This window comes from Bradyrhizobium denitrificans, assembly GCF_013179005.1.
GTDB classification, from domain to species: domain Bacteria; phylum Pseudomonadota; class Alphaproteobacteria; order Rhizobiales; family Xanthobacteraceae; genus Bradyrhizobium; species Bradyrhizobium denitrificans.
The window spans coordinates 1-112,951 of sequence record NZ_JABFDP010000029.1 but is presented as its reverse complement, the minus strand read 5'-3'; the positions used below and the strand labels follow the sequence as shown (position 1 = coordinate 112,951).

At 61.3% G+C, this 112,951-nt stretch carries 109 protein-coding genes and 9 pseudogenes; 66 read left to right on the top strand and 52 right to left on the bottom strand.

The features are described from left to right. Positions 1-630: 630 nt before the first annotated feature. The 5 genes and pseudogenes from HL671_RS29245 to HL671_RS29225 form a co-directional block, all read right to left on the bottom strand. Positions 631-846: pseudogene (locus HL671_RS29245) on the bottom strand (zincin-like metallopeptidase domain-containing protein); the annotation flags it as partial. A gap of 126 nt (positions 847-972) precedes the next feature. Next, on the bottom strand, positions 973-3,210 hold the full coding sequence (merBA, locus tag HL671_RS29240) for a bifunctional organomercurial lyase/mercury(II) reductase MerBA (RefSeq protein ID WP_089172868.1): 2,238 nt from the start codon (positions 3,208-3,210) through the stop codon (positions 973-975). A gap of 4 nt (positions 3,211-3,214) precedes the next feature. Continuing rightward, entirely contained in the window at positions 3,215-3,454 is a 240-nt protein-coding gene (merF, locus tag HL671_RS29235) for a mercury resistance system transport protein MerF (RefSeq protein ID WP_089172867.1), read from the bottom strand. 1 nt (position 3,455) lies between these two features. Further along, on the bottom strand, positions 3,456-3,743 hold the full coding sequence (locus tag HL671_RS29230) for a heavy-metal-associated domain-containing protein (RefSeq protein ID WP_089172866.1): 288 nt from the start codon (positions 3,741-3,743) through the stop codon (positions 3,456-3,458). A gap of 23 nt (positions 3,744-3,766) precedes the next feature. Beyond that, positions 3,767-4,192 carry a mercuric transporter MerT family protein gene (locus HL671_RS29225; protein WP_089172952.1) on the bottom strand — a complete coding sequence of 142 codons (426 nt, stop codon included), beginning with the start codon at positions 4,190-4,192 and terminating at the stop codon, positions 3,767-3,769. An 86-nt stretch (positions 4,193-4,278) separates the two neighbouring features. Between HL671_RS29225 and HL671_RS29220 the strand changes: the two genes are divergently transcribed. Next, complete coding sequence (locus HL671_RS29220) at positions 4,279-4,707, top strand: MerR family transcriptional regulator (RefSeq protein ID WP_089172865.1); 429 nt, start codon at positions 4,279-4,281, stop codon at positions 4,705-4,707. 14 nt (positions 4,708-4,721) lie between these two features. Here the strand turns inward: HL671_RS29220 and HL671_RS29215 are convergent, their stop codons facing one another. The 21 genes and pseudogenes from HL671_RS29215 to HL671_RS29115 all read right to left on the bottom strand — a co-directional run bounded on the left by HL671_RS29215 (position 4,722) and on the right by HL671_RS29115 (position 30,071). Continuing rightward, positions 4,722-5,645 carry an ArdC family protein gene (locus tag HL671_RS29215; protein ID WP_089172864.1) on the bottom strand — a complete coding sequence of 308 codons (924 nt, stop codon included), beginning with the start codon at positions 5,643-5,645 and terminating at the stop codon, positions 4,722-4,724. 221 nt (positions 5,646-5,866) lie between these two features. Continuing rightward, entirely contained in the window at positions 5,867-6,307 is a 441-nt protein-coding gene (locus HL671_RS29210; protein ID WP_089172863.1) for a hypothetical protein, read from the bottom strand. Then, entirely contained in the window at positions 6,304-8,466 is a 2,163-nt protein-coding gene (locus tag HL671_RS29205) for a hypothetical protein (RefSeq protein WP_246705995.1), read from the bottom strand. Before HL671_RS29205 ends, HL671_RS29210 begins: the two co-directional genes overlap by 4 nt. Beyond that, on the bottom strand, positions 8,466-10,307 hold the full coding sequence (locus HL671_RS29200) for a hypothetical protein (RefSeq protein ID WP_172241057.1): 1,842 nt from the start codon (positions 10,305-10,307) through the stop codon (positions 8,466-8,468). Before HL671_RS29200 ends, HL671_RS29205 begins: the two co-directional genes overlap by 1 nt. Further along, entirely contained in the window at positions 10,304-11,659 is a 1,356-nt protein-coding gene (locus tag HL671_RS29195; RefSeq protein ID WP_254985791.1) for a tyrosine-type recombinase/integrase, read from the bottom strand. Before HL671_RS29195 ends, HL671_RS29200 begins: the two co-directional genes overlap by 4 nt. 393 nt (positions 11,660-12,052) lie before the next feature. Then, positions 12,053-12,769 (bottom strand): annotated as a pseudogene (locus tag HL671_RS29190) (ArdC family protein); the annotation flags it as partial. A gap of 347 nt (positions 12,770-13,116) precedes the next feature. Next, complete coding sequence (locus HL671_RS29185) at positions 13,117-13,704, bottom strand: hypothetical protein (RefSeq protein ID WP_172241051.1); 588 nt, start codon at positions 13,702-13,704, stop codon at positions 13,117-13,119. Positions 13,705-14,168: 464 nt separating this feature from the next. Next, on the bottom strand, positions 14,169-14,576 hold the full coding sequence (locus HL671_RS29180) for a hypothetical protein (RefSeq protein ID WP_246705993.1): 408 nt from the start codon (positions 14,574-14,576) through the stop codon (positions 14,169-14,171). Continuing rightward, positions 14,576-14,800, bottom strand: a complete 225-nt coding sequence (locus HL671_RS29175) for a hypothetical protein (RefSeq protein ID WP_172241048.1) — start codon at positions 14,798-14,800, stop codon at positions 14,576-14,578. Before HL671_RS29175 ends, HL671_RS29180 begins: the two co-directional genes overlap by 1 nt. Before the next feature lie 208 nt (positions 14,801-15,008). Further along, positions 15,009-15,884, bottom strand: coding sequence for a DUF7007 domain-containing protein (locus tag HL671_RS29170; RefSeq protein WP_172241045.1), 876 nt, complete (start codon positions 15,882-15,884; stop codon positions 15,009-15,011). After that, the gene (locus tag HL671_RS29165; RefSeq protein WP_172241042.1) at positions 15,881-16,354 is read right to left on the bottom strand and encodes a hypothetical protein; all 474 of its coding nucleotides are present in this window, start codon (positions 16,352-16,354) and stop codon (positions 15,881-15,883) included. The genes HL671_RS29170 and HL671_RS29165 overlap by 4 nt, the downstream gene beginning before the upstream one ends. 91 nt (positions 16,355-16,445) lie before the next feature. After that, positions 16,446-18,116, bottom strand: a complete 1,671-nt coding sequence (locus HL671_RS29160; protein WP_172241039.1) for a ParB/RepB/Spo0J family partition protein — start codon at positions 18,114-18,116, stop codon at positions 16,446-16,448. Between the two features lie 242 nt (positions 18,117-18,358). Then, the gene (locus HL671_RS29155) at positions 18,359-23,455 is read right to left on the bottom strand and encodes a helicase-related protein (RefSeq protein WP_172241036.1); all 5,097 of its coding nucleotides are present in this window, start codon (positions 23,453-23,455) and stop codon (positions 18,359-18,361) included. Between the two features lie 108 nt (positions 23,456-23,563). Further along, a complete protein-coding gene (locus HL671_RS29150) occupies positions 23,564-23,758 on the bottom strand; it encodes a hypothetical protein (RefSeq protein ID WP_172241033.1) in 195 nt (64 codons plus the stop codon). Between the two features lie 18 nt (positions 23,759-23,776). Further along, positions 23,777-24,382, bottom strand: coding sequence for a DUF1419 domain-containing protein (locus tag HL671_RS29145; RefSeq protein ID WP_172241030.1), 606 nt, complete (start codon positions 24,380-24,382; stop codon positions 23,777-23,779). Between the two features lie 244 nt (positions 24,383-24,626). Further along, positions 24,627-24,935 carry a DUF4326 domain-containing protein gene (locus tag HL671_RS29140; protein WP_172241027.1) on the bottom strand — a complete coding sequence of 103 codons (309 nt, stop codon included), beginning with the start codon at positions 24,933-24,935 and terminating at the stop codon, positions 24,627-24,629. A gap of 231 nt (positions 24,936-25,166) precedes the next feature. Then, on the bottom strand, positions 25,167-25,565 hold the full coding sequence (locus tag HL671_RS29135; protein WP_172241024.1) for a hypothetical protein: 399 nt from the start codon (positions 25,563-25,565) through the stop codon (positions 25,167-25,169). 173 nt (positions 25,566-25,738) lie between these two features. Beyond that, the gene (locus tag HL671_RS29130; protein WP_172241021.1) at positions 25,739-26,626 is read right to left on the bottom strand and encodes a DUF3991 and toprim domain-containing protein; all 888 of its coding nucleotides are present in this window, start codon (positions 26,624-26,626) and stop codon (positions 25,739-25,741) included. Between the two features lie 205 nt (positions 26,627-26,831). After that, a complete protein-coding gene (locus HL671_RS29125; RefSeq protein WP_172241018.1) occupies positions 26,832-27,008 on the bottom strand; it encodes a hypothetical protein in 177 nt (58 codons plus the stop codon). A 446-nt stretch (positions 27,009-27,454) separates the two neighbouring features. Next, positions 27,455-28,944: pseudogene (locus HL671_RS29120) on the bottom strand (replicative DNA helicase). Positions 28,945-29,342: 398 nt separating this feature from the next. After that, positions 29,343-30,071 (bottom strand): autoinducer binding domain-containing protein, encoded by a 729-nt coding sequence (locus HL671_RS29115; RefSeq protein WP_172241015.1) that lies wholly within the window; start codon positions 30,069-30,071, stop codon positions 29,343-29,345. A 215-nt stretch (positions 30,072-30,286) separates the two neighbouring features. Between HL671_RS29115 and HL671_RS29110 the strand changes: the two genes are divergently transcribed. The 14 genes from HL671_RS29110 (at position 30,287) to HL671_RS29045 (ending at position 43,696) form a co-directional block, all read left to right on the top strand. Then, entirely contained in the window at positions 30,287-30,919 is a 633-nt protein-coding gene (locus HL671_RS29110; RefSeq protein ID WP_172241012.1) for an acyl-homoserine-lactone synthase, read from the top strand. A gap of 37 nt (positions 30,920-30,956) precedes the next feature. After that, positions 30,957-31,517, top strand: a complete 561-nt coding sequence (locus tag HL671_RS29105; RefSeq protein ID WP_172241009.1) for a lysozyme family protein — start codon at positions 30,957-30,959, stop codon at positions 31,515-31,517. A gap of 79 nt (positions 31,518-31,596) precedes the next feature. Continuing rightward, positions 31,597-31,893, top strand: a complete 297-nt coding sequence (locus HL671_RS29100; protein ID WP_172241006.1) for a TrbC/VirB2 family protein — start codon at positions 31,597-31,599, stop codon at positions 31,891-31,893. A gap of 16 nt (positions 31,894-31,909) precedes the next feature. Continuing rightward, positions 31,910-32,248, top strand: a complete 339-nt coding sequence (locus HL671_RS29095) for a VirB3 family type IV secretion system protein (RefSeq protein WP_172241003.1) — start codon at positions 31,910-31,912, stop codon at positions 32,246-32,248. After that, positions 32,241-34,607 carry a VirB4 family type IV secretion/conjugal transfer ATPase gene (locus tag HL671_RS29090; RefSeq protein ID WP_172241000.1) on the top strand — a complete coding sequence of 789 codons (2,367 nt, stop codon included), beginning with the start codon at positions 32,241-32,243 and terminating at the stop codon, positions 34,605-34,607. Before HL671_RS29095 ends, HL671_RS29090 begins: the two co-directional genes overlap by 8 nt. Then, on the top strand, positions 34,604-35,326 hold the full coding sequence (gene virB5, locus HL671_RS29085; protein ID WP_172240997.1) for a P-type DNA transfer protein VirB5: 723 nt from the start codon (positions 34,604-34,606) through the stop codon (positions 35,324-35,326). Before HL671_RS29090 ends, virB5 begins: the two co-directional genes overlap by 4 nt. Beyond that, on the top strand, positions 35,323-35,571 hold the full coding sequence (locus HL671_RS29080; RefSeq protein WP_021078665.1) for an EexN family lipoprotein: 249 nt from the start codon (positions 35,323-35,325) through the stop codon (positions 35,569-35,571). Before virB5 ends, HL671_RS29080 begins: the two co-directional genes overlap by 4 nt. Before the next feature lie 11 nt (positions 35,572-35,582). Beyond that, a complete protein-coding gene (locus HL671_RS29075) occupies positions 35,583-36,569 on the top strand; it encodes a TrbL/VirB6 family protein (RefSeq protein ID WP_021078666.1) in 987 nt (328 codons plus the stop codon). A 358-nt stretch (positions 36,570-36,927) separates the two neighbouring features. Next, the gene (locus HL671_RS29070; protein ID WP_172240994.1) at positions 36,928-37,599 is read left to right on the top strand and encodes a VirB8 family type IV secretion system protein; all 672 of its coding nucleotides are present in this window, start codon (positions 36,928-36,930) and stop codon (positions 37,597-37,599) included. Further along, on the top strand, positions 37,596-38,447 hold the full coding sequence (virB9, locus tag HL671_RS29065) for a P-type conjugative transfer protein VirB9 (RefSeq protein ID WP_172240991.1): 852 nt from the start codon (positions 37,596-37,598) through the stop codon (positions 38,445-38,447). Before HL671_RS29070 ends, virB9 begins: the two co-directional genes overlap by 4 nt. A gap of 10 nt (positions 38,448-38,457) precedes the next feature. Continuing rightward, on the top strand, positions 38,458-39,603 hold the full coding sequence (virB10, locus tag HL671_RS29060) for a type IV secretion system protein VirB10 (protein ID WP_172240988.1): 1,146 nt from the start codon (positions 38,458-38,460) through the stop codon (positions 39,601-39,603). Beyond that, on the top strand, positions 39,600-40,631 hold the full coding sequence (gene virB11, locus HL671_RS29055; protein WP_172240985.1) for a P-type DNA transfer ATPase VirB11: 1,032 nt from the start codon (positions 39,600-39,602) through the stop codon (positions 40,629-40,631). The genes virB10 and virB11 overlap by 4 nt, the downstream gene beginning before the upstream one ends. After that, positions 40,597-42,543: a type IV secretory system conjugative DNA transfer family protein gene (locus HL671_RS29050; RefSeq protein ID WP_172240982.1), complete on the top strand. Its 1,947-nt coding sequence runs from the start codon at positions 40,597-40,599 to the stop codon at positions 42,541-42,543. The genes virB11 and HL671_RS29050 overlap by 35 nt, the downstream gene beginning before the upstream one ends. After that, positions 42,527-43,696 (top strand): LPD7 domain-containing protein, encoded by a 1,170-nt coding sequence (locus tag HL671_RS29045; RefSeq protein ID WP_035651161.1) that lies wholly within the window; start codon positions 42,527-42,529, stop codon positions 43,694-43,696. The genes HL671_RS29050 and HL671_RS29045 overlap by 17 nt, the downstream gene beginning before the upstream one ends. A gap of 35 nt (positions 43,697-43,731) precedes the next feature. On the opposite strand, the gene HL671_RS38075 is transcribed toward HL671_RS29045, so the two are convergent. From HL671_RS38075 to merB, 6 genes are all read right to left on the bottom strand, one after another. Then, on the bottom strand, positions 43,732-44,295 hold the full coding sequence (locus HL671_RS38075; protein ID WP_021078673.1) for a hypothetical protein: 564 nt from the start codon (positions 44,293-44,295) through the stop codon (positions 43,732-43,734). Then, positions 44,295-44,570 (bottom strand): recombinase zinc beta ribbon domain-containing protein, encoded by a 276-nt coding sequence (locus tag HL671_RS39020; protein ID WP_021078674.1) that lies wholly within the window; start codon positions 44,568-44,570, stop codon positions 44,295-44,297. Before HL671_RS39020 ends, HL671_RS38075 begins: the two co-directional genes overlap by 1 nt. 223 nt (positions 44,571-44,793) lie before the next feature. After that, positions 44,794-46,230, bottom strand: a complete 1,437-nt coding sequence (merA, locus tag HL671_RS29035) for a mercury(II) reductase (protein WP_021078675.1) — start codon at positions 46,228-46,230, stop codon at positions 44,794-44,796. Between the two features lie 146 nt (positions 46,231-46,376). Beyond that, positions 46,377-46,673: a heavy-metal-associated domain-containing protein gene (locus HL671_RS29030; protein ID WP_021078676.1), complete on the bottom strand. Its 297-nt coding sequence runs from the start codon at positions 46,671-46,673 to the stop codon at positions 46,377-46,379. A 37-nt stretch (positions 46,674-46,710) separates the two neighbouring features. Next, positions 46,711-47,130, bottom strand: a complete 420-nt coding sequence (locus HL671_RS29025; RefSeq protein WP_021078677.1) for a mercuric transporter MerT family protein — start codon at positions 47,128-47,130, stop codon at positions 46,711-46,713. Between the two features lie 205 nt (positions 47,131-47,335). Next, positions 47,336-48,049, bottom strand: a complete 714-nt coding sequence (merB, locus tag HL671_RS29020) for an organomercurial lyase (protein ID WP_106940472.1) — start codon at positions 48,047-48,049, stop codon at positions 47,336-47,338. Between the two features lie 262 nt (positions 48,050-48,311). Here merB and HL671_RS29015 point away from each other — a divergent pair, with 262 nt between their 5' ends. After that, the gene (locus HL671_RS29015; RefSeq protein WP_021078679.1) at positions 48,312-48,758 is read left to right on the top strand and encodes a MerR family transcriptional regulator; all 447 of its coding nucleotides are present in this window, start codon (positions 48,312-48,314) and stop codon (positions 48,756-48,758) included. A gap of 260 nt (positions 48,759-49,018) precedes the next feature. On the opposite strand, the gene HL671_RS29010 is transcribed toward HL671_RS29015, so the two are convergent. Beyond that, positions 49,019-49,225: a hypothetical protein gene (locus HL671_RS29010; RefSeq protein WP_021078680.1), complete on the bottom strand. Its 207-nt coding sequence runs from the start codon at positions 49,223-49,225 to the stop codon at positions 49,019-49,021. 224 nt (positions 49,226-49,449) lie between these two features. Between HL671_RS29010 and HL671_RS29005 the strand changes: the two genes are divergently transcribed. Then, a complete protein-coding gene (locus HL671_RS29005) occupies positions 49,450-50,712 on the top strand; it encodes an IS256 family transposase (RefSeq protein ID WP_021078681.1) in 1,263 nt (420 codons plus the stop codon). 175 nt (positions 50,713-50,887) lie between these two features. Here HL671_RS29005 and HL671_RS29000 read toward each other — a convergent pair whose 3' ends face one another. Beyond that, the gene (locus HL671_RS29000) at positions 50,888-51,085 is read right to left on the bottom strand and encodes a hypothetical protein (RefSeq protein ID WP_021078682.1); all 198 of its coding nucleotides are present in this window, start codon (positions 51,083-51,085) and stop codon (positions 50,888-50,890) included. 142 nt (positions 51,086-51,227) lie between these two features. Here HL671_RS29000 and HL671_RS28995 point away from each other — a divergent pair, with 142 nt between their 5' ends. Beyond that, a complete protein-coding gene (locus HL671_RS28995) occupies positions 51,228-51,533 on the top strand; it encodes a hypothetical protein (RefSeq protein ID WP_021078683.1) in 306 nt (101 codons plus the stop codon). A gap of 120 nt (positions 51,534-51,653) precedes the next feature. Here the strand turns inward: HL671_RS28995 and HL671_RS28990 are convergent, their stop codons facing one another. Continuing rightward, the gene (locus tag HL671_RS28990; protein WP_021078684.1) at positions 51,654-52,550 is read right to left on the bottom strand and encodes an NAD(P)/FAD-dependent oxidoreductase; all 897 of its coding nucleotides are present in this window, start codon (positions 52,548-52,550) and stop codon (positions 51,654-51,656) included. Between the two features lie 211 nt (positions 52,551-52,761). Continuing rightward, positions 52,762-55,203 carry a heavy metal translocating P-type ATPase gene (locus tag HL671_RS28985; protein ID WP_021078685.1) on the bottom strand — a complete coding sequence of 814 codons (2,442 nt, stop codon included), beginning with the start codon at positions 55,201-55,203 and terminating at the stop codon, positions 52,762-52,764. A 53-nt stretch (positions 55,204-55,256) separates the two neighbouring features. On the opposite strand from HL671_RS28985, the gene HL671_RS28980 reads away from it, so the two are divergent. The 15 genes from HL671_RS28980 to HL671_RS28910 all read left to right on the top strand — a co-directional run bounded on the left by HL671_RS28980 (position 55,257) and on the right by HL671_RS28910 (position 67,853). Further along, on the top strand, positions 55,257-55,532 hold the full coding sequence (locus HL671_RS28980; protein ID WP_021078686.1) for a metal-sensitive transcriptional regulator: 276 nt from the start codon (positions 55,257-55,259) through the stop codon (positions 55,530-55,532). Between the two features lie 84 nt (positions 55,533-55,616). Beyond that, positions 55,617-56,084 carry a hypothetical protein gene (locus tag HL671_RS28975; RefSeq protein WP_021078687.1) on the top strand — a complete coding sequence of 156 codons (468 nt, stop codon included), beginning with the start codon at positions 55,617-55,619 and terminating at the stop codon, positions 56,082-56,084. Positions 56,085-56,161: 77 nt separating this feature from the next. Then, complete coding sequence (locus HL671_RS28970; RefSeq protein WP_021078688.1) at positions 56,162-56,452, top strand: hypothetical protein; 291 nt, start codon at positions 56,162-56,164, stop codon at positions 56,450-56,452. Positions 56,453-56,461: 9 nt separating this feature from the next. Then, the gene (locus HL671_RS28965) at positions 56,462-57,928 is read left to right on the top strand and encodes a TolC family protein (protein ID WP_021078689.1); all 1,467 of its coding nucleotides are present in this window, start codon (positions 56,462-56,464) and stop codon (positions 57,926-57,928) included. A 10-nt stretch (positions 57,929-57,938) separates the two neighbouring features. Continuing rightward, complete coding sequence (locus tag HL671_RS28960) at positions 57,939-59,312, top strand: multicopper oxidase family protein (protein WP_021078690.1); 1,374 nt, start codon at positions 57,939-57,941, stop codon at positions 59,310-59,312. A 43-nt stretch (positions 59,313-59,355) separates the two neighbouring features. Beyond that, positions 59,356-59,853 (top strand): cupredoxin domain-containing protein, encoded by a 498-nt coding sequence (locus HL671_RS28955; RefSeq protein WP_021078691.1) that lies wholly within the window; start codon positions 59,356-59,358, stop codon positions 59,851-59,853. Positions 59,854-59,878: 25 nt separating this feature from the next. Then, entirely contained in the window at positions 59,879-60,181 is a 303-nt protein-coding gene (locus HL671_RS28950; RefSeq protein ID WP_021078692.1) for a copper-binding protein, read from the top strand. A 75-nt stretch (positions 60,182-60,256) separates the two neighbouring features. Then, positions 60,257-61,243 carry an FkbM family methyltransferase gene (locus HL671_RS28945; protein WP_021078693.1) on the top strand — a complete coding sequence of 329 codons (987 nt, stop codon included), beginning with the start codon at positions 60,257-60,259 and terminating at the stop codon, positions 61,241-61,243. 309 nt (positions 61,244-61,552) lie between these two features. Continuing rightward, a complete protein-coding gene (locus HL671_RS28940; RefSeq protein WP_021078694.1) occupies positions 61,553-61,882 on the top strand; it encodes a DUF305 domain-containing protein in 330 nt (109 codons plus the stop codon). Positions 61,883-61,912: 30 nt separating this feature from the next. Further along, entirely contained in the window at positions 61,913-63,841 is a 1,929-nt protein-coding gene (locus tag HL671_RS28935) for a multicopper oxidase domain-containing protein (RefSeq protein WP_021078695.1), read from the top strand. 28 nt (positions 63,842-63,869) lie between these two features. Further along, positions 63,870-64,199 carry a four-helix bundle copper-binding protein gene (locus HL671_RS28930; RefSeq protein WP_021078696.1) on the top strand — a complete coding sequence of 110 codons (330 nt, stop codon included), beginning with the start codon at positions 63,870-63,872 and terminating at the stop codon, positions 64,197-64,199. A gap of 102 nt (positions 64,200-64,301) precedes the next feature. Further along, complete coding sequence (locus tag HL671_RS28925; protein ID WP_106940470.1) at positions 64,302-65,495, top strand: OpgC family protein; 1,194 nt, start codon at positions 64,302-64,304, stop codon at positions 65,493-65,495. Then, positions 65,492-66,100, top strand: coding sequence for a c-type cytochrome (locus tag HL671_RS28920; RefSeq protein ID WP_021078698.1), 609 nt, complete (start codon positions 65,492-65,494; stop codon positions 66,098-66,100). Before HL671_RS28925 ends, HL671_RS28920 begins: the two co-directional genes overlap by 4 nt. Before the next feature lie 58 nt (positions 66,101-66,158). Then, positions 66,159-66,425, top strand: a complete 267-nt coding sequence (locus HL671_RS28915) for a PilZ domain-containing protein (protein WP_021078699.1) — start codon at positions 66,159-66,161, stop codon at positions 66,423-66,425. Positions 66,426-66,536: 111 nt separating this feature from the next. Continuing rightward, positions 66,537-67,853 carry a type II restriction endonuclease gene (locus HL671_RS28910; RefSeq protein ID WP_106940469.1) on the top strand — a complete coding sequence of 439 codons (1,317 nt, stop codon included), beginning with the start codon at positions 66,537-66,539 and terminating at the stop codon, positions 67,851-67,853. Between the two features lie 525 nt (positions 67,854-68,378). Here the strand turns inward: HL671_RS28910 and flgF are convergent. Further along, entirely contained in the window at positions 68,379-69,113 is a 735-nt protein-coding gene (flgF, locus tag HL671_RS28905; RefSeq protein WP_021078702.1) for a flagellar basal-body rod protein FlgF, read from the bottom strand. 236 nt (positions 69,114-69,349) lie between these two features. Further along, positions 69,350-69,619: a flagellar biosynthetic protein FliQ gene (locus HL671_RS28900; RefSeq protein ID WP_021078703.1), complete on the bottom strand. Its 270-nt coding sequence runs from the start codon at positions 69,617-69,619 to the stop codon at positions 69,350-69,352. Positions 69,620-69,857: 238 nt separating this feature from the next. Here HL671_RS28900 and HL671_RS28895 point away from each other — a divergent pair. The 11 genes and pseudogenes from HL671_RS28895 (at position 69,858) to HL671_RS38840 (ending at position 79,509) form a co-directional block, all read left to right on the top strand. Continuing rightward, positions 69,858-70,336, top strand: a pseudogene (locus HL671_RS28895) (DUF411 domain-containing protein). A gap of 107 nt (positions 70,337-70,443) precedes the next feature. Continuing rightward, complete coding sequence (locus HL671_RS28890; RefSeq protein WP_021078704.1) at positions 70,444-70,800, top strand: hypothetical protein; 357 nt, start codon at positions 70,444-70,446, stop codon at positions 70,798-70,800. A gap of 98 nt (positions 70,801-70,898) precedes the next feature. Continuing rightward, positions 70,899-71,303 (top strand): FixH family protein, encoded by a 405-nt coding sequence (locus tag HL671_RS28885; protein ID WP_021078705.1) that lies wholly within the window; start codon positions 70,899-70,901, stop codon positions 71,301-71,303. Between the two features lie 116 nt (positions 71,304-71,419). Continuing rightward, complete coding sequence (locus HL671_RS28880) at positions 71,420-72,544, top strand: TolC family protein (protein ID WP_280710568.1); 1,125 nt, start codon at positions 71,420-71,422, stop codon at positions 72,542-72,544. After that, positions 72,541-73,974: an efflux RND transporter periplasmic adaptor subunit gene (locus tag HL671_RS28875; protein ID WP_021078707.1), complete on the top strand. Its 1,434-nt coding sequence runs from the start codon at positions 72,541-72,543 to the stop codon at positions 73,972-73,974. The genes HL671_RS28880 and HL671_RS28875 overlap by 4 nt, the downstream gene beginning before the upstream one ends. Beyond that, on the top strand, positions 73,971-77,168 hold the full coding sequence (locus HL671_RS28870) for an efflux RND transporter permease subunit (protein WP_021078708.1): 3,198 nt from the start codon (positions 73,971-73,973) through the stop codon (positions 77,166-77,168). The genes HL671_RS28875 and HL671_RS28870 overlap by 4 nt, the downstream gene beginning before the upstream one ends. Before the next feature lie 72 nt (positions 77,169-77,240). Continuing rightward, a complete protein-coding gene (locus tag HL671_RS28865) occupies positions 77,241-77,609 on the top strand; it encodes a hypothetical protein (protein ID WP_035651174.1) in 369 nt (122 codons plus the stop codon). A 97-nt stretch (positions 77,610-77,706) separates the two neighbouring features. Continuing rightward, complete coding sequence (locus HL671_RS28860; protein WP_021078710.1) at positions 77,707-78,264, top strand: sigma-70 family RNA polymerase sigma factor; 558 nt, start codon at positions 77,707-77,709, stop codon at positions 78,262-78,264. After that, positions 78,261-78,902 (top strand): NrsF family protein, encoded by a 642-nt coding sequence (locus HL671_RS28855; RefSeq protein ID WP_021078711.1) that lies wholly within the window; start codon positions 78,261-78,263, stop codon positions 78,900-78,902. Before HL671_RS28860 ends, HL671_RS28855 begins: the two co-directional genes overlap by 4 nt. 108 nt (positions 78,903-79,010) lie before the next feature. Then, positions 79,011-79,274, top strand: coding sequence for a hypothetical protein (locus HL671_RS28850; RefSeq protein WP_021078712.1), 264 nt, complete (start codon positions 79,011-79,013; stop codon positions 79,272-79,274). Positions 79,275-79,374: 100 nt separating this feature from the next. Continuing rightward, entirely contained in the window at positions 79,375-79,509 is a 135-nt protein-coding gene (locus tag HL671_RS38840) for a hypothetical protein (RefSeq protein ID WP_021078713.1), read from the top strand. Between the two features lie 290 nt (positions 79,510-79,799). Here the strand turns inward: HL671_RS38840 and HL671_RS38065 are convergent, their stop codons facing one another. Further along, a complete protein-coding gene (locus HL671_RS38065) occupies positions 79,800-80,141 on the bottom strand; it encodes a hypothetical protein (RefSeq protein WP_146160395.1) in 342 nt (113 codons plus the stop codon). A gap of 6 nt (positions 80,142-80,147) precedes the next feature. On the opposite strand from HL671_RS38065, the gene HL671_RS28845 reads away from it, so the two are divergent. Continuing rightward, positions 80,148-80,840, top strand: coding sequence for a DDE-type integrase/transposase/recombinase (locus tag HL671_RS28845; protein ID WP_106940467.1), 693 nt, complete (start codon positions 80,148-80,150; stop codon positions 80,838-80,840). 286 nt (positions 80,841-81,126) lie between these two features. Here HL671_RS28845 and HL671_RS28840 read toward each other — a convergent pair whose 3' ends face one another. Together HL671_RS28840 and HL671_RS28835 are read right to left on the bottom strand one after the other, a co-directional pair. After that, positions 81,127-82,188 carry a DMT family transporter gene (locus tag HL671_RS28840; protein ID WP_035651180.1) on the bottom strand — a complete coding sequence of 354 codons (1,062 nt, stop codon included), beginning with the start codon at positions 82,186-82,188 and terminating at the stop codon, positions 81,127-81,129. Positions 82,189-82,730: 542 nt separating this feature from the next. Continuing rightward, the gene (locus HL671_RS28835) at positions 82,731-83,294 is read right to left on the bottom strand and encodes a hypothetical protein (protein WP_168470983.1); all 564 of its coding nucleotides are present in this window, start codon (positions 83,292-83,294) and stop codon (positions 82,731-82,733) included. On the opposite strand from HL671_RS28835, the pseudogene HL671_RS39215 reads away from it, so the two are divergent. Next, positions 83,286-83,585, top strand: a pseudogene (locus HL671_RS39215) (transposase); the annotation flags it as partial. The gene HL671_RS28835 and the pseudogene HL671_RS39215 overlap by 9 nt on opposite strands. Positions 83,586-83,794: 209 nt before the next feature. On the opposite strand, the gene HL671_RS28825 reads toward HL671_RS39215, so the two are convergent. Further along, positions 83,795-85,903, bottom strand: coding sequence for a carbohydrate porin (locus HL671_RS28825; RefSeq protein ID WP_168470984.1), 2,109 nt, complete (start codon positions 85,901-85,903; stop codon positions 83,795-83,797). Between the two features lie 1,078 nt (positions 85,904-86,981). On the opposite strand from HL671_RS28825, the gene HL671_RS39210 reads away from it, so the two are divergent. Then, positions 86,982-87,245: a DNA-directed RNA polymerase subunit alpha C-terminal domain-containing protein gene (locus HL671_RS39210; protein ID WP_106940465.1), complete on the top strand. Its 264-nt coding sequence runs from the start codon at positions 86,982-86,984 to the stop codon at positions 87,243-87,245. Positions 87,246-87,591: 346 nt separating this feature from the next. Here HL671_RS39210 and HL671_RS28815 read toward each other — a convergent pair whose 3' ends face one another. Continuing rightward, the gene (locus HL671_RS28815) at positions 87,592-87,834 is read right to left on the bottom strand and encodes a DUF2171 domain-containing protein (RefSeq protein WP_021078717.1); all 243 of its coding nucleotides are present in this window, start codon (positions 87,832-87,834) and stop codon (positions 87,592-87,594) included. Positions 87,835-87,948: 114 nt separating this feature from the next. Between HL671_RS28815 and HL671_RS28810 the strand changes: the two genes are divergently transcribed. Next, complete coding sequence (locus HL671_RS28810; protein WP_021078718.1) at positions 87,949-88,635, top strand: ZIP family metal transporter; 687 nt, start codon at positions 87,949-87,951, stop codon at positions 88,633-88,635. A 323-nt stretch (positions 88,636-88,958) separates the two neighbouring features. On the opposite strand, the gene HL671_RS28805 is transcribed toward HL671_RS28810, so the two are convergent. Both HL671_RS28805 and HL671_RS28800 read right to left on the bottom strand, forming a co-directional pair. Further along, positions 88,959-90,266 carry an Nramp family divalent metal transporter gene (locus HL671_RS28805; protein WP_021078719.1) on the bottom strand — a complete coding sequence of 436 codons (1,308 nt, stop codon included), beginning with the start codon at positions 90,264-90,266 and terminating at the stop codon, positions 88,959-88,961. A 589-nt stretch (positions 90,267-90,855) separates the two neighbouring features. Next, a complete protein-coding gene (locus tag HL671_RS28800) occupies positions 90,856-91,119 on the bottom strand; it encodes a hypothetical protein (RefSeq protein WP_146160394.1) in 264 nt (87 codons plus the stop codon). A 497-nt stretch (positions 91,120-91,616) separates the two neighbouring features. Between HL671_RS28800 and HL671_RS28795 the strand changes: the two genes are divergently transcribed. The 4 genes and pseudogenes from HL671_RS28795 to HL671_RS28780 all read left to right on the top strand — a co-directional run bounded on the left by HL671_RS28795 (position 91,617) and on the right by HL671_RS28780 (position 94,404). Next, on the top strand, positions 91,617-92,906 hold the full coding sequence (locus HL671_RS28795) for a tetratricopeptide repeat protein (protein ID WP_021078721.1): 1,290 nt from the start codon (positions 91,617-91,619) through the stop codon (positions 92,904-92,906). Between the two features lie 168 nt (positions 92,907-93,074). Further along, positions 93,075-93,652, top strand: a pseudogene (locus HL671_RS28790) (transposase family protein); the annotation flags it as partial. 59 nt (positions 93,653-93,711) lie between these two features. After that, on the top strand, positions 93,712-93,879 hold the full coding sequence (locus tag HL671_RS28785; protein ID WP_168470982.1) for a hypothetical protein: 168 nt from the start codon (positions 93,712-93,714) through the stop codon (positions 93,877-93,879). Positions 93,880-93,957: 78 nt separating this feature from the next. Next, on the top strand, positions 93,958-94,404 hold the full coding sequence (locus HL671_RS28780; RefSeq protein ID WP_035651188.1) for a hypothetical protein: 447 nt from the start codon (positions 93,958-93,960) through the stop codon (positions 94,402-94,404). Here the strand turns inward: HL671_RS28780 and HL671_RS28775 are convergent. From HL671_RS28775 to HL671_RS28755, 6 genes and pseudogenes are all read right to left on the bottom strand, one after another. Beyond that, positions 94,398-94,781 carry a hypothetical protein gene (locus HL671_RS28775; protein ID WP_021078724.1) on the bottom strand — a complete coding sequence of 128 codons (384 nt, stop codon included), beginning with the start codon at positions 94,779-94,781 and terminating at the stop codon, positions 94,398-94,400. The genes HL671_RS28780 and HL671_RS28775 overlap by 7 nt on opposite strands. 566 nt (positions 94,782-95,347) lie before the next feature. After that, positions 95,348-95,551, bottom strand: a pseudogene (locus tag HL671_RS39205) (hypothetical protein); the annotation flags it as partial. Positions 95,552-96,127: 576 nt separating this feature from the next. Continuing rightward, positions 96,128-96,841: pseudogene (locus HL671_RS28765) on the bottom strand (YiiX/YebB-like N1pC/P60 family cysteine hydrolase); the annotation flags it as partial. A 147-nt stretch (positions 96,842-96,988) separates the two neighbouring features. Beyond that, positions 96,989-97,096 carry a hypothetical protein gene (locus HL671_RS39200; RefSeq protein WP_373010873.1) on the bottom strand — a complete coding sequence of 36 codons (108 nt, stop codon included), beginning with the start codon at positions 97,094-97,096 and terminating at the stop codon, positions 96,989-96,991. Positions 97,097-97,161: 65 nt separating this feature from the next. Further along, on the bottom strand, positions 97,162-97,728 hold the full coding sequence (locus HL671_RS28760) for a flagellar hook-basal body complex protein (protein WP_280710565.1): 567 nt from the start codon (positions 97,726-97,728) through the stop codon (positions 97,162-97,164). A gap of 182 nt (positions 97,729-97,910) precedes the next feature. After that, positions 97,911-98,822 (bottom strand): cation diffusion facilitator family transporter, encoded by a 912-nt coding sequence (locus HL671_RS28755; protein ID WP_021078727.1) that lies wholly within the window; start codon positions 98,820-98,822, stop codon positions 97,911-97,913. A gap of 152 nt (positions 98,823-98,974) precedes the next feature. Between HL671_RS28755 and HL671_RS28750 the strand changes: the two genes are divergently transcribed. The 13 genes from HL671_RS28750 (at position 98,975) to HL671_RS38835 (ending at position 111,232) form a co-directional block, all read left to right on the top strand. Further along, entirely contained in the window at positions 98,975-99,349 is a 375-nt protein-coding gene (locus HL671_RS28750; protein WP_080324595.1) for a hypothetical protein, read from the top strand. 59 nt (positions 99,350-99,408) lie between these two features. Beyond that, entirely contained in the window at positions 99,409-100,683 is a 1,275-nt protein-coding gene (gene ihpA / locus HL671_RS28745) for a divalent metal ion exporter subunit IhpA (RefSeq protein WP_035651194.1), read from the top strand. After that, positions 100,680-101,630, top strand: coding sequence for a divalent metal ion exporter adaptor subunit IhpB (gene ihpB, locus HL671_RS28740; RefSeq protein ID WP_021078729.1), 951 nt, complete (start codon positions 100,680-100,682; stop codon positions 101,628-101,630). Before ihpA ends, ihpB begins: the two co-directional genes overlap by 4 nt. Further along, entirely contained in the window at positions 101,620-101,985 is a 366-nt protein-coding gene (locus HL671_RS28735; protein WP_021078730.1) for a P-II family nitrogen regulator, read from the top strand. Before ihpB ends, HL671_RS28735 begins: the two co-directional genes overlap by 11 nt. After that, the gene (locus HL671_RS28730) at positions 101,978-105,187 is read left to right on the top strand and encodes an efflux RND transporter permease subunit (RefSeq protein ID WP_021078731.1); all 3,210 of its coding nucleotides are present in this window, start codon (positions 101,978-101,980) and stop codon (positions 105,185-105,187) included. Before HL671_RS28735 ends, HL671_RS28730 begins: the two co-directional genes overlap by 8 nt. Beyond that, positions 105,184-105,555: a hypothetical protein gene (locus HL671_RS28725; RefSeq protein WP_021078732.1), complete on the top strand. Its 372-nt coding sequence runs from the start codon at positions 105,184-105,186 to the stop codon at positions 105,553-105,555. The genes HL671_RS28730 and HL671_RS28725 overlap by 4 nt, the downstream gene beginning before the upstream one ends. 86 nt (positions 105,556-105,641) lie before the next feature. Next, positions 105,642-106,043, top strand: a complete 402-nt coding sequence (locus HL671_RS28720; protein ID WP_035651248.1) for a hypothetical protein — start codon at positions 105,642-105,644, stop codon at positions 106,041-106,043. Between the two features lie 50 nt (positions 106,044-106,093). After that, positions 106,094-108,301 (top strand): heavy metal translocating P-type ATPase, encoded by a 2,208-nt coding sequence (locus HL671_RS28715; RefSeq protein ID WP_035651196.1) that lies wholly within the window; start codon positions 106,094-106,096, stop codon positions 108,299-108,301. Between the two features lie 11 nt (positions 108,302-108,312). Then, positions 108,313-108,948, top strand: a complete 636-nt coding sequence (locus HL671_RS28710) for an MgtC/SapB family protein (RefSeq protein ID WP_246705991.1) — start codon at positions 108,313-108,315, stop codon at positions 108,946-108,948. Between the two features lie 309 nt (positions 108,949-109,257). Next, positions 109,258-109,572 carry a ferritin family protein gene (locus HL671_RS28705; RefSeq protein WP_021078737.1) on the top strand — a complete coding sequence of 105 codons (315 nt, stop codon included), beginning with the start codon at positions 109,258-109,260 and terminating at the stop codon, positions 109,570-109,572. A gap of 20 nt (positions 109,573-109,592) precedes the next feature. Then, entirely contained in the window at positions 109,593-109,853 is a 261-nt protein-coding gene (locus tag HL671_RS28700) for a PilZ domain-containing protein (RefSeq protein ID WP_021078738.1), read from the top strand. Positions 109,854-109,882: 29 nt separating this feature from the next. After that, on the top strand, positions 109,883-110,356 hold the full coding sequence (locus HL671_RS28695) for a hypothetical protein (protein WP_035651199.1): 474 nt from the start codon (positions 109,883-109,885) through the stop codon (positions 110,354-110,356). A 753-nt stretch (positions 110,357-111,109) separates the two neighbouring features. Next, positions 111,110-111,232, top strand: a complete 123-nt coding sequence (locus HL671_RS38835; RefSeq protein WP_283813103.1) for a hypothetical protein — start codon at positions 111,110-111,112, stop codon at positions 111,230-111,232. A 1,055-nt stretch (positions 111,233-112,287) separates the two neighbouring features. Here the strand turns inward: HL671_RS38835 and HL671_RS39015 are convergent. Further along, positions 112,288-112,443: pseudogene (locus HL671_RS39015) on the bottom strand (ArdC-like ssDNA-binding domain-containing protein); the annotation flags it as partial. Positions 112,444-112,735: 292 nt separating this feature from the next. On the opposite strand from HL671_RS39015, the gene HL671_RS28685 reads away from it, so the two are divergent. After that, a partial coding sequence (locus HL671_RS28685; RefSeq protein ID WP_172240979.1) for a hypothetical protein occupies positions 112,736-112,951 on the top strand: 216 nt, incomplete at its 3' end.

Here is a 112,951-nt window from a genome sequence, read left to right as displayed (position 1 = left end):
CCTTCGGTCAGACATGCCAAATCGAGGACGCCGTGGGCGAGACTGATGAAACGGCCGGGTGACACGACAGCGACCTTCGGGGCCAGGGCGACGGACGCGCATTTAACCAACAGCGGACACCTCACAACGTTTCAAGCCCCGCTGGTCGAGACCTCGACTGAAAATGAACGACCGCGCCGCTTCTCCATCAGGCGTCAGGGCGCGGCCTATCAAACGAGACTGCGGATGGGAGCGACGTTCGCTCGATAGAGCGACGACCCGTTAGCGCCGGAACGCGCCCCCGAAGGAAGTTTCGGTAAGGCCGCGTATCGGGTCACGACATTTACGGGAGGAGAACCCCGGCGAGAACCGCAAGGGCGAGGCCGGTTCACGGCACGCACGGGGATGGATGCCCCGCGCTGGCCGCGAGCGGCGCTGATCAGATTCTCGCGAATGTCGCCCCGCCGATACGATGCAGACAGGAAAGGGCAATACATTCGGCGATGTCAGCTAGGCGAGGTGATCGTAAACGACGGTCGGCTTTCAGCCGGTGTCTGCGAAGACCGCATAGTCTGGCATCGGATCGATGATGCCGTGCGCGGCCATAGGAGCGAGGGTTGTGGACTGGACGATCGCCACGCTGTCTGCTCATCATGCAGCCTCCCCGACCTCGAACGCCTTCGGTTGAAGGCCGTGCAGATAGGCAACGGCGCGTTGCGCATGCGCGGCCGCCGCGAAGATGAAGCGCTTCTCGTTTGACATGACCTCCATCCAGGACGCGAGGTAGCTCGCGTGATCCGGGCGCGGTTCGAGTTCGGGCACGATGCCGAGGTCCGCGCACAGGAAGCAACTCCCGAGTTCGGCGACTTATCTGAACAGTCAACCTGTCTCAGGCGGATTTTTCGGCGGCATTTGTCTGAAAATCCACACGCTTCCGATCGATCTCGACGCGTGAGACAGATTCGAGGGGTGCTCAGAGGCCCTTGCCACTATTCAACCGGCGCAGCAGGACAGCTTGGCGACGTCCCTGTCGAAGGCTAGCGCCGCGAGCTTCAGGCCCTCGACGGTGGTGAGGTACGGAAAGATCGTGTCCGCCAGATCGTCGACGCTGAGCCCCTGCCGGATTGCCAGTGTTGCGGTCTGGATGCTGTCGGCGCCTTCCGGCGCGAGGATGTGCGCGCCAAGCAGCCGGCCGCTGCCGGCGTCGGCGACGAGCTTGATGAGCCCACGTGTGTCGCGGGCGGCAAGCGCACGGGGCACCTGGTCGAGACCGATCGTCGAGACGCGGACCGCATGCCCGGCGGCGCGCGCTGCGGCCTCGATCAGCCCGACGCTCGCCACCTGCGGATCGGTGAACACGATCGCCGGCATGGCGCTGTTGTCATAGCGCAGGCTGTCGCCGTTAAGGGCGTTCTTGGCCGCGAGCTTGGCACCGTAGGCAGCCATGTAGACGAACTGGTCGCGGCCGGTGACGTCGCCGGCGGCATAGATGCCAGCGCGCGTCGTGCGCATGCGGTCATCGACGACGATGCCGCCCTTCGGCGAGATGGCAATCCCGTGCTCGGCAAACCCGAGGCCTTCGATGTTGGGCGTGCGGCCGGTGGAAATCAGCACCTGATCGGCGCCGACAGCAATATCCTCGCCGTCGCGCGTAACGGTCAGTGAAACGCCGCCCTCAGTCTTGCGGATCGTACGGTAGGCGATGCCGGAGACGACAGTGATCCCTTCGTCCTCGAAATACCCCGTCAGCGCCGCGCCGATCTCCGGCTCGGCCTCAGGCAACAGTCGCGAGCGACAGACGAGCGTCACCTTGACGCCGGCACGGGCGAACATCTGGGCGAGTTCCGCGCCGATATAGCCGCCGCCGATGACGAGCAGTGAGGACGGCAGCTTCTCAAGCTCGAGCGCCGACGTGCTGGTCAGATACGGCACGGTCTCGATCCCAGGGATGGCGGGGATTGCCGGCCGCGCGCCGGTAGCGATGATGATTTTGCCGGCCGGAATGCGTGTACCATTCACCTCGACACCGTCGTCGACGAGGCGCGCCGGCCCATCGCGATACGCGATGCCGTTGTAGGCGGGGAGCAGGTCGACATACTTGGCCCGGCGCAGCTCCGAAACCAGCGCGTCCTTCTGACGAACGGTTCCGCGCCAGTCGGCCAGTTCGGCCTCGGCTGTGATGCCGGCAAAACGGGCTGCCACGCGAGCGTTGTGCAGCGTCTCAGCGGCGCGGATGAGGGTCTTCGATGGTACGCAGCCGACATTGACGCAGGTGCCGCCGATGGTACCACTGCCGATCAGCGCGACTTGGGCGCCCTGATCAGCGGCGGTGATCGCGGCAGAGAAGCCGGCCGAGCCGGCGCCAATCACGACGAGGTCGTAGGTGCCACCATTGCGGCCGTTGGCCGGGAAGGGGCGGCTTGCGACCGCCGTGCTCTTCGACGCCGTATCGAGTCCAGCAAGGCTCGGCCCGAACAGAGCGCGGCCAGCCTGCAGTCCTTCCTCGATCGACAGCCGGAAACCCGGCTTGTCGGCAGAACGTTCGTCGCGCCAGAGGGAGAGATGCTCGTCCGAGCAGAAGAAGGCGGTCGTCGCGCAGAGCGAGCTCGCGGCGCAGCCGCCTTCATAGCGGACACTTTGCCACATGACGGCCGTCGACGGCGCGACGGCGGCCAGCGCCCGTCCTCGCTCACGCGTCGTGATCCGGATCGGCGCGCCGCAATGGCGGCATTGCGAGGCGATCGCGACGTCACGACCGGTCATGGCGCCGATGCCGAGCGCGTCGACCGCGCACATGGCGTTGAGAACATGTCCGTCCAGCGTGACCCGATGGCCGGTGTCGCGGTCGGTGAAGGGATAGGCACCGACGATCTGCTCGCCGTCGAGAACGACGAGGTCGCGCCGGCGAAGTTCTGCGAGCAACGGCCAGATGGCCGTCTCGCTCAAACTTGCACGTTCCGCAAGCGCGCCTATAGCCGGGGCCTGCCCGTCTTCGGCGTAGAGCTGGAGCAACGCAACGCGCACGCGGTCCGTGGTGGGATCGTAGCCGCTCCAGCGATTGAGCACGTGGTCGGAGCCGACCATCGCCTGCAAGGCGTCTCGGACCGCCGGCAATGTGACGGCCGACCAGTCCGGAAACGTAACATCGGGCCGCACGGCGAAGCTCGGCAGTGTCGCGGGCTGAGAAACGGCAGGTTTGTCCCGGGAGGAGGATGCACAGCAATCGTTCATGGCTTCAGGCTTCCTTGTGGTTCTTGCTCTCGCCGCAGGCCGCATTCGCCCGGCGGCGGTAGAGGCCCCACGCTATGAGTCCCAGGCTGACGGCCAGCAGTGAAAACGCCATCAGATCCGCGCTGACGAGCCACGCGCCCAGACCGACGAGCGGCAGCAGGACGGCAAGAATGGGTGTCACGCAGCAGATCGCAGCTATTATGCCGCCCGCCACGCCGGTGCGGACCAGGGCAAGGTCGTTCATGTCAACTGCCCTGCCTCGGGTGGGCCGGATAACCGGCATTCATGCTGGCGGCCGCGATGGCATCGGGGTTCGTCTTCGCATCGTCGAAGGTGACAGTCGCGGTCTTCGCCTCGAAGGAGACGGTCACATTCGCGACGCCGGGGACCGCCGCCATCGTGGTCTTCACAATGTAGGGACACGTGGCGCAGGTCATGTTGTCGACGGCGAAGGTGATGGTGCGCTCGCCGGCCCAGGCGGCAGGGGCCAGCATCAGCGAGCCGATCAGGGTGCAAACGCTCAAACTCTTCATAGGGGGAGGCTCTCCTTTCGGTATCAGGCGGAAAGCAGCAGCGGAGCAACGTAGTCGAAGGCGAAGGCAGCAACGACGAGAACCGTTGCCATCCAGAGTCCGATCTGGACGAGGCGGCTGGGGGCGGGGCGTGTGCAGGCTTCGCCGTCGGCGCAGGCTCGCCGTGGCTTCCAGTAGACGAGGTAAAAGCCGTAGCCGAGAACGCCTGTCGTCCCAGCGACGAAGAAGGGCTTGTAGGGGGCAAGTGCCGTCAGATTGCCAATCCAGGCACCGCTGATACCAAGGCTGAACAGGATGAGTGGAATGATGCAGCAGGACGAGGCGCCGATGGCGCCGAGAATACCGCCGACTGCGACCAGGCGCTGCCGCCGGACCTCATTCTGCTCGGGCGTCGTCAGCTTCGCTGCAGTCGGTGCAATGTCTGCTGGTCCATATCGCGATGCATTCATGTCAGGACTCGCTTTCCTTGCCGAATTCCTATCCAGGCGCTAGTGTGCAGTCTGTAGCAACTACAGAGTCAAGAGGGCTTTTTGCGATGGGCGATCACGCCGGGATGAAGGGCATACAGCGGGCCGAGCTCGCCCGGCGGACGGGCTGCAATCTGGAGACGGTGCGCTATTATGAGAAGGTCGGCCTTCTGCCCGAGCCGCCGCGCACGGCGAGCGGCTATCGCAGCTACAACAGCACTCACGAGCGGCGGCTTCGCTTCGTTTTGCGGGCGCGCGAGCTCGGGTTCTCGCTTGACGAAATCCGTGAGCTCCTGCGTCTCGTTGACGAGCGCGACCGGCCCTGTGCCGAAGCACGCGATGTCGCTGCCGTCCACCTTGCCGACGTCCGGGCGAAGATCGCCGACCTAAGGCGCATGGAGCGGGTGCTCGAGGACGTCGTTGCCCAGTGCGGCGACGGCACGCTCCCGGAGTGTCCGCTGATCGAGACACTGTTCCAGGAGCGAACCGTCAACTGATCGAGCAGGGGCGCCTATGCGGCGCCCCGGACCTCGTGCTGGCGATCGCCGACCTGCTGCGCGTGCATCCAGTCGGTGATCTCCTGCGCCTTGCTCGCGGCGGTGAAGATGGCGCGCGAGTCGGAACGCAGCACCTTGAGCCAGGAGGCGATGTAACGGGCGTGGTCGGGTCGCGGCTCGACGCTCAGGTTGAGATCGGCGCAGATCATCGCGCTCAAGAGCTCGACCGTGCATTCCTCCATCGCGTAGGCGGCCGAGCCGAAGCGTCCGGAAAGATCGCGGTCGAGGCGATGCCTGGCGCCGGAAGCGTGGCCGCATTCATGCAGCAACACGGCGTAGTAGGCGACCGCGTCGCGGAAGCAGGCGAACTCCGGCATCTGCACCTGGTCGGTAGACGGGCGGTAGTAGGCCTGCGGTCCGCCGTGGCGGATGTCGATGCCGAGGGCCGCGCAGAACCGTTCGGCCCGCTCGATCCGCTCGACCTCGGGCAGCTCCGGCGTCTCGGGCGGTGTGTAGCCGTCGACCTGCGCGCAGTTGAAGACGGTGTAGCCGCGGGCGAACATCCGCCGGGCGGGCTCGTCGCGATCCTCGTCGCCGTGTTGGGCGTCCGCATCGCCGCGATCGGTGGTCTTCCAGAACACGACCAGATGGCCGCGTTCGCCCTTGCGAACCTGGGCGCCGAGCGCCTGCCATTGGCGGTAGGTGCCCCAAATGCCGGCGGGATAGCCGGCCGCGTGCGCCGCGGCCCAGAGCGAGAGGATGTTGACGCCACGATAGGCCTTGCACGAGGCGACGTTGACCGGCGTGGTGATGGCCGATCCGTCGTGATGCCACGGCATCCGGTAGTCGCCGGCGCCGGCTTCGATGGCGGCGATGATCTGGCTGGTGACACGCTCGTAGATATCAGTCCGGGTCGAGTTGCTGCGATCTGTGGTCATGGGTGCCTCCTTCAGCTCGCCCTCTCCGTCGAGGGCGAGGCGGCAGGGGCAGACGCGGGGGGGCCGGCCCGTCACACCCTGTTCTCGGTGCTGGTGCGGAACAGGGTTGATGGGCTGGCAGCGTCTGCCACACCCGAGCCCCTGCCTCGACGGGCGAGCTTGAAGAGGCACCCATGACCGACGACCGCAAGACCGGTCGACGATAGGCAGTTGCGCGGCTCTCAGCCGGCGCCGTCTCGCGGCGGGCGTCGCAGCGCGACGACCTTGGCCTCGCGCGATCGGTCAAGCTCGTCCTGCAGACCGGCTATCACCGCATCCCGCTCGGCGATCTGCAGCGTCAGCACCTGGATGTGCTGGGCGAGCGTGCGGGCGAGGCCGCGCAGCTCGGCGATCTCGGCGCCGCGCACGGCGCGCAGCTCGGCCTCGAGCGCGCGGATGCGCTCCTTGAGGGCTCTCGGAGTGGCTCGCCGGTGGCGTGCTTCGGCGGCACGGAACTCGGCGAGAACATCGACCGCACGGTTCGCCGTCGCCCGGCTGACTCCGGCCTCGCGCGCCAGGTTGGCGACGGTCAGCGCGCCGTCGGTGCGCTCGGGGCGGCCGTCGAGCAGCCGTGCCATCGCCGCCCGCAGCGCCGCCTCGCTCTTCGGGCCGAGCGCGCTCATGCGGCGCCCTCTATCAGGGGTGCGATGAGCCGGCGTTTGCGTTCGTTGTCGCGCGCGATGGCTTCGCGTTGCAACGGCGACAGGCGCCGGTCGGCAAGCAGCCCTTCGCCCTCGGCGATCGAGGCCTGCCACGGCTCGCGATGCCGGGCGGTCAGACAGGCGTTCGGGCAGCGATCGGGACTGCATCGGGAAAGCGCCGGCGCCGTTCGCTCGGGATCCGCCACGTCCGTGAGGCAGAGGGCGGTCGCCGCATCGAAGAGGCAGTCATTGAGGAAGCCGACATGCAACGTCCGTCCGAGATGGGCGAGCGTGGTGCGCAACCGCTTGCGGTCCATGATCCGGCCGGGAAGATCACCGATCTCGTCGTGGACGCGGGCGAACTCCCGTCGCAATCGCGCCGCACCCGGTCCGGCCGGACCTTCGTCGCGCAGATAGGCCTCGTAATGGGCGACAATGTCGTCGAGCTGGCCGAGCGCGCGCTCGCGCTCGACGGCGAGGCGGAAGTCGGCCCGCGCCGATCCGGCATAACCTTCGAACATGGCGACCGAGGCGTGCTTGTACTGGATCTTGCCGGCGATGGTGCCGAACGGCCGGTTGGCGATGTACCAGGAAATTGTGCGGCGCAGCTGCCGCGTCGTGAACTTCCACGGCTCGTCGCCGGGGCGCGGGATCGCTGGTCCGCCTTCCGAACGCGCGTCCAGGCCGTCGCGGAACAGATTGAGCGTTGCCGTTGCGCCCATGCCGAGGTGATCGGCGCTCCAGGGCCAATCCTTCAGCGTCACCCACAGGGACGAGAGTCCCTTCTCCTTGCGATTGCGCGCCGAGAGCACCTCCATGACTTCCACGGCGCGGGCGACCGGCTCAATGGTGATCCAGTCGGCCGTCACGCCGCGCGGGCCATGGCGCTTGTAGACGGTGCTGCGCACCCGATAGCGTTCGACCAGGCCGTCGCCGCTACGCACCGGCGACACGCAGCCCGGCTGCATCGCCTGCACCTCGCTGTCGCGCATGCCGGTGAGATAGGCGCAGACGATATAGCAGGCGCCCTGCAGCATCCGCTCCTCGCGGGCGAGACTGAGGCCGTCGAAGCGCTCGCGCCATGACAGGCCGGTGTCCGGATCAATGGAGATCGGCGTATCGAGACCGCCAACCTCGGTTCCGAGCTCGGCAGCCATCTCCTCGATCAGTCGCGCGGTCGCCTCGGACTGGCTGACGCGGCCGCTCTCCGGCGCACCGGCGTGCAGCCGCATCAAGTGCAGATTGTAGGGTGGCAGCTCCTGGCCGGTCAGCGGATCGATCCGGCGGGCGGCGTTGGGCGCGCGCTCCCAGATCGGGATACCCCGGCCGGCAGCCCGGCGCGCGTCGAGCCACTTCGCCACGCGGGCCCGATAGGTCCTGGCGACGGCCCGTCCGGTCTGCTGATCCCGCGCCATCAGCCGGGCGCAGCGGGCCTCGAGAGCATCCAGCTCCGCCCGCGCCGCGAGAATGTCGGGTGCATAGATCTCAACATACTTGAGCGCCCAGCGAAGCATGGCGCCGATGACCGGCTCGGGAATGCGCGGCGTGGCGTTCTCGGCAGGCGCCGGCGGCCGGCCGGCGACACGGTGCGCGGCGCGCCCGCGCCACGGCAGAAAGCCGATACCGCCGCCGGTCAGCCACGGCGCCAGGTGGTGCAGGTCAATCGGCACCTCGACATACTTCACCGTCTCGTGGGGCGTTCTCCGGCCGCCGTCGCGGGCATGCACCAGATAGGCGTCGAGCAAAGCCGGATCCACTCGGCCGAGGTCGACGGCGCCGAGCTGCGTCCGAAGGAACGCGGCAAAGTGCTGGATGTAGCGCAGAAGCCGGATCGCCGAGGTCGCGCCGCAGGGCGCACGATATCCCGGCAAGTGGATGCGCAGACGGGCGATTACATACTCTTTCGCCAGACGGCGCGTGACCGGATCGGCGATGCGGGCGAAGTTGAGCCGGTAATTGCTGTAGCGCGCGTTCACCCGGAAGATGGCGGCGCTCAAATCCCAGTGATCGTCACCGAAACGGTGGAGCTGCGCGCGGTCGGCATCGTCCCTGATTGCGACGCCGGCGAGCACGGGCTCGTCGTCACTGTAAATGACCGAGGGCAAAGAAGGTCTGGCTGGAAGTGTGATCGGTGCTGGCATCATGGCGCTCCCGCTTCAGGCGGAAGGTAGATCAGCCTCGGGTCCGCAGCCGCAGCCTGTCGCGCCTCATCAATCTCGGCTTCGCTGAACCGGGGCAGGATCTGATCGGCGATCCGGCCATGAACGCGGCCGAACTTGGTCGTCCAGTCGGCTTCGGTGAGCGCTTGTCTCTGCGTCCTGATAAAGCTGAGGAACGACAGCAGCGCGGGCAGCTTGCGGGCCGTGATCACCGCGTTGCTGCATTCGAGACAGCCCCAAAAGGGCGACGGACAGGCTTCGCCCTCTGGGCCGAACGGGCTCGCGTAGAACCCGCCGCAACTGGCGAGCCAGACATCCTGTTCGCCGCGGAGCAACGCGGTGACAGCGGCGGCGCCGGAAATGGGAAGACCGGTCGCGTGGTCGGGATCGACCCGGACGGCCGCTTCCTCGTCCGGCGACAGCACGCAGGGACGCAGGGCTGCGTCAAGCGCATCGCTCATGGCGTCGGCGATCGTGGCTTCGTGAATATGGCGAAGCGCGGGAATGTCGGCGTAGTGATTGGCCGCAACCGCGGTGCTGTGCCCAACGGCAAAGCGCTCGAGCTGGCCGCCCGTGCGCCGGTACCATGCCGCCTTGTGAGTCTTGCGCAGGCGAGTCAGGTTGAGACGAAGGGGCTGGTCCTGTTCATCGCGGATGTCATGCCGGCGGGTCCATGAAGCCACAGGCTCCTTCATGCCAAGCACGCGCGGGATCAAGCGGCCCCAGGCGTAGTGGACCCAGAGCGTATCGGCGCCGAGCCGGTCTCGCGCCGGGCCGGTCCACTGCAGCACCTTGCGGATCAGACCGCCCGGAGTCGAGGAACCGCCGTCGCGCACGCGCAGCCGCTTCCACTCAGCGCCGCGCGCCCGCCGCTTACAATACTCAATCTCGACATAGCCACCCGCCGGATTCTTCAGGCAATCTGCCCGCAGGTCCTTGATCGCTTCGATCTCGAGCCCCGTGTCGAGCGAGACAAGGACTATGAGCGACACGAGGTCGGCGGCGAGCAGGTGCCGGCGGCCATGCAGATCGTGGATCAGGCGATCGTTCGGCAAGCCGCTCTCACGGCGGAGTGTGTAGAGCCGCTTGAAGAGAGGATGCCTGTGCCCAATGACGCCTTCCGCATCGATCGCCGCCATGGCCGCTTCGTGTGCCGCCGCGAGCGCGCTGCTTCGAAAGGCGTCCTCGACCGTCGGCATTCGATCTGCGTCAGCGAAGCGACGGATGATGGCGGCCAGATCGGTGCGTGCCGCGGTCCGCAACGCCTTCGCGATATCGTCGCCATAGGCATCACGCGGCCGGGCGCGCACGCCCGGCCGGTCGCTCGTGTACATCAAGCGCCGCGAGGCATCGGGCGGCAGGCGGCCGGGCTCGGCGGCTTCGGCGAGCCGCAGCAAGTTGAGCACCTTGCTCATCCGGCGCAGCCGGTGATTGGGATGCAGGCCGCTCTCCTCCATCCAGGCGTCGAAGCCGTCGATGCAGGCGGCGCTCACGTCGGACAATCTGACGACGTGGGGACTAACGGCGTCGAGATACCGCCAGAACGTCTTAAGCGCATTGGCATAGGCGGAAGCGGTCGAGATCGAGCCGGCCGGACCGCCGACCTGGCAGGCGCGCCAGAGAGCACCGGCAAAACTCCGGGCCAACGCCCTGCGGCCGCTGAGCATCGTCAGGTCGATTGTCTTGCTACGGTCCGCAAGCGTGACGGAGAAGCGCAGCGACGCGATCGCAGCGACGGCTTCACCCTCGGGGTCGGGCAAGGCTTCGGGAAACAGTGCACGGCGGCCCGGCCACCGCTTTAAGGCAGTCATCGCGGCAATCATGCGGCATCTCCAGCCGTATCTTCTGCCCAGCGATCCGCGGCCGCCTCGACCAGCTCCTGCGCCTCGGCAAGGCTGTCGAGATAGATGTAGGTGCTGGTCACGCTGGCGTGCCCCAGCAGGTGCTGCAGCTTCTGCAGCGGATCGCAGAGAATCCGCCGGTAGGCCGCGCCGTGCCGGTCCTGCGGATCGAACACCGAGCCGATCTGCTCGCGGATCAGCATGGAGAGCATGTTGCCGGCGAAGGTATGCCGCAAGGTATGCGGCGTCACGTCGATCTCGATGCCGAAGCGACGACAGCGGACGCAGGCCCGGCGGAAGGCAGCTTCCCAGGTGGCCGGCGGGACAGGCTGGCCGCATTCGGTCAGCCAGAGCACGGCATGCTGCGCCGTAGCGGGTGCACCGATCAGCACGCGCCGGCGCTCGCGTGGCGTCAGGCGGTCGACCCGAACACGCTTGCCTGCGTCATCTCTTACCTTCCTGTCCACCGGCATTAGCCAGAGCGGATCGGACAGCGCCGGTTCGGACCGGGAGGCGGAAATCGTGCGCTCGAAGTCGATGTAGTCGGCGATCATCCTCAGCACCCTGCGGGGAATAGGGATGCGCCGTGGCCGTCCGCCCTTGGCGATCGGACCGGCAAGATCGAACGGCGCTGAGCGCGATCCAGCCTCGGTCAGGCGCGGAAGCTCCGTCAGGAGCAGGCTGCCGGCCTCGGTCAGCCGCAAACCGGTCGTGACGAGAAGCTCGGCGAAGAGGGCGTTCCGCTCCCCATTGCGGCCACGCCACGCAGGATCCTCGGAACCGTCCGGCAGACGTCCTCTCAGCCCGACGTCGCGAAAAAGCAGGTAGCGGCCGAGGTCAATGTATCGGGTATCGTGCCGACGCGCTGCGCGCTCACGTGCCCGGTTCGTCGTGACGGCCACCATGGCGCGCCTACCCGACGCCCGCCGTAGCGCGACGCCGTAGCCGAAGGGCGAGGTCGTGATGATCTCCTCTTCAACGGCCCAGCGATAAAGCTTGTCAAGCGCGGCAACGCAACGGTTCCAGCTCGACGCCGAAATGCGGTATGCGGCGTCCGACAGGCGCCGTGCCCGATGAAACGCCAACACGTCATGGCGGTCGGCCTGCCAGACCGTCTTGCCGCCGCGGCGTTCGTGGAGGAAGCGTGCCCAAACAAGAATATCGCGTGCGTAGGAGCGCCACGTGTTCGGCGATCGCGCCCCCATAGCGGGACAGGCGCGGAAGAACCGGTTGAGATCAAGATCGTAGCTGCCGTCATCCATCAGGATGAAGGGCATGTCATCGATCAGCCCGGCGCGCTCGGCCGTGTCAAGCGCGCCGGGCGCAGTGTTCACTGCGAAACCATCTATGGAAAGCGGGCGCGAAACAGCGCCAAGGTCGGTAAAATATAACTGCACGCACGATACCTGAACGGAGCGCCTTCGGCGCAACTCTTTTGTTTGGAANAATATAACTGCACGCACGATACCTGAACGGAGCGCCTTCGGCGCAACTCTTTTGTTTGGAATGCGAGGGGTTCCCCTCGCGCTCTCCCGTTCGCCACGTGGCAGGGGTGCAGGACTTTGCCTGCACCCCATGAACAAGCTTGTGGAGTCGCCGCCGCGTCAAGCGTTGTCCTCGCTTACGCTGCGGGAACGCTTGACTCGGACGTCTGAAGAGCCTCATCGGAACCGCCGATGATGCCTCCCCATGCCTGATTCTGAGACAGGATCACAGTGTCAGGATAACGCGATCAGTTCCTCGCGCGCGCGCTCGCTACGGTCCTTGCCGTAGCGGCTGAGGTCGCGGTTGACACGGTGGGAAGGAGCGGTCCAGTGAACGGTTTCATGCGCTCGGACGGCGACATACGACTCCGCGTCGCGAAAACTTTTGAGCGGTGGCATCTGGATGTGATCGGAGGAGGGCGCATAGAACGCCATTATGCCGCCATGTCGGACGACAGCGCCGGTGTTAGCGAAGAACGCGTCGGCGTGCGCGTTGCGCTCGATCGGCGTCGAGACCGTCGCCGGCCGACCGTAATAGTGCTCAGGCAGGCCATCGATCTGATCGACGCAGAAGACGGTATAGGCCTTGAGGAACGGGACATCGCGCTCGACCTCATCGCCATTGCCGTCCGTCTCGGTCTTTGTGAACCGACTGGCGTAAACCACAACGCTGCCCGTCTCGCCTTTGCGGACGTGGCCGCCCAGTTCGGCCGCCTGTTTGAAGGTCATCCATGTCGGCGAGGTGAAGCCGCGCGCGACCGCCTCGGACCACAACAGGATGACGTTCACACCGCTATAGGGTTGGCCGTTGTAGCGGAGCGGCCGAGTGATGCGGCCAGCGGTATCGGCGACCGTCCAGGGCTGCGTCCATGGACGAACGCCGCGCTCGAGATCGGCGACAATGCGATCGGTGATGCGCGCGTAGATGTCCGCGCGAGATTTTTCCTCTTTTCGGCTCATGATCATGACCTCCGTTGGAGGCCGCGCCCATCGCGGCCCCGTCACGGGGTCCGCCCGCGCAGGACTGGGAGGTCCGCGCACCCGGATCGGTGCGGATCGCAGAACCAGGATTTTGTTGGGAGGGCCGCAAGGCAGTGGAGGACGGCGGAGCCGTTGCGGGGACAAACCAGCCGAAGCAGGACCATCACCCGGGACGGGGCCGCGATGGGTGTCGGCTGGCCTTCTCTTTTCTATTGGTTTTCAGATTGCAGCGCCGCCGCCGCGCGTGACATGCGAAAAGGCCGGCCCGCGAGGACCGGCCTTTTCGTCGGGAGTGAAAAGGGCGGGGCCATGCCCCGCCCGAATGGCTAGCTGAAGGACTCCATCTGAAGTTTGGCAGCCTTGCGACCGACGGTCTCGCCGGCGTGCTCGATCTGCCGTTCGAACGGCTTCCAGGTTTCGCCAACGATCTGCTCGTAGGCGGTGACCGCCCCCTCGGCCGCCATGCGGAGCGCGTGGGCCTGGAGGGCCATGTCGGCTGCGAATTCTCGTTTGCGCTGCGCGGCACTGTCGAAACCAACGGGACCGTCGAGATCTTCGTCGCGGCTGTCGTTGGCAAGCTTGGCGGTCGCGTCACGCGCTTCGGTCACTGCGCGGGAGTAGAACTGGCCGGCGCCGTGGGCCGATCCGACATAGGCGCCGACGATGCGCTGCAGGTGGATTTGCATGGCGCGCTCGCTCAAGCCGTCTTTCAGCGCTTGGGCGGTCTCAATGATGAGCCGTTCGTGGAGGTCACAGATGCCGTCGCTGTCGAGGGTAGCAAGGCCGAAGCTCTCGGAGATGCGGTTGGCCTGCGCGGCGTCGGGACAGGCGAGCCGGACCATCTCGAGCGTGGTGCCGCGGCGGAGCGGAACGACGGCAGCAGATGAGCGAGGAGAACGGGCGGTCTTTGACATGGTGAGGTCCTTTCTCGGTTTCGCCGGGAGAGGCGATCGGCCCGTGCCGGCGCCCCCTCGGGTGCGGTCGCGAAGAACCGGCGCAAGCGGACCGCTTCAAGGGGCGTGGACCGTCAAGGCGAGCATGGTCGGGTTGCGGACAAGCGGGGCCGCAGGCCCTGCGCAGGACGCGGCCTGGCCATGACGAGACGGCGGGCGACGATCGACTGCGACTTGCCCTTGAAGCGGGCCGTCGACGGTTCAGACCGCAGCAAACCCGAGGGGGCGCCGGCACGGGTTGACGCCAAAAAGGATGAAGGCCGAGATGACATGCATCCATGACCAGCCCGGTTTACTGGCGTTCGTCGTGCTCTTCCTCTACCTGCCGCGGCGCGCGAGGTGTCCACCTGCACGCCATCTTCGCAGGCTCTGCTCCGGGAACGCCGGTGGCAGTACGCGGAGAGCGGAGAGTCGGAGCTCAAGGGTCACTCGGAGAGCCTGGCTTGCGCTGCAGAAGCGCTGGCCGATGAGCCCGCAAAAATCGTCATGGTGCAGGCTGTTGCCTCCCGGTCTCCGAGCGCAAGCTCGATCCCGTGGCGCCGCCGGAACGCCGCAATCGCGCTCTCTTGCCGCATGAGCTTGCGAATCAACGCGTCGATCTCGGCGCGCCGCGTGAGGGCGAGCGCCGCGATGTTTTCGCGGAAAGCCCGTTCGTCCGCGCGTGTCCATCTAGAGGTGCGACGGCCGGACCGCCGGCGCTTGGTGCAGGACGTGATCGTCATGCGCTCGGCGCGAGCTTCGATCTGCCGTTCAATGATGCCGAGATGACGGCTTGTCTCGAGAAGTGCATTTTCCATGCGTAGGAGTAAGGCCGATTGAGGCGTGAGCGACATCAGAATGCCCTCCATGGCCAGTGGGGAAACGCTATCCTGTCGGGTGCATACTCGTCGAGGAGCGGGACCCGCACGATCGACCACGGAATGTCGTCGCCGACTATCGCCCAGTCGATCAACGCCAAACGTTTCCTAGCGTATATGCGCATCTCGTCCATGAGGACGCCCTGCGGGTGCTCGTGCGCCTCAACGAAGAGGTAACCGGTGATGAATTGAGGGTTCATGGACGCCTCCTGACTTTTGAGGGCGACGGAAGGGATGTGTCAGGCGCACGCGCCGACAACCGGACCGCGCGCTTCCAGGCGTCGGCGCCCGTGAAATGACGTCGTAGGCGCGGGTGCCAGACAACGAGGGGCGGCATGCCGCGGTCTTGATCCGTTGCCGCACACCATCCGAAGGCGAGGGCGATGAGTTGCCAGGGCATGTGGCACCTCACCGATTCCAGCCAATGATGCTCGACGGACCGGCGTAGAGACGGTGGCGAGCCTCATCGATTACGAAGCCGAAGCGACCGACGTGATATTCGTCGGACGGGACGAGGTAGCGGCGCTGCTCGGGGGCGGCGCGATCGCCGCCCAGCGTGGCGACGCATTCGGTCATGTCGGCGTACCGGTCGCACCGGATCGCCGAAATCACGATCCAGTCGGATGCGTGATCGCGTTCAAAGGCGCGACGATCCTTCTCGTGAGATTCACCGGGCTTGAGGCGCTTTCCGTGGATCGCTTCCCAAGCGTCCGGGTGCCAATCGCGGATGGTCCGATCCGCGCAGCGCCGCTCATAGTCAGTGAATAGCTCCGGAAAGCCCTGCGCCACGGCCGCCCAGGCGCAATCTTCCTCATACCAGCCGCCGGGCGTGCGAAGGCCGGGATGGACCGTCGCGTTATGACCGGCATCGAGATGGAAGCCGCCATGGCTTGCCGTCGAATAACAGATGACTCCGTCGGCATAGATGGTGGCATGCTGGGAAGTGCCCCATGGAGTCGACGCGCGCGAGGAAACTTCGCGTCGCGCCAAGGCGGTGCGCTGGCGCTCGTGCTCGGCGTTTTCCGCAACACGCGCTCGGAAAGCGGTCTCGTCTTCGACATCACCGCCGTGACCGTAGAAGTCCGAGCGCTTCCATTCCTCCTTCGGGCCGCGCAGACGCCAGGCCGACGCCAGGAAGAACCGGCCATCCGAGCAGGGCAACAAGGCAAACGCACTGTCGCCGACATCGGCCACGAGCAGGCCTTCATGGGTGCGTGCGAACGTGACCCCCGCCGGAGCACGAGTTTGGTTGTTCGTCGCAGTGGAATCGGAGAACGTGCTCATGCAGCCCTCCCTTCGATCGCAGCCGCAGCGACCTCGTCCGTCGTGACGTCTTCCAGCACGGCGCCGGGATAGCGGTGCGCCGCGAGCCATGCTTCCGCCGCGGTGCGGTCGGCGGCGAGATGGAGCAGCTCGGCCGCCTCGCCCTCGCGGTCGAGAACACGAACCGAGCCAGGGTTCGGAGGTTCGGTCACGATGAACTTGAGGGCGCAGTTGACCGAGAAGGTCTTGTAGACCCTGAGAACGACGACGCCGGCGCTGCCGAAATCGCCCTGATGCAGCGTGATGCCGGCGGGTAGAAAACAGCTCGGCATATCGCGAGACGGAGTTTTCTTGACCAGTCTGCCGCCGCTGTTGTTGTTTTCCCATGCGGCAAGCTTGCGCTTGAACCGTGCGGGTGGCTTCGGCGCGCCGTCTGAATAGCGAATGATCGAGCCGAGCGGGGCAGAACCGTAGATGTGTTGTGCGGACATGATGTCCTCCTGTGGGCTTTGCGAACGAAAGCCGCCGACTCGGGGGAGCCGGCGGCGGGGATTGATCGGATGGAAGGTGAGGTGCGGGTCGTTATTCCGCCGCTTCGGCGTATCCGTCCGCCGGCTGCACGTCCTCGGCCTCGTCGGACTCGTTGAACGCGTCAGCTCCGGACTCCTCGTCGTCTTCGGCGCGGCCGTGTTTGTCGGCCCAAGCGGCGACCTTGTCGGGCGCGGGAGCGAATAACGCGGCCGGATGCAGGAACCGGGTCTCGGCGTAGTGCCGAACGAGCGCCGCGCGCGTGTCCTTGACCCGTTGGGCGGGAAGGACCGCGGTGTCCTTACACGCAGCCTCGATTGCGGTGCGTGACAGGCACGACAGAAAGTCGTCCGTAGCCATGTTCGGCAAGAACGTATCTGCGCCGATAGCGTCACCTGCGATGTGCGCCGCGACGCCGCTGTCCGAGCGATTCTCCCGGCACGACAGCACGTCGATCAGGGTCGCACGCGCGACCTGTTGCAGGGTGTCGCGATCGAAGGCGAGTTTGCCGTCCTCCCCGATCAGTCGCGCGGCGTGTCGGCTAATTTGCGCATAGCCGTCGGCGTTGCCGGACGCGATGGAGACGTTCTGGCCGGCGAACGCCAGCACGAGCAACCCGAGGAGCGTGTCATCCTCGATCGGCGCCCGGGCGAGGGCTTCATGAAGGGCGTCGGTGCGCAGGTCACCAATCATCTCCATGCCCTTGCGCGTCACGTCGGGCCGCGCCTTCGCCGTGGTTTCGATGTCGTCGGCTGCGGCCTCTTCTGTCTCGCCGGCTTTGCCCTTCGCCTTCTTCACCTGCGGCATGCGATAAGCGACGGACTGAATCTGGCCGTCGCGATCGAGATACCAGCCGGTGCAGTCGGACTTCCCCGGCTTGCCCCAGACGCGCTCGGCCTTGGCCGGCAACTTGGGCTGGCCCCACTCGTTCACCTCGATCACCGTGCCGCGCTTCGGCAGATGATTGGTCATCCACTCGTTCTGCGCGCCGAGGAAGGCCTCTACGGCGGTCGTGTAGCGGCTGTCCTCATCGGCCGGCGCGAACAGGTCCTCGACCCATGTGATGCCATAGGCCGTGGCAAGCTCGTCATCGAAGCTGGCGTGGCGGGCATACATGCGCGTTTTGGTGAGCGCGCGGGCGACGTCGTTCCAGGAGACCTGCGGATCTGCCTTCCGCGGCTTGTATTTCTTCCAGACCTCACTCTGTTCGTCGATCGACGCCGCGGCGACAACGCGGAGCTGCGGCTCGCCGGGCATGTCGCCCTTCGCCATCTGGTCAAGCATCGCCGGCAGCACGTTGGCGAGCAGTCTTAACTTGCGGACCTGGCGCACGGGCAACGCGAGCGCCAGCGCGATCGACTCTTCGGTCCAACCGAGCGCCACCAGACGCTCGATCGAACGCCAGAGGTCGACGGGGTTGAGCGGTTCGCGCGCGACGTTTTCGACGAGGGCGCGCATCGCGTCATGATCCGCGTCGGAGTCCGCGACGAGAACACGGATTTCGGCGAGCTCGGCGGCGATCGCCTGCGCGACGCGGCGATGCCCGAAGTGAATCACGTAGCCGTTGCCACCATCGCGCGCGGGCAAAATCACCGGCGGCTGCACGATGCCTACGGCTTTGATCGATGCCAGCAGCAATGCATCGGCCTGCGGCGAAGATTTCGAGCGGCGCATCTGATCGGGATTCTCCTTCAGCGCGCGCGGATCGACCATCATCAGTTCCATGGGATGCTCTCCATTTTCAGGGGTTGCGGACCACCCGTTCGGGGTCCTCTCGTCTTCTTTTCGAAGACATCCCCTCGGCCCGCAGGGCGGGCGGAGCGGCGCAACTGCCGCCGAGCATCCCTGCCCGGCAGGCGCGAGCGGGGCGCGAAGCGCCTTGCGAGCGCGCCGCGGCCGGGATCGCGAGACGGTCGGTTGAGCGCCAGCGGCGCCGCTCCGACCGTTCTGCGAGCAGGTTTTCCTGCTCACGCAGCTCTTCGGTTTTCTTCGCCCTTCAACTGCACCGCTTCTTCACCGCTGGCGGCGAGGTTCGCCTCAACCTCCGCAAGCTGCGCGCGCTTGAGATCGAGTTCGGCAGCGAAGGCGAAGGCTTCGCCAACCCGTGCGCGATAGGAGGCGAGGCGCCGCTCGGCTTCGGCAAGACGCCGACGATGGTTCTCCTGTTCAACCTCGAAATTCGTCAGCGGGTGCTCAAGCCGAGCGACCGCGCCGAGCGGCGTCACGGTCATCGGGAGCTCGATCTCGAACTGCGCGCCAGTTCGCTGCAGCATGGTCACGTAGTGATAGCCGTCTCGGCCGATACGCTCGCCCTCGAACGTGACGTCGAAGCCGCCGATCGAGGCGATCACCACGTCGTCTTCGTGCTGAAGCTGGACGAGGGTGAGAATCTCCTGCATCAAGGCGCGACCAGCGAGCTTGCGCTCGTCGAAGCGCGTCCCTTTGACGGCCATCGTGAAGGACTCGCCACCAGTCGGAACGAGACGGGCGATATCCTCAGCAATCTTGCCGATCCGGCGCGTCGACAGCTCGATCTCGCGCTCAGCGTCGCGAATTTGCCGCCGGATCGCATGCTGATCGTCGATATGCGCCGCATGCAGGCGTTCGAGGCGCGCGATCTCGGCCTCAAGCCCCGCCTTCTGCATGAGGCGTGGATCGCCGGACGCGATCGCCTTGGCCATGGCAAACTGGTTGGCCTGGCCTTCGCCCAGGTCCTCGAGGCGGCGCACGCTCGTATCGCCTGATAGCGCGGCGGCGATGAAACGGGCCTTGCGCTCATTGTTCTGCCACATGGTGGCATCGAGGCTGCCGAGCGTAGCATAGGCGAGGATTTCGACCTCGTCATGCTGGTTGCCCTGGCGCACGATACGGCCCTCGCGCTGTTCAATCTGCGAGGGGAGCCACGGCACGTCGAGATGGTGGAGCGCCTTGAGGCGGAGCTGAACGTTGACGCCGGTGCCCATCGTATCGCTCGATCCAAGAAGGATGCGGACCTTGCCGGCATTGAAATCGTTGAAGAGCCGCTGCTTGGCCTCGGACTTCCTATGGTCCTGCATGTACGCGATCTCGGAAGGTGGCACACCGAGACGCACGAGTTCATCGCGAATCCAGCGGTACGCAGAAAAGCCGCGGCTGGCCTCGACGCCGAGGGTGCCGAGATCGGAGAAAATGAGCTGGCCGGCGCCGGGCTTGTCGTAGGCCTTGCCGTCCTTCCGCAGATAGGTCGCATTGCTGGTCTCTTGCCAGACGCGAAAAGCATTGGCGATGAGGGCGTTGAGCTTGTTGCCCTCTTCGTTCTCCTGTCCGGTATCGACGAGGCGCAGGTCGATCGCGGCGTGGCGGCCGTCGGTAATCACCGATAAAAGGATGTCGTCACCCGGCTCCGGCGCCCGGTCCCGTTCCTCGATGGCCTTGATGCGTTCGTCGAGGAGGCGTTGATAGGCCTTGAAGGCGGCCGTCGGCTCGGCCGTGACAATCTGCCGTTTGCCACCGGCGACCACGGGCACCCTGACGTAGCCTTTCAGATCGTCGGGCAACACGACATCCGCGAAGGAGCGGAACATCGCGATCAGTTCGGGGACGTTGACGAACTGCGCGAAGCGCGTGACGGGGCGGTATTTGCCGGAGGGCTGCAATTCAAGCTCGGTCGAGGTGTCGCCGAAGGTCGAGGCCCAGGCGTCGAATTCGTGCAGGCCGCGCTCCGCGAGGGCGGCGTGATCCATGAGCCGCTGCAGGGTGAACATTTCGCCGAGCGTGTTGGTGATCGGGGTGCCCGAGGCCAAGACCAGTGCCCGCCCTGGATTCTTCACATCGAGGAAGCGGGACTTCACATAGAGGTCCCAGGCGCGTTGCGAACCGTTCGGATCGACGCCGCGCAAGCTGGTCATGTTGGTGGCGAAGGACAGCTTCCTGAACTCCTGCGCCTCATCGACGATAATCTGGTCGATTCCGATTTCGGCGATCGTCAACAAATCGTCCTTGCGTGAGGCCAGCGATTCGAGACGTTCCTGATGACCCTCCTTCATCCGCTCGATGCGCTTGCGCGAGAGGCGGTCCTGGCTGTCGACCTTGCCGAGGAGCTCTTCATAGGCCTCCAACTCGTCCTGGATCATCTGCGCCTCAAAGGCGGATGGGACGGGAATGAACTTGAAGGCGCTGTGGGTGATGACGATCGCGTCCCAGCTCGCCGTGGCGGCGCGGCTGAGGAAGCGATGGCGCTTCTCCTTCACGAAATTGGTTTCATCCGCGACGAGGATGCGGGCGTTCGGATACAGAGCGAGAAATTCCCGCGCCGCCTGCGCCAGGCAGTGGCCGGGTACGACGAGCATCGCCTTGTTGACGAGGCCGAGCCGTCGCTGCTCCATGATCGCGGCCGCGATCGACAGCGTCTTGCCGGCGCCGACGGCGTGGGCGACGTAGGTGCTTCCGGAAGCGATGATCCGCCAGATCGCCCGCTTCTGGTGCCCATATAGAGAAAAGGCGCCTGAGGCGCCCGGGAGCTGCAGATGATCCCCGTTGAAATGTCGGGGCACGATGTTGTTGAAAGTGTCGTTGTAGAGCCGGGCCAACCGATCGGTTCGGTCCGGATCGGACCAGATCCAGGACTGAAACACGGATTTGATCCTGGCGAGCTTGTCTTTCGCCGCCTCCGTCTCGACGCTGTTGAGCACGCGCCGCTCACTGTCGCCGTCCTTGATGGTGTCGAAGATCTGCGGGATCGACGAGTTGAGCGCGTCTGACAGAAGAAGTCCGGCGTGGCGACGATGGGTGCCCCAGTCGGTGGTGCCGGCGGCGCTCCATTCGAGCTGGCGCGCATTCACGGTCCAGCATGCGAGCTCGGGCATATGGTGGATGGTGATGTCGGCATCCATCGTCTCCTTCACGAAGGCAATGATGTCGGCGGCCGGGATCCACGGGGCGCCGAGCCGCGCCGTGATGTCGGATGGACGAAGGTCGGCCGGCTGGACGCGGCTGAGCGCCTCGACGTTACGCGCATAGGCCGGGTCGAGGGCCGCGGCGGCTTCCGCTGTGGCGAGCTTCGAGCGGACCGCACCGGAGAGATAGCCGTCGGCGGTGTGCCACGCGCCGGTCGCGGGATCGCGGAAGATGGCGTCGCCGAGTTCACCGATCACGTCGTCGACGCCGCGGTGCAAAAGCTCCGCGATGTGATCGGGATCGACCGTGCCCCGCTCGTTCAGCACGACGGCGAGCGCATCGGCGGCAGAGGCGATGACAGGCGCCGGTGGCGGCGCAATCACGCGCTCGGTGAAGATCGGCCCGGGTCTCGCCGTGTTCGTCTCGAGGTCATAGTCTTCGATCGAGGCGACGAGCCAGCAATCCGGGTCATCCGCGAACGGCGCCAGATTGGGCCGGCGGTGCGTCTCGCGCACTTCACCGGTCTCTTCGTCTTCCAGGGACGATACGACCGTGGTGTTGATCGGCCCGAAGTCGCGGACGAAAGAGCTCCAGGCGATGCGCAACCGGACCTGCGCCTGCTTCCACGGCTGGTCAGTCTCCTGGCACTTAAGGATCTCGCGAACGGCGTCGCGGATCGGGATCAGCTTGCGAATGATCCGCGCGTGCTTGGCGAAGACGCCGTCGGCATTCCTGCCCTTCTTCACAGGAATGATGACGGCTGTGCCGTCGACCATCTGCATCAAGGCCATGTTCCTGCCGACGAAATAACTGCCTTCGCGGATGCCGACGCCGGCAGCGGTTGCGACAACCGTCGCCGTCCCGTTAGCATCGAAGCCGGTCGTCTCCGGAGCGCCATCGTAGATGCCGTTCGGAAGATGGAGGATGGTGGCGGTAAGCGCGTCTTCGAGCACGACGGCCGGGAGCGGCACGCAAGTGTACGTCTCACCGTAGGGGCCAGACCCGAGCGCATGCTCACCGAGCACCATCTTCGGATGTTCCGCGAAATAGCGATTCACCCGGATAGCGCCCTCGTGCTCCGTTGCGGGATGGATTTCGGCGAGCTCGAGCCAGGTATCGTCACCGGGAGCATCGCCATCGCGGCGCTTCCGGAAGAAGAGGATGTCGACGCCAACGTCGGTGCCGGCGTCGGCGCGGAAACATCCCTCGGGAAGTCGGATCGCGCCGACAAGATCGGCGCTGCCGGCGATGTGCTCACGCGCGGACGCGTCCGCTTTGTCCATCGTGCCATGCGAGGTCACGAAAGCGGCGAGACCTCCAGGCTTCAGCCGGTCGATCGCCTTGACGATGAAATAATCGTGCAGCCGAAGGCTGAGGGACCGGAATGCCCGGTCGCTGCGCACCGTGCGATCGGAAAACGGCGGATTGCCGATCGCGAGATCAAAGTGCTGGGGGAGTTCGGTCCGTGCGAAGTCCTGGTTGATGATGTTGGCGCGAGGGTGCAGCAAGGCTGCGATGCGCGCGGTGACCGGATCGAGCTCGACGCCGGTGAGATGGCAAGCCCCGCGCAGCTTCTCCGGCATCAGCGCCGAAAACAGGCCCGTGCCGATACCGGGCTCGAGCACACGTCCGCCACGAAAGCCGAGCCGCGTCACGCCAGCCCAGACCGCGCGCACGATGTATTCGGGCGTGAAATGCGCGTACTGGGTGCAGCGGGCAAGCGAGGCGTAGTCCCCTGCGCCGACCGCCGACTCCAGCGCCGCGCCAATCTCCTCCCAGCCGTCGCGGAAATCATCGTCGCCTGGGCGCCTGAAAACGCCATTGGCGAGTTCGGATGCGCCGAACCCCGTGAAGCGAATGAGCTGCGCCTGTTCGTCGGCGGTGGCGGGACGCTGATCGCCTTCGATCACGGCCGCAAGGCGGATGGCGGAGAGATTGTCGCGCGCCCGATCGCGCCAGGATCTGGCAAGGCCGCGCGTTCCAGCGAGGTAGAACGTCTCACCCCCAGCCCGGCTGGTTGGTCGATCAAAGGGCGGTTCTCCACGCGCGACCGCCGGAGGGTGCGGCGGATCACCGTCGTCGCCGTCCGTTTCAAAGGTGGATGGAAAGGCCGTGACGCCGAGGCCGAGCCCCGAAGAGAGCGACGTGTTGCCGAAGAGATCAAGCGTAAACGGATCGTGTTGCGCCATGAGAGGCTCCTGTCGAACGGGCGCACGCGAACGTCCCGCCGGCAGCAGGCCCGGCAGGCGACGCGATTGCGTGAAGGGGAGGGGTGAAGGATTGGCTCTGAGCGGACGTCAGAGCCGGAACGCGCAGACGAGATGTTGATGCCTGGCATGGCAGGCCAGCATTTCGCAATAAAAGCGCTTGCGCGCCTGCTTCAGCGCCGGATCATGGCGGTATTGTTTTGCGATCCGCGATCGCGCGGCGCGCACGACGACACGCCAAGAGGCATGAACGTAGACGCCGAGGCGGGAATAGGTCGCTTCCATGGACGGACTCCCTCTCGTTCACGCTGCGACCGGCTGTGGCAAATGACGCAGTTGCACGGGGAGCTTGGCGGATACTTCGTCGTCCGAGAGGTCGTCGAGCAGTTTTAGAACGGTGCCGCGACCATCGCCATAGACCAGAATGGTCCGCTTGCCGCGTATGGCGGCAGGCCAGCGCTCGCCCGCATAGCCGCGATAATCGTCATGCGTGCTCGACCAGATGTGCTCAAGCCGCTCTTCGCGGGTCATGGCGCCCACCGGCCGGGTCTCGCGGTCGATGATGGCGGCCTTCATGCGATCGGGCGAGCCACGATCGGAAAGGTCGCAATAACCGTGAAACCACCGGGTGCGGCCATCGATTGAGAGCGCGAAGAAGACGCTGGTGACGCTGCCGGTCATGTATTCGCTGAGCGCGAACATATCGCCGCGCATGAACAGCGGCGGCAGGATATCGAGCATATAATCGTAGTCGCACTCAGCGATCTCGAACCACTCGCCGGCGAACAGATCGCCAGCATCGCTGTCGGCCACGGCGGGTGCGCCGCGATGACGGTTGAACATATGGTGCATCTCGCAGCGCGACGCGACGCCTTCGAAAATCTTGCGGATTGCGGATGAGGTGTGCATGGGCGGCTCCTGGCCTGTTGCGGCTGAAGCGCGAGCGATCCGCCTGATCTCCTCATCACTTCAGTCCTTCGTCCACCTCTCCGGCGGCCGCCTCTCCGGCCGACGGGTCAAGGGCCGCGGAACGCGGGCGAAGCTTCACCCTTGACGCGCCGGCCGGGCATGCGGCAGCGGGTTTTTTTGTCCTTTCTCCCATTCTCTCTTCCCTCTTTCACGCGCGGGACCGGACAAGGCAGGGGTTGTGCGCTCATGCCGCCGCCTTGACGCGCCGCCACCAGGCGATCCGCTCATCGCGCGTCGCATTGGCGAGCCGCAGCAACAGATCGCCGTGGCACGGCCGCGGCGCGCAGAAGCAGACGAGATCGCAACCCCGGAACTCGTCCAGGGCGCGCAAGAGCTGATATTGATCCGCAAGCCAGAGCTCGTATTTTGCAATCACTGCTGCGCGATCGCCGTCGGGACCGATCCGAAACGGATTGCCCCACTTGCTGCCGCGCCCGATATAGACCGCGCCCTCGGGCACGCCTGCTTGATGTTTGTTGAGAACCCTGCACATCGACAGCGCCTTTCGATCTCCGTTGCGGTGAGCGGTCTGCAGGACGGGGTTCAGGCGCGAGGGTCACCAATCGCGTCTCGCGATGGGGAACGGCTTGCCCGTTGACCGCAGGGCCGCCGCGTCCAGCAGGTCCGCGACCGATACGGAGATCGCGAATGCGAGATGCGGCAGGGTCTGCAGATGCGACACGCGCGATTGCTACGCCGTCAGGCTGAGCGCGCGCGGACCTCGTCAATCCGGTTCACCGCCGCCGGCGAGAATCGCCTCCGCCTTGGCAATCGCTGACTGCGCGCGCTCGAGCCAGAAGGCGCGGTCGAGTTGCTCGGTGTCGCTTTGGCTCGCGAGAACCTTGACGAGGCCGAGCAGCACCTCAAGGTGCAACGCGATGCGCTGCGGCGTCCCGACATAATGAGAGGGAATCGGCTGTGCGGCCCCGCTGTAGGCGACATTCTCGCCAGACCAGATGCCCGTCACATAGGTCTCGCCGGCGGACTCGTAGTCGCGTTTTGCGGTAGACCAATCGTCGTCGTCGATGGCGCGGCGGCAAGCCTCATCCATGGTCGCGGCCTTATAGGTCTGGTGGCGATAGACCGGCAGGCGATAGGTCGTCTCGATCGTGAAAACAGGCATGGGTTGGCCCTTCCTTTGGGTGTTGCAAACACCCTCGGGCGGCCGCGTCTCCGGCCCGACGGGTCAAGGGCCGCGGAACGCGGGCGAAGCTCCCCTTGACGCGACGGACGGGCATGCGGCAGGGAACCGCGCTCAACTCTCGACCTTCGCCTTCTTGCTCGCTGTTGCCCGTCTCACGCGGCGCAAAGGTCTTCGTTCCAATCGTCGGCACGCGGCCGGGATCGCGCAAAACGGGATCCGGTTTCCTCCGCGATGGACAGAATTCGCCCGGCATACACCTCGCCCTGCCGATTGTTGTCGGTCGCGGCCACCAGCAGGACGTTGGCGCGTCTGGCCAAGGCCCGGATTGCGTCCTCCGTCGCCGGAGCCCATCCGCCTCCCGTGCTGACGTAGAGCGTGTCATTACGCAGTTCTTCGAGCGCAGCAAGGCTCATGGCGTCGACCGCCGCTTCGGTCACGCAGACGCGTGCGCAATCGGAAGCACCGAGGCGAAACAGCTCCTTGGCGCCGCCGGTCGCAAAGCCGCGCCAGCTCGGGCCGCGCTCTTCCCAGCCGGTGACGGTGTCGCTGGAATCTGTGTGCGCCGCCCACATGCTGCCATGCGGACCTTCCCGAAGCCGGCCATGGGCAACAATACCGGCGATGATGCGATGAGGGATGTGCCGTTCGTCGGTCAGATAACGCCAGGTCGGGGAGCCGGGCCGAGGTCCAAAGCGATGTCGCCAACGGACCGCGATGGACCCAATCGCCTTCGGCTTGGCAGGACGCTGCCAGACCGGCGCGCTTGGGATGAAGCCGACGACATCAGCTACACGATCGTACGCGTCGGTGAAGCCGCCAGCACCGAGGTGCTCGGCGAGCGAAAACACGTCCCCTTTTGCGGTCGACAGCGGATCGAACCAGCCGCGGCCGTCATGGATGACAATCACGATTCTGCTGTCGCGTCGATATTTGATCGAGCGGCGGGTGCTTTCCTTGATGTCGACTTTCCAGCCTTCTTTTTCGAGCAGGGCCGCACAGCCGACCTTTTCGCGCAACCCTTCAATTTCTCTTTTGTCCATCTTCCTTCACCGGCCTCGCCGCAGGCGGCGGCCGGCCCTTTCCTCGGTTGGTCTCGCTTGTTCCAAGCCTTGCGGAACATCCCCGACCGGCCGCGAAGCCTGCCGGATGCAAGGGCGCGTTGACAGGCCATCAATCGGCGGATCACGAGCGCGGCGAAGCTTCCCTTGCAGCCGGCAAGGTGCCAGCGGCAGCCGGTCACCCGGCTCAATGAGCCGGGGACCAGGAGTCGTATTCATGAACGATGGCGTTCTCTTCGCCATCGTATTCGCTGGAGACCATGACGCCGAATTCGTCATCAACCTCAAAGAGGACGACCGGCACCATCAGTGTGCGGGCCAGATCGAAGGCATGATTCTGTGCGAGGGTGAGATTGTGCGACATCGTGAGGCTCCCGTCTTGTGGCGGGGACCATCCCCGCTCGACAGGCGCCGACGTGTTCATGGGAGGCCGCGGTCACCTCGCAGGCGAAGCCGAAGAGGTCGCACGCTTGCGTAGCGAACCCCTTGCGGGTTGATCGTGGAAGGCCGCGCTTGAACCAAGGAAAGCCCATTCGAGAGCGGGGTTGGTCCTTTCCCGGAAGCCGGGCCTTGCCGAACCGCACATCTTTCATCCGCGGGTCCATGCCGTCGTGATCAACACGCAAGAACAAGTGCTCCTCTTTCGTTGAACCGGTGAAGACAGGTGGTGACGGATGCGGGCTAACGTCGGTGACGTTGACAAGCGCAGATTCATCGACGGCGCGGTGCCCGCAGAGCTGGCTTGAATCGGCAAACTGGTCCTCGCAGCGACCGTGACGCAAGGCGTGATCGAGCAGCGAGAGTTGGTATTTACGTGGATTGGTGCGGCAAGTGGCTGCGTTCGGCGAGGTCAAAGAAGCGAGTGAATTCGCCTTGAAATGTCATAGCCACCGTGCCCGTCGGACCGTGCCGCTGCTTTGCGATAATGACCTCCGCTTTGCCGCGAGCGTCCCTCATGTCAGAATCCCAAGTGAGGTGCTCTTCGGTGCCCGGCCTGGGCTCTTTGTTCTTGAGATAATACTCTTCGCGATAGACGAACATGACGACGTCGGCGTCTTGTTCGATCGAGCCTGACTCGCGCAAATCCGAGAGTTGCGGCCGCTTTTCGTCGCGGTTTTCGACCCCGCGCGAGAGCTGGGACAGCGCAACGACCGGGACGTTGAGCTCCTTGGCCAGCGCTTTCAACCCGGTCGTGATCTCGGTGATTTCCTGAACTCGATTCTGCGCAGCGCGCTGGGATTTACCCTGCATGAGCTGAATATAGTCGACGACAATGAGGTGTAGGCCTCGCTGTCGTTTCAGACGGCGCGCGCGGGCCGCGACCTGGGCAATGGAGAGCGCGCCTGTCTGGTCGATGAAGAGCGGCAGCCGCCGCATTTTCTGGCGGCAGTCGAGGAGTCTACCGAAATCGGTCTCGCCAATGTCGCCACGCCTGATGCTGGAGGAGGGGACTTCCGCCTGTTCGGAGAGCACGCGCGTGGCAAGCTGTTCCGACAACATTTCCAGTGAGAAGAAGGCGACGATGCCCCGGCGACGGGCCGTGGCGAGCCGTCGACCTGTTCTGTCGCGTCGTAGGCGCTTGCGACGTTGAACGCTATATTCGTGGCGAGTGACGTCTTCCCCATGCCTGGTCTGCCGGCGATGATGATGAGGTCCGTTGGTTGAAGACCGCCCATTTTGGCATCAAGATCCTTGAGTCCGGTAGCAAGCCCCGAGAGCCTGCCATCGGACTGGTAAGCTTGCGCGGCCCTGTCAATGGCGTTGTCCAGCGCGGTCTCAAACGTCTCGAAGCCGCCGCCATAGCGTCCCGTTTCGGCGATTTCGTATCGAAGCTGTTCGGCATGCTGGATCTGATCTTGCGGAGCGCAATCGACAGCCGCGTCAAATGCGTCATTGAGCATGTCCTCGGCGATCTTGATCAACTCGCGTCGTACCGCGAGGTCGTAGACGGTTCGGCCGTAATCGGCCGCGTTGATGACGGTCGTCGCTTCCGCAGCCAGGCGGGCGAGATACTGCGCAACCGATAGTCCGGCAATATCGAGCGTTGCTGGAAGGAACGTCTTAAGGGTGATTGGATTGGCAATTTTGTTTGAGCGGATCAGCTCGCTAATCACCTCAAAGATGCCACCGTGCAGAGGCTCGAAGAAATGATTAGCCTTCAGGAAATCGGCAACGCGATGAAAGGCGTCGTTGTTGATCAGCATGGCGCCGAGCAGCGCTTGCTCAGCTTCGATGTTGTGCGGTGGCTCGCGATAGTGTGGAGCTTCCAACGGTTTCAGTTTGAATGCTGCTTCTGACACGTTTGTCCGTCCGCCGAGCCAATGTTGAAGTGCAGGACCTACTAACAACAAAGGACCATGCAGGGGATGGGCGACGAATCGCCCTCCAGTGGAGAAGTGTAGCGCCAACGAAGGCAAAACCAATCGATTCGCACCCTTCCAGATTAGAGCAGCCTTCGCGGCTATTGGGTCAAGCACCCGAACGCGTCAGGGATGGCCGCCCGCGAGGGGGAAGACCCGCATGCGGGGCTTCAGCGCAGCCGCCAGCCCGGCCCCCGAGGGGGGACGCCCAATTGCTCTCTCGACGAACCCGCAAACACGGATAATGGGGGCATGTGTAACAACTGTGAGCGGCACATCCTGTGGGTAAAATCGATGCAGGCGCCGGAGATCGGCAATGACCCAGACCTACGCATCGCTTACGGCAATAACCCTTGACGAATCGCAAGCGCAACGGCGTGGGGAAGGGACAATGCGGCAAGATTTCGCCGCGCGTTGTCGAGATGGAACTTCACACCCCGCGGTGTGACGTCGAGAAGTGATGCAATGTCTTGCATCGTTTTACCCTGGGATATCCATGCAAGGCACTGCCGTTCCCGCTGTGTCAGCGGTGTGCCCGTCTGATCGGCCAACGAGGCTCGTCCCATCCTCGCGCTCACATGCGCATGATAGGTAAGGCCGATCATTTGCAAGAGATCCTGGGAGGTCTCTACAAAACGGTCGAGTCCGAGGCTCCGGTCATCCACGGCCAGCGTGAACGCTGCGGATTGTCCATTGCCGCCGGGAATTCGAACCGTCAAACCTGTCCTGATCTTGAAACTGAGCGCATCGTCAAACAGACGGCGTTCTCTGGCGGACTTCGCAGATCGCGCAGCTCGCCCGTCCCATTGAAATACTCGGCATGGGGTTAGGGGCTTCTGCAGAACAGGGTCGATCTCATCGTATTGTTCATCGAAGTAGTGGTCGGTCCAGCTCTTCGGGTAGGACGAGATTAAGTTGGGGGCATCCGCCCGGCGCCCGAAATAAGCAAACCACCGGAATCCCAATGCATGCGCGGTCCGCTCCGCGACGCGACGGAAATCATCTTCGGTGCGCGCAGTGTGAAGACAATCGACAAATTCATGGCAGGCCCTTTGGACATCTTTCATTGCGCCTCTTAGCTAACTCTATGGTTTTCCCCTAACGCGACGTGACGCGGCTACGTCGACACTCGCGCCCTGCGTGTGCGCCGTCTACGGCGACCTTGCGGCAGCTTTTGGGCAGGCTGTTGTTCCCCACACCCTGTCGAAACTGACAGCTTCTAGCGGTGACCGCTCCTGATTTCGTGGATCTCGAACCTGTGATTCGCAGCTGGAGATCAAGAATGAATGTCGTCGCACTCACGCGTCCTGCGCTTTTGAGGAATTCCGCACTGGCGCTCGGGATGCACCGTCTGCGACGGCGCGTCTTTCGGGATCGGTTGGAATGGGAAGTCTCGGTGTCGGATGGACTCGAGGTCGATCAATACGATGCGCTGTCGCCGACCTATCTGTTGGGTATTGATAGGCAAGACGTTGTCGGTTGTGTCCGCCTACTGCCGACCACCGGGCGCAACATGCTGGCGGATACGTTTCCGGTCTTGTTGGACGGCCGGGCTGCGCCAACAAACCCCAGAATTTGGGAAAGCTCACGTTTCTGCGTTGATAAAACCGTGGAAGCCACAGCCGAGAATGGTTTGAGGGAAGCGACGTTCCAGCTGTTCGCGGCGATGATTGAATGGGGTCAGCAGCACGACCTCAAGGCGATCGCAACCGTCACCGATCTGCGAATGGAGCGAATCCTGCGCCGGGCGGGGTGGCATCTCGATCGCCTCGGCGCGCCTCGCCAGATCGGAACCACTAAAGCCGTCGCTGGGCTGTTGCCGGTCACCGATGATGCCCTCGGAGCAATCCGGACGGCAGGCAGTATTTCCAAACCAGTCATCGAAACTCCCTCGTCTTTCGCTTTCGCTGCCTAAGCGCAAGCGTCGATTTTATTCCTGATCGGAGGCTGAAGTGGATCCCGCCGCATTCGCTACCCTTGTTGAACGATGTGCATCGCCTGCCATGGCCGCGCCTTTGACCGCGATCGTACAACAAGCGAGTTCGTTCGAGCCCTTCCTGATCACCCTCGGCGAGCGCAAGCCGATCCGCCTTCAGGCGACCGACCGAAATGAGGCGATCCAGCTTGCGACGGAAGCGGCGGCGACCGGCAAGCCCGTTCGAATTGGCCTTGGTCAACTCGATCGCGAAGAGATGAAGCTGGCAGGGCTGACGATAGCCACGACGTTCGACGCTTGCCAACATGTGGCAGGCCTCGGCCGATTGTTTCAGGTCCGATTTCAAACGGCGATTGCGGACCGAGGCGATCCCCACAAAGCGACGCCGGGCGCTATCAAGAGTTTTGCGATGAAAGACAAGCCCACCATGCCCCAGGGGTCACGCGCGCCCTCGCCACCTCCCGCCGACGAACCCGCTGCGAATTTTTCCTCCAGTGCCGATCTCGCCAGGGAGCGTCCAAGCTGGGACGTCTATCGCGCAGGTCTCGGCACGTCAGCCTTTGTCTATGGGCGATGAGGACGACTTGCTCGTTAAATCTCCAACCAAACGCGCGATCCGGCCTGGTCCGGCCGCAACTCTCATAGGAAGCCTTCACATGCCCTCTCGCCTCAAGCAATCCGCAGCACTTCTTTGCATCGGTCTCGTTGTCAGCATCGGACTGGCCGAACCGGCGCTGGCGCAGACCGCGAATATCGAGGGCGTGCTGCAGAACATCGTTACCATGTTGACCGGCAACGTCGCGCGGCTGCTGGCGACACTGGCGGTCATCATCGTCGGCATCGCCTGGATGTTTGGTTATCTCGATCTGCGCAAGGCCGCCTACGTCGTGCTCGGCGTCGCCATCACGTTCGGCGCCTCCGAGGTGGTCTCAACCTTGACCGGGGGCCACTGATGATCGTGGTCAACCCATGACTGAACCAACGCGTCTCACCGAGGACACTTTATTCCTAGCCTGCACGCGACCGGCCATGATCGCCGGCGTCACGATGGAGGCGATGGCGCTGAATGTGATGTTCTCCTGCATCCTGTTCCTGGTGGCCGGGAGCATTTTGTACGGCCTGGCCGCGCTTCCGATCCACGGCCTCTGTCGGATTATCTGCCGGCACGATCCCAATATGTTCCGGATTCTGCTGGCCTGGATCGAGACCCGGGGCCGCGCGCGCAACGCCCTGTTCTGGGGCGGATCGTCCTGCACGCCGCTGAAGCTAGTTCGGCGTTATCGAGCGAGAGATTTTGGTTATGCGTAATAAAGCGGCCAAAGCCCGCGAGATCGAGTCCGATATCTATTTGCCGTTCGGCCGGCACGTGACCGATACAGTCATCAGCCTCTCGACCCGCGCCTTGATCACGGTGATCCGGATCGACGGCATCTCGTTTGAGACGGCTGAGGCGGTCGACCTGAATGATCTTCATGCCAAACTCAACCTCACGCTACGCAATATCGCCGACGACCGGCTGGCGCTGTGGTCCTATCTGATACGTCGCCAGACATCGGATTACCCGAGCGGCACTTTCAGCTCGACATTTTCGGCAGCGCTGAATGCGCAATATCGCGAGCGGCTTCGGAGCGAAGCGCTGTTTCGCAACGACCTCTACCTCACGCTGGTATGGCATCCCGGCCGAGCGACGACGGACGCGGCAGCAGCGTTCTTCAAGCGGCTCGGTCGTGCCAGCGGGCGTTCCGTCGAGGTTGACAGCGAAGCCTTGAAACGGCTCGATGATGCCAAGCGCGACGTCGTCGCGGCACTCGAGCGTTACGGTGCGCGTGCCGTCGGTTTGATCGAGCGCGACGGCATCGTGTTTTCGGAAGCAATGGAACTACTCCACGCCGTCACATCCGGCGAGTGGATGCCAATGCCATTGCCACAAGGACCGATCGGGCCGTCGCTCTACTCGAATCGCATCATCTTCGGTCGTGAAGCCCTCGAAATACGCAGCGCAGGCGGATCGCGCTTCGCCGGTATGTTCGGGATCAAGGAGTATCCTGCGTCCACCCGGCCGGGTCTGCTGAACGCACTACTCTCAGCCCCCTTTGAACTGATCCTTACACAATCTTTTGCCTTTCTGTCGAAGGCCGACGCCAAGACGGTGCTAACGCGCAAGCAGAACCAGCTCGTCTCGACTCAGGATCCCGCGGCATCGCAGATCGACGAACTCTCGGACGCGCTTGACGATCTCGAATCCAACCGGTTTGCGCTCGGCGACCATCACCTCTCGCTGTTCCTCTCGGCCGATACGCCTTCGCAGTTGCAGGGTCACATGAGCGTAGCGCGACGCGCGCTGGCCGATGCGGGCGCCGTGGTCGCCCGCGAAGATCTTGGGCTTGAGGCAGCCTATTGGGCGCAGCTTCCTGGACTATTCAAATACCGGGCCCGCGCGGGAGCGATCAGCTCACGCAATTTCGCAGCATTCTCCCCGTTCCACACCTATCCCGTCGGAAAGCCTGACGGCAACCATTGGGGCCCGGCGGTTGCGATGCTCAAGACCGCGTCCGGCTCGCCGTTCTACTTTTCGTTCCATCATGGCGACCTCGGCAACACTTTTATCTGCGGGCCATCGGGATCCGGCAAAACCGTCGTTCAGAATTTCCTGCTGTCGCAGGCCGAGCGGCTCGGCGCAACTTATGTATTCTTCGACAAGGACCGCGGCGCCGAGATTTTCATCCGGGCTGCCGGCGGCACTTATCTGACGCTCCGCAACGGCGTCCCAACCGGCTGTGCGCCGCTCAAGGCGCTGGAGCTCACACCAGCGAACCTCTCCTTCCTGGGCGAACTGGTCCGAAAGCTGGTCACACCCGAAAACCGCCCGCTGACCGTCACCGAGGAGGAGCGGGTCGATTCCGGGTTGCGCGCGCTTAACCAGCTCCGGCAGGAGGAGCGTTCGTTCGGCGCATTGCGCGCCTTTCTCGGTCAACAGGATCGGGAGGGGATTGGTGCCCGGCTCGAGCGATGGTGCCGCGGCGCTCCCTACGGCTGGGTGCTCGATGGCGACCAGGACGCCATCGGCCTCGACGCCCGTTCCATCGGCTTCGACATGACCGATCTGCTCGATCACCCGACGGTGCGCACGCCGCTGATGATGTATCTGTTCCATCGTGTCGAGCGCCTCATCGACGGCCGGCGTTTGATCATCGACATCGACGAATTCTGGAAGGCGCTCGGCGATGACGCCTTTCGCGATCTCGCCAACAACAAGCTCAAAACCATCCGCAAGCAGAACGGTGTCATGGTGTTCGGCACCCAATCCCCTCGGGATGCGCTGGCATCGCCGATTGCGCACACCATCGTCGAGCAATGTCCGACCCAGATTTTCCTGCCGAATGCGCGGGGAACGCGATCCGACTATGTCGACGGCTTCCACCTCACCGACACCGAGTTCCGTCTGATCAAGGAGGAACTCGCGCCCGAAAGCCACCGCTTTCTGGTCAAACAGGGTCACAACTCGGTGGTGGCGGAGCTCGATCTCGGCGGATTCGACGACGCGCTCGCGGTGCTTTCCGGACGCACCGAAACCGTCGAACTGCTCGATCGCATTCGGCAGGAGGTCGGCGACGATCCGGCCCAATGGCTGCCGGTATTTCACGCAGAGCGGAGGACAGTTCGATGATGGTTCAGCGTATGCCGACGATTTTCGCGTCCGTGTCGGTCGTGAGCCTCCTGATGGCCTCACCGGCAGGAGCGGAGATTGTGTTCGATCCCAACGTCTTTGCGCGGCAATTTGAGCAACTGACGGAACTGAAGAAGCAGGTCGATACGCTGACGTCGCAGCTCAAGGTCGCGCAGGACCAGTTGAACCAGGCCAAGCAGCTCTACGACAGTTTTAACAAACTGACCAACGCCAACGACATTGGCGCACTGTTGAATACGCCGCAGTTTCGTAAAGTTCTGCCGCAACAGTTTTCCGATATCGAAAAGCTGGTGGCGGGGCAGGGCAGCGGCAACTTCGCAAACTCAATCAATCAGTATCTCTCGCAAAACCGCGCATATGCGGGCAACAGCGGCAATTCATATTACCAGAGCGAGCTCGACCGGATTGCCCGGCAGACCGGCGCCAAGCACTCCATGGGCCAGGCAGTCTACGACACCGCTTCGCAGCGTATCGATGCACTCGAAGAACTGAGAACTCGCATCAGCTCGGCGACCGACGTCAAGGAGATCTTGGATCTGTCGGCGCGACTGCAGGCCGAACAGGCGCTCCTGCAGAATGACGTGCTGCGGATGCAGGGTCTGGCGATGATCCAGCAGGCTCGCGTGGACATGGATGGACAGCGGGAGCGGGAGAAACAGCGACAACTGGTCGATGAGATCAAGGCAGCCCTACAATGAGAAAGACGACTTTTATTCTACTGTTGCTCGCCGCGACAATCAGCCTCACGGGCTGCAACGAGGCCGACACCAGTCATCCACCGAAAACAGTCGGTTGGTTTTTCGAACATCGCGACGAGCTTGCGGTGGCTCTCAAGGCGTGCCGCGACAACCCGGGAGAACTCGCAAAGACGCCAAATTGCGTCAACGCCAATGAAGCCCGCAACAAGGTCACCGTCCAAGAAATGAAAGACGCCCTGAAATAAGGATCGCCGCGATGGCCGTTAACGTCTTCGACAGCTTCTTGAAAGAGTTCGAGCAACCGATCACGGCATTCGTGTCGACCTCGGTATCGAATCTCGCTTCCTACATCGATGGTCCGCTGCGCGCCGCCGTGATGCTCTACGTCATCCTTTACGGTTTCGCGGTGATGCGGGGCGCGATTTCTGAGCCAATCATGGAGTTTGCCTGGCGCGCAATGCGGATCGTGGTTGTGGTGCTGTTAGCGACGAACTCGAGCACGTTCCAACAGTACGTAACGGGATTGTTCTTCGACTCTTTGCCGAAGGAGATCGGCAATGCTTTGGCGGGGTCTGGACTGAATACCAGTTCCGGCGCTCCGTTCGATCAGCTTCTGTCCAAAGGGATTGACGTTGCTAACAAGATCTACGACCAGGCCGGCCTGACCAACATCGCACCCGCACTGATTGCTGCCATTCTCCTGGTCTTTGTGGCCGTCGGTTCGTTCCTGCAATTCGCCATTCTGCTCTACGCCAAAGTGGGTCTCGGGGTCGTGATCGCGCTCGGCCCGGTATTCATTGCGCTGGGACTATTTGAGGCGACCCGCCCGTTTACAGAGGCCTGGCTCCGACAGGTCGCGAACTTCGTGATCCTATTGGTGCTGGTGGTCGCCCTCGTCGGGCTGATGTTAACCACCGTCAGCGGCTTCATCGACAGGTTTGCGGCAAACGCCGGAACAGCCGGCGAGATGGTGGTGGCTGCGGTCGCTATCAGTGCGGTGCTCGGTCTCTCCGGTTACATCGCGCTGCAGCTGCCGGTCATCGCTGGCGGTCTCGCCGGGGGTGGCGCGTCACTCGCAAGCCGGCTGGTGACGAGCCCGCTAATCGCCAATACCACGGCCGCAGCCGGCGGCGCCTATGCCGGCGCGCGCGGGGCGGCCAGTCGCGGTCTCGCGGCCATGCGGGCCAGCCGTCAGGGCGGCAGCATGCGGCGCACTCGATCGCAGGGGGCACCGGCCGCCTAGACGACCAAACGACATCGCCGGCATCCGACCAGGGAAATCAGGGGCATAAGAAGAATGTGGTACCGACTCTCAATTGTGTGTGTGATCGGGATGCAGCTTGGAGGCTGCGCGATCTGGTCCAAGGCACCACCCTCATGTGACGGTCTGGCCCGGCGGCCGCTCAATCGTTCGTTGTGGGACTGGGAAACCGGCACGCCTTTGGCCACGCCTGAGCCGCCTATCCCGCCATCCGCACCGATCATGCGCAAAGGCGATGCCAGCTCTAGTCCGCCTTCGACTTCAGCCGTCATGAGTTTCGCGCCAAGCCGCTTTGCCGACGCCAGCGCTTCTTATCGCCCCTGCGGCAAGGAGACATGAGATGGTTCGTCAGGATGATCTGAAAACCTATTTCGAGAATGCACGGCGATGGGAGCAGGATCTGTTGTTGTCCGCCCATCGCTCGCGGCGAGTAGCCTGGGTGATCGCAGCGGGTGCTTGTGCGCTGGCGGTCGCCTCTGTCGGCGCGGTCGCAGCGCTTGCACCGCTGAAAACCGTGGAGCCGTTCGTCATCCGGGTCGATAATGCCACCGGCATCGTCGAGACGGTCTCCGCGCTCAATTCCACATCGTCTCGATACGACGAGGCCGTCACCAAGTATTTCCTCGGGCGTTATGTTCGGGCGCGAGAGGGCTATAGCTACCCAGAGGCCGAAACCAACTTTCGCACCATATCGCTACTGTCGGGGCAGGGCGAACAGGCCCGTTTCGCGGCCTGGTATCGCGGCTCCAATCCCGAAAGCCCGCAGGTCGTGCAAGGCCGTTTCGGCATCGCCACGGTGCGCATCAAGGCGATTTCGCTGCTGGCCGACAACGTGGCGTCTGTTCGTTTCATGAAAGAGAGCCGCAAAGGTGAGGAAACTCGCGTGACCCATTGGGTCTCGACCCTGACGTTTTCTTATGCCAACGCGCCGATGTCATCCGCCGATCGCCTCGTCAACCCGCTCGGCTTTCTGGTTTCGGAATATCGCGCCGATCCGGAGGTCGTGCCATGAAACGTCTTGCTCTTTTGCTGATATTGGCACTCGGCATTACCGGTCGCGTTGAAGCCCTGCAGCAGCCGTCTCCGGGGCAACGCGATGCACGGGTGCGCACGGTAAACTACGACCCGGCCAACGTGGTTCGCCTAAACGGCGTGATTCGGGCCTCGACCCAGGTCGTATTCGCGGATGATGAGGAGGTGGCGCATGTCGCGATCGGCGACGCGGTCGCATGGGAAGTTGCCCCCGCGGGTTCGATCCTGTTCCTTAAACCGCGGGAAAGGCATTCGCCGACCAATCTGCAGGTCGTGACCACCCGCCCCGATGGGCGCAAGCGCTCGTATCAGTTCGAGTTGTCGATCGCCGAGACGACGCTGGCTGACAGCTACTTCGTGGTTCGCTTCGCCTATCCCGGGGACGATATCGAACGCCGGCGCATCGACGCCGCAGCCCGCGGCGCCGAGCGCGAAGGCGCCCTGATCGAGCAAACTTTCGACCTGCATCACGCCTATGGGGCGCGCAACTGGCGGTTTTCGGCGCAGGGCTCGATCGATCTCGAGCCGGAAGCCGTATTCGACGATGGCAAAGAGACCACATTCCGTTTTGCGGGCAACCGCGAAATTCCGGCGATCTACCTGATCAACTCGGACGGTTCTGAAAGTTTGGTACCCAAGGACGTTCGCGGCGAGCTCGTGGTCGTTCATGCCACCGCAAAAGAGTTCCGATTGCGCAAGGGGGACAACGTGCTCTGCATCTTCAACGAGGCCTTTGACGCGGTCGGTGTCAATCCAGGCACCAACACCACGAGCCCCTCGATCGAGCGGCGGGCGAAGAAGTCACCTTCATCCCCAAAGCCACGATAGGCGGCGCGATATGACCGAGCTTCAAAACGAGACGCTGCCCGATGACCGTGGCATTACTCCCGTGGGAACAGCAGACAAGGGTCGAACGGCGATGCTCAAACGCTGCTTCGGCGCGCTGGCGCTAACCGCGTTTGCGTTCCTGATCATCTGGGGGACCTGGAAAGGCGACAAGCCCGTCAGCGATTCCGCCCGCAAGCTCATGATCCGGCAGGCTGCGGCGTTCGAACCCGTCAAGGAAGCGCCGGCGGTGCCGACCATCACGGCGTCCATCCCGGTCGCGCCGGTCGCGGCCACGTCAACAGCACCTGTGCCCGCACCGGACCAAATGCTGGAGAGTGCGCGGCGCGCGCCAGTATTGGCCTATAATCGGCCGATTTCATCGGGACATGCCGCCCGCGACGGCGCTACCGGAAGCGTCGCAATCGATCCCTACGGTTTTGGGCGAGGCGAGCCGCGCAACGACCTTGCCGACAAGCTCAAGCCCACGCCGATCGAGGGGGTGCGCGCGGCACGGCTTCCAAATCGCAACCTGCTGGTCACACAGGGAACGTCGATCCCGTGCGTGCTGGAGACGGCGATGTCGTCGGACGTGGCGGGCTTCGTCTCGTGCGTCGTTATGCGAGACGTCATGTCGGATTCCGGCAACGTCGTGCTGATGGAAAAGGGCACCCAAGTGGTCGGCGAATATCGCGGCAATGTGAGGCGCGGCTCAAAACGCATGTTCGTGTTGTGGACCCGCGCCAAGACCCCGACTGGGGTGATCGCAGCTCTGGCCTCGCCCGCAACCGACGCGCTGGGCCGCGCCGGGTTCGACGGCGACCTCGACACCCATTTCTGGGAGCGGTTCGGTTCTGCACTGCTGCTGTCGATCGTCAGCGACGCATCCTCGATCGGGCGCCAGCAACTGCAGGACAGCTCAATCCAAGTCAACAATACGACGGGCGCCACCAACACCGCCGCCAGCATTGCCGTCGAGCAGTCCATCAACATCCCGCCGACGCTGAACAAGAACCAAGGCGAACTGGTCAATATCTTTGTCGCCCGCGACGTCGATTTCTCCTCCGTCTATCAATTGCGGCGGATCGAGAGCCGCACGCAGATCTTGGACCGCACCGTCCCCGGGGTCATCGTGGCCCCGGCTGTGGTAACAAAATGAGCGAGGTCACATCGATCGAACGCGATGGCGGCCGCCTCGTACTGGCGCGCTATCTTGAGCCGTTGGCGCCATATCTGGCGGATGACACCCTGACCGAAATCGTCGTCAACCGACCCGGCGAGATTTTCGTGGAAGGACCTGGCGGCTGGACCCGGCATGAAGCACCAGCACTCACCCATGCTTACCTTATGCATCTCGCGACCGCTGCCGCCGGCCATACGCGGCAGGACATCGGTCCGGAACACCCGGTGGTCTCGACCAGCTTGATCGGCGAAGAGCGCTGCCAGATCGTGGTGCCGCCAGCGGTGCCGGCCGGCATGGTCAGTCTCACGATCCGCAAGCCGTCGGTGCTGACAATGACACTGGACGCCTTTGAGCGAACAAAACTGTTCGATGAGGTCCGCGCCGCCAGTGACGACCTCACGGCCGACGAGCATCGCTTGCTCGCCCTGAAAGAAGCCGGTGCCTGGCGCGAGTTTCTAGAGCTTGCGGTCTCAACTCGTCGCAACATCATCATTTCCGGGGCGACTGGTTCGGGAAAGACTACGCTGTCGAAGGCATTGATCGCGGCGATCCCGGCGCATGAACGTCTGATTGCCATCGAGGACACCGCCGAGCTTGTCATCCCGCATCAAAATTGTGTGCGGCTGCTCTACGCCAAGGACGGGCAGGGTCTTGCGAAAGTCGGACCGCGCGAACTGCTGGGATCCTGCCTGCGGATGCGGCCCGACCGGATCCTGTTGCAGGAGCTGCGCGATGGGACCGCCTTCTTCTACCTGAGGAACGTGAATTCCGGACATCCGGGGTCGATCACGACGGTTCATGCCGACAGTGCCCGGCTCGCCTTCGAACAACTCACCTTATTGGTCAAGGAAAGCGCGGAGGGACGCGATCTGCATCGCGACGATATCCGCTCGCTGCTGCTGCTGCTGGTCGACGTCGTGGTCCAGATGCAAAAGCGCGATGGCCGCTACCGCATCACGGAAATCTATTATGACCCCGTTCGCAAACGCGACCACATCAGCTAAGGCGGCGTTCGGCAGCGCGCTCGCGCTTGCAGCCAGCGCGTTGTTCCTACTGGTCGCCTCCAACGTTCTGCTGCTCGGGTTGCGGCTGCATGACGGCGGATTCCACTGGTTGGAGATCGCCACGGGATGGCCGCGTTACGGCGCCGACCCGCGATTCGACCGCTGGCTGACGTTGGCAACGCTCGCCGGCGTCGTTGTGGTGTTCGGAATGCTCGGCGCTATCCTCCGTGAACGCCCGCTCCCTCTTCATGGCAGCGCGCGCTTTGCCTCAGAGCGGGAGATCAAGGCCGCGGGCTTGCGTTCCGCTGAAGGCATCCTGCTCGGACGCAAGGACGGTGCGCTGCTATGTTTCGGCGGCTCCGAACACGTCCTGGTTTACGCACCGACCCGCGCTGGCAAGGGCGTCGGCTATGTCATTCCGAACCTGCTCAATTGGCCGGATTCGGTTGTTGTGCTGGATGTGAAGAAGGAGAACTGGGATCGCTCAGCGGGATTCCGGGCGGCCCATGGTCAGGAGGTCCATCTGTTCGATCCGCTTGAGGAAAACGGTCGCACCGCTCGCTACAATCCTCTCGGTTATGTGCGCAGCGATCCGGCGGATCTCTATGACGATCTGCAGCGCATCGCTGTGATGTTGTTTCCGGCCGAAAGCCGCGGCGATCCGTTCTGGTTCGAGGCGGCTCGCTCGGCCTTCGTTGCAATCGGCGGCTATGTCGCGGAAACGCCGGGCTTGCCATTGACGATCGGCGAAATCCTGCACCAGCTGTCCGCGGCTCCCGACCTCAAGACGCATTTTGAGAAGATCATCGCCGTTCGCAAGTCCGGACCTTCGCCACTGTCGCGACACTGCATAACAGCCTTGAACGACTTCCTCGCCGCTTCCGAAAACACCATGAACTCGGTGCGCAAGACCGTCACCGCAAGGCTCGGTCTGTGGCTGAACCATCGCATCGATGCAGCCACATCTACCAACGATTTCGATTTGCGCCTCTTGCGGCAACGGCCGATGTCGATCTATCTCGGCGTGACGCCCGACAATCTCGACCGCATGGCGCCGCTTCTGAATCTGCTTTTTCAGCAGGTGGTCGATCTTAATACCCGCGAGCTGCCGGAACAGAACCCCAAACTCACTCGCAAGGTTTTGCTGCTGCTCGACGAATTTCCAGCGCTGGGCAATGTCAATGTGCTGGCGAAATCGGTCGCGTTCATCGCCGGATACGGCATCCGCCTGCTCACCGTGGTTCAGAGCCCGGCGCAGCTACGCGCAATCTATGGACTCGATGCGGCCCGCAACTTCATGACCAACCATGCCGTCGAGGTAGTGTTCGCGCCGAAGGAACAGGAGATCGCTAATGAGCTTTCGGAGCGCATCGGTTATGACACCGTGAAAGCGCGCAGCCGCAGCGGTCCAAAGGGACTTGCGATGCGCTCGACCAGCGAGACGATCTCAGAGCATCGTCGCGCGCTCATGCTTCCTCAAGAGCTCAAACTGCTCGCAAAATCCAAGGCCTTCATCCTCGGCACCGGCATTCCGCCCATCATTGCCGACAAGATTGTATACTACGAAGACAAGGCGTTCCTCACACGTCTACTACCGGCACCCGTCCCGGAGATGCCCAAGGGCCGTTCGAATGCGCTGCTTGACGCCGAAATCAAGGAGCTTCGCTCCGAGGTCGCCGAACTGCGCGCGGTATTTCGCACGCGGCCGATGACCGACGAGGAAGTGGCGGACCCCTCCACAATTCCCGCAAATGCCAGTTTCGATTTCGGCGATGTGGATGTGGATCTTGAAGGGCTGTCCGAGGACGACATGAAAGCCTGGACCTTGAATTACATCGACGCTCAGGCCCTCCCACTGGCGCGACGGCCAAGCCGGAAGCAGAATGGACGGCAACATGAACGGCACGCTTGACGGCGGCGAGGACTTTAGCCTCAAACGGCAGGATCGCGCCGGTCGCGATCCCAATGCAGACAAATCAGGCGAGGGTCGGGCGACGACGTCGGACAAATCACCCTCCGCGATGGTCGGTGGCGATGCGCTGCCCGATCGTATCCGGCGCAAATATTATGTGGTGACCAATGAGCCCGGAAAAGATCGGCCAGCCGGCGAGGCGCGGCTTTATGCCGACGAGCGCGGCGAGTATCTCGCTTTCAAGGTCACCGACGACCGCCTGGTCACGCGTCTGGCGGCGGCCGAAGTGATCCGCGACATGGTCAGCGTGGCGCAACATCGGCAATGGGATTCTCTCCAGGTCCGCGGCTCCGTGGAATTCCGGCGCGAGGCCTGGCTTGAAGCCGGCGCGCGCGGACTAGAGGTTCAGGGTTATCAGCCAACTGAGCTTGACCGACAGACCCTTGCTGATCGGCGAGAAGTCTGGGACCGGGCCCATTCGGGCACCCCGGAAGTCGAGGCTCGTTGGGCTTCCGATAAAGGAGAGCGCGCGGATAAGTTTGACTACGACAAGGGCATATCCGGACGCCTGATCGAGGTCGGTCAGGCACCTTACCGCAATCGTACCGATGCCGAAGCGACCACTTATGTTGCTCTCGAGCTCGACAATGGCCGCCAGCATCAAGTGTGGGGCGTGGGTCTTGAAAAGGCGACGGCCGACAGCAACGCGAAGCCCGGTGATCGCGTTCACGTGCGCCGGGACGGTGTCGAGCGCGTCACAAAAGAGATCAGGGTGATCGACGCCACCAGTGGGCATGCACATATCGAACAGCGTCAGATGCCGCGCAATCGTTGGCAGGTGACTGCTGAGAAATTTCGCGCGGCAGATCGGCAGACAGCCGCCCGTGAACCCGATCTGGTGACGGCGCAGTCGCAAATGGTTATCATCGAGAAAGCCTTGGAGCGCGCGTTTCCCAAGGATTTACGCGCGCGTCACAGCATCATGGAAGCGGCGAGGGAACGGATCGCACACCATCTTGGGCAAGGACACTCATTCGGCCGAGCAACCGTCATGGAACCAGCTCAGGACCGTCATCGATCGGAAGGCGATAAAGGTGATGCTCTGCAAGCCCGGAACGGCGAGCGCGTGAGAATTCAGCAACGAGAACGCTGATCGCGCCGACTTCTCCGTACTAATTGTTTCAGGTCTTACTCACTGCGTGAAATCCCAGGTTCAAATCCTGTCCCCGCTCGCGACACTCCCGCAGCGAAAGCTGCGGGAGTGTCGCGTTTCCGAGTCTTTCCAATGACTTGCGCTTCGATCCAGCCAAGGATCGTGCCCAATTCGCCGTGTAAGGTGGCGTCGATTTCGCCGCGGTTCGGGCCAGGGCGCAGCGTAATTTTCTCAACCAGCCCCCGGATTGCTTCCGCTGCCTCACCACGATCCTCGGGGTTGTTGAGCGCCTCCGCCAGTCGCTCGACCTTCATCCGATAGACACACGACACGTTCGGATGGATGTCCGGAATATCTGCCGGCACCTGCGCTAGAGTTTCCTTCAGCACGTCCTCGCGGGCCTCCAATTCGCGCATGCGATCGGTCATGCCGCGCGTGTGGCCGCCTCCTTCAATCACACTCAGCATTTGCTTCAAGGTGCGCTGGATCTTCGCCAACTCCGAGCGGTGACCCTCGCCACTAGCGCGGCGTTCGCGGTTAAGCCCGTTCGTCTCCTCCGCGTAAGCGCGTATTGCCTCAGCTGCCATCTGCGGCGCCATCATCCGGTCCTGGAGCCGGCGAGCACGCGCTGCTCAAGGTCAGCCTGTGCGATCGTGCGGCTGTTCGTGCAGGAGCCGTTGGTAACACGGGCCGCACAGGCATAGCGGTCCTGGCCGCGCAGCGAGTAGGGGCCGCCGCAAACGCCGCAATAGATCAACCCGGAAAACAGCGACTTCGGTCGGTGCAAGCCGTTCAGCCGGTTCGACTGTGCCTCACGCACCGTCTCGACGACATTGACATATTTGTCGGCGATCTCGCTCTGACGCGCTTTCACCGCCTGCCAGAGTTTGTCGTCGATAATCCTGAGTTCCAGAACCTCGGTGACGATCCACTCCGATTTTGATGATGCCGGTGCCGCGCTTTACGTGTCCGCGGATCATGTATTCAACCATGTGAACTTATGTGGCCGGCCGGCGCCGATGTCGGCCACGCCGATCAGCCGCACAGGTTCGCCGCCAATCAGGTTCTGCGATGGACCCGGCCGACGCGCTGCTCTATCAGGCACAGCAGGACAGCTTGGCGACATCCTTAGTGAAGGTCTGCGCGGCAAGCTTCAATCCCTCGACTGTCGTGAGATAGGGGAAGATCGTCTCGGCGAGTTGCTCGACCGTCAGGCCGCATTTGATCGCGAGCACCGCGGTCTGAATGCTATCTGCTCCCTCGGGCGCAAGGATGTGCGCACCAAGAAGCCGTCCGCTACTTGCCTCGGCGACCAGTTTGATCAGGCCGCGGGTGTCGCGCGCGGCCAGCGCGCGGGGAACATACTTCAGATCGAGAGTAGAGGTCTTTACCTTTAAGCCTCGAGCGCCGGCTTCGGCTTCCGTCAAGCCAACGCTGGCAACTTGCGGATCGGTGAACACCACTGCCGGCATGGCGGTCGCATCGTAGGGTTTCCTGTTGCCGTTGAGTGCGTTCTCCGCCGCGATCCTGGCGCCGTAAGCCGCCATGTAGACAAATTGATCGCGCCCGGTGACGTCGCCGGCGGCATAGACGCCAAGCTTTGAGGTGCGCATGCGGTCATCGACGTTGATACCGCCGTTCGAAAGAAGTTCGACACCGCTTTCCGCAAGCCCGAGGTCGTCGGTGTTGGGCCGGCGTCCGGTCGTGATGAGGACACGCTCGGCCGTGATCGTCTCGGCGCGGCCATGGGCTGAAACCAAAAGCGCGATGCCCATCGGCGCTTGTTGGATCTCCCGGTATGAGAGCCCCTCGCGAACGGCGATGCCTTCCTCGGTGAAATATTTGGTCAGTGCGGTGCTGATTTCCGGCTCCGCATCCGGCAACAAACGGCGGCGTACCGCGATCGTCACCTTGACGCCGGCGCGGGCGAACATCTGGCCGAGCTCGCAGCCGATGTAACCGCCGCCGATCACCAGCAGGGACTTCGGCAGTTTCTCGAGTTCTAGGGCCGTCGTGCTCGTCAGATACGGCACATTTTCGATCCCCGGGATCGATGGCATCGCCGCAGCGGCGCCGGTCGCGATGATGACCTTGCCTACCTTGATCGGCTCACCGTTCACCATCACGCCGTCGTTTGTCAACCGGGCCCGGCCTTCCCGATAAGCGACCGTGTTGTAGCTCGGCAGCAGATCGAAATACTTCGCCTGCCGCAACGACGACACCAATTCATCCTTCTGCCGCACGACCGCGGCCCAGTCCGCGATTCCGCCATCCGTCCGGATGCCGGCAAAGCGCGATGCGGTTTCCGCGTGATGAACTGCCTCGACTGCACGGATCATGGTTTTCGACGGGACGCAGCCTACATTGACGCAGGTGCCCCCGATCATCCCGTGCCCGACGAGCGCAACATTGGCGCCAAGCTCCGCTGCGGCAATTGCGGCCGAGAAGCCGGCCGAGCCAGCGCCGATGACGGCAAGATCATATCCGCCATTCGCTTTCGGCGCGTCGGAAGCGCAACAGTCACCAACGGTCATCGTGAAACTCCTGATACTGAATTAGATCGGAGAAAGCCGCGTTCGCCGACGGACGGCGCTCCACCTTATTTGGAATCGTTTGGCTCGCCAGCCGAGCGCCCGCTGTCGGAAGCGTCCTTTACTTTTTGGCGAGCCAAACGGGCTTTTCAGTTCTTGACGTGTGCGGGGTAGCCGGCGTTCGTGGCCGCTGCGATCAGCGTAGGAACATCGGCGGTCGCATCGTCGAAGGTGACGGTCGCGACGGCGCTCGCGTTCGCGTTGGCTTCCTTGACCTGGACCGCTGTGACGCCCTTTACCCGCGACAGCGTCTTCTTGACGATCGGCGCGCAGAGTTCGCAGGTGCCGTTATCGACATTGAGGACAACAGTCTTTTCAGCGGCCTGAGCGACGAGCGGCGATAGCGCCATGGCGAGGGCAGCGGCGGCGATCCTGATACGAATCATGATCTCTCTCCTTTTGGATTCTGGATTGGGCAACAGACTAAAGAAATAACGGTGCGATTTTTGGAAAGCCGAGTGCCACGATCACCAGAACGGTGGCGACCCAAAGGCCGATCTTGGCCGTACGTCCGGAACGCGGCTTGGCGCAGTAGGAATCTTCGGCACAGTCCACCTTGGGCTTGCGATAGACGAGGTAGAACCCGTAACCGAGGAAGGCGAAGGTAACCACGGCGAAAATCGGCTGATAGGGTTCAAGCGCGGTCAGGTTGCTGATCCAGGCTCCGCTGATTCCGAGCGTGAAAAGAGCAAATGGTACCACGCAGCACGATGCCGCGCCCAGCGCCGCCAAAATTCCGCCAACAGAGGCCAGCCGGGCCGTCCGGGTCGACGAATCCCCCCGATCGGCCTCACGCGAGGAGGGCGTTGCGCCAGTGAAGTTTTGTTGCACTATTTTGTCCATGTGCTGCGCCCTCCGTGACGCCTTGTAGTGTTATGGGGCCTGTAGCAAGTACAGGTTCAAGCGGAACTTTCGGAACCGCCAACACGGTTTTGTGAGGCGGCGCCTCAAGGAAATTGCGCTTGAACCCTACTCGACGGACTACTACGGCATATTCATTGGCCTACAGCATCCTCTGCGTCTTCATCAATGCCAGTTCAGCGGCGTGTCAGGCGCTCAAGTCGACATCGGGGTACCGCACCGGGTTTCTTTGCCGAGCAAAGATCTGCGCTTCCGGAAGCGTTACATGTGCTTCCTGCCGGGCTTGCGACCAGGCCGTGAATGTCCGTTCGTCCTTGAACAGGTTGACGTGGTCGCAGAACGCGCTTCGGAGATTGACGCAGCAAGCGTCGCTATCCGGCGCGACGATCGACATCACGCAGCCGGATGGCGGCGTCGAGCGCAACTGGCCGGGTGCCAGCTCGACGGTAAGTTGGGTCCCGGATCCGGGGCAGTGCGTGACCAAGGTCGCCGGCTTGCCGAGAATTTCCGGAAGAAAAAGCGCGTCAAAAGCGCACCAGGTATAGAGCCCGGCGTCTTCCGTGTGGAAGCGATGGTGCGTCGGAACGAGGCTCAGGCCTCCAAATGCAATGACCTGTCCATGTTCATCGAATCCAAAGTTTGTCGGCGGGAATTCGAGCAGAAGCTGGTCGATGCGTTCCGTTGGAAGGTCGCACCCGATGCCGAGTTGCTCGCGCGTCACCGGCACGCCGCAACCAAGCAATCTGAAGAGCTCGACACTCAGTCTCTGCAGTTCCGGAGTATTCTCTGTCAGAACGCGCCGCCTCAAGTAAACGTCGAACGCTTGGCGGCCGGCGTTCGGATCCAAAGCGCGCGATGCGGGCTTCGTGTTATTGGGGGCTCCCTGCGAAGCGCTCTTCATCACGTGATTTACTTCCTATGTTTCGTCAGTGCCGTAGATGGTTTTCGGCAAGCTCGGAAGAGCGTAGTGGCTGTAGGTAATACAGGCTCAAGGGCGAATTTCGTGGCGATGGCACTTTTCCGCGAAACGCTCGCCGCAGCGAGCGATGCCGCAAAGGACCCTCCGGTCCGACTTCGCGCGCAGCCCGGGGTGGGTTGTCCTTGCCAATGGCGGGTGTCGGCGCTATCTGACCTGTAGTCATTACAGGTTCGAGGCGGATACTATGTGGAGCAAGACGACAAACCGGGACGAATTCCTGACTCGCGGTGCACTGGCTGCCCAGACCGGCTGCAACATCGAAACGATCCGGTACTACGAGCAGATCGGCATCCTACCGGCGCCGCCTCGCAGTCAAGGCGGGCATCGCCTCTACGGGCAAGCTCTCGTCAGACGCTTGCATTTCGTCCTCCGAAGCCGCGATCTGGGTTTCACTCTCGAAGAAATCCGGGAATTGCTCAGAATGGTGGATGGCGACAATTACACGTGCAGGCAGATTGAAGCGTTGGCACTCGAGCACGTGCAGGCGATCCGCCGAAAGATGGCGGATCTCAAGAAACTCAAAGTCGTGCTCGAGACGATGGCTTCTCAGTGCGGGGGCGGGAAAATACCCAAGTGTCCCATCATCGACGCGTTGTTCGATGCGCGCGCGCCGATACGTTGGGCAAGGTAGTTCGGGCACTTCGGCGCGCGTCTCTTCAGCGTTTTGAAGGCGATCTATTCCCGGCAGGCAGACGCGCGTGACGTTCCGGAGATGGCTCCTGCGATCGTGAACGCAAGCCTCTTGAACGTGTAGGTACTACAGGGTGCACTTTGTTTCTGAACGGCCACAGGAGTGGACCGGCCCGGAGAGGCGTGGCACCATGAACGAACGCACCATAGGTGCAATTGCCCGCATGCTCGCGGTGCTGTGCTGCGGCGGGCCTGTTCTCGTCAGCGCCGCTGGGCGCGGCCGGGACCGCGGGGCTCCTGTCGTGGCTTTTCAAGTCCCTCTATTTCGCAATCCCGGGCAGTATTCATCGCTCTCGGGCTAGTCGGCGTCTTGTTGATGACCATGCGGTTGTGCGAGTAGATCGTGATGACCATCACGATACTCATCACGACGACATTCACCACGACACTCGCCACGGTGATCGCCATGACGACCGCCACGATTAGAGCCGGTTCTGGTCGGAACTGGGTTGAAGAGTAATTTTGAGAGCCGGAAGGGAACTTCGGATTTCACCTTCCGGCTCTGAGGGTGCAGGAGAAACCAGCAAGGCGCGGGGGCTATCGCCGAAAGTTGGTGACGGTGGGAATCGGAAAGGCGGCATATCGTGGGGGTGCTTGACGCCTCCACTTCTCCACCGAAGGAGCGATATGCCGTGCCACAGGATAACGTTATCAAGCTGATTCAGCCAGGATTCTTCGACGATCAACTCACCGGAATCTTACGCAACGGAGCCCGTGCGCTGCTTGCCAAGGCGGTCGAGGCCGAGGTCGCGGACTTCCTCGACAAGCATGCAGATTTGAAGACCGGGGACGGCCAGCAGCGGGTGGTCCGCCACGGTCATCTGCCGGAGCGCGAAGTGATGACCGGTATCGGTCCGGTCGCCGTCCGCCAGCCGCGTGTGCGTGACCGCGAAGCCGCCGCCGCCGATCCAGGGCGCATCCGGTTCTCGCCGTCGATCCTGCCGCCCTACATGCGCCGGTCGAAGTCGATCGAGACGCTGCTGCCGATCCTTTATCTGAAGGGTATAGCGTTGGCGGCACTGCTCGGCAATGATGCTGCCGGGTTGTCGGCATCGGCCATCGGCCGCCTGAAGGACGGCTGGTTCGACGAACAAGCCGCTTGGCAGAAGCGCGATCTGTCGGCGAAGCGCTACGTTTACATCTGGGCGGATGGCATCCATCTCGAAGCACGCCTGGAGGACGAAAAGCAGTGCATCCTCGTGCTGATCGGCGCGACGCCGGAAGGCCGCAAGGAACTGGTCGGCTTCACCGATGGCGCCCGCGAGAGCGCGCACGACTGGCGCGATCTGCTGCTCGATCTGAAGCGGCGCGGGCTCGACGTGCCCCCGCGGCTCGTCATCGCCGATGGCGCCCTCGGGTTCTGGAAGGCTGCCGGTGAGGTCTGGCCGAAAACGCGCGAGCAGCGCGGCTGGGTGCACAAGACCGCGAACGTGCTCGCCAAGTTGCCGAAGAGCCAGCAGCCGAAAGCCAAACGCGCGTTGCAGGAGGTCTGGATGGCCGAAACCAAGGCCGCCGCCGAACTGGCGTTCGAGGCATTCATCGAGAGCTACGCGTTGAAATACGACAAGGCGGCCGACTGCCTGAGCAAGGATCGAGATACGCTACTGGCATTCTACGACTTCCCGGCCGAGCATTGGAAACACTTACGGACCACCAACCCCATTGAAAGCACCTTCGCCACCGTGCGCCACCGCATGATCCGATCGAAGGGCTGTCTATCCAACAGGACCGCGCTCACGATGGTCTTCAAACTGATCGAGGGCGCCCAAAAAAGCTGGCGCCGTCTCGACGGTCATAACCAGTTGCCAAAACTCGTTCTCGGTGTGACATTCAACAACGGGATCGAGGTCATCGCAAAGCCGATTGATCGTCAGCCCGCAACCGCCGCCGCCTGACCGGCCCCGGCCGTCACCAAGATTTGGCGATAGCTCCAAGGCGCGAGTAGTTTAGGGGCTAAAATTACAGCAGCGATCAGTTCGTCTTCTCGTCATAAATTCCGATGCGTCAGCGGTTTTATATAATAAGGGCGCGCCATTTGGCGCGCCCGATGGAATTCCGAGAGCAAGTGAATCACATTTTCATCTTGGAATGGTCCATGCCCTTCATGCCCTTCATTTTCTTCGCGTCGCTTTTGGCCTTCTTTTGCTTAATCTGGACAACTTCGGCTCCGGCGTTTGTCATGCCAGGTTGACTTCCGACCGGAAGGGCAACAGCCGCAGCGGCAGAACTGACGAAGGCGAACGCTATAACGAGCAACACCCTGTTCATATTCATCTCCGAGTTAATGATGATCACGTGAACCAATGCGAGACGTGTGAGGGAGTTCCCTCCATGCGAAGCGAACCGCCTGAGGGAACTTATTTCGGAGTGGCGGCTTTCCTCTCTACGATTACAAAGAGGGGAGGATCCTATGTCTCGTTTTCCGCTCATAGGCGCTGCGGCGCTGTTAACTATTGCGGTATGCGCTCCCGCCTCGGCTCTTCCTTTGGCGAAGATGACCACCGCTGCGCTGCCCGAACCGCTCGTGGAAAATGTTCACCTCATTTGCGACAGGTACGGGCGGTGCTACAATTCCCGACGGTATGTTCAGCGGCGCTACTACGTGCAGCCCGGCTATTCTAGTTATGCCTACGGTCCGGGATACGGTTATGGCTACGGTCCCGGCATCAGCTTCGGTTTCGGCGGCGGTTTCGGCCATCATCACCATCACTGGTGAGCGGGGTCTTATGTCCGGCGACGGTGCACACTTTCGTGGCTGCGCGCAGCAGCGCCGTCACCGTGCCTGATCGGCCTGACGATAATGGCACCGATCCTGGACGATAGCCCCACGAAGGGGCTATTCGCGCAGCGAGTTATGAATGGCTGTTGCTGCGGCAGCAGCGTGTCCCATTGCGACGCTGATTTGGTCGACACCCTTCGCGACGTCTCCCGCAACGAAAAAGTTCGCGACCGTGCTTCGCTGGTGCTCGTCGGCAACCACGCAGTGATTATCGAGAGCCGCTCCCAGTGCGCCCGCTAGAGATGATCGCGGGGCACAGCCTAAAGCCGAGTAGAGGGTATCGAACGCAAGCGTACCGTGACGGTTCATGGTGAGCCCAACGATCTTGCCCTCATCGATTTCGACTTGCGTGACCGCCTCTTCGACGGCCTTGATGCCGGCGGCATGCATTTTTTGCCGCTGCGCGCTATCGAGCCTTAGCGGCTCGCCCAGCGAGAACAGCGTGATGTCGGCCGTGTAGGTCCTCAGGAAAAGCGCTTCACCGAGACCGGTTTCGCCATGGCCGATGACCGCAATTTTGTGGTCGATCACTTCGTATCCGTCACAAATTCCGCAGTGGCGGATGAGGCCTTTCTGAACCGCATCGAAGAGGTTAGGAAGCGCCGGCTCCTTGTCGATCACGCCTGTGGCGAGCAGGACGGTTTGTGCACTGACTTGTGTGCCTTCGAGTGTTGCTTCAAACGTTCCGTCCGGCAAGTGCTCAAGTTCGGATACGGTGCCTGAAACGATACGCGCTCCATATTTCACGGCTTGCGAGCGCATACGGCCCACCAGTTCGCTGCCGGTTACTCCTTCCGGAAAGCCGGCATGATTATGTGATTTCGGAATCCAAAGGGCCCGGCTGGCACCGGCGTCCGCGACGACGAAATTGCGCCGAAAACGGCCCAGATATATTGCAGCGGTAAGGCCGGCAGGGCCACCGCCGATTACCAGGCAGTCGAGTTTGGTTGTCATCGTCGAACCTTTTCTACTGCATCAATGTCGAAAGACCCGTCACGGGTGTTCCTCTGCCCCGACGCGCCCTGGATTGCGAAATTGGCACAGCCGTCTGGGCCAGGTCCGAGATATTTCGCTTCGTACGGACCGGCCCCGACAATGAGGTCGGAAAGGAGAATGCAGCGTCATCGCGCTCCCCGCACTGCGGGGCAATTCAGCACTCTTTCAGCTATATCCGAACCGCTCGCAGCCGCAGCGCGTTGCCGACAACGCTCACGGACGAGAGCGCCATTGCGGCAGCGGCAATGACCGGGGAGAGCAGCAATCCGAACGTCGGATACAGGATGCCCGCCGCGATCGGAATTCCCGCCGCGTTATAGATGAAAGCAAAGAACAGGTTCTGCCGGATGTTGCTCATCGTCGCCTGAGAAAGACGCCGGGCGCGGACGATGCCGCCTAAGTCGCCCTTCAGCAGGGTGACGCCGGCGCTCTCCATCGCGACATCCGTTCCGGTACCCATGGCGATTCCCACGTCCGCCGCCGCGAGGGCAGGGGCGTCGTTGACGCCATCCCCCGCCATCGCGACGACGCGGCCTTCCTGCTGGAGCTTGCTGACGACGGCGCTCTTCTGATCCGGAAGCACCTCCGCCTCGACGTCTGGAATGCCGAGCCGCCGCGCGATCGCGCTTGCCGTCGTACGGTTATCGCCGGTCAGCATGATGACCTTGATGCCTTCGGCGGCCAGCAACTTCAGTGCATCCGGCGTCGACGCCTTGACCGGGTCGGCGATTGCCAGAATGCCGGCGAGTCTGCCGTCGACCGCGACGTTGATGACCGTCGCGCCGTCGCCTCGCAGCTTTTCCGCCTGCGTCTCCAACAGTTGCGTTTTAATGCCCGCGGATTTCAGAAAATTGGAGTTGCCGAGCAGGACCGACCTGCCGCCGACCTTACCCGTAACTCCCTTGCCGGTCGGGGAATCGAACTCCTGGACATCGGCGAGAGCCAGATTCCGTTCTTTCGCCGCCCGGACAATCGCGTCGGCGAGCGGATGTTCGCTGGACCGTTCGACGCTCGCCGCAAGCTTCAGAATTTCCGCTTCGTCGAATCCCTGCGCAGGGATGATGTCGACCACCTTCGGCTTGCCTTCGGTCAGCGTTCCCGTCTTGTCGACGACCAGCGTATCGACTTTTTCCATCCGTTCGAGCGCTTCCGCATTCTTGATCAGGACGCCGGCCTGGGCTCCGCGTCCGACGCCGACCATGATCGACATCGGCGTCGCAAGTCCGAGGGCGCAAGGGCAGGCAATGATCAGGACGCTCACGGCCGCAACCAGTCCGAACGCGAGCCGCGGCTCCGGGCCGAACAGCGCCCAGGCGCCGAAGGCGACGAGAGCCGCCGCAATCACGGCCGGCACGAACCAGCCGGCGACCTGGTCGGCGAGACGCTGGATGGGAGCGCGGGAACGCTGCGCCTGCGCCACCATCTGCACGATCTGGGAAAGAAGGGTATCACGGCCGACCTTCTCGGCCCGCATCACGAACCCGCCCGATTGATTCAGGGTGCCGGCGATCACCTTGGCGCCGCTCTCCTTGGAGACCGGCATGGACTCGCCGGTCACCAGCGACTCGTCGAGGGACGAGCGGCCTTCGATGATGACGCCGTCCACCGGGACCTTTTCCCCGGGCCGGACCCGCAGCTTGTCGCCGACGTTCAGGCCGTCCATCGGGACCTCTCGGTCCGCCCCGTTCTCGTCGACGAGGCGGGCGGTCTTGGGCGCCAGATCCAGCAGGGCCTTGATCGCGCCGGAGGTGGCCTCGCGGGCTCGAAGCTCCAGCACCTGGCCGAGCAGGACCAGAACGGTAATCACCGCAGCGGCCTCGAAATAGACCGCCACCGCGCCGCCGTGGCTTCGGAATGCGGACGGGAAGATGCCCGGCGCTACGGTGGCGACGACGCTGTAGGCAAAGGCGACGCCCACGCCCATCGCAATCAGGGTGAACATGTTCAGGTTTCGGGTGACCAGCGACTGCCAGCCGCGCACGAAGAACGGCCATCCGGCCCAGAGAACGACCGGCGTGGCGAAGACGAGTTGGATCCAGTTCGAGGGGTTTTGGTCGATCCAGCCGTGGCTGCCGACCAGATGGCCGCCCATCTCGAGTACAATGACCGGCAGCGCCAGCGCGAGCCCCACCCAGAAGCGCCAGGTCATGTCGGCCAGTTCGGGGTTGGGTTGGTCGTCGAGGCTGACCAGTTCGGGCTCCAGCGCCATCCCGCAGATCGGGCAGCTTCCGGGTCTGATCTGACGGATCTGCGGATGCATGGGGCAGGTGTAGACCGTGCCCTCCGGGACGTCGGCGTGCTGCGGCGCTGCGTTCGCCTTATCGAGGTATCGCTCCGGAGCGGCGGCGAACGTAGTTTGGCAGCCGGCCGAGCAGAAATGGTAGGTGACGCCCCTGAAGTCGAAGCGATGCTTGCTGGTTGCGGGATCGACGGTCATGCCGCAGACCGGGTCTACGACGCCGGCTCTGCCCGCAGCGTGATGATTATGGTCGTGCGCGTCTCCGCCCCCGCAGCACCCGCTCTTCTTGACCGGCGTTTCAGGACCGGCGGCGACCGCCTTTGACGAGCATCCGCATCCGCCTCGGGACATCGCCTTCTGTTCGCTGGCCATTTCGAGCTCCTTGCCTACTTGCAACCCATACCGTGTAGGGGTATATAAGACCCATGCGGAAAGACATCAAGGTATCCTGTCAGAAACGCCTCGGCCGGATCGAGGGCCAGGTGCGCGGCCTCTCCAAAATGGTGGACGAGGAGCGCTACTGCATCGATATCGTCACGCAGATTTCGGCGGTCCGTGCCGCGCTGCGACGGGTCGAGGAGGAAGTCCTGAGGGACCACGTCTCCCACTGCGTCGAACACGCCATCGCGAGCGGCGACAAAACAGACCAGAGGAAGAAGATCGCCGAATTAATGGCGGTCATCGGCCGGGCTGACCGATGAGCGACACCAAAAGTTCCATCTTGGCGGCCGCGATCTTCGCCGCTATGCTCCCGAGTGTTGGTGCGAAAAGGCGTTGATGTCTGCATGGTCGTCCGGTTGACCAGAACGAAGCGAACAAGGGCAGGGTGGCTGGTAGCCCTAGCCTATCTGCTTTGCGTACTGGCGCCGACGATCTCCTACGCGCTGCCCGGCGTCCACGCGCCCGCGCCGTGCCTGACGGACGAGAACCACGTTCCCGGAATGGTTCATGTCCATTCCGAGCCGCAACATTTGCACGACGACGGCCAGATCCATGATCATGCCGCTGCGCCGGCACATTCCGGCGGCGGTGACCATTCGATGTCGGTGGCATCGGATTCGAAGTCGGCTCCCGAAAAAGCTCCGCATAAATCCGGCGGGGAGTGCTGCGGGCTGATGTGCGTGACCGCTCTTCCGGCGAAGGTCGTCGACATCGTGACGCCTTCCGCTCCGACGGCGCTTTGCGAAGTCGAAGGTTACCTGAACGTCGCCGACAAGGCTCCCCCCCGGCACTATCGCCCCCCCATTTCCTGACCTGATCGAAGCTACGCGGTGCCGTGCCTGTCGAGGGCTCGCGCGCCTGTGGTCCATCGTCAGTTCAGGAAAAGATAATGTTTGCGCAGCTTGGGGCGATTCTCGCCGCCGTCCGGTCGGTGGTGAAGAGGATATTAGGCAATAGATTTCGGGCAATCGTGGGGATGACCGCCGCGACGTGGTCGCTCGGGGGATGCATTCCGACCGTTCCGCTCGTCGGTGCGGATCCGGCCGACCCGAACGTGCCGGTCGCCGGCGTCAGCTACCGCTCCGGCATCGCGCCCTACACAAGCATGCGGCCGACCGCGCCATCCGGCTGGAAAGAACAGAACCAGCGCGTAACTCCCACGCCCAAATCCGAGCAGTAGGAGGACGCCATGACAGAAACACTTTTCATCCGACTGCGACGCGCGACGGGCGCCACCGGGGCCAGAACGGCGTTATCGTCGCTGTCAGCCGCGCTGCTGCTCTCGGGTTGCGCAACGTTCTCTCCGGACGGCGGCATGACGGCGGTGGCCGACATCGCCGGCGGCACCATCAAGAAGGACGTGATCTCGATCCGGACCGCCGACGATGTCGTGGTCGCGAACGATGCGGTCAAGCGGCTGCTGCGCCGGACCCTGAACGTCGAAACCGCGGTCCAGGTCGCGCTCCTCAGCAACCGGGGCCTTCAGGCGGCCTACAACGAACTGGCGCTGGCGGAAGCGGACCTCGTCCAGGAGAGCCTGCCGCCCAATCCCACGTTCTCGATTTCGCGAATATCGGGCAACGGAGCCGTCGAGATCGAACGGCAGGTCGTCGGCGACATTCTGGCGCTCGCCACCCTGCCGTTCCGCTCGGAAATCGCACGTCAACGTTTCCGGCAGGCGCAGTTGCGGGCCGCCCTCGAGACGCTGCGGCTCGCCGCGGAAGTCAGACGGTCCTATTACCGCGCGGTCGCCGCCAACGAACTCATCGGACTTCTCGCGGACGCCAAATCCACCGCGGAATCCACGGCCCAACTAGCCCTCAAACTCGGCCAGACCGGATCGCTCAACAAGCTCGACCAGGCGCGCGAGCAGGTGTTCTATGCCGAGACCACGGCCGAACTCGGATCGATACGCCAGGAGGCGGCGAGCTCGCGGGAACGCCTCGCGCGTCTGATGGGGCTTTGGGGAAGCGACCTGGCCTTCCGGATTCCCGGCACGTTGCCGGCGTTGCCCCGGCATCCCTCGGCGCTCCCGTTGATCGAGGTCGATGCGGTCAGCCACCGCATCGACCTGCAGATCGCGCGGATCGAACTCGACGCCCTCGCGAAATCTCTCAATCTAACGGAAGCGAGCCGGTTCGTGACGCTCCTCGATGTGGCGGGGATCGACCGCAAGACGCGCGATCCCGAAAGTGCGCCCTTCCGCGAACGCGGCTTCGACATCCAGTTCCAGATTCCGATCTTCGACGGCGGCGAGGTGCGGGTCCGGCAGGCTGCCGAGACCTACAATAAGTCGTTCAACCGCCTGACCGAAAAGGCGATCAACGTACGTTCTGAGGCAAGGGACGCCTACCGCGTCTACAGGTCGACCTACGAAATCGCCGGCCAGTACCAGCGTGAAGTGCTGCCGCTGCGCAAGATCATCACCGAAGAGATGCAGCTACGCTTCTCGAGCATGCAGATCGACGTTTTCGCGCTGCTGACCGAGGCGCGCCAGCGCATCGCATCGCTGCGCGCCGGAATCGAGGCCAAGCGAGACTTCTGGTTCGCCCAGTCCGACCTTCAGACGGTCGTCAACGGCGGCGGCTCCGGAGAGTCCCAGAACCAACCCCGTCAGACCACCACCGCCCAGGCCGGCGGGGGCGGCGGCCATTAAGGAGACAATCATGCTATCGCGTAGAGGATTCATCGGAACGGCCGCGCTGATAAGCGCGAGCGCAGTGAGCGGCCGGGTGCAGGCGGCCAACATTCCGGAAGCGCCCTCCATGGAAAAGGCGGTAATGCAGCCGCCGCTGCATCCGACGTCCGGTCCGGACTATCGGCCGGTCGTGACGTTGAACGGATGGTCGCTGCCGTGGCGGATGAACGGGGACTGGAAGGAATTCCATCTCGTCGCCGAACCGGTCGTGCGCGAGTTCGCTGAGGGCATGAAGGCCTACTTGTGGGGATACAACGGGCAATCGCCCGGTCCGACCATCGAGGCGGTCGAAGGCGACAAGGTCCGGATCTTCGTCACCAACAAGCTGCCCGAGCATACCACCGTGCACTGGCACGGCATGATCGTACCGAACGGCATGGACGGGGTGGGCGGCCTCAACCAGCCTCACATCAAACCCGGCAAGACCTTCGTCTACGAATTCCAGATCAAGACGAGCGGGACGTTCATGTACCACCCGCACTCGGACGAGATGGTGCAGATGGCGATGGGCATGATGGGCATGTTCATTGTCCACCCCCGGGACCAGACCTTCCGGCCGGTCGACCGCGACTTCGTCTTCATCATGAGCACGTATCTCATCGATCCCGGCACCTATCTGCCGAAGGTCAACGAGATGACCGACTTCAACATGTGGACTTGGAACAGCCGCGTGTTTCCCGGCATCGATCCGCTGCCCGTCCGCCTCGGGGACAAGGTGCGCGTGCGCATCGGAAATCTCACGATGACCAACCATCCGATCCATCTCCACGGGCACAGCTTCGCGGTGACCTGCACAGACGGAGGCTGGGTGCCAGAAAGCGCGCAGTTGCCGGAGACGACGACCGACGTTCCCGTCGGAGCGGTCCGCGCCTTCGACGTGCTCGCTGACAATCCCGGCGACTGGGCGTTCCACTGCCACAAGTCGCACCACACCATGAACTCGATGGGGCACGACATGCGCAACATGATCGGTGTGTCGAAGAAGGATCTCGCCAAGGCTGTCGGCAAGCTTGCTCCGGACGCGATGGTGATGGGTTCGACAGGAATGGCCATGGGCGAGATGGAGATGCCGATGCCGGACAACACGCTCATGATGATGTCGGGCTCCGGCCAGTTCGGCCCCATCGAAATGGGCGGCATGTTCTCCGTCATGAAGATCCGGGAAGGAATGGCCCGCGACGATTACAAGGACCCGGGTCCCTACAAAAATCCGCAAGGCACGGTCGCATACGAAGTCGATGCGCCCGCCTCAGCGGCTCCCCGCCAGAACGGCGGCAAGGAGGAAGGCGGGACGACGCAAATGAAGGGCATGAAAGGAATGAAAGGCATGAAGGGCATGTGATCCGGACGCCTTTTCGAACTCAACATCAGACAGGAGAAGACTAATGAAGACCATCAATCAAGCCGTCGCTTCGGCAATCGCGGGTTTACTGCTGGCAGGCGGTACCGCCGTTTGGGCGGGCGAGGGTCCGGCCGGACATAGCCACAGCCACGACGAGACGTTCTCCGCGGGCGAGCCCGGCGATGCCAAGAAGCCCGCCCGGATCGTTCAGGTGACCATGGGCGAGATGGACGGGAAGATGATGTTCATGCCCGCAAAACTGGAGATCAAGACGGGCGAGCAGGTCAAGTTCATGCTCCGCAACAACGGTGAACTCGACCATGAATTCATCCTGGCGACGACCGCCGAAAATCTCAAGCATGCGGAGGCCATGAAGAAGAACCCCGACATGGAGCACGACGACCCGAACGGCAAGCGGCTTGCCCCCAAGAAGACCGACGAGATCGTCTGGAAGTTCAGCAAGCCCGGAGAGTTCGAATATTCGTGCCTGATCCCGGGTCATCGCGAAGCCGGCATGGTCGGTACGATCGTCGTCAAGTGATCCCGACAAAACCAAGGAAAACATCATGAAGAACAAACTTGCAGCAGCAGTTTTCGCCGTCGTTTTGGCAACAATTTCGACCGCGGCGTTCGCCCAGAACGCCATGGTCAACGGCGAGGTGAAGAAGATCGACGAGACCGCCGGCAAGATCACGTTGAAGCACGGCCCCATCAAGAATCTCGATATGGACGAAGACGGCATGACCATGGTCTTCCGGGTGCAGGACCCGGGGATGCTCAAGCAGGTCAAGGTCGGCGACAAGGTCCAGTTCGAAGCCGAACGGGCGACCGCCGGCATCACGATCACGAAGATGCAGAAGGGCAAGTAACCCCGGAACGGCCGGTGCCGCCGCGCTGCGTGAGCCGGCGGCACCGGGTCGAGAAGCGGACCTTGGAGGGAATGGATGGAGGCATCGTTGCGCCAGGCTGACGGAGTTGCGTCCGAACGACCGCTCGCTTTCGATCGCAAGAGCGGAAGGCTGAGCGGCGCCGGCGTGATCGACCGCGTTGCGGTGCTGGCCCTTCAGGCCGGATCCGTCATCACGCGACCTTACGGACATCGCGGCTACAGGCACGGTTGCAAGGCGGTCGCGACTGTCGTTGCCGATCGCGACATCATCGTCCGGTTGAACGAGGATGCCGACTTCGCCATCCCGTTCTGCGACGGATACTGGAGCAGAATGCTTAATCCGAGATACGATTATGAAGAGGAGATCGAAGCCTTCTTAAGGTGCGCGGCAGACCTCAGGTACTCCTTCGTCGACTGCGGGGCGAACTTCGGTTACTGGTCCGTGCTGGCGTCCAGCCGGCCTTTCGGCAGGCAGCCCACGCTCGCCATCGAAGCGTCTCCGGAAAACGCGAAACGGCTTGGCGCGAACGCGCTCCTGAACGGCGACCGTTTCCGATGGCTCAACGCCGCGGTCGGTGGACAGGCGGCCGGTTTTGTGAGGATCACGGGCGCAAGGCATGAAGCCTTGGAGACCCTCAGGCTGACCGAAAACGAGCCGGACGCCGTAACTGTCGTTTCGCTGGACAGCCTGGTTGCGGGCGGGCTCGTCGATGCATCGCTTCCGGTGGTGGTCAAGCTCGATGTGGAAGGCGTGGAAATCGAAGCGCTGACCGGCGCGGAACGGCTGATGCACCGCGATTGCGTGGTCATCTGTGAGGAGCACGGATCCGACACGACGCATGGCATCACGCGTCACCTCCTCGAAGAGATGTCGCTCAGAGTATTTGTGTTCGATCCCAGGGCGTGCCGGTTCAACCGTCTCGACGGAATCAAGCGGCTGGATTCGATCAAGAGGCATCCGTGGGTCGGCTACAATGTCTTCGCTACCTCCAGCGCATTGTGGGAAGAGCGACTGCTCGCTGCGACGTGGAGGTACCGATGATCGGTTCGACCCAGCTCGCATCGCCGCCGCAGCACGACAGGCTTAGCAAATACCCAGGCTGTCCGGAAAGTGCTTTTCCGCCCGCCGCGGCGACATGCCGTTGCCTGAAATTGCAGGAGGTCTGCCGCGCACGTCGGCCATGAATTCACTCTTATGGAAGATGCTCAGTCCGGCGAGGTCCTGTCGACAACGCGTGCTCGCGCTTGTGCAAACGCTCGTCGCCAAAGCCGGAAATGTCGTCGCCACATCCGCGGAACAACAATTTGTGCCGGCCGTTTGCGAATGTGTTTTCAAACAATGGAGAATGAGATGTCACGAAACATCCTGAAGATTTCGGCCGCGTCTGTCGCGGTGCTGTTTGCGCTATCGATGCCTTCGTACGCCGACGACGCCGGTCCGGCCTACACAAAGTCCATGGAAAAAATGAATGCCGACATGAAGAAGGGAATGGATCCCGACCCTACGAAGGCGTGGGCGAAGATGATGGTCGCTCACCATCAGGGCGCGATCGAGATGTCGCAGACGGTGCTGAAGGAGACTAAAGACCCGATGATCCGCGAAATGGCCGAGAAGACGGTCAAGGATCAGACCAAAGAGCAGACCATGCTCAAGGACTGGATCGGCAAGCACGGCGGCTGAACAGCCTGAACACCTGACCGCGAGGACTCCATGATCGCACTTCCCTACGATTATTTTCTGATCGCATGGTTCGTCCTCGCGGCGGGCTCTACGGCCTACGTCGCGTTCGACCAGTTCAACGGCAATCCCGAGCCGACGGTGATGAAGTGGGGTTTCATCCTGGTCACCCTCTACATGGGCCCGTTCGGATTGCTGCTCTACGTGCTCGCGGACAAGGAGCCCCGTCCAGGGGAGCATGAGCACTTCACATCGCCCCTCTGGAAGCAGGGCGTCGGGAGCACTATTCACTGCGTTGCGGGGGATGCCACCGGCATCATTCTGGCGGCGACCGTGACGGCACTGCTGGGCCTCCCGATGTGGATCGACCTTATCGTCGAATACATTGCCGGTTTCTCGTTCGGTCTGTTCATTTTCCAGTCCCTCTTCATGAAGAAGATGATGGGCGGCACCTATTGGGAAAATGTCCGCAAGAGCTTCATGCCGGAATTCATCAGCATGAACGCGATGATGGCGGGAATGGCGCCGACGATGAGCCTGCTGATGATGGGCCGCGACATGCGCGCCATGGATCCGCTCGAATTCGTCTTCTGGGGCGTGATGTCTCTCGGTGTCATGGTCGGATTCACGACGGCCTATCCGTTCAACGTCTGGATGGTGAAGAAGAAGGTCAAGCACGGCCTGATGACCGAACGGCCGGAGGCAGCCGGCCAACAACGCGACATGTCCGGAATGAAGTCCGAGACGGGTCAAATGTCGGATGAGCAGATGAGCCACATGGAGGGACATGGGGGACAACAGAAAGCAAAAAAGTCGGGCGACCGCGAAGCGTCCCCTGGCGGGGGCCATCAGATGGGCGGCGACGCGACGACTCCACAGTTGGCGGCGCTCGCCGGCGTGACGTCGTTCCTTCTGATCTCCGGAATGGTGATACCGGGGTTTTCCGTCAACCTCGGTCTCAGCGCCCGCGACGTCGACGGCTCCATCATGCCGCCGGGGATGATCAACACCTTCGATCTGCCCGGCGAGGCTATGAAGGACATGGCCGCCGTGAAGCCGCGTCAAGTCGCTTACGTGGCGGCGCCCGACGCGAGGGGCGACAAGGTCCTTGCGCCGCGCATCGAGAACGGGGTCAAGGTCTTCGACATCAAGGCCGAGATCATCCGATGGAACATCCTTCCGGACGTGGCGGTCGAGGCCTACGCGTACAATCGTCAGGTCCCGGGACCGCGGCTGCAGGTGACGGAGGGGGATCATGTCCGCATCAACTTCCGTAATGCGCTTCCAGAAAGCACCACGGTTCATTGGCACGGACTGATCGTCCCGAATGAGATGGACGGGCCGGCCAACGTCACCCAAGACCCGGTGCCGCCGGGCGGCTCCTACACCTACGAATTCGACGTGGGCCAGAGCGGCACGTACTTCTACCACAGCCACGATCATCCGGACCGCCAGCAGGCGCTCGGGCTCTACGGGGCGCTGCTGATCGCGCCGAAGGACCCCTCGGCCGAGGTGAAGGCCGACCTCGATTACGCGATCCAGCTACAGGAGTGGCTGAAGCGCGAATGGCTGACCTATCCGGCGATGCTGATGGAAGGGGCGCTTCCGAACTACTTCACGATCAACGGCAAGGCATACCCCTCGACCGACACGGTCGCCATGAAGGTCGGACAGACCATCAAACTTCGCTTCATCGGGACGAACAACAACTTCGTGCATCCCATGCATGTGCACGGCGGACCGTTCGAAGTCGTAGCCGTGGACGGGGTGAACCTCAAGGAAAGCGCGCGATACCAGGCGGACACAGTCAACGTCGGTCCCGGGCAGCGCTACGACGTGGTCTGGACGGCACGAAAGTCGGGCAAATGGCTGGTGCACTGCCACATCCCGCATCACACAGCCAACAACAACGTTGAGCAGCACGGCGGCGGCGGCCTGATGCTTGTCCTCAACGTCCAGTAGGCCAACGGAAAACAAAGGAGAGAATGAGATGAAGACGAGCAAGGAGATGCAGGCGTGCATCGACGAATGCCTGCGCTGCTACCAGATGTGTCTCGGGACGGCGATGACCCACTGCCTGGAGTCCGGCGGGAAGCACGTCGAACCGAAGCACATCAGACTGATGATGGCGTGTGCCGAGATATGCCGAACTGCGGCGCACTTCATGCTTCTCAATTCGCCTCACCATGCGCACGTCTGCGAGGAGTGCGCCGAGATCTGCACCGAATGCGCCAAGGACTGCGAGCGCGTCGGCGGGATGGACGACTGCGTGACGGCATGTACGCGTTGTGCCGAAAGTTGCCGGGCGATGGCAGGCTAATCGATGCCGTCTTTGCAGCCGGTCAGAATATCGCGGCCTGACGAACCGTCGACGACAGTGGCTTCGTCGGAGCCAGCATCGTCGGACAATATCAAGAGTTCGATGCCAGCTTCCAAGGCCGTTTCGCCGCGAGGGCGGGATCTGCGTCTCGACCTGTTTCGCGGTCTGGCAAACTGGGCGATATTTCTCGACCATATCCCCAACAACTCGATCGCTTGGCTGACGACGAGAAACTACGGTTTCAGCGACGCCGCCGACATCTTCGTCTTCATCTCCGGGTACACGGCGGCGTTCGTGTACGCTCGAAGGATATCCGCACAAGGAATGCTCGCCGGAACGGCTCTGCTGATGCGGCGCGTTTGGCAGCTATACGTCGCCCACGTCCTGCTGTTCGTCTTCTACGCCGCGGCGATCGGCTACGTGGCACAGCGCTACGGGCATTCGCACCTTCTCGACGAATTCAATGTCGCCGGCCTCATCGAGCAGCCGGTCGCCACGCTTACGCAAGGGTTGATGCTGAAGTTCAAGCCGCTGAACCTGGATGTCCTTCCTCTCTACATCGTTCTGATGGCCGGTTTCCCGCCGCTGCTGATCGTCATGATGCGGTGGCCGAATGCGGCGTTGGCGGCTTCGATCTCGGTCTACCTGTCTGCACGTCTATTCGGTTGGAATTTCTCGGCATATCCTTCCGGCGACTGGTACTTCAATCCGTTCACCTGGCAGCTTCTGTTCACGCTGGGTGCGTGGGCGGCCCTGGGCGGTCGCGCGCGTATGCAGGTACTGGCGCGGTCCCGTGCCGTCCTTGCAGCGAGCATCGCTTTCGTCGTCTTTGCCGCTGTCGTGACGCTCGCTGACCGTTTCGAGACGACAGCGTTTCTGCCGACCGGCATGCTCGAATGGTTCGTCCCGAACGACAAGACGAACCTCGCGCCTTACCGGGTGCTGCACTTCCTTGCGGTGGCCGTCATCGTGGTTCGTCTGGTTCCGTCCGATTGGAGCGGGCTGCGATCCGCGGCGCTGCAGCCGTTGATCGTCTGCGGCCAGCGGTCCCTCGAAGTGTTCTGCGTCGGTATCTTTCTGTCGTTCGTCGGCCACTTCATCCTTGAAATGTATTCGGATGGGTTGGCCGCTCAAGTCGCGGTCAGCGCGGGCGGCTTGGCGCTCATGACGTGCGTCGCTTTCTACCGGAACTGGTCGCGTTCGCTGGACCGGCCGCCGTCATCCGCAAAACGAACCGCCGTACTTGACGTTCGTCGGCGAGAACCTTCAACAGACCAAAAGGTGGATGCTAAATGACGAGACGGTTGGGTGTTGCGGTCCTCGCTGCGGTGGCTCTATTTGGCGGAATTCTATTCTACGTGGGCTACGGCTTCTACGATGTCGGCGCGGACACGCCGCATTGGGAAATCACCCGAAGGGTAATGGAGACCGTTCGCAACCGCTCCATCGCGGTACGCGCCGGCCGGATCGAGCTACCCGACCTTCAGGACGAGCAACTCGTTTTGAAGGGAGCGGGACAGTATGCGGCGATGTGCGTGAATTGCCACCTTGCGCCCGAGCAATCGGATTCGGAAATTCGGCCCGGCCTCTACCCGAAGCCGCCCAATCTTTCCGAACAGCGTTTCGATCCCAAGACCGTTTTCTGGGTCACGAAACATGGATTGAAAATGAGCGGCATGCCGGCGTGGGGTCTCGGACATGACGATGCGACCATCTGGAGCATCGTCGCATTCGTCACCAAGCTGCCCGGCCTATCTGCCGAGCACTACAAGGACATGGTCGCGAGGGCGCCTCCGGACGAAGAGATGGAGTTCCATGGACAAGGGGGACGGCAAGAAGCCGGAAAACAATGGCAAGAAGCCCGGGGCCGGGATGTCGATGCCAACCGAGCAAAAGGGTGAACACAAACACTGAGCCGACAGCGGCCTATCGTCGGCCGAAGACAGGTGGAGGATGTGGATGGAAGACGACAACAGGTCTGCGCCGCGTCACAAAGTCCTGAAGGCCGCGACGATTTCCTTCGGGGGAGGGGCCATTAGCTGTACCGTCCGGAACCTTTCGGACAGTGGTGCCTCGCTCGAGGTGGCGTCGCCGATCGGAATTCCAGATTCCGTTGTTCTTGAGCTCGAAGGCGGCGGCCGCCGATGCCGGGTGGTCTGGCGGAAGGAGAAGCGGATCGGCGTCCGGTTTGTAGACCGGAAGGACAAGCCCGAAGTGTCGTCTTAGCTGTGCGGAAAGGGATAAGTCCGGTATATTGGTTGAGCTTGAACGAGAGTTCGGGTACCGGGCGCGAGGCCGAATGGCCTGCCGCCGAAGTTAGAACGGGTGGTTTAGCGAATGGAGCAGGCTTGGGTCGGAGATCTTATACGGCATTGGAGGAATGACGAGGCGGGGACGTACCGGACGTGGTTTCTGTGGGACGCGCGGATAAAAAATTTCCGATCTATCAGGCGCGGACTTCAGGAGGTGATGGCCGAGATCAAGGCTGACACGTTCGGAAACGCCTATCGCGGCTCATCGCTCGAAACGGTGCTGGATTCGATCGCCGAGCAGCGGCAGGTCTTCAAGGGCGCCGACCATGCATTCATGTGGAAACCGAAGCTCCGTATCCCGGACATCTACGAAAATCGGCCTAACCAGGTGGCCTTCGGGAATTTCCTCGATACCTGTCTTTGCTGCAATACCGAGGAACACGTGATCGAAGCGATCCAGAAGCTCGACCGGGCGACCATCAAGGGGCTCGGTCCCGCAGCCGCAAATCTGCTGTATTTCCTGCATCCGACGATCGCGCCGCCGTTCAACACCGCCATCGTGAGAGGATACAATGCCCTGACGGGAGCGGACGTGAAATTGGGCCGTTGGGAGCAGTATCTCGCCATGCGCCGAGGAGTCCTGGCGCTGAACTCGCAGTATCGGAATTTGCTTTCCAACGATCTCGGAGCCGCGGCGGCGTTCCTGTTCGAGGTCGGCACCGGACGCTATCCGCTTCCGGAACGTCAAGAAGACGGCTCCCTCGATCGCTGGAGGTCCGATCTCGATCAGGTCCGCGCGGAATCCGCAGCGTCTTCGAAAGCGGTGGCAGCAGCCCGTGAGGCGGACCATACCCATACCGAGATCCAAGGGTGGCTGCGGGACCTGGGTTTAGCCCTTGGATTCCAGGTGTGGATAGCCTCGAACGACGGAGCGCGGTCCTACAAGGACGGGCGGCTGGCGAACGGCTGTCTCGACCGCTTGCCCGCGGCCTTGGCCGAGGCCGGCGCTGCGGACGCTATTCGTCTCATCCACGTGCTCTGGATCGAACAAGGCGGCGATGTGGCTGCCGCGTTCGAAGTCGAACACACCACCAGCATCTATTCCGGCATCGTCCGGATGCTCGACCTTGCGCTGGGCATCGATGGTGCCGCAGCGCGCAACTTCTTCCTCGTGGCTCCGGACGACCGCGAGGGCGAAGTTAGAGCGCAGTTTGCCAGGCCGGCGTTCTCACGGGTCGCCGAACTCAACCTTCGTTATCTGCCATACAGCGAGTTGCGGGACCACCGCGACGCCATTGCCCGCTTTGGAAACGGCATCAAGGGAATCCTGGCGATTGCTCGGCTGATCAGGCCGATCATGTCGACCGCGCAAGACGCCACCGGCAATGTTTCAGGCTGCTGACTCTTGCCGACCGCAAGCTACGACACTCTGTCCTTGGCAATGCCGGCGGGATTCGGACGCGCGCGCTTCGATCCGACCTTAAGCGGCCAGCCCGCGGCCCGCGACGACGTCACTGCACCCGACTAACTCGGGCAAAGGCGCGACCGATACGCCTGTGGGCCCGCCGCGACCTCGGTGGGAGGCTTTCCGATGCAGGCGAGGGTGCGCCCGGCAAATCCCGGACGCTTTGCGAAACCGGGGGCTCCTGGGGCCCACAGCCCTCGGGAGGGAGCAACAGGGGCCGCTAGAGACGCCCCCGAACAAAGACTATTTCGGTTTCGGCCCGGTTGCGCGTTCCCGTCGGTAATCGTCGATCTCGTCGACGAGACGGCGCGCAAGAGGATGAAGACCGACGCCGTGGGTTGGCTCGCCGGCGAACTTCGTCAGCCGCGCTGACAACGGTCCGGACACAACCGCCCTCGCTTTTGCTTCAGGAGGCCATCGCGCTTCTCACCGGAGATCCAGAAACCTGATATCGCGGACGATTCAGTCGGGGACGGTTCCTAGCTTGTTCAGATCGTCGACGCTCTGCGAATTCTTGAGGAGCCCACCTACCTGTTCGTAGGACCTGGTCACCTCGCTCAATCGGCTCATCTCCTGGACGTTCTGGACATTGGATTTCTCCAAAGCGCCGACCGACAGTTTCACGGACCCCGTCGGAATATCGAGGGCAGGAGTCTGGCTCTGAAATAGGTTAGACCCCACCGCTTGAAGAGGGCCGTCGAACCGAACGAGGCGAAGGCTGCCGAGAATCCGTTGCCGGGAACTGATGGTGCCGTCGGCGGCGATCGTCAATGAGCGCTCTTCGGGTGCGATCGTGATCGGACCAGTCCGGGAAAGGATCGGCTGGCCTTCCATAGTGACCAAGCGTCCGGTGGCATCGGTGGTAAGCGCGCCGGCCCGCGTGTAGCGCTCTCCCTGCGGCGTCTGGACGGCAAAATAGCCGTCTCCGACGATGGCTACGTCGAGAGGATTTCCGGTGAGTTGAATGGCGCCCCCGGAGACGTCCGGATACTGGAATCCGGCATTCACCAACGAGACCGGGCGCTCCCTTTTTCCGTCGGCTTCGCCCTCCTTCGCCGGCGAGAGATATTCCTGAAAGGAAAGCTGGCGCGCACGAAAGCCGGTCGTGTCAGCGTTGGCGACGTTGTTGGCAACGTTGTCGAGCCTGCGTTCCAGCGCGATCAGTCTCGACAGATGAATAATCGTGGTCTCGCCCATGCGATCGCCGAATCAGCCGGTTCAGTTGGACCGAGTGTAGCAGATTTCCGAATCCCAGCGCCTCTGGAGTGTTCGGACACTACGGGGCTTGCGCCGCGCGCGAGGAGCAAACGCAACCAGATGACGAGGGCAGCGAAAGAATGCTTTGCGGCTTACATCGTTCGAAGACGCAGCTTGCCGAGCCACCAGGAAAACGAATGCTCATAGACCGGCTCGGATGGCCACGCGCAAAAGAGTCAATTGGTGGGCATGCTGATTTGCGCGACCATCCGCAAAAATTGGTTATGCGAAGTCTCAGCCATGAAGGGCAACGCGATCAGAAAAGTAACGAATGTCGCAAGGATCTTGGGGGTTTGAATGAGCGTCTGCTCTTGGATTTGCGTAAGGGCCTGGAACAGCGAGACGGCGACGCCAACGACGGTACCGACGATCAACAAGGGTGCCGAAATCACGACAACCGTGATGATGGCATCGTGCGCAGCGCTCATCACTTCGAGACCGTTCATGAAGAATCTCCCTGCTGCAATATGGTCTTTTGCATCTGCGATGGTTAACAACTGGTTAATGGCCATCCTTTGCAGAGGGTCACCGCCAGCCTCAAATAAAGCAAGCTGCTCGCGGCATGAGGCCGATGGCCGGCAGATTGTTTCCGAGGGCGAAAGGGACGCTGATCACGCGGATTTGGGCCCGCGGTCGCGAAGACCTAGATATGATCCTTGCTGAACGTCAGGGGATGTCCAGAAGATGTACAAATTAAGCACAGTGACTCGGCGAAGTGCGCTCGCGATCTTCGCAGCGGGATTGGTTGCGCGGGGGTATCCCGCCTCGGCGCAGACGCCAGCCATCCTCGTTCACAAGGATCCGAATTGCGGATGCTGCACGGGTTGGGTGCAACACCTCAAGGACGCTGGATTCACCGTCACTGTCCAGGAGACGGCGCAGCTTCCGGCAGTCCGGAAGCGCCTCGGCGTGCCGGGCGACCTTGCAGCGTGCCACACTGCGGAAATCGGGGGGTACGTCATCGAAGGCCATGTACCCGCTTTCGCCTTGCGACAATTGTTGGAGAAACGGCCAACCGCCATCGGACTTGCGGTTCCAGGCATGCCGGCGGGATCGCCGGGAATGGAGGGCGGCCCCCCCCCCGGAAGTACGACGTGGTCCTTTTCGGGGCCACCGGCCGGCGGTCATTCATGCAGTTTATCGGCTCCGAAATCGCGAGTTGAAGCGCTTCTTGGTTAACCGATAACTCTCATTTGGCCTGGAAACGCCTCTGGCGAAGATGTGAAGGGATAGTCCTTCCCAAGTTCCCTATCCCGTGGGATGGTAGGCAATGAATCTTCGCCGACTCATCGGTCGTATGCTTGCGATCTTCGTGATCGTAGGGCTCGTCTTTGCGCCGCTGGTCACGCCGGCGGCGGCAAAGCGTCTGGCTGCCGCTGAGATGACCGATATGGCCGCGATGTCGGACGCTATGCCTTGCTGTCCGGACGGCCAAAAAAGCAATAACTGCCGGGATTGTCCGCTTGTCGCGATGTGCATGCTGACCATCGCGCAGGCCGAACCATCCCCAACGGACGGTGTCCAAGTTTCCTTTCAAACCAGCCGACTGCTTTTCCCTCTCGACGACTTGATTGCGGACGGCCTCATCGGTTCCCCTCCGGATCATCCCCCTCGAATCGCGATCTGATCGGCGTCTCCACGCCGTCTGCTGCTGCGCGGTCTCAGGGCCGCGCAGTTAACGCACGCCGCCGTTCGCGGCGCATCGGGTCATCGAGGATTTGTAAAATGAAGAAGTATGCCTTCGCGCCCGCCCTCCGGGCGGCGTTGATCGCCGCTTCCTTGGCAGGTTCGGCCACGCTCGCGCGCGCCGACATCAAGGACTACGAATTCCAACTGGTCGACAAGACAGTCAAGAAGGGGGACGCAACCATCTCGGTCCGCCTGATCCACAAGCCCGACGGCAAGCCGGTTCCCGATGCGGTGATCTTCGCAAAGAGATTGGACATGGCTCCGGACGGCATGGACACGATGAAAACGTCGATCGAGGCGATGCCGAGCACGGAGCCGGGCGTCTATAAGTTCAAGGCCGCCATAACTATGGAAGGTGGCTGGCAATTGTCCCTCGGCGCCAAGGTTCAAGGCGAAACCGGGACGGTTGAAAGCAAGCTCGTCATCAAGGCCACGCCGTGATCCGCTCAGCCGGAATCACTGGCTTCGCCGCAATCCGAGCAACCGCAGCATTGCTGTGGTTGTCCCCGGCCTTGGCAGCCGAGCAGACTTTGCCCGGAGCTACCGCGGAAAGCGTCGTGGCGGTTGCCAAACGCCTCAACCCGACGGTGGCGGCGGCCGCGCTCGAGTTCGATGCAGCGGTTCACAAGATCGGGACGGCGGGCGTATTGGCTGACCCGACCCTCATTCTCGAGGCTTGGGACGTCAACCGGCAGGGCGTGGGACAGCGCCGCATAGGCATCGACCAGGAGCTCAAGCTTTGGGGCAAATACGGCCTCGAGCGCAACGTCGCCACGGCCGACGCCGATGCCGCAAAATTCCAAGGCCGTGCCACCGTGACCGAACTCATCGCGCAGGTCATTACAGCACATGGCGAATACAATGCGGCGTATGAAGCCGTTGGGGTCGCCACCGAAATCAAGCGGCGGTACGACGAGACGCTCGGATTGTTGCGTTCGCGATACGGCACGACATCGGTCGACCGGCAGGACGTCATCAAGGCCGAGATCGAAGCGGCTACCGCCGACGGCGACGTCGTCCGCCGACAAGGCGAACAGAAGGCAGCGGCGGCCAGGCTGAATGCCCTGATCGGCCGTCCGTCCCTGGCGCCCTTGGCTCCGCCGACCGGCTTTCGAGCAATCAAGGCAATCAGCCTCGCGCAGGTTCAGGCACTCGCGCGCTCTGCTAACCCGATGCTGGCGCTGGCCGGAGCCCAGAGCAATTCCGCGGCCCAGACCAAATCCCTTACCGACCTCAACTACTATCCCGACGTCACGCTCGGCGCGAAATACGTGCAGCGGCCCGGGACCGAGGATACCGGCGAGTTCATGCTCGGCGTCAAGCTGCCGCTGCACTATGAAGTCAAGGACGCCGAACAGCGGGCGGCGGGCGCGCGTCTCGGCGCCGCGCAAGCCCGCAGCGAGGCGCTGCGGCTGCGGGTCGACGGACAGATCGCCGACGCATGGTTCAGCGTCGATGCGCTACGGAAGGTCGTGCAGATCTACGCGTCGCGCCAATTGCCGCCTGCACGATCATCCCTCGACAATGCGCGGAACGGTTTCCAGGCCGGCACGTCCGATCTTTCCTCGGTCTTCGAGGCGGAGCGCAGGCTTCGCGCTGTCCAGCTCGACCTGCTGAAGCTCAAGGTAGAACTTCAAACGAAATACGCCGAAATGGAACGTCTGGCCGGAGGTTCGCTATGAGACGGCCAGTAGGTGCTTTGTTAGCCTTTACGGCGATCCTGGCCGCCGGAGTGGTCGGATTGGCCGTCGGACGTTCGAGCGCTCCGCTTCCAGGATGGCTGTCCGCCGTACTTCCCGCAGCGGCAAAGCCAAGTTCCGCTCAACCGGCTGCGACAGGACCGATCGTCTACTACCGTGATCCGGACGGCGCGCCCGATTATTCCATGACGCCGAAGAAGACGCCGTCGGGCAAGGAATATTCGGCGGTCCGCGCCAGCGAAGATGTGAGCTTCGAGGAGCACGCTCCGGAAGCCATGACTGCGAAGGGCGGCGAACGCGGGCGGATCAAATTCTATCGTAACCCTATGGGCCTTCCGGACACGTCGCCGACGCCGAAAAAGGATTCGATGGGGATGGATTATCTCCCCGTATATGAGGGCGAACAAGACGACGACTCATCGGTCAAAGTGAGCGCGGGCAAGCTGCAGAAGGCAGGTGTCCAGACCGAGGTCGCGGAGCGCCGCTCCTTGAATACGATGGTCCGCGCACCGGCTACGGTACAGCAGGACGAGCGGCGCGTGTCCGTCGTCTCGCTCCGGTTCGAGGGCTTCATCGACACCGTCGACAACGTCACGACCGGCACGCACGTCCGCAAGGGCCAGCCGTTGATGCGCATCTACGGCCCGAACCTGTCGAGCGCCGCCGCCGAATATCTCTCGGCCCTTAACGCCCGTCCGGAAGCCGGCATCAGCGGGCAGGCCCTGAAAGGGGCGCGCCGCCGCCTCGAAAACCTCGGTGCGCCCGATGGGTTTATTGCCGACATCGAGCGGACGCGCGAGGTCCCGGTCTACCTGAACTGGCCTGCGCCGCAGGACGGTGAGGTCGTGGAGCGGACGGCCGTTAACGGGATGCGTGCAGCGCCCGGAGACGTGCTTTTCAGGATCGTCGACCATGATGTCGTCTGGGTGATGGTCGACGTCGCCGAACGCGATCTTGCGCTCATCGAACTCGGACAAACCGCCACCGTGCGTTTGCGCGCCTATCCGAACCGACCGTTCACGGGAAAAGTCACTGTGATCTATCCGCACCTGAAACCGGAAACGCGGACCGCGCGGATCAGGATCGAATTACCCAACCCGGACGACGTGCTGCGGCCGGACATGTATGCCGACGTCGAAATTGCCACGGGGACGGAAACTCCAGTCGTAACCGTATCCAGCAGCGCGGTGATCGACAGCGGCGAGCGGCAGCTTGTGCTGCTCGACAAGGGCGAGGGCCGTTTCGAACCGCGGGCGGTGAAGATCGGGCGCCGCGGCGGCGGCCTCGTCGAGGTCAAGGAAGGGCTCGCCGAAAACGACAAGGTCGTCTCTTCCGCGAACTTCCTGATCGATGCCGAAAGCAATCTCAAGGCGGCGCTCAAGGGCCTCGACACCGGAGAGAAACCACAATGATCGCGCGGCTCATCGATTGGTCGGCCCGGAACCTGATGCTCGTTTTCATCGGCGCTATCTTCGCTATTGCGGCCGGGGTCTATGCCCTGCAGCACTCGGCGCTCGACGCGATTCCAGATCTCTCCGACACCCAGGTCATCGTTTACACCGAATACAAAGGTCAGGCACCACAGGTCATCGAAGACCAGGTCACCTATCCCTTGACGACGGCCATGCTCACCGTACCGAAATCGAAAGTGGTGCGGGGGTTTTCATTCTTCGGCGTCTCGTTCGTCTACATCATTTTCGAAGACGGCACTGACATCTACTGGGCGCGTTCGCGTGTGCTGGAATACCTCAACGCCGCGGCGCGCAAATTGCCCGCCGGCGTGACGCCGACGTTGGGGCCCGATGCGACGGGCGTCGGCTGGGTCTATCAGTACGCGCTGCAGTCCAAGGACAAATCGCTGGCCGATCTGCGGTCGATCCAGGACTGGACCATCCGATACGGAATTTCCAAAGCGGAAGGCGTGGCCGAGGTCGCAAGCGTCGGCGGCTTCGTCAGGCAATACAACATCATCGTCGATCCGAACCGGTTGAGATCGCTCGACATACCGCTTGCGAAGGTGCGCGATGCGGTCCGCGGCAGCAACATGGACGTGGGCGGGCGCACCGTCGAGCTTTCCGAGTTCGAATTCGTCGTGCGGGGCAGGGGGTATGTCAAGAGCCTCTCCGACCTATCGAACATCGTGCTGAAGCTCGACAAGGGCACGCCGGTCCTGCTGAAGGACGTCGCACGGGTCGAACTCGGCCCGGACGAACGCCGCGGCATAACCGAGCTCAACGGGGAGGGCGAGGTCGCCAGCGGAATCGCACTGCAACGCTTCGGACAGAATGCGCTCGACGTCATCGACAATGTGAAGGCGCGCCTGGGGGAGATGGCTTCGGCGCTTCCGAAGGGTGTCGAGATCATACCGGTCTACGACCGTTCGAACCTGATCCACGACGCGATCGAAACGCTGAAGCGGACGCTTACCGAGGAAAGCATCGTCGTCGCGCTCGTCTGCATCGTCTTCCTGCTGCACGTGCGCAGCGCGCTCGTCGCCATCGTGATGCTCCCGATCGGCATCCTGATGGCTTTCGCCGCGATGAAGGTGCTCGGCATCGGATCGAACATCATGAGCCTCGGCGGCATCGCCATCGCCATCGGTGCCATGATCGACGGCGCCATCGTGATGATCGAGAATGCCCACAAGCATCTCGAACGGGCGCCACCGGACAAGCCGCGCCTAGAGGTCCTCATCGAGGCTGCAAGCGAGGTCGGCCCGGCGCTGTTCTTCAGCCTGCTGATCATCACGGTATCCTTTCTGCCGATCTTCACCATGGAATCGCAGGAGGGCCGGCTGTTCAGCCCGCTGGCGTTCACCAAGACCTTCTCGATGGCGGCGGCGGCGATCCTGTCGATCACGCTGGTGCCGGCGCTCATGGTTCTGTTCATTCGCGGCAAGATCATTCCGGAGCACAAGAATCCCATCAACCGGTTCCTGATCTGGATCTATCGCCCGATGATCCGCGGCGTACTAAGGGCCAAGACGCTGACCATCTTTCTGGCGCTTGTCGCCTTGGCGATCAGCCTCTGGCCGGCCCGGCAACTCGGAACGGAGTTTATGCCGAGCCTCAACGAGGGCACGCTGATGTACATGCCGACGACGTTGCCGGGCCTGTCGGTGACCAAGGCGGCGGAAATCCTGCAGACGCAGAACAAGGTCATCAAGACCTTTCCGGAAGTCGAGTCGGTCTACGGGAAGGCGGGACGCGCCGAAACGGCGACCGACCCCGCGCCGACCGAAATGTTCGAGACGATCGTCAATCTCAAACCCAAGGCGCAATGGCGTGCGGGCCTGACCGTCGACGGCCTCATCGCCGAACTGGACAAGGCTTTGCAGTTTCCCGGTGTCTCCAACGCCTGGACCATGCCGATCAAGGCCCGTACCGACATGCTCGCGACCGGGATCCGGACACCGGTCGGCATAAAGGTGTTGGGAAAAGACCTGACGGAAATGGAAAAGCTCGCCCGCCAGATCGAAACCGTCGTGAAAGCAGTTCCCGGCACGTCGAGCGCTTACGCCGAACGGGTCATCGGCGGCTATTACCTCGATGTCGTCCCTGACCGGGAGGCGCTTGCGCGCTACGGTCTCATGATCAGCGATGTGCAGGACACGGTCTCTTCGGCACTCGGCGGAGAGACGATCACCACCACCGTGGAAGGCCGCGAGCGTTACGGCGTCAACCTGCGATACCCACGCGACCTGCGTAGCGACCCGCAATCCATCGCCCGGGATGTTCTCGTCGCGATGCCGAATGGGGGGACTGTCCCGCTGGGCGAGGTTGCAGCGATCAAGCTCACGCGCGGGCCTACGTCCATCCGGACCGAAAACGGCCAACTCGCGGTCTACATCTTCGTCGACATCCGCGACCGCGATCTCGGCGGCTACGTTGCCGATGCCAAGGCCGCCGTGGCCGCCAGCGTACAATTTCCGCCGGGAAACTATGTCGTCTGGAGCGGACAGTTCGAATACCTTGAGCGCGCCACCGCGCGGCTGAAGATCGTGGTGCCTGTCACGCTGCTGATCATCTTCCTGCTGCTCTACTTGAACTTCCGCCGGCTGACCGAGACGCTAATCGTAATGCTGTCGCTGCCGTTCGCCCTCGTCGGCGGATTGTGGTTGATGTGGTGGCTTGGTTTCAACATGTCCGTCGCGGTGGCCGTAGGCTTCATCGCGCTGGCCGGTGTCGCTGCCGAGACCGGCGTCATCATGCTGATCTATCTCGATCATGCGATGAAGGAGATTCACGCCGAACGGTTGGCGGAAGGCAAGCCGTTCACGCGGCGGGATCTGAACGAGGCCATCATGCTGGGTGCGGTCGAGCGCGTGCGGCCCAAGATGATGACCGTTGTCGCCATCATGGCAGGCCTTATACCGATTTTGTGGAGCACCGGTACCGGCTCGGAGGTCATGCAACGCATCGCCGTGCCGATGATCGGCGGCATGATCTCGTCCACCATTCTGACGCTCATCGTCATCCCCGCGGTCTACGCGCTGATCAAGGGGTTTGGGTTGCCGCGCGAACCGGGCTCAGCCGTCCCCGTGGACCGGAATAGCCAAGAACGGAAGACGGCAAGTGATTTCGACCGCTCGCAAGCAGCAGAGTGACGAAGCGCCGTCCCTCCTCGGCGCCAGGATGATGTGAGGGACCAGTGGGACTTCAAAAAGTGGCGGAAGAAGTTGGGCATCAACCAGATCGTGGCGGGAGAACTGCTCGGCATGAGTCGCGGCGCAGTTCAATACTGGGAAAGTGACCTCAGGCCGGTGCCACGCGCCGTCGAGCTTGCCTGCCAGGAATTGTTGCGGCGCTGGAAGCAGCGGCCTGAGGTCGATTCCCGCCCATCCGGCGATCTGGTCCTGCGATGCGAGCCGCATCCGAACAACGAGAGCGCCTTGGGCCGCGTCGTTCGGCTGAGCGAAACCCTGAACCTTTTCATGCCGCTCATCGTGGATGACGATGGAACCGCGGTCTGGGCCGGCCCCGAATTGCTGCACGAATGCGAGGAGCGGAAAAGACGCGATCGGCAAGCAAAGCGCATTGAGGCCTAGCCGAAGCGCAGCAGACCTTTCCGACTATTTTTGAGGCCGGTCATCTTCGGCTGTAACCAAATCCGCCGGACCGGCGAACTAACAGAGATACGCAAGCATGACGACCCACGAAATCGAACTCAAGGCGCTAATGCTTGCCAGCCTGGACGGCGACGCGGCCTCGCACCGCGCGCTGCTCGAGCGATTGAGCAGCCGTTTGCGGGCCTACTACAAGGGCAAGCTCGCCAGGATGGGAAGGGGTGCGGCAGAAGCGGAGGATCTCGTTCAGGAGGCGGTATTGGCGGTTCACTTCAAGCGGCACACCTATGATCCTGCCGAGCCTCTGACGCCTTGGGTCCATGCGATCGCGCGCTACAAGTTGATCGATTTCCTGCGGCGTACCCGCACGTCGCGGGCCGACGTGCCTATCGAGGAGGCCGATGCAATCATGGCGCACGACGACAATGTCGGCGCGGAGAGTAGCTACGATGTTAGGAGGCTCATGGAGCGACTACCGAAAAACATGCGGTGTTCCATCGAGGCCGTGAAGCTGGACGGGTTGAGCATCGCGCAGGCGGCAGTACGATGCGGCATCTCCGAGCCGGGGGTCAAAGTGAACATCCACCGGGGACTCAAAGCACTGGCTACCCTGATCGGCCGGGAAAAGCGGACATGAAGACTGACGAGCTTGTGGCCCTCCTGAGTACCAATCCCGAGCCGGTCGACCGCGGTTTGGTCGTTCGCACGCTTCTGGTCGCGCTTGGGGCAGGTTCAATTCTGGCCTTGGGAATCACGATCTTCGGGCTGGGCGTCCGTCCGGACATGGTGACGTCCGGCGCCTTGGGTTTCGTCGCCACAAAGGTCTCATTCGCGGTCGGGATTTTCAGCCTCGCGCTTGTCTATCTCGCAAAGCTGGCGCGCCCTGGCGGGGAGCGAAAACCTCGATCGTATCTCGTTGCGGTGCCGTTTCTTGTCATCGTGGCGCTTGCAGCAATCAGCCTCGGGCTGGCGCCAAGCTCGCACTGGACCAAGATGATCATCGGAGACGAATGGCTCGAATGCCTTGTTTCCATTCCGGTCATCGCGATCGTTCCTTTCGCCGTCGCTATCTGGGCCGTTCGACAGGCGGCGCCTACGAACCTTGCTCGCACGGGTGCTTTCGCGGGACTTGTTGCGGGCGGCGTTAGCGCGATGGCGTATGCGCTGCATTGCGCGGACGATTCCCTGCCTTTTGTAGCGGTTTGGTACGGCGGCACGATTGTGCTTTGCACCTTAGCGGGCGCAGCAATGGGGCCACGACTATTGCGTTGGTGAGCGTTTGCCGGTCACGTCAGCGTGAGCTTGTAACCGGCGAACGAAACGGTCCGAACTCATAAGTAGAAGCGCACAAGACGCGCTTCGAAGAACTGATGGAGCCGGATCATGACGAAAAAACTTCTCACGATTTCACTCTTGTTGCCGCTAATGGCGGCGTCGGCGTCTGCATTTGCCGGATCAACGATCACCGACAAAAGCTATTGGCCGAATGAGGCCAGGCAGAGCGCACAAGCCAGGACCGGTAGCTCACAAGGCGATCCGAATTCCGCGTTCGCTTACGACCGGATACCGTCACGCCTGCATTCCGCGCCAAACGTGAACGACGGCGGATCAGCCTGGCGTTACCAAGGCGGTCCCAAGTCCAGATGATGGGTGCGGCAGAAACTGATGCGCCGGTCGCCCAGACCGACCTCGACGAACCGTCCAAGATTTTGCGACCTCTCGCGCCTTCAACAAAACGAGGTGATCCATGATGAACGGTATTTCGCCCGCAATGTCTTGGGGCATGGGTCTGGTCTGCGTGCTGGTCATCGTCGTTTTAATATTGGCGGCAGTAGCGCTTGTGAAATATCTTCGTTCCGAAAACCAGGCTCGGCCGGAATGAAGATTTCGGGGACTGGGTCCGTCGGTTCAATGTGCCGGAGGTGAGCAGATATGACCCCGGTCGCATGCCGCTGGACGTTGTCCGCGGCCAAGGGGCATGGGAAATTGAGCATTTAGGCCTGTGAGCCCGCGGCGACCCCCGTGAGACCCTTCCTTCGTGTTTGGTCCCGGAAGATTGGTTGAATGGAATCGGTGTAGAAAGAGGCGTCTGTTACGTCAGGGAGCGCCTTGCGTCATGGAACTGAACCTGCACGCCAACGCTACGACCACGCCTAAGGTCCGGGCTTACATTCAGCGCAGCAAAAAGAAGATCGCGGAACTGGCGAGCGAACTCGGCGTAAGCCAGACCACAATCCGGCGGTGGCGCACCCGTACTACGGTCAGCGATCGTTCGCATACGCCAAAAAAGCTGACGACCAGCCTCTCGCTGATGGAGGAGGCGCTCGTCTGCGAGCTGCGGACGCGGCTGCAGTTGCCACTTGATGATATCGTCGAGGTGATGCGGCGCTGCGTCAACTGTAAGCTGTCACGTAGCGCGATCCATCGCTGCCTGAAGCGGCACGGTCTGAACCAAAGGCCGAAGCCCGACAAGCCTGCTGTTGGCATCTTTGAGCAGGCCACTGTCGGCTTCATCCACATTTGCCGGCCCTCGAGCGACGTAAAAGCTACGCCTTCGTCGCGATCGATCGGGCCACTCGCTACGTCTACATGGAGATCCATCAAAACCGGGATGCCAGGACTTCGGAAGAATTCCTTAAACGTTTCCTCGCCCACTTCCCGCATCCGGTGCACACCATTCTTACCGACAATGGCGCCGAGTTCACGGACCGCTTCGCCGTCGACAAGAAGAACAAGCCGATCGACAAGCCATCTGGCCAGCATCCGTTCGATCAAGTTTGTGCAAAGCGGGGCATTCAACACCGCCTGATTAGACCCTACCGTCCGCAGACCAATGGCCTGGTCGAGCGTTTCAATCGACGGATCGTCGAAGCGATCGGCCGCGAACCCAAACGTGGCATCGCCCGCCGGCTATTCCATTCTCACCTCGACCGCGATCAATTTCTTCATCGCTTCGTCATGGACTACAACCGTACCCGCCTCAAATGCCTCGACTATCTCGCGCCGTGCGAAGCTCTAGCTAATCTTCCGGGACCAAACACCTTCGCAGGGCAGGCGAGTGTAGGGGCCCTGCACGGCCGTTTTGCCAAACGGGAGGCCCCGGGGGGTGCGCAGGCTTCTCTGCGGAAAGCGTCTCGGATCCTCGGGCTGCACGGCCACGATGGCTGCGCTGCAGCAGCGTGCTTCGCGGCCAGGGGAGTCCTCCCAGCTTAGATAACAAGATCCGTAGCCTAGGCTGGTCCCGGCTGCTTCCTTGCATAATCTACCAACTCCGCAAACTTCGCCTCGAACGTAGCTTTGAATGTCCCTGAGACCTGGCCGGCCTCGAGCCAGACGCTGCGAACGAGTGGCTCACTGCGGCAGGGGACGGCGGCTTTGATTGGCCGGGACGTCTTGAACTTGCACACGATACGCCGCCCCGCTGCTGGTACGATGGCCATTGGTCGCCACCGCCGCCGCAGTTGCGTTGCCAATTTCGCTTGTTCCTGCGTGCGCAGATCTAATTGTGCCGGTGTCGATGATGCAAATCGGGATAGTGTGGATGCTTATGTCGAATAGGTTCGTGGCGATGCCAATGTGAATGACGCTCCAACATCTCTTCGGCATGATGTCGGTGATGCTCGTCGTGGACGTGGCTGTGGTCATGCTCTAGAAACTCATGCTCGTGGTCGTGCTCATGCCGCTCGGCGAGATGCAGCCAAATACCGCCGCCCATTAGCAACCCTGCCAGTGCCAACTGAGGGGTGAGCGGCTCGCGCAGAAGCAGGATCGCCACAACCGCTCCGATGAAGGGCGCCAACGAAAAATAAGCGCCGGTCCGGGCGGTCCCCAGATGCCGCAGCGCCAGCACAAATAAAATCAGACTCACCCCGACGCCGAAAAAGCCTACCAAGGCCGCAGCACCGATCACGGAAAGAGGCGGAAGCGCTGAGCCAATTGCAAGCGCCAGCCCCATATTCACGGTTCCGGCCACTAGTCCCTTAATGATGGTCGTGACGACTGGATCAGCAGCAGAAAGCTTGCGCGTAAAATTGTTGTCGAGGCCCCATGCCAAACAGGCCCCGGCAATCAGTGCTCCGCCGGCATCGATCGTGATGCTTTGTCCATCCCATGCCAGGATCACCGCGCCGGTCAAGATCGCAAGCGCTCCCAGCAAGACTTTACTGTCGACATTCTCTTTGAAGATCACCCACGCGATGGCCATTGTGGCAAGGCCTTCGAGATTGAGGAGCAGGGAGCCCGACGAAGCGGAGGTGCGCTGCAGACCCATCATGAGCAGCAACGGGGCGAGACATCCCCCTAAAATCACAACAGCGGCCAGCCAGGGCAGATCAACGCGTCGCAGACTTGCTTCAGCGACAGGAACGCCAAAAGCGGCCCGCCCAAGATAGACGATCGTCAATCCCGTTCCCGCGCCTAGATACAGGAGACCTGCCAGCATCTGCGGCGCAATCGAACCCAGGAGAACCTTAGCCAGAGGCGCCGAGGCACCGAACAACACAGCGGATGCCAACGCCATCGGAACCCCCGACCAGATTTGAGAACGAGGAGTTTCGGACATCCGTTACTCTAACATGTGTCGTCACCTAGGTTGAAATCCAACGTGACGTCGCTATTCAAGGCCCAATGCCCATTTTCCTGCAAGCTGTACCGAACATAGGCCGGATCATGATCTCCGATGAGTTCTGGATCAAACAACAACGGCCCACGAAGTCGATGAAAATATTGCGCCGCACACAGAGGCGAACGGCTTCTCGCCGGCAGTCGCTAAATTAGTATTTCTAATAGCGTCCTTGCACGTGCATCTGGCAGGTCTTCCCTCATGGGGGTGCTTCCGGCGATCGCGGCTAGGATCGTCCTGCCCAACCGCTCCTACTAGCTCACCTGTTTTAACCGCTTGTGGCCTAATTTGAGTTTCGTAGTGGCCCGTTATGGAGTAAGGATCCCATTGGTTGCTTGCTTGCGGAGGCTCCAATGTGTCGCATCCGCTTCCCAATGTTGGTAATGGCGTTCACGGCCGCAACATGGTCAACTTGCCAAGCCATCGGGTCTTTTCAGACTAAACCGGCGTTTCCCGTGGTGATGGTTGGTGTAGCATCTCCGTCAACCGTCAGATTGCCCGATGTGTCCGCACGCGATCTCGTTGGCGGCTGCGGTAGGGGTCGCATCCGCGATCATCAAACACATGGTTGCCGTGGACCGGCCGATATCAGGTAAGGCATCGGCCAGTAAAAAAATCCTGTCGAAGCCCGTTGCAGTCGAGCCGGGTTGTAAGAGTGTTGCATTCTGAGACTTTATTACGAGAGGGCTTCCTCGCCGACTGAAACTGCCGCACTGGTCTACGGCAGTTACCGGATGTTGACACCACGAGGCGGTTGCGCCGGTGGCGCCCCCTCGTTGAGGTGAGGTAAGGTATGGTCGATGGGTGGTCGCTTTTGGACTGACCACGGCAACGGCCTTGCCGATATGCCTCGTCTCCCGAGCTTCGCCCAACGCGACCCTTTCGATCTCCCACAGGCCGGCTTGGTTGCGAAAGATCGCGGCGATTTCACGCTGGCGATACGCTTGTTTGATGAGGCGCTTCAGCGTGACCTGTTCTCTGAGGCAATTTAGTTTGCCGGAAATCGGGTGTGCGGAAGGGGATTCCTTGCAAATTTGATTTGTCATTCACGCGCCTTTGAGAGCTTTGGCGAGGGACCAGATGCGGCCGCCGGCACGACGGGAGAGCAGGATCATTCCGCGGCTCGATCAGATCATCTGAAGCATCCGCTGGCGGCGCTGGGGCGCACGGTGGAATTGGGGGTTCCTGGAACGGGAGTCTGGGGCGGTCTACACCGATGATCCGGGCCGCCCGCCACTGCCGACGCGATTGATGGCGGGGCTGGGGTGATCCTCAAGCGCGCCTATGACCTCTCCGATGAAGCGCTCTGCGAGCGCGGGGTTGAGAACCCCTACTTTACCCGCAGCCTCCACGCCATGCACTTGAAAGACGTGCTTGGCGAGAGCCGATGGTGGTAGGATGCATTGTGGATTACTCCTCTCTTTGTTGCTTCGGCAACACTCTGCCACATTTGATGCCGTCGAGTGGGTGTCATCCACACCATCATCGTGATGCTTCATATGCTGATAGTCGCACTGGGATTAACCGAGAGCGCGATCAGAATTGCTTAGTATTGCGAATGCACGCGAAAACTGAGCACCGAAACTGGGCCTCGGTCGCGATTGTACGCTGGATTTGCGATGAGCTGATAGTCCAGCGTAACCTTCGTGGAAAATACCGGAAAACTATAATAAGTCTCGAATATTTTTTCGCTGCCCGGATTTGGCAGCTTGCCATCGCCAACCAGGATTCCAAGTCCGCCGGCATTGAGAAACGCTTGGTGCACGCCGGAAATCCCGTTGACGACACCGGCTATGCCGAACGTATCGTTATCCCGCCCCCACTGCTTTCCGGAAATCGATAGGCCGGCGGCGACGGTTCGATCGACGTCGGTGAATTCATAGGGCTCCTTACTGCCATCCGCGACCCCGGCTCGGACAAACAGGCCGACATTGGGGATGAGTTGCTGCTCTAGATTCATGCTGATGCCGCCACGGCTTTGGTAGCGCCGCACGGCGGCGATATCGGCGGGTCCTCCGTTCACTGCAGCCAACTGGATCGCGTCCTGGAAGCTTCCCATCCGGCCGCGTGTCAGAAATCCGCTGATCGCGATTTTCCCGGGTTGATCCCAGATGGCATATCGCCGCTCGATCTCGCCGACCCACTGGAACTGTCCGAACTGTGAATCGAGGTGGGTGGCATTCGGTGCGATGGATAGATCGAATAGGCCGGCGCGCAAGGTCCAGGGACCTTGGTACCATTCCGCGGCCGCGCCGACGGTGTAAGCCCAGGCGTCGGCCGCATAGTCGAACGTTCCGGTGTCGATGATGGTCCAGTTCATGAAATCGACGCGAGGATCATGGGCGTATTTATTGGTGTCGAAGATATCGCCGACGCTGAATTTTCCGACAGTGAACACCAACCGATCCGAAGTCTGCGACCCGGAAAACTGGTTGAGCCCGGCATCGACTTTCTGAACCTCGCCGCCGAGGTCGATGGTCTGTCGCAGGAATGCCCGGTGCAGACGCGTGTACGGGTAACTCGCCCCGACTTTGTAGGCCTCGCCGCTTGGGAAACCCGCTGCGCCGACCGATTTGCTCAGTCCAAAGCCCTGATCTATTTCCGGATTGACCCATGCTTCGGCGCCCTCCCAGAGCCGGACGCCTGCGTACAAGGTTACGTCTGCAGTCTCGCGGCCGATATTCGGTGCGAGACTGTTCTGGCCGCTGTAGGGAGCCCGAAATGGAGGGGCATACTGATTGACGTAGGTGGCTTGGGCGTGGAACGCGACGCGGTCTGTTTCCAGAGCGGATGGGCCCTTGGCCAGGAAGTCCGATATGTGAGCGTTATCTCCACCGATCCGGTAGTTCACACCAAGCCGGACGCTTTGCATGGCGAGGTCGGATGCGAACACCTCCGCTGCGGCCGGGAATGTCACGCCCTTGCGGCCAAATCCAGTCGACAGATACTCGGCTTTTGCGGTCCAGTTGCCGGTGAGCGGAATCTCGATGCCCGCTCCCGCGGCCCACCCCAATCGCCACAGCAGCCTCGTGTCCACGGTTCCCGGCGTTGCGAAACCGCCAGCGGGAAAACCGGTCACCTGATCCCGCGTTGCCTGATTGTAGGTCCAGGCCAATCCTCCCGTTCCATAGAGGAGAAAATGCTCGAACGCGTAGCCGAGGCGAGCGCGGGCACTTCCGTAATGGATGACCGCCTCTCCGTAGATCACTTGGCCGGTCAAGGGCGAGGTGACCGTCTGACTGCCACGCACGGAAAAGGGTACCTGCACGTCCGAATTCGGAAAGCTAGCGTCGGCCTCGAAACCCAGCATCCAGCGAGACTGAAAAACGTAATTATACCCACCCTGCAGTCCGGCGAAATAGCTGCCCGTTCCGCCCATGAAATCGAAATTGAACGGAAAATCGAATGATCCATTCAAACCTGGACCGCCGGCTCCCGGCGCAGTTGCGGACCAGTTTGAAGAGCCTTTGATCACCCCGGCATGGGCGCCGATGTACCAACCGTTCCAATCGTAACCAGTCACCTCCGCAGCCTTCGAGACGTAGGGCAAAGGTGCCTTGACCGGAAGGTTTACGGGAAGGTCACCTGCGATCGCGACAGAACACGTCGCAAGCACTATCCAGGTGCCACCCAAAAAGTTGGACACTCGCTTCATAACGCGCCCCGTTACCCAACGCTAAAGTAGACCAAAGAAAGATGACATCCATCCCAAAGCATTATTGCAACTAATTCGCAATTGCAAGAACGAATGGGCATTGAGCGACGCCCGCACTCTTCAATGGACGAGATCACTGCTTCTCAGACATGGTGAAGACTGTTATTCCAACATAAGTCCGATCCCCAAGCCGGTTTTGGCCTGCGTGATCAGTTGTCGGATGATGATCCGAATCGGCGGCCGTAACGTCAAAAGGCGTAACGTCAAAATGACGAGAACGACATAACTCGTCGCCAGCCCCTGTTAACGGTTCGATCAATTGATGTGACATCCTGCTCGACCTTTTGGCGCTTCGCTGGCCGCTCAGAGCCGACCATGCCTCCGAACCGCTCCAGCCATCGCGCTACTTATAAGACAGCTCGAAGACCGCTATGTGAATCCTGCGCTGTCGTCGCGTAGCGAAAGATTGTGCTCGCCAGCCGAAAAACTCCAATGGCTCCCCGACATCGCGCATTTTCGACGGCGGTCCGTATCACGCTCCCGCCGCTCGGGGCCGAACTTGTTGAGTTGCGGCGACGGCCAAGCCCAATCGCTTGCAACCGGAAAGTTGTTCAATAGCCGCTAAGCCAAATTCGAAGGCTGTTTGCGCAAAGGCCTCAAGCTGCCAGTGTCATCCCAGTCGCGTCTCACCGTCGATCAGGGATCGTTGACAAATGCGCATCTGATCCATCGCGGTCCTCTTGGCCGGAGAACAATCAGGCAGGTTCGCATTGCAAGCAACCGTGGCGCCGACGACCCCAGGATCGCCTTGGATGACCGCACCGTCAGGCATAGAGGAAGATCAGGAAATCCCGGGCAATGAATGGCTGGACTGACTTGTCCTGCAGTCCGCCGCCGAACGCGAAAATATAACTCATGCCAGTCAGGCAGCCTAGGGTGCCAATGACCCTTTGAGAAGTAGTAGCGGATCGATTCGACGGCACTTGGTCATATTAGAAACTCAAGCTAAATTGAAACTCGGAAAGACCGATAATTGTGCTCCCTGATAATGCCGTACGGAGTGCATTGGAGTGACTAGATGATTGATCCAGCTCCCGAGCTCCCGGATAACACGCTGATTGAAAGTGTACGACTTCCGCAGAGAATTCGAAACCTACTGAATTCGGCCGGTCTAAAAACCGTCGGCGAGGTTCGCGATAAGGCAGATGCTGAATTTTTAAGTTTGCCGAGTGTCGATAAGAATTCGCTGCAATATCTGCGAAGGACCCTCGGGCTTCCGTCGTCACAGGGAGTTAGCTGCCTCCCATCGGAGCTGCGAGACGGCGATGATGAAGTCAAGTAAACGACTTCATAAACAAGCATGACTGTTGCTAACTTGCGCGATCCTTTCTCAAGCTGCGCTCCAATCAACTTTCGCTGGGCTTCGGCGCATTCGCACATGGAACTATCGGTTGGGTGGCGTCTGACTGCAGCGGTGCGAACGGCGGTAATATCACCTTTCGACCGACTGGCGCCGCGGCATTAGCGCGGATGTTTACCCGGTCCGTCTCGGACTCACTCGCTCATGATTCTCAACCGGCCAGTCACGGGCCCAGATCGAGACGAGCAAGGACGTAATCTACAAAGCTGCTCCGGAAGAGGTCGTGTAAGGCAACGGGCCGACGTTTCTCGCCGGCCCGATCTGCGTCTTACTTTATGCCTTCGTGCTGCCAATGGGCAGTGACTTCCGCGTCGGATTTTGTCAAATGGACGTGCTGGTCGACGTGATCGATCCAGCCAACGGGAATAAAATGATGGTGAACGCCGTCGGGCGAACTCTGTTTGGTCAGCTTGATCTTGTCGGAGCCTTCAAGATGGTCGACTTTGCCGACTGTCTTTTTGTCGGAAGAGACGACGTCCATGTGCTCTTTGATCTGCGAGGTATCTGTCATGGGAAACTCCTTTGGTATAGAAATTAAAAACTCGCTAACGGGGATTAGGTTGCATTTCTGGAAAGAACGTCTCTTACCCAACTCACCGGCGCGGCCGACAGAGCGGAACTCTTAATGTCCGCTTGGATGTACACGCTGATCCCGGCCGTAGCCGTCGTGGTCGGCGCCGCCGCGGCGGTCTGGCGGAAGCCGTCGCCCACATTCGCTGGTGCTATCCAGCATTTTGCCGCCGGTGTGGTGTTCGCCGCCGCCGCCGGAGAGCTTCTGCCCGACATCAAACACCGTCAGTCAGCTTGGGCAGTCATCCTGGGAGGGGCGGCCGGCATTGTGCTTATGCTACTTATCAAGCGCCTCGGCGAAATGACTAAAGGCACGTCCGGTCTCATCGTCATGGTAGCGGTGGATATCTTCATCGATGGACTGGTGTTGGGCATCGGTTTCGCAGCGGGCGCAAAACAAGGTTTTTTACTGACGGTTGCGCTCACGACGGAAGTCTTGTTCCTCGGCCTTTCATTGACCGGCGAACTGTCCGAGTCGATTCGAAAGCCTGCAAATGTTCTCGCCGTCGTTGGCGGGATCGCGATCTTGTTGCCCCTTGGTGCCTCCGTCGGCATCCCGGTTAGCCATCTTCCAAACTTTTGGATCGCGGCCTTCTTTTCATTTGGGTTGGTTGCATTGCTATATCTCGTCACGGAAGAGCTGTTGGTCGAGGCGCATTCGGCTCCGGAAAAGCCGTGGGTCACCAGCCTGTTCTTCGTAGGCTTTTTGCTAATTCTGCTGTTAGATGAGCTCGCAGGCTGAACACCGATCCGGGTCGTCGCCTGTCGCCCCCGGAGATTAATGCGTGCAAACAAGCCTTCTACGTGAGTGGCTCACCAAAGTCGGGTGGGAGATCGCGCTGGCGGTTGCTCTAGCGGCAGTCCTTGCAGTCAGTACGGGTGGCACGCTCTCGCTTGCCCTTCGTTACCTGGCAGGCTTCAGCGGACTGAACTCGCTCGTGCAGGTAGTTCTAGCCGTTGCGCGACGGCGGCCGCTAAGCGCGCGCCTTTCGGAGTGGGACGAAGCAATCGCGCTTGCGACGCTATCGGCTGGATCCCACCTCATGGCCGGCCACATCGACACGATCACATGAAAAACGTGACGCCCATCGCAAGTGCCGCTGCGGCCATGGTGGCGGTCGCGATCCAGCCGAGCCCCGTCAACCAACCACCGATAGTGAATTGACCCATGATCTTCGTGTTGGCGGCCATCAGCATCATTAAGGCCATCACCGGCACGGCGACGATGCCATTGATAACGGCGCACCAAATAAGCGCCTTAATAGGATTGATCGGGGTGAAGTTGAGCAGCACTCCAACGGCCGTTGCCATCACGATAGTGGCATAGAAAGCCTTCGCTTCTTGGGGCTGGCGGGCCAGACCGATCGGCCACTTGCGAGCTTCGCCGACCGCATAGGCTGCCGACCCGGCGAGTACGGGAATGGCGAGAAGGCCTGTGGCTACCACGCCTAGTGCGAAGATCGTCGCAGCGTAATTTCCCGCTATTGGACGAAGCGCCTCGGCCGCCTGGGCGGAAGTTTCGATGTTCGTCACGCCCGATACGTTGAGCGTTGCAGCGGTCGTCAGAATGATAGTCAAGGCGATGAAGTTAGAAATCCCCATGCCGATTAGGGTATCAATTTCGATCCGCTTGATGGCGTCGGGACCCTGTTCGGGCACCCGCTTAAGGACCTGTCGCTGCGGCACGGCGCGAATATCCTCCGCCTCTTGAGAGGCCTGCCAGAACAGCAGATAGGGACTGATCGTTGTGCCGAAGACGGCAACGATCGTCTGGATGTACTCGGTTTTCCAGGTGAGCGACGGCATGACGAACTGGCGCAGCGCTTCGCCCCAGTGCACGTCCACCATGAACAATGTCGCCACGTAAGCGAGCAGCGCGAGCGTTAGCCATTTCAAATAGGATACGTATCGGGTGTACTGTAGCAGGACCTGCAGGCCGATGCAGATAGCGCCGAACAGCGCTACATAGAACGTTCTCGAACCGCCGAGGACTAAACTCGTAGAATCGGCCATGGCACCCAGGTCGGCGCCGATGTTAATCGTGTTTGCCGTGGTCAGCAGCGCAACAAACGTTTGTAGGAGCCAGTTTGGATAATGTTGGCGCAGATTGCCTGCCAGACCACGGCCCGTCGTCCGTCCGATCCTGGCGCTGATCATCTGGACCGCCGCCATCAGCGGGTAAGTCAATAACATGGTCCAGCTCAGCGAATACCCGAACTGGGCGCCCGCCTGACTGTAGGTGGCTATGCCGCTCGGATCGTCGTCCGAGGCACCCGTGATGAGGCCCGGACCGAGGGCGCCGAGCAGCCGCGGCTTGCTGCGGCCGACGACGGGACTAGGACCGGCTTTGGCGGCGCTTTCCGACGAATTCATCCAACCGGCCTCAAAGATCTCAAAAAACTAGGTCCAATTACTCTCTAATACGCTCAAGGCACGACCAAAGTTCCACAATGGCCAAGACGCCTTCATTTGGAAGACGAGGTTGTAGAAAAATGCGCTGCCGCCAATGTATTTTGCTATGTTCTATCTGAACGATCCTTCCACATTAGGCCGAATCTAGCAAAGGTTGACAGGTGGCGTCCCGAAGCCAAACGGCTGTTTTTATAATTGGACTTCTGACGATGACCGCCTTAGTGGCGACCGTCGCCGGTATCTTGCTACATCGCGCATTTCCAGACCACCCTTGGGTTACGGTCGTTGGACCGGTAGGCGCAGCGTTGACGGTGATCGGGTTCGCAAAGAATTTTTTGCCTAGGTGACGCGCCGGTGCGTCGTTCGCTTTCTCGCCTAAAAAAATTCGCCCGGCGCAGGAAGTTTTTTTCCTCGTGGGCCGAATTCGTTTGCAGAATTGGCTAGAAATAAATCGCCGAACGCGCTCCGCAGTCGGGTCGGAGGATGTAAATCGGATTGATGGATGTGTTCGCGTGGTACGCAGTGAATTAACCGAAAGCCACCCGCATCGTTAGCGAACTGCTTCGGTATGTGAATGCGTTTGAGATGAGTTTCCATCACTATCTTCAGAACGCCAAGTAAACACCAATTGGTGGTCGTTCGTCAGGACCCGGTAGCCTTGAGGTTGTGGCCCCTGCGCGATGGAGAGCAAATGTTGACCTATTCGCTTGGCTTCCTCAAGGTACAAGGAGCCGCCTACCACTCGATCAAGAATTACCGGGCAGTCGTGCACAAATCCCAGAATTTCAATCGTGAACGGCGCTTTGTCGGTCATTCTTCGAATATGCGGACGTTAACAGCCCAGTTCAAGCCAATAGTCCAACACGATCGGGACCCAAACTACCGCACAATGTTTTTCAGTCGGAGAGTTCTCGATGGAACCCCCCTGCTGGGCATCCCGTTCCGATTTTCGTGAATTGGGGGTCGGCATCCACCCCAGCGCGACTTCCGCCCAGATCCCTCGGCTTACAGGCGCACCGTTTTTCAACTTAATCGTGCGCGTTGGGGCCGGCCGAATTGTCCTAATACCGCACCGCACCCGACCCCGGTTCTAAGAAGACAGCGCTGTCCTTCAGCTATCAATTGGTCTCCGATCCTGCCTACAATGCCCGACTAGACCAAGTTTGATCGTTAAGGGACGTATGCATTGGAGCTCTGAATTGCTAAATACCGCGGCAAGACAGGAAGCCCGAGCACGATCCGAAAGGAACGATTCCCGCTGGCCCGATCACCCAAGGAGGTGTAGCCGCCGCCTCCGCAAGGTACGATCCGATGCGTAGCATATTGTTGAATCCCGCCAGATTGATCCTTTTCGCCCTGACCACGGCGCTGGGCGTTGCGGTATGCTTGGTCCCGCCCAGTTTCGCGCAACGCGATCCTCTCGATCTCGCTCAGGCCGGCTTCGTTGCAAAGGATCGTGGCGATTTCACTGTGGCAATACGCTTGTTCGACGAAGCGCTTCAGCGCGGCCTGTTCGCTGATAAACAGCGTGGCCTCCTGTTGTACAGCCGGGGCGTCTCTTATGAAGCGCTCGGAATTCGCGACCGCGCGTTGTCGGATTTCGACGCGGCCGTCGCGCTGCTTCCGGATTTCCCTAATGTCTACCTCTATCGAGGGATCATCTGGGGCGAGAAGAGCGAATACCAGCGCGCGATGCAGGATTTCCTGACGGCCAGTAAATTGAATCCAAGCGATCCGCTTGCTTTCAATAACCTTGGAAACGTCTATGAAAAATTGGGAGATATTGATCTCGCCATCGAAAACTTTGGCCGCGCGATCCGCTTGCAGTCCGACTACGCCCAAGCCTACTACAATCGCGCCCATGCTTATGTGTTGAAGCAAGACGAAGAACGCGCCATCGCAGACTACGACAAGGCGATCTTGTTGCAGCCGACTTACGCCGAAGCGTATGTCAACAGGGCAATCGTGAAATTCTTGCTCCGAGATGTCCAGGGCGCTCTAGCCGATCTGGATACCGCAATCAAACTCAATCCGCGCGACGTCTCCGCACGGTCAAATCGAGCAAACGTGAATCTGGCAATCGAAAAATATGGTGAGGCGTTGACCGACTTCGATCGCAGCTTGGCGTTGGATCCCGGCAATGCAGCCACGTACTTGGGAAGGGGGCGGGCGCATCTATTCTCAGGCGCCATCGACGATAGCATTGCGGATCTTAAGACAGCCGTACGACTGCGCCCTTCGAACCCCTATCCCGTTATTTGGTTGCACATTGCCCGGGTTCATAAAGGGGAATCCGACCGCGAAGAATTTGCAGCGAATGCAATGGCCGTGAAACGCGGAGCGTGGCCGGGGGCAATGCTGGATATGTACCTCGGGCTTCTCGATGCGGACAAGGTCAAAGCTGCTGCCCAACAGGGCCCAAGCCGCGAAAAGTCCAAACGCCAATGCGAAGCGAATTTTTTCCTGGGCGAACTGGCGCTGCACAACGGCCAAATCGAGCAAGCGAGAGATGCTTTGCGCGAGGTGACGTCTACCTGCGGACCTGCGGAAACGGTCTACAGCGCGGCGGTGGCGGAGGCCAAGCTGTTACCGCGGCAATAAAGTGCCTTGCGAAGGCCGGGCTTCTACCACCCAGCTGCGCACCCGCCGAAGCGCACTTCCCCTATTGCTTGACATGTCAGTGGAGGCGTTACAACGGTTTACGATGCCGCGAGAATGGCCCGCGCCGGTCTAGGTGGTGTGAACTCTAGGGATTCCCTTTTAGGAGTTTTCCAGCACGTCTTCCCGCACGAGCGCTCGGACCTGAGCCATTGGCGCAAGCGGCTTGGCGACAAGCTGGAGCTGCTGCTGGCCGAGAGCTTGCGGGTGGCGCATGGGGCCGGCGCGTTACGCAGCCAGGACCTCAAGCGGGTCACAGTCGACACCACGGTGCAGCCGAAGGCCATCACCTTCCCGACCGATGCCAAACTGCTTCATGCGGCCATCAATCTGGCGATCAGGCATGGCGTCAGGCTTTGGAAATCTTATTCTCGCGTCGCCAATTCCGCCGCGATGATGGCGGGCCGCTATGCCCATGCCAAACAATTCAGGCGGCATCAGCGGCAGTTGCGTATCCTGAAGAGCCGGCTCGGCCGGATCATCCACGACATCGGCCGCAAGATCGAGAACCATCCAGCACTAGAAGAGGCGTTCGCCCTGCCGCTTGGCCGGGCCACGCAGATCCGCTCGCAACAGCAGCGCCAGCGCGGCTGGAAGCTTTATTCCTTCCATGCCCCCGAGGTGGAGTGGAGTGCATCGGCAAGGGCAAGGCCAGCGCGCCTTACGAGTTCGGCGTCAAGGCCTCCATCACTTTATTTCGTATGACCTCCGAACAACCTACCCAAAAGAAGCCACACAGAAGCGCGGCGTGCTGGACGTTTCTTCAAAGCGAGCGGCGCGTGGATCAGTGCCCGTCACTCTCGATCGTGAATACGGCTTCACGCAAATTCATGCCCCCATGAAGGAACTGAAAGAAGATCATCACTGCCTGATCGAGCGTTCAAAAGAAACGGACGAGTGTGGCTTCTACAGTTAAAGCAGCTCTCGCTTCGGGAAATAATACTCATAGATAAAAGCCCGCAGCGATGCGGGCTTTTCGTTCTTATCGACGTTCGTGGCTGTTGTCACCCACCCCGATGCTCACGCCCGGGACTTGAATACCGATCCCAGGCTGTCCGTGCTGCTGCGGGCGTTCCTCGTGGTGCTCTCGCCGTGGCTCTTGATGACGGTCCTGCTGAATAATCATGGCGGGTCGGTCATGAGGGCGTTCCTCGTGATGTTCGCGCCGAGGTTCACCATGGCGTTCCTGAATAATTACGACAGGTTGGTCATGATGCTGTTCCCGGCAATTGCCATGTTGATCACAGACCATCTGGACGCGCAGCAGGCCGGTATCGGCCTGCGAAACGCCCTTGGTAAGGGATCCTGCCTGGACACCGCTCACGAACAGCCCGACAGCACCAGCCAAAAGCGAAAACGTAAGTGTGTTCATATTCATTCCCCTTTGTGGTTGATCGCTACTGCCTTGAAGTACCTTCGGGCTTCATACGACTCTCAGTGATGGCCGCCGTGATGACCGCCAAAGCCGCCGCCGAACCCACCATGATGACCGCCAAAGCCACCGTGATGACCGCCAAAGCCGCCAAAGCCGAGGCTTATGCCCGGGCCTCCGTACCCATATCCATACCCGCCGCCGCCATAGTACGGCTGTGCGTAGTAGGGTTGCGCGTAGTAGACCCGTCGAGGGGCGTAATAGCCGTAGCTCCTGTAGACGCGGCGATGCCCATAGTGGCGATAGCGACGATGGGCACTGAAGTCGGTTGACTGGCTCGTTCCGCTGGTTGCGGTTACCGTCTTCACCGAGTTGTCGGCATTTGCTGCGGAACCACCGAGAAGCGCGGCTGCGCCGACGGCAATTACGATGGCTAGTGTTCTCATTTTCCACTCCTATGGTGAACTGTGGAGGGGTAATTGAGTCCGGGGAGTTTCGTTCCGGCCGTCAAACCTTTATTTTTGCGTAAGTAGTTGAATATCCATTCATAATCAAGAACGTCAAGCAAAGATACGGCCTACCCGTGTCCTGTACCGTCGCACTTCACGCATGGGCCGATCCTGGAGCCTTTGCAAAAATTGCACGGCTTACCCTCATACCGTTTCCCGCTTCCGTAGCATTCATTGCAAGCATTGATCCTTTGCCGTTGCACCTCGGACATGCTGCCATTGTCCTTCACATTATTTAGGCGAAATTCATTTCCGACCACTGACGCGATTTTTCGATCATGTTCAGGTTATCCCATGAACCTCAAACTGATTTACCGGGCTATCTTGGAAACCCGACTGCTATGGCAATCATCGAGACCGGCTAATGCCGCTGTGGACGCCCTCTATGACTTGCTCCCGCGCCACCGATCCGCTGGACGCTCTCGAAAGAGAAGTTCAAAAGCCTGGTGCTGCCTCCCCTCGAAAATAAAGCGAGCGGAAGCAAGGTCGAGTTTGAATTGTAACTATCTTTGAATGATTTTCTTTAGCTGCGCTTCCCATTTATCCACGACCTCACGCATTTCTTTCGCGAAGTCGTATCGCCGATAGACTGACACGATACCGGACTGACTACCGGATACGTGGTTCAACAGACGTTCGGTAACGTGTATGGGCGTTCCGAGGGCCGCAAGATTCGTCGCGAACGTGCGGCGCAGATCGTGCAAGGTCCACGGACGTTCTCGAGAGCGCTAGAAGCCCTTGAATTGCGTCCCCCACCCCGCGTACGGGATGATCCCACTGAGCCTACTCGCCGGAAACACGTAGCCGTCCGTTTCCGGCACCGAAGCAATCACCATCTGCGCCATCCTCCCTATGGGAGCACGAACGCGCGGCCGTTTTTCGTATCGGGCGAATTGATCGTGCCAACGCCGAGATATTCCCGCTGCACCAGTTGAAAAATGTCCGAATATCTTTGAGGGCATGCGGCGGCTTCCGACTTGGCCGTAAGCCGCCGCATTGATCGAGGGCTTCTGGGGGGCCCACAGCGGCAAAGCTCGTTGACGCAAGCTCGCTAAATCGCGCGTCGACCGCTCAGTGCGACAAGCTGCTGGTCGTCATCATCACGTTTGATGAGGGATTTTAATGGGGGCTCTGGGTTCAGAGGAATGCTCCCGAAACACACCCGAAATCGCCGGGCTCAACCCGGCAAAACAAAGATTCATAAATATATCTCCATAGCTTATCGTTCGCGGACGGACGCTAGGCTAGAGATTTTCACCGATCGAATGAGGTGGATCAGAGCACCAAACTATTTTCTTATAGTCAAAGCCGATCTCGATTGTCGGTTTGACTACGGCAAAAAAAGGGGAAATGTCGAAATCACGAGGCGTGTAGAGTGACGAGTCGCGGATATGAAAGATTTCCTTCCGCGCATGATCGCTTTCCAACGGAGTAATAACAGGCAAAATGGGGTAACCAACATCCATGAACGCTTGGGCGATAAGGGCGGAACAGATGAGGCGGGTGGGATCACCCGAACCTAACGCGATCATTCGGCGCCGCCAACGCTTTGGCACCGGAAGCGGCACCAGGTAACGCCCAAGATCGATCAGATTCTTGAGATCGTATTTGAGCCCGATCCGCGCAACTGCGAATTTACATACCGCTTCGCAGTCTTCGGGGGCCAACCCGACGGGTCGACATATACGAGTATGAAATTTGGAATACTTCGACAGAGAGACGCAGGTAATGCCATAGTCCAGATTGGACTCCACCAATTCGCATTCGCCTGGCACCGTCGATCCTACGTAGAGCGCAGCGTGAGACCAGGTTGACTGCGTGAGGTACTTGATAATTCCGGAGATGCGATTGTTACCCTCAATGAGCAAAATATCGCCGGGTCTAATGCAGGCTTGGAGCGCTTTCGGATCGGCCGGGGTGAATGGCTCATAGCTGGACGAGGGCTGCTGCAGATAGGCGGCGATCAGGCGCCCCAGGAGATCGAGGATCCATTTCATGGCGCCAAGTTCCGGTTGCTACATGGGCCAAGCAAGTCGAGCCATTCATCGTTCGATGACACACCAATGTTAGCCTCCTCGCCCTGTCAGGTAAAATGGCTTGAAGAGGGGACTCGCAACTAGACCACCGATGGGAGTTCTGGCGAACTAATCCGGTACGTTAGCCAACTTGCTTAGCTCAGTCGGGTCCTGTAAATCTTTCAACAATTTGCTCGCCAACTCGTACGATCTGTTAATTTCGATGAGTCGGCTCATCTCTATGGTTGGCTGAACGTTGGATTTTTCAGTCACGCCCTGCAAAACCGTCGCCGAGCCAGCCTTCACCGCCTCTGGTACGCGATCCGAGCTAAAAAGGTTGCCGCCCACCGCCTGAATGTTTGCCCGCGCAGAAAAACTCGCGAGTCGCAATCGGCCCAGTCCCCAAGCTTGGTCGAAATCCTACCCCCTGCGTTGATATTGATCGCTCCAGCTTGGACAGGCACGTTTACCGTGCCGCTGTCGGCTAAAACCGGCTGCCCGTCCATGGTCACCAGCCGGCCAGTTCCATCCAGGCTAAATGACCCGTCTCGGGTGTAGCGTTCTCCCTGAGATGTTTGCACCACGAAATAGGCGTTGCCTTTGATTGCCAGATCGAGAGGATTTCCCGTCGTCCGTATCGCCCCGGCTGACGTGTTCGTAAAGGCAAACGCCGCATCCACCAGAGAGAGGGGACGCTCAGGTTTAATTCCGATCTCCTCCCCCTTTTCAGGCTTCAAATATTCATGAAACGAAATTTGCTGAGCGCGAAAACCGGTAGTTTCGACGTTCGCAACGTTGTTTGCGGCAACATCGAGCCTGCGCCTGAGGGCCATCAAGCGCGAGAGATGGATGAGTGTAGTTTCGCTCACTGCTGTCCCTTCGGAAGCGAATCACGCGCCATTCAATTCTCTGATACAACGCTGACTGCCTAAACTCCGCAATGCGGCATCTTGCAGCGCAGACCGAGCGAACGATCAAAGTGATTACTTGCGATATGGTTGCGTTTCCCGGTACTGCACGTCTTGCCAGCCTCAAAAATGGTTCCGCATCTCTAGACCCGCAGGGTCGGCTCTGCCATTCGGATCTCCTCATTCTCGACCTGAATGGTCACGTGATCGATCTTGAACTTTTCTTCCAAGATGGCCTTTACGCCCTTCAGGACCGCGGCTGCGTATTTCATGTCGGACACGACGACATGTCCGGTGAATGAGTCCGTCCCCGATGTGATCGTCCAGACGTGCAAATCGTGAGCGGCAACGACGCCTGGGATACGCAGCAACGTCTTCTCGAGCTCCGGTAGATCGATTTCGGTAGGTACGCCCTCCATCAGGATATGGACCGCCTGGCTCAACAGCTTCCAGGTGCGCGGCACGATGAAGAGGCCGATGCCCGCGCCGATGATCGGATCCGCCAGCGTCCAACCGGTGTACATGATAATTAGCGCCGCAGCGATCACGCCCAACGATCCCAGCATGTCGCTGAGTACTTCGAAGTAGGCGCCCTGGACATTGAGGCTCTCCGATGATCCCACAGAGAGCAGCTTCATACTGAGAAGGTTCACGACCAATCCGACGGCCGCAACGGCCAGCATCGGGCCACCCAGTATTTCCGGTGGAGAGCGAAAACGTTGGTAGGCTTCATACAAAATGTAGACGGTCAGCAGAAGGAGCACCACTGCGTTGACCAGCGCGGCAAGAATCTCGGTCCGTAGATAACCGTAAGTCTTCTGCGGCGTAGCAGCCTTTTGCGCGAAATGGATCGCAAACAGCGCCAATCCGAGGCCACCGGCATCCGTCGCCATATGCGCGGCATCCGCGATCAGCGCGAGACTACCCGTCCAGATCCCGCCGACGATTTCGGCTGTCATGTAAGTCAACGTCAGCGCCAGCGCCGCATAGAGCGGCTTGCGGTGACGTCCCGCCGCTGACGGAATTGCGCCTCCGTGCGAATGACCTTTACCCACCGCGATACTCCCAAGTTTTGCGAAATCGGTCGCCAGCCGGCACAGCTAGGGCAAGGCGGTTGTAAAATCAAATTTCCGAAAACCGAGGAGTTCCCGGGCCTTGGGCTAACATTGTAATAGTGTTCGCCAATGGAATTTGCTAACCGGAGAATATGGAACGTCAGGTCGGTCAAAGATTGACAAGACTGCAGGCATCCGGACTTCGCCGGACGCTGTTGATGTTGCTTGCTTTTTCCTATCTTTTCGTCGGTCTGGCGCATTCTATTTCGTGCACAGACGAGGCTGTCGCGGCCACTATGTCATCTGACATTGGCAGTATCCCGGACAATGGTCCGGATGAGGATGGCTCGAAGAAATCGCCCGTGGTCGCCGGGCATTGCTACGTGTGCGCACCGGTGCTGATGCCCGCCGTCGTCCCGGATGCGGGGCCTTCCGCACGTCCGGTCAAACTGGCATTCGTATCGCCAAAGCTCCAGTTTGAAGACCATCCTCGGCTTGATACGCCGCCGCCAAAACATCTGACCTGAGTATCGCCGCTGCGCGGTCTGGCCGCGCCGTCGTTCTTCGTGCTTTTCAGGTCGTTTGTATGTTTTTGGTCCGAGATGCTCTGCGCCTGACATGCGCATTTCTTGTATTTACAATCCCAGTCCAGGCTGCCGAACGTTCTTCGCGCGCAATCTCCCTGCCGCAGGCATTGCAGCGTGCATTGGCGGCGAACCCGCGCTTGACGGCGGCCGAGCGCGATATCGGCATCGCGGGGGGACTTCGAATCCAGGCTGGTGTGCTTCCCAATCCAGATGTTTCGTTCGAACTCGACAACGCGTTGGGGTCGGGGCGCTATAAGGGCTTACGCTCGGCTGAAACCAACCTGCAACTCAGCCAACTGGTCGAATTGGGCGGCAAGCGGGAGGCGCGGATTGCGGCGGGGGAGGCAGGCATCGGCGCCGCCGTCTGGCAGCGGCGGGCGACGCGGCTGGAGGTGTTGTCCGAGACCGCGATCGCTTTCATCACCATCATCAGTCTGCAACGCCGCATCGAAATCTTCGACGAGCAGATCGCAAGCTTCGACCCGCTTATCCCATTGCTGCAAAAGCGCGTCCAGGAAGGTGCTTCCTCGCCGGCCGAGACTCTAAGGGCGCAAGTTGCAGCCGACCTTTTCCGCGTCGAGCGCGAGCGCGCCAAAACCCAGTTGGCCCTGGCGCGCCGTGATCTCGCGATACTCATGGGCGACAGCAGCCCGCACTTCGGCAATGCTGTCGGGCGGCTCAGCAATATTGGTCAGCCGCCATCATTCCAATCAATTGTCCAGGCCATCGAAGCCAATCCGCAGTTATTGCGCTGGACCGCGGTCACAGCACAACGCAATGCCGAACTCCTCATTGCACGTCTGAAAGCAATTCCCGACCCCCGCATCTCGGCTGGCTGGCGCCACTTTGAGGACACCAACGACAATGCGGTCCGGCTTGGTGTTTCGATTCCTATTCCGGTGTTCGACCAGAATACCGGCAACATCATCGCCGCCCAGGAATCGCTCGCGAAGACCGGCGCAGAGCGGGCGATCAACAAGTTGGTCCTGATCAGCATCGTCGGCCGGGCCTATGACACGCTGACGGGCGCCCTGGCCGAGATTAAACTGCTGCGGTCTTCAGTCATTCCCAATGCGCGCAGCGCTTCCGAGACGATCTTCAGCGGCTATTCGCAAGGCCGTTTCACCCTGCTGGAACTGCTCGACGTCAGGGGGGCGCTGTTGCAGGCGCTGCTGCGCGAACAGGAGGCACTGCAGAATTTCCATGTTGCCATCGCGACCATCGAAGGTCTTGCCGGTAATCCGTTTACGCTAACCCGCGAGAGCGCACGATGATTAAGGGACTGATCCGTTATTCCATCTTTATCCTGCTGGCCGCAGCGCTCGCCTATGGCGGCTACCGGATGCTGCTGCCGGCGACGTCGAAGACGACGCCGGCCGAAAAGGCCGAGAAGGAAGAACATTCCGATAGCGTCGCCTTGAGCGACGCCAAGATCGAGGCGGCCAAAATTGAACTAGCGAAGGCTTCACCCGGCGTGCTGAGGGACAGCCTCCTCTTGAACGGCATCGTCCAGCCGAACCAGGAATCGCTCGTCCAGGTCACGCCACGATTTCCCGGGATCGTCCGCGACGTGCGCAAGCGGATCGGCGATGTCGTCCAGAAGGGTGACGTCCTGGCGGTCATTGAAAGCAACCAAAGCCTAACGCAGTATGAACTGAAGGCGTCGCTGGCGGGCACCGTCATTGATCGCCAGATCTCGCTGGGTGAGTTCGTCTCCGAGCAGAAATCGGCATTCGTGGTAGCGGATTTGTCGAACGTCTGGGTGGATTTCTCTGTCTACCGCCGTGATCTGAAACGCGTGAGCATCGGTGATCAGATACTCATCGATCCCGCCGACGGCGGGCCGGCGATAGAAGCCAAGGTTTCTTATTTATCGCCGGTCGGCAGCAGCGACACCCAAAGTGCGATCGCGAGAGCAATCGTAACCAATTCCAGCCAACGACTGCGCCCGGGACTGTTCATTACCGGACGACTGACGTTGTCCGCAAAAAAGGTCGGCGTCGCGGTGAAGTCGTCGGCGCTGCAGACGGTGGAAAATCGCACGGTCGTGTTCGTCCGAAACGGCGAGAAATTCGAGGCCCGCGACGTCGAGGTTGGCGACCGTGATCCGCAGATCGTCGAAATCCTTTTTGGCGTTCTCGATGGCGATGTCTACGCGGCGCAGAACAGCTTCATCGTGAAGGCGGAGATGACCAAGGGAGCGGGCGGAGATGAGCATTGACAGCAGCAAGACGTTGATTACCGCGTTGATCAGGCCTCACATGGAAGGCCACGTCGTTCGCGCGCTCCATGACCTTCCGGATTTTCCCGGCTTCACCTTCGACGAGGTGCGGGGGCAAGGAAGGGGACGCGGACAAGGGGGCAGCTATGTCTCGACCGATACGGACCTGACATATCACCAATACCTGGAATTGAGGCTGGTCTGCCGGTCCGAACTGGCCGACGAGATCTGCGGGCTCATCGCCACGGCAGCATGGACCGGCAGGAAGGGCGACGGCGTGGTGTTCACGACGCCTGTCCACGCGTTTGCCCGGATAAGAGAGATCGGCCGCCGCCCGGAGAAGTCCGATGCTTGAAGCAATCTTATCCTTCGCCATCCGACAACGATGGCTTGTCATGATCGGCGTACTGATCATGGCCGCCTTCGGCGCCTGGAATTTCACGCGCCTGCCGATCGACGCCGTGCCGGATATCACCAATGTCCAGATCCAGATCAACAGCCGGGCTCCCGGCTATTCGCCGCTCGAAGTCGAACAGCGGATTACGTTTCCGATCGAGACCGCGATGGGAGGGCTCCCTCATCTCGAGAGCACGCGCTCCCAGTCCCGTTACGGCTTGAGCCAGGTCACGGTCATCTTCAAGGACGGCACGGACATCTATTTTGCCCGGCAATTGGTCAACGAACGGATTCAGCAGGTCAAGGACCAGCTTCCTCCCAGCATCGAAACGGCCATGGGGCCGGTGTCGACGGGCTTGGGCGAGATTTACCTGTTTACCGTGGAGGCAAAGCCGGAGGCCCGCAAGGCGGGCGGCGGCGAGTACACGCCCAGTGATTTGCGGACGATCCAGGACTGGATCATCAAGCCGCAGTTGAGAAACGTTCCCGGCGTGATCGAGGTCAACACAATAGGTGGCTTCGAAAAGCAGTTTCACGTGCTACCGGATCCCGCTCAATTGATGGCCTACAAGCTCAGTTTTCGGGAAGTGATGACGGCGCTGGCATCGAACAACGCCAACGTCGGCGCAGGCTATATCGAGCGTAACGGCGAGCAGTATCTCGTCCGCACCCCGGGGCAGGTAGCGAATATCGAAGAAATCAAGGAAATCGTGATCGGCTCCCGGAACGGCGTACCGGTCAGGGTTTCCGACATCGCGGACGTCAGGGAAGGCAAGGATTTGCGGACCGGCGCGGCGACAGTGAACGGAAATGAGGTGGTACTCGGAACCGCGATGCTGCTGATCGGCGAGAACAGCCGGACGGTGGCGCAGCGGGTGGCGGCCAAACTGAAGCAGATCGGCCGATCGTTGCCCGACGGCGTCATCGCCAGGGCCGTTTACGACCGAACACGACTGGTCGAAGCAACGGTCGCGACGGTCGAGAAGAATCTGGTCGAAGGCGCGCTGCTAGTGATCGTGATCCTGTTCATGATCCTGGGAAACTTCAAGGCGGCGATTGCCACGGCGTTCGTCATTCCGCTGTCCATGCTGTTCACCATCACCGGCATGGTCGAGAACAAGGTCAGCGCCAATCTGATGAGTCTCGGTGCCATCGATTTCGGCATCATCATCGATGGTGCCGTCATCATCGTGGAGAACTGCCTGCGCTTGCTGGCACATGAACAGCAGCGATTGGGGCGCGTCCTGAACCGACAGGAGCGGTTCGAGACGATTTTGGCGGCATCGCGGGAAGTCATCGGCCCGAGCCTGTTCGGCACGCTGATCATCGGTGTGGTCTACCTGCCGATCCTCACACTCACCGGTGTCGAAGGAAAGATGTTCACGCCGATGGCATTGACCGTGCTGATGGCGCTCACCGGCGCCAGCATCCTGTCGCTGACGTTCGTACCTGCCGCCGTGGCCCTTTTGGTGACCGGCAAGGTGTCCGAGCATGAGAACTGGTTCATGCGCGGTGCGCGTCATGTCTATACGCCGTTGCTTTCAGCCTCCATTCGCAACAAGTACGGCGTCGCCGTGATCGCAGCACTGTTGATAGTCGTCTGCGGGATAGCTGCGTCCCGGATGGGCGGCGAATTCATCCCCAGCCTCGACGAAGGGGACGTGGCCCTGCAGGCCATACGGATCCCGGGAACCAGCCTGACGCAGTCACTGGAAATGCAAGCGATGGTCGAGAAGCGGCTGATCAAGATTCCGGAGGTGAGGGAAGTGTTCGCGCGCACCGGCACCGCGGAGGTCGCAACCGACCTGATGCCGCCGTCGACGTCGGACGGTTACGTCATGCTGAAGCCGCGAAAAGAATGGCCCGACCCGGAAAAGTCGAAGGCCGCCGTCGTGTCCGAGATCCAGGAAGCCGCCGAAGAAATTCCGGGCAACGTCTATGAAATCTCGCAACCGATTCAGCAACGCTTCAACGAACTGATCTCGGGTGTCCGCAGCGACGTCGGCGTGAAGATATTCGGTGACGACCTTGATGTGCTCGTCCAAACTGCTGCTCAAGTTCAGGCGGTCCTTCAAAACGTCCAGGGGGCGGCCGACGTCAAGACCGAGCAGGCTTCCGGACTCCCGGTCCTTACCGTGAAGCTCAATCGTCAGGCCTTGTCGCGATATGGAATAAATGTCGGCGACGTGCAGAATCTGGTCGAAATTGCCGTCGGCGGCAAGAACTCCGGGATGGTCTTCGAGGGCGACCGCCGTTTCAACATCGTCGTCCGCCTTCCGGAGCATCTGCGCTCCGATATCTCCGCACTGAAGGCGCTTCCGGTGCCTTTGCCTCCGCTGGAGAACCCGGCAAAGGCCATTCCTGCGAGGCTCGGTAATTCTCCGTTGTCCCAGATCCGATACGTCCCGCTGTCCGAGCTTGCCGAGATTGATGTAGCGCCGGGTCCCAACCAGATCAGTCGGGAAGACGGGAAACGGCGAATAGTCGTGACGGCGAACATAAGGGGCCGCGACCTTGGGTCCTTCGTCACCGACGCTCAGAGCCAAGTGGAGCAAAAAGTGAAGCTGCCGGCGGGCTACTGGATCGGGTGGGGCGGTCAGTTCGAACAACTGGTCTCGGCCACGCAGCGCTTGACCATCGTCGTACCGATAGCCCTGCTTCTGATCTTCCTGCTGCTCTTCATGAGCCTGGGATCGATGCCCGACGCGCTCCTGGTGTTCAGCGGCGTCCCGCTTGCCTTGACGGGCGGAATTATCGCGCTTCTGCTCCGCGGAATCCCCCTGTCGATCAGCGCTGGCATCGGCTTCATCGCGCTGTCAGGCGTAGCAGTGCTCAATGGTCTCGTCATCATCACTTTCATCGAAAAGCTGCGCAACGAGGGTCATCCGCTCGTCGAAGCGGTCAAGGAAGGCGCGCTCACTCGGCTGAGGCCGGTCCTGATGACCGCACTGGTCGCATCTCTTGGCTTCATTCCGATGGCGATAGCAACCGGCGCCGGCGCGGAGGTGCAGAGACCATTGGCGACCGTCGTCATCGGCGGAATCATCTCGTCGACCATTCTCACCTTGTTGGTACTGCCGGCCCTCTACGTCCTGTTCAGGCGGGAGGACCTGGAGAACGGCGAATCGAAATCACCAGCCACCGAAGGAGCAACGTCATGAAATACGCGCTGTTGTTGATTGCCAGCCTGTTCTTTGCAGCCCCGGCTTTTGCCGAAGAGTACGAAAAAGGGCCGAACGGCGGCCTGATGCTCGATGTGGCGGGTATCGACGCCGAACTAATGACTTCCGGCAATTCCGTCACGATCAACGTCTTCGATGCGAAGAACCATACGCCGATCGCCACCAAGGGCTACAGCGCCGCGGTGCTCATCGTCGGCGGGGCGGGACGGGAGACCGTTACGCTTGCCCCTCAAGGCGAGAATTCGCTGAAAGGCGATGCAAAGAACCCGATAGCGGCGGGCGCAACGATCACCCTTACGATCAAGACGGCCGAAGGAAAATCGGGACAGGCCAAATTCAAGAAGTAGAAGCCGATGTGCACCAGGACGGCGGGATGTTGAACCAATTAAGGGCTATGTACGGTCGCCGCCGCATAGTTGCGGCTTACCTAAATATGAGCGCAGTCGGCCGGGGCGCCGGCCGTTTACTCTTTGTCGTGGCGCTGTCCTTGATCGCCGTCCTCGCAGCTGACGCGTGGCGCGGCCTTCGAGCGGAGGTGCCGAAAGCAAGAATTGTCGGCCTGGGCGCCACAACATGTCAACGGTTCAACGACGACGTCAAATCCAATCCCCTGCTTCGCCGAGACTATCTAGCGTGGGCGCAAGGTTTTATGAGCGGAATCATATTGAGCAGGCCGCCGGGTGTCGATGAGGGGTTGGATCTCAATCCAGTAACTTTCGACCTCATCAATCAACTTCACTTCCTGGAAGATCACTGCGCGCGGAATGTCTCGCTGGAATTTTCCGACGCTGTCGAAGCCCTGTACAAACGGCTGCGTCAGGAAGGCAAGACGTGATCGGGGAACTGCCCTGCAAATGCTCACCCGCACTACAAGAGGCCTGAGTCATGACCGACGCGCCACATACCGTCAAAGTTCGTCTCCGTGTCGAAGGCATGGACTGCGCCTCGTGTGCCATAAAGATTGAAACTGCCCTGCACCGGTTGGCTGGAGTCAGCGATGTGGTCGTCTCGGTGCCCGCTGGCACGGTGATCGTAACGCATGATCGAAGGGAACTGGAGGACAGGATCCGTGATCGGATTTCCGGCCTTGGTTACCAGGTAACTGGTAGCGAACAGATAGGCGTCAAAACGCCTCCATTTAAACAAGGATGTAATAATCAATCTAGCGATGGTGGGCAAACCCATTCGCACATCCACGACCACACTTCGAGTGGTCAGCTTTGGTGGCAAACCCGTAAAGGGATGCTTACCATCGCTTCCGGATTGACCTTGGCGATGGCCTACGTGCTTGGGAAGTTGATGCCAGCGACGGAGCGTTGGGCCTTTTTGCTGGCAATGCTGGTCGGTCTGATCCCGATCGCAAGGCGTGCGATCTCGGCGGCAAGGGCGGGCACGCCGTTCTCGATCGAGATGCTGATGACTATCGCTGCAGTCGGCGCAGTGATCATCGGAGCGACGGAAGAGGCGGCAACCGTCGTCTTCCTGTTTTTGATCGGTGAGCTACTGGAGGGCGTTGCCGCAAGTCGAGCCCGGGCCAGCATTCAAGATCTGACCAGGCTCGTTCCGAAAACGGCTCGCCTCGAAGAAAACGGTCAAGTCCGCGAAGTACCCGCGGACAGTCTTTCAGTTGGCGCTACCATCCAGATACGACCCGGGGACCGTATTCCGGCGGACGGGGTCATCTTATCCGGAGAGAGCACAATCGATGAAGCGCCGGTGACGGGCGAAAGCATGCCGGTTCGAAAGGGCCCTGACGAAACCTTGTTTGCCGGCACCGTCAACGGCGATGGTTTGTTGCGGGTGCGCGTGACCGCCGCTGCGGCGGACAATACCATCGCGCGCGTGGTGCGTCTCGTCGAGGAGGCGCAGGAGTCGAAGGCTCCCACGGAGCGTTTCATCGACCGGTTTTCCCGATTCTACACGCCGGGCGTGGTTGTGGTGGCTGCATTGGTTGCCGTTTTGCCACCCTTGGTGTTCGGCGGAGTCTGGTCTGCTTGGATCTACAAGGGTCTGGCCATCCTGCTGATCGGTTGTCCCTGCGCGCTCGTCATCTCGACGCCGGCCGCGATCGCCGCCAGCCTGTCCGCCGGCGCCCGCCGAGGATTGCTCATGAAAGGCGGGGCAGTTCTCGAGCAGATCGGCAAGGTCAATGTCGCGTGCTTCGACAAGACCGGCACGCTCACCGCCGGCAAGCCCCAGGTCACGGACATCATCGGCTTCGCGCGCAGCGAGGCTGATGTCCTGCGCTTCGCGGCGGCGCTTGAGTCGGGATCAAGTCACCCGCTCGCTACCGCGATTTTGTCCAAAGCAGCGGAGCAGCAGATTTCGATTCCCTCAACGTCCGGCTCCAACGTTATGGGGGGAGTTGGCATTCGTGCCACAGTCGAGGGGGTCGAGGTCTTCGTCGGATCGCCCAAGGCCGCCGGTGAAGGCGCCTTGATGACGGCCGAGCAGAGATCACGAATTGTCGATCTCAGTCATCAAGGAAAGTCAGTCGCACTGGTCATTGTTGAACATCAAGTTGCCGGAGCAATTGCGATGCGCGACGAGCCTCGTCCAGACGCCCTTGCCGGACTGAAGGCACTCACCGATATGGGTATTAAGACAGTCATGCTGACCGGGGACAATCGGCACTCGGCCTCGGCAATCGCCGAGCAACTCGGAATCGAGGTCCAGGCGGAGCTGCTGCCCGAGGAAAAGCAGCGGATCGTCAGCCAGTATCAAAGAGCCGGCTGGTCTGTCGCCAAAGTCGGCGACGGAATCAATGACGCACCGGCGCTGGCGGCCGCCGATGTCGGCATCGCCATGGGAGGGGGCACCGACGTCGCGTTGGAAACGGCCGATGCGGCGGTGCTGCACGGGCGGGTTTCCGATGTTGCCGTAATGGTCGACCTGTCGAAACGGACTATGACCAACATCCGGCAGAACATCGCGGTCGCGCTCGGGCTGAAGGCCGTCTTTCTCGTCACCACCATCGTCGGGCTAACCGGGTTATGGCCGGCCATCCTTGCCGACACGGGCGCGACTGTTCTGGTGACGATGAACGCTTTGCGCCTGCTCCGCTTACCCCAACCGAGCCGTCCAAGTCTTTAGGAAACCCGCAATTGAGTGCTTTCTCGTGGCTTCGCACCCTCAGTAATTCCATGTTTCAAACATTGAGCCGGTTATCCATGCCAGAAGGGACGCACCATGCGGCGGCCAAACTCGCAGTCGTCGCCCTTGTCTTCGGGGTGACAACGGGCGCCGCATTCGCAGCTACAGGCGAGTCCGGCGGGACTACAAGGTTCGATTTGGCGCTGCTTGTCCGGATCGGAGTTGCCGTCGCGCTGGCCTTTCCCATTGGATGGGAACGTGAGTTTCGCGGTTCGGAGGCCGGCGACCGCACCTTCATGCTCGTCAGTCTGGGTGCAGCCGCATTTACCGCCGTTGGGGTTGAGAACTTCCCGGCGACCGCCGAGAAGGTGATGGCGGGCGTCGTTACTGGCGTTGGATTTCTGGGTGGAGGTATGATCCTTAAGGACGGGGGCAATATCCGTGGCTTGACTACTGCAGCCGCCATTTGGGCAACGGCGGCAGTCGGCATGCTCGCTGGGGTCGGCGAACTTCTCATAGCCGGACTTGTGACCGGGATGGTGATCCTGATTCTTGAGTTCGAATTCCTACCCGTGATCGGCCGGCTCGACGCCCGGCGCTGGCGGCCAAAGAAAATCGAACGGGAAGGAAACGGACGTGAACTCTAATGGAAACAGTACGCACGCGCCAGAAACGAAGCGGTTGCAACCATTTTCTAACGCTTGTTTGCAACCACAAAGCCGAATGTCGACGAATTTTACGCTTTCGGAGGAACGATGACCAACACCAGCGTTCAGAACAATCTGCCGGAACTTACGGACGGAACGGACAAAGATCAATTGTCCAGGCCGAAGTGTGGCTTAGGCTGAATGGGCCTGCATCCTCAGCGTTAGCAGAACAGATTTTTTATCTAGAATTACCTTCCCTCTCACCTTGAACAACTCAATCTTAGCACATGATTTAATAGGAGACAGACAATGGGTTTCGATCAGTATCACGAACCGGCGGATGAACTTTCGCAGGAAACTCGGACCTTTGCGCGAATGATAACATCACTGATCGAGGAGGCTGAGGCCATTGGCTGGTACGAACAACGGATGTCGCTCGAAAAAGACAAGGAAGCCAAAGCCATTATGGCGAACGCGCAAAAGGAGGAGTTCAAGCATTTTGGCATGAACCTCGAATTCCTTCTTCGTCGCAACGAAGACTGGCGGACCGAACTCCAAGGCATCCTATTCACGAAGGGAGATATCGTGAAGCGCGCCGAGGCGGCTGAGAAAAAGGTCGATTGATCCCTCTTGAGGCGGTTTCGATGGTGGAGAAAAGGATTATCTCGCGGAAGAAGGTGTTGAAGGCCGGCACGATCGCGTTCGGGGGTGCCGCTATAAATTGCACCGTCCGAAATTTGTCGGCCACAGGCGCCATGCTGGACGTCGAGAGCCCGCTCGGGATTCCGAGACAATTTATGCTGGATATCGCGGCGGATCACTTTAGGCGTGAGTGTCAGGTAGCCTGGATTCAGGAAAGGCGGCTCGGGGTCATTTTCCTGGTCGGCGCCAATCCGGAAAGCTGATGTATTTCGGCGGATCGTAGGACGTAGTGATGTTGAAATTCGTCGTTGGGCTGATGTTTTGCCTCGCCGCGGCCGATGCTCAAGCCAGAGCCTCCGGCATCGCACAGGGCGGATGGTCCAACCTGTCGACCGAGCAAATGAGCCGTTTTCCGGCGGCTGTTCGTCTTGCGCTCAAAGACGCGCAGAATCTATGTGGCGGCGAAACGACGAGAGTCCGGACTGGATTTCTACGGTACTTACCGGGCTCTGAGGGGCAAGAATTCACGACGATCCACTTCGAACACTTTGATTGCTCCGGCAAAGATTTGCTCTGCTCGACGAGCGGGTGCCTTCATCGACTGTTCATTACGACAAGTGGACGCATGCGCGAGATATGGCGAGGCAATATCCGCGAGATTGATATGTCTAACGAAAATGGCATTCCGTCGATCGACTTTGACTGCGGCCGAGGTGGCTCATTTTGTCACTTTCGGAGAAAGTGGAATGGCACGCGGTTGCAATGAGTATGCGACGCCTTGCCCACCATTACGGGCTGGTGGATCCTGCTGGGGTTGGGCTCAACGACTCGGTTGCTGTGCTCATGCCTTCGGGAAATCTAGGCGAAGATCGCATGCTGGAACGACGCGAAGACTAGTGACGACGATGCGATCGACCACGCCACGTTACAAAGTGAAGCTAGGAAACCACGAGTTTGCGTTTGATCTGGACAATTTCGTCTACGGAAGCTGGAATGGATGAGTTTTCAGGCGGCGGACTGTCCGCGGCCTGGGCCGCGCGCCGCAAACCCCAAGAGTGGATTGCCGCTGGGAAAGGAACTTCGATGGTAATGCCCGTGAGATGGATATTGTGTGCCGCGCTTACCAGCTATGCGAAGAAGCAGGACAGCCCCAGGGCAGGGACCAAGAGTTTATCTTCATGCGGAGCGAGAGATGCAGGGAAGTTCTGAGAAGAACAAGTCGTCGGACGAGCAGGCGGATTAGCTAAAGCGGGTCTGGCCGTGCGAAAGAAATTCCATTTCAACAATACGCGTAGTTTTGTGGCCGACACGGGCGCTTTGCAATTGGCCGAGGCGGAATCACATTCGCGGCGCTGGCCTCAGCTAGATTTAGACGCCGGACAGCACAACCCAGGAAGGCCCCGGATCTCGCCGAGGCCGTTCCAGCGCTAACGACACGGCTCTATTTTTGAGAATGAGAGTGCGCTGTCGTCGTGTGTTTATGAGCTTGTTCGCTGTGCTCGTGAGCCGCATTTGCGTGATGGGTAGCGTCCGCGTGCTCGCCGCGCGCGTGATGATGCTCGGCCTGATGATGGTGATGGGCTGCCGCATGGTGATGGGCGGCGGCCGTGTGATGATGCTCTTGAGAGGGGTGCTTCGGTGATTGTGCCATTGCAGTTCCTGAGGAGGTGGTTGATGTGACTCCAACAACCACTGTCGCGGCTTTTAGTTCCTGCGGGACAGCCGGAGGTCGCACCAGCGGGTGCTGCATCGCATCAAAAGAATGACGATCTGGCGTCGCAGGACCTCGTCTTATAGTAGCGGTGTCGGCCAAAGAAACGCAGTGCGCCGAGGGGTTTGTCGCCAGCTGTTAGCAACGATTGCCTTATTCACACGATTGCACGAAACCTAAGATCGCAAATGAACACGATGACGATCAATGGCTATTTGGTGCTCTCCCTCCCGACTCGAATGTCGGTATCGGTGGTTGCGCCTCCCCGCTTTTTACCTTCCTCCGGCCCGAATGGCCTGGGGCCAAACTGGATTTCGCAGCCGGCGGCAGCTCCGCGATCCCCGAGATTCTGCGCCAGCGCTGGATTATTTTGATTATTTTGGTGAGTTTGTGGTGAGTTTTTGCTTTCACTCACTTTAGGACGCTTGCGCTAATATAAGGCATTGATTTTGTGGCGTACCCGACACGATTCGAACGTGTGACCCTTTGCCTTCGGAGGGCAACGAAGGACGTCACGACCAAAGGGACAACCCATCGAACGGCCAGATCTGCGATATCGAAGTTGCCGGCGGCCCAGTTCTCGCATCGCGCGCGCGAGCTTGAGGATCTGCCGCGTCGCCAAATGGGCAAGGGGCAAGGGGCAAGGGGCAAGGAACAAGGAACAAGGAAGAAGGAAGTAGGCGACGGGGATACAACAGCCTCGGGTGAAGACCTTGGCATACGTCCCCCCGGACCCAGACGTGCTCTGAGCCTCCCGGTGCCAGCCTTTTCGATCATTGGCTGCCGCGCGGTCCTTTTGACCGTTCCGCGCGCCACGATCTTAAGTGCGTCATCGGCAGCGGTCGTTGCAGCACCTTCGCCATATCCCAGGGCGCACACAGTTATATTATAGGAATATATTCCATAATGAAGGTTATGCGAATCAAACCACTGGCGGTGGCGCGGCCCTCGCAACCTCTTCCGGCAGACCTTCACATTGATTGGGGGTCGGCATAGACGATGGTCGCGCCGCACTCGCCCTTCCGGACATTGCCACCAAGACTGAGCGCCTGTCGGAACATGAGCCAGCTTTGGCCGGAGAACTCGCGCTCGATCACAGCGCCCCATAGGATCAGGACATTAATTTGGCATCTGCGCCGCCCAACGCGTGTGGCGATCCGCCCATGCCCCACCCGCCCTTTATGTCCTCGATACTATCCGCGTGAGAGGCCAGTACCGCGCTGACCGGACGAATATCGAGAACGTGGGCGTCCGCGCCACTTTGCGCGGATAGCGCGTGGGTGACGGCCACGATGGCAACTTCCGGCTGCTCGCTCAATGCGAGGCGAAGTCCGAGCGTGCGGTGAGGTCGCGGATCAGGATGTCCGACAGCGGCTTGTGACCGTCGCCGTCCTCATCCTCCGGGTCCAAGGTGTCACCCCCGGGTTCACCGTCATGGTTGAGGATGACGAAGGCCCCGCAACGCGGGATGTTCGCGGAGTCGTAGGCCTGCCGCTTCGCCTCAAGCCGCTCGATCTCGGCTTCAAGCTCGCCGAAGGCGGCGATTTCCTCCGCGCCGAAGCCGCGTTCCTCGGCCAGTTTCTTGAAGGCCTCGAACTGATCGGCAGGATGCAGCGGTTAGATTATGCGTCAAGTGTCCTGTTAGCTGGA

What these genes read in the sequence shown, in the direction of transcription:
- HL671_RS29180 (WP_246705993.1), bottom strand. Translation starts at nt 14,576, where the DNA reads ATGTCGCTCACGCCTCAATCGGCCTTACTCCTACGCATGGAAAATGCA.
- HL671_RS28940 (WP_021078694.1), top strand. Translation starts at nt 61,553, where the DNA reads ATGTCACGAAACATCCTGAAGATTTCGGCCGCGTCTGTCGCGGTGCTG.
- HL671_RS28715 (WP_035651196.1), top strand. Translation starts at nt 106,094, where the DNA reads ATGACCGACGCGCCACATACCGTCAAAGTTCGTCTCCGTGTCGAAGGC.
- HL671_RS39200 (WP_373010873.1), bottom strand. Translation starts at nt 97,096, where the DNA reads ATGAGCCGACTCATCGAAATTAACAGATCGTACGAGTTGGCGAGCAAA.
- HL671_RS29080 (WP_021078665.1), top strand. Translation starts at nt 35,323, where the DNA reads ATGAGAAAGACGACTTTTATTCTACTGTTGCTCGCCGCGACAATCAGC.
- virB11 (WP_172240985.1), top strand. Translation starts at nt 39,600, where the DNA reads ATGAGCGAGGTCACATCGATCGAACGCGATGGCGGCCGCCTCGTACTG.
- HL671_RS28950 (WP_021078692.1), top strand. Translation starts at nt 59,879, where the DNA reads ATGAAGAACAAACTTGCAGCAGCAGTTTTCGCCGTCGTTTTGGCAACA.
- HL671_RS29160 (WP_172241039.1), bottom strand. Translation starts at nt 18,116, where the DNA reads ATGGAACTGATGATGGTCGATCCGCGCGCGCTGAAGGAGAATCCCGAT.
- HL671_RS29155 (WP_172241036.1), bottom strand. Translation starts at nt 23,455, where the DNA reads ATGGCGCAACACGATCCGTTTACGCTTGATCTCTTCGGCAACACGTCG.
- HL671_RS28805 (WP_021078719.1), bottom strand. Translation starts at nt 90,266, where the DNA reads ATGAATTCGTCGGAAAGCGCCGCCAAAGCCGGTCCTAGTCCCGTCGTC.
- HL671_RS28750 (WP_080324595.1), top strand. Translation starts at nt 98,975, where the DNA reads ATGGAACGTCAGGTCGGTCAAAGATTGACAAGACTGCAGGCATCCGGA.
- HL671_RS28925 (WP_106940470.1), top strand. Translation starts at nt 64,302, where the DNA reads ATGCCAGCTTCCAAGGCCGTTTCGCCGCGAGGGCGGGATCTGCGTCTC.
- HL671_RS28945 (WP_021078693.1), top strand. Translation starts at nt 60,257, where the DNA reads ATGGAGGCATCGTTGCGCCAGGCTGACGGAGTTGCGTCCGAACGACCG.
- HL671_RS29130 (WP_172241021.1), bottom strand. Translation starts at nt 26,626, where the DNA reads ATGGACAAAAGAGAAATTGAAGGGTTGCGCGAAAAGGTCGGCTGTGCG.
- HL671_RS28730 (WP_021078731.1), top strand. Translation starts at nt 101,978, where the DNA reads ATGCTTGAAGCAATCTTATCCTTCGCCATCCGACAACGATGGCTTGTC.
- HL671_RS29170 (WP_172241045.1), bottom strand. Translation starts at nt 15,884, where the DNA reads ATGAGCACGTTCTCCGATTCCACTGCGACGAACAACCAAACTCGTGCT.
- HL671_RS28720 (WP_035651248.1), top strand. Translation starts at nt 105,642, where the DNA reads ATGAGCGCAGTCGGCCGGGGCGCCGGCCGTTTACTCTTTGTCGTGGCG.
- HL671_RS28995 (WP_021078683.1), top strand. Translation starts at nt 51,228, where the DNA reads ATGTCTCGTTTTCCGCTCATAGGCGCTGCGGCGCTGTTAACTATTGCG.
- virB10 (WP_172240988.1), top strand. Translation starts at nt 38,458, where the DNA reads ATGACCGAGCTTCAAAACGAGACGCTGCCCGATGACCGTGGCATTACT.
- HL671_RS29100 (WP_172241006.1), top strand. Translation starts at nt 31,597, where the DNA reads ATGCCCTCTCGCCTCAAGCAATCCGCAGCACTTCTTTGCATCGGTCTC.
- HL671_RS28705 (WP_021078737.1), top strand. Translation starts at nt 109,258, where the DNA reads ATGGGTTTCGATCAGTATCACGAACCGGCGGATGAACTTTCGCAGGAA.
- HL671_RS28930 (WP_021078696.1), top strand. Translation starts at nt 63,870, where the DNA reads ATGAAGACGAGCAAGGAGATGCAGGCGTGCATCGACGAATGCCTGCGC.
- HL671_RS29070 (WP_172240994.1), top strand. Translation starts at nt 36,928, where the DNA reads ATGGTTCGTCAGGATGATCTGAAAACCTATTTCGAGAATGCACGGCGA.
- HL671_RS28920 (WP_021078698.1), top strand. Translation starts at nt 65,492, where the DNA reads ATGACGAGACGGTTGGGTGTTGCGGTCCTCGCTGCGGTGGCTCTATTT.
- HL671_RS29135 (WP_172241024.1), bottom strand. Translation starts at nt 25,565, where the DNA reads ATGCCTGTTTTCACGATCGAGACGACCTATCGCCTGCCGGTCTATCGC.
- HL671_RS28870 (WP_021078708.1), top strand. Translation starts at nt 73,971, where the DNA reads ATGATCGCGCGGCTCATCGATTGGTCGGCCCGGAACCTGATGCTCGTT.
- HL671_RS29095 (WP_172241003.1), top strand. Translation starts at nt 31,910, where the DNA reads ATGACTGAACCAACGCGTCTCACCGAGGACACTTTATTCCTAGCCTGC.
- HL671_RS29140 (WP_172241027.1), bottom strand. Translation starts at nt 24,935, where the DNA reads ATGTGCAGGGTTCTCAACAAACATCAAGCAGGCGTGCCCGAGGGCGCG.
- merB (WP_106940472.1), bottom strand. Translation starts at nt 48,049, where the DNA reads ATGAAGAGCGCTTCGCAGGGAGCCCCCAATAACACGAAGCCCGCATCG.
- HL671_RS29025 (WP_021078677.1), bottom strand. Translation starts at nt 47,130, where the DNA reads ATGGACAAAATAGTGCAACAAAACTTCACTGGCGCAACGCCCTCCTCG.
- HL671_RS29215 (WP_089172864.1), bottom strand. Translation starts at nt 5,645, where the DNA reads ATGACCACAGATCGCAGCAACTCGACCCGGACTGATATCTACGAGCGT.
- HL671_RS28840 (WP_035651180.1), bottom strand. Translation starts at nt 82,188, where the DNA reads ATGTCCGAAACTCCTCGTTCTCAAATCTGGTCGGGGGTTCCGATGGCG.
- ihpA (WP_035651194.1), top strand. Translation starts at nt 99,409, where the DNA reads ATGTTTTTGGTCCGAGATGCTCTGCGCCTGACATGCGCATTTCTTGTA.
- flgF (WP_021078702.1), bottom strand. Translation starts at nt 69,113, where the DNA reads ATGGGCGAGACCACGATTATTCATCTGTCGAGACTGATCGCGCTGGAA.
- HL671_RS29220 (WP_089172865.1), top strand. Translation starts at nt 4,279, where the DNA reads ATGGGCGATCACGCCGGGATGAAGGGCATACAGCGGGCCGAGCTCGCC.
- HL671_RS28980 (WP_021078686.1), top strand. Translation starts at nt 55,257, where the DNA reads ATGCGGAAAGACATCAAGGTATCCTGTCAGAAACGCCTCGGCCGGATC.
- merBA (WP_089172868.1), bottom strand. Translation starts at nt 3,210, where the DNA reads ATGAACGATTGCTGTGCATCCTCCTCCCGGGACAAACCTGCCGTTTCT.
- HL671_RS28825 (WP_168470984.1), bottom strand. Translation starts at nt 85,903, where the DNA reads ATGAAGCGAGTGTCCAACTTTTTGGGTGGCACCTGGATAGTGCTTGCG.
- HL671_RS28915 (WP_021078699.1), top strand. Translation starts at nt 66,159, where the DNA reads ATGGAAGACGACAACAGGTCTGCGCCGCGTCACAAAGTCCTGAAGGCC.
- HL671_RS29075 (WP_021078666.1), top strand. Translation starts at nt 35,583, where the DNA reads ATGGCCGTTAACGTCTTCGACAGCTTCTTGAAAGAGTTCGAGCAACCG.
- HL671_RS29210 (WP_089172863.1), bottom strand. Translation starts at nt 6,307, where the DNA reads ATGAGCGCGCTCGGCCCGAAGAGCGAGGCGGCGCTGCGGGCGGCGATG.
- HL671_RS28875 (WP_021078707.1), top strand. Translation starts at nt 72,541, where the DNA reads ATGAGACGGCCAGTAGGTGCTTTGTTAGCCTTTACGGCGATCCTGGCC.
- HL671_RS29200 (WP_172241057.1), bottom strand. Translation starts at nt 10,307, where the DNA reads ATGATTGCCGCGATGACTGCCTTAAAGCGGTGGCCGGGCCGCCGTGCA.
- HL671_RS29030 (WP_021078676.1), bottom strand. Translation starts at nt 46,673, where the DNA reads ATGATTCGTATCAGGATCGCCGCCGCTGCCCTCGCCATGGCGCTATCG.
- HL671_RS29205 (WP_246705995.1), bottom strand. Translation starts at nt 8,466, where the DNA reads ATGCCAGCACCGATCACACTTCCAGCCAGACCTTCTTTGCCCTCGGTC.
- HL671_RS28900 (WP_021078703.1), bottom strand. Translation starts at nt 69,619, where the DNA reads ATGAACGGTCTCGAAGTGATGAGCGCTGCGCACGATGCCATCATCACG.
- HL671_RS29225 (WP_089172952.1), bottom strand. Translation starts at nt 4,192, where the DNA reads ATGAATGCATCGCGATATGGACCAGCAGACATTGCACCGACTGCAGCG.
- merF (WP_089172867.1), bottom strand. Translation starts at nt 3,454, where the DNA reads ATGAACGACCTTGCCCTGGTCCGCACCGGCGTGGCGGGCGGCATAATA.
- HL671_RS28990 (WP_021078684.1), bottom strand. Translation starts at nt 52,550, where the DNA reads ATGACAACCAAACTCGACTGCCTGGTAATCGGCGGTGGCCCTGCCGGC.
- HL671_RS29015 (WP_021078679.1), top strand. Translation starts at nt 48,312, where the DNA reads ATGTGGAGCAAGACGACAAACCGGGACGAATTCCTGACTCGCGGTGCA.
- HL671_RS28935 (WP_021078695.1), top strand. Translation starts at nt 61,913, where the DNA reads ATGATCGCACTTCCCTACGATTATTTTCTGATCGCATGGTTCGTCCTC.
- HL671_RS29145 (WP_172241030.1), bottom strand. Translation starts at nt 24,382, where the DNA reads ATGCACACCTCATCCGCAATCCGCAAGATTTTCGAAGGCGTCGCGTCG.
- virB5 (WP_172240997.1), top strand. Translation starts at nt 34,604, where the DNA reads ATGATGGTTCAGCGTATGCCGACGATTTTCGCGTCCGTGTCGGTCGTG.
- HL671_RS29115 (WP_172241015.1), bottom strand. Translation starts at nt 30,071, where the DNA reads ATGAAAGATGTCCAAAGGGCCTGCCATGAATTTGTCGATTGTCTTCAC.
- HL671_RS28910 (WP_106940469.1), top strand. Translation starts at nt 66,537, where the DNA reads ATGGAGCAGGCTTGGGTCGGAGATCTTATACGGCATTGGAGGAATGAC.
- HL671_RS28800 (WP_146160394.1), bottom strand. Translation starts at nt 91,119, where the DNA reads ATGACCGACAAAGCGCCGTTCACGATTGAAATTCTGGGATTTGTGCAC.
- HL671_RS28890 (WP_021078704.1), top strand. Translation starts at nt 70,444, where the DNA reads ATGAATCTTCGCCGACTCATCGGTCGTATGCTTGCGATCTTCGTGATC.
- HL671_RS38840 (WP_021078713.1), top strand. Translation starts at nt 79,375, where the DNA reads ATGATGAACGGTATTTCGCCCGCAATGTCTTGGGGCATGGGTCTGGTC.
- HL671_RS28795 (WP_021078721.1), top strand. Translation starts at nt 91,617, where the DNA reads ATGCGTAGCATATTGTTGAATCCCGCCAGATTGATCCTTTTCGCCCTG.
- HL671_RS28725 (WP_021078732.1), top strand. Translation starts at nt 105,184, where the DNA reads ATGAAATACGCGCTGTTGTTGATTGCCAGCCTGTTCTTTGCAGCCCCG.
- HL671_RS28955 (WP_021078691.1), top strand. Translation starts at nt 59,356, where the DNA reads ATGAAGACCATCAATCAAGCCGTCGCTTCGGCAATCGCGGGTTTACTG.
- HL671_RS29000 (WP_021078682.1), bottom strand. Translation starts at nt 51,085, where the DNA reads ATGAACAGGGTGTTGCTCGTTATAGCGTTCGCCTTCGTCAGTTCTGCC.
- HL671_RS29090 (WP_172241000.1), top strand. Translation starts at nt 32,241, where the DNA reads ATGCGTAATAAAGCGGCCAAAGCCCGCGAGATCGAGTCCGATATCTAT.
- HL671_RS39210 (WP_106940465.1), top strand. Translation starts at nt 86,982, where the DNA reads ATGATTGATCCAGCTCCCGAGCTCCCGGATAACACGCTGATTGAAAGT.
- HL671_RS28810 (WP_021078718.1), top strand. Translation starts at nt 87,949, where the DNA reads ATGTCCGCTTGGATGTACACGCTGATCCCGGCCGTAGCCGTCGTGGTC.
- HL671_RS28775 (WP_021078724.1), bottom strand. Translation starts at nt 94,781, where the DNA reads ATGAGAACACTAGCCATCGTAATTGCCGTCGGCGCAGCCGCGCTTCTC.
- HL671_RS29230 (WP_089172866.1), bottom strand. Translation starts at nt 3,743, where the DNA reads ATGAAGAGTTTGAGCGTTTGCACCCTGATCGGCTCGCTGATGCTGGCC.
- HL671_RS28985 (WP_021078685.1), bottom strand. Translation starts at nt 55,203, where the DNA reads ATGGCCAGCGAACAGAAGGCGATGTCCCGAGGCGGATGCGGATGCTCG.
- HL671_RS29175 (WP_172241048.1), bottom strand. Translation starts at nt 14,800, where the DNA reads ATGAACCCTCAATTCATCACCGGTTACCTCTTCGTTGAGGCGCACGAG.
- HL671_RS38065 (WP_146160395.1), bottom strand. Translation starts at nt 80,141, where the DNA reads ATGAAGCCGACAGTGGCCTGCTCAAAGATGCCAACAGCAGGCTTGTCG.
- HL671_RS29045 (WP_035651161.1), top strand. Translation starts at nt 42,527, where the DNA reads ATGAACGGCACGCTTGACGGCGGCGAGGACTTTAGCCTCAAACGGCAG.
- HL671_RS28855 (WP_021078711.1), top strand. Translation starts at nt 78,261, where the DNA reads ATGAAGACTGACGAGCTTGTGGCCCTCCTGAGTACCAATCCCGAGCCG.
- HL671_RS29050 (WP_172240982.1), top strand. Translation starts at nt 40,597, where the DNA reads ATGACCCCGTTCGCAAACGCGACCACATCAGCTAAGGCGGCGTTCGGC.
- HL671_RS28735 (WP_021078730.1), top strand. Translation starts at nt 101,620, where the DNA reads ATGAGCATTGACAGCAGCAAGACGTTGATTACCGCGTTGATCAGGCCT.
- HL671_RS28885 (WP_021078705.1), top strand. Translation starts at nt 70,899, where the DNA reads ATGAAGAAGTATGCCTTCGCGCCCGCCCTCCGGGCGGCGTTGATCGCC.
- HL671_RS28695 (WP_035651199.1), top strand. Translation starts at nt 109,883, where the DNA reads ATGTTGAAATTCGTCGTTGGGCTGATGTTTTGCCTCGCCGCGGCCGAT.
- HL671_RS28975 (WP_021078687.1), top strand. Translation starts at nt 55,617, where the DNA reads ATGGTCGTCCGGTTGACCAGAACGAAGCGAACAAGGGCAGGGTGGCTG.
- virB9 (WP_172240991.1), top strand. Translation starts at nt 37,596, where the DNA reads ATGAAACGTCTTGCTCTTTTGCTGATATTGGCACTCGGCATTACCGGT.
- HL671_RS29185 (WP_172241051.1), bottom strand. Translation starts at nt 13,704, where the DNA reads ATGTCAAAGACCGCCCGTTCTCCTCGCTCATCTGCTGCCGTCGTTCCG.
- HL671_RS28965 (WP_021078689.1), top strand. Translation starts at nt 56,462, where the DNA reads ATGACAGAAACACTTTTCATCCGACTGCGACGCGCGACGGGCGCCACC.
- HL671_RS28815 (WP_021078717.1), bottom strand. Translation starts at nt 87,834, where the DNA reads ATGACAGATACCTCGCAGATCAAAGAGCACATGGACGTCGTCTCTTCC.
- HL671_RS28850 (WP_021078712.1), top strand. Translation starts at nt 79,011, where the DNA reads ATGACGAAAAAACTTCTCACGATTTCACTCTTGTTGCCGCTAATGGCG.
- HL671_RS28960 (WP_021078690.1), top strand. Translation starts at nt 57,939, where the DNA reads ATGCTATCGCGTAGAGGATTCATCGGAACGGCCGCGCTGATAAGCGCG.
- HL671_RS28700 (WP_021078738.1), top strand. Translation starts at nt 109,593, where the DNA reads ATGGTGGAGAAAAGGATTATCTCGCGGAAGAAGGTGTTGAAGGCCGGC.
- HL671_RS29150 (WP_172241033.1), bottom strand. Translation starts at nt 23,758, where the DNA reads ATGGAAGCGACCTATTCCCGCCTCGGCGTCTACGTTCATGCCTCTTGG.
- HL671_RS29010 (WP_021078680.1), bottom strand. Translation starts at nt 49,225, where the DNA reads ATGGCGATCACCGTGGCGAGTGTCGTGGTGAATGTCGTCGTGATGAGT.
- HL671_RS28970 (WP_021078688.1), top strand. Translation starts at nt 56,162, where the DNA reads ATGTTTGCGCAGCTTGGGGCGATTCTCGCCGCCGTCCGGTCGGTGGTG.
- HL671_RS38835 (WP_283813103.1), top strand. Translation starts at nt 111,110, where the DNA reads ATGGGTAGCGTCCGCGTGCTCGCCGCGCGCGTGATGATGCTCGGCCTG.
- HL671_RS38075 (WP_021078673.1), bottom strand. Translation starts at nt 44,295, where the DNA reads ATGGCGCCGCAGATGGCAGCTGAGGCAATACGCGCTTACGCGGAGGAG.
- HL671_RS28835 (WP_168470983.1), bottom strand. Translation starts at nt 83,294, where the DNA reads ATGACAAATCAAATTTGCAAGGAATCCCCTTCCGCACACCCGATTTCC.
- ihpB (WP_021078729.1), top strand. Translation starts at nt 100,680, where the DNA reads ATGATTAAGGGACTGATCCGTTATTCCATCTTTATCCTGCTGGCCGCA.
- HL671_RS29125 (WP_172241018.1), bottom strand. Translation starts at nt 27,008, where the DNA reads ATGTCGCACAATCTCACCCTCGCACAGAATCATGCCTTCGATCTGGCC.
- merA (WP_021078675.1), bottom strand. Translation starts at nt 46,230, where the DNA reads ATGACCGTTGGTGACTGTTGCGCTTCCGACGCGCCGAAAGCGAATGGC.
- HL671_RS28860 (WP_021078710.1), top strand. Translation starts at nt 77,707, where the DNA reads ATGACGACCCACGAAATCGAACTCAAGGCGCTAATGCTTGCCAGCCTG.
- HL671_RS29165 (WP_172241042.1), bottom strand. Translation starts at nt 16,354, where the DNA reads ATGTCCGCACAACACATCTACGGTTCTGCCCCGCTCGGCTCGATCATT.
- HL671_RS29110 (WP_172241012.1), top strand. Translation starts at nt 30,287, where the DNA reads ATGAATGTCGTCGCACTCACGCGTCCTGCGCTTTTGAGGAATTCCGCA.